This is a genomic window from Acinetobacter sp. CY79, assembly GCF_059515845.1.
This window is the reverse complement of record NZ_JCAKMY010000013.1, coordinates 1-101,445: the sequence shown is the minus strand read 5'-3', so window position 1 is coordinate 101,445 and position 101,445 is coordinate 1. Positions and strand designations below refer to the sequence as shown.

The window sequence follows — 101,445 nt, the reverse complement described above, 5'->3', positions numbered from 1 at the left end:
GAGCTGACCAGTCTGCTGTTCGAGTAGGATCCAATCATCTAGGGTGGTTCTTGCAATATTAAACAGTTCACACGTTTTGGATTTATGCTGTGATTCTTTATAAAACTGCATGACTTTTTCGCGTATATCGACAGAATATGTTTTTGGCATGATCCTAAATCTTAGTGTTTTTTCTATTGTAGCTCATATTGGATTTTTAGCTATATCACAACGTGCGAATACTCCACTATTGTTGCCTTTATTATTGATCAATGCACAGGTGAAACCAATAAATCAAAGATTGCTCGTGCTATTTTTCTAAAATACCATCGACTAGACACCTTCAAGCGTATTTGCAATTTGGCACCTTTATTTGCACTTGAAATAATCATGACTAAAGCAATGTGCTCTGGCATTACACCAGCAGCATAACGCATGCTATTTGCCCTATGATTATGACCAATTAAATTGAACTCGCTATCACCATTGCAAGCAAGATCAGGCAAAATCTGATACCAATAGTCCATGCTTAAAGATTCAGTGCCGAGTCAAATGAAACCGACTATCCCATGTATAAATAGGTGAGATATTTGATCTGAGCATAATTCGATTAAATATAATTGGGCCTGATTTATAGTGCTTGAGTGGCCTGTGCCTGTGCCTGTGCCTAAGTATGAACGATGGCGAATGTCGTCATCATGCTAAGAATAAATAATTTTATTTTCATTGTTTTATCCTTTATAAAAAACCTTAACCATCCAGATGGTCAAACTAATCTAATAAATGAGGTGCATTGATCGAGTATGAAAATTTTTAAAAAATATACATGTGGTGAATTAAACGAGTTTTATTGCTAGTTGTCTGTTGTTAGTTTTTATCTACTCATAAAACAAATACTTACTACCAATTCAATAATAAGATAAGGAAGATCGTTAAATTAAAGTTAATGATTACTGGTCGGAAAAATGCCACCTAGTGTGGTGGCATTTATTCATTTAGTTTAATCGGCATGATTTTAAAATCATAAACCTTGTTGTTTTAAACGGTTCGCATGCTCACGATAGACTTGCACAGGGTCTTGAGAGAATAGACCACGAATCCCCAATAATTGATTCACTTCATCTAAATGATTCCAATTGTAGTTATCACGAATCGTTTTACCAAAGCGAGCACTACATACAGGAACCAATCCATCATTGGCACCTTCTTGACCGACAATCGCAGAAGAAACTTTCATGATGTAATCTGAAGCATCTAAGGCGGTGTTAAATGGTGAGTTTCCTGTGAAGGAATAAAGTTGCATACCATTTTGGCTATAAGCGCCTTCACCGCAAGCTGATGCCTCAATACCAACAGGGAAGCGTTGATTAAAAGCAATTGAGCCAGGTGTAGAGAGACTTTTTGCAGAAGCTAGAGCATCATGAGGGTAAGAATTTGGATTTAATCCTTGAGCCCAAACAATTGCACCTGACAGAAAATTGACAGCACTTTCTACGAGAGCTAAGCCAGTAGTCCCTTCCGCTTTTAAAATAAAATCTGCCATGGGTGAGCCTTTGTTTACACCAGCAACAGTGGTCATAGAGGCAACATGTTCAGGAATAATACCACCGATATATCGAACTGTAGGACCACCTTGGCTATGACCAATCAAGTTCACTTTTGGCGAACCCGTAATGGCCATAATCTCTTCAACTTGTTGTAACAACTGCTCACCACGAATTTCATTTGAGTTAAAAGGCGAGACACGTGTAGCCCATGTATTTGCACCATTGCGTGCTAGGTCAGGAAGAATCTGATGCCAATAATCTACACCGAAGCTCTCAGTTCCCATACGAATAAAGCCTGTTAGACCATGAGCAAAAACAATTGGATATTTTGTTTTGGCATAACTAGAAACTACATAATTAGCTTTGACTTGTTTGGCTTGGGTTGCGGTATTTGCTTGAGCAACAGACATAGAGGTTGCTGCGATTAATCCTGCACATAAATATCCATATTTCATTTTGTTTACTCACTGCTTGTGATTTATTTATTTTTTTAAATACAAAATGAGTATAGCGTCATGTTTTTTGAATAAAAGCTTAAGCCGATAAATGGTATAAGGTGTTGAATTATTTAACACTAAGTTAAGTTTTTCTTAATAATAGATTGAGTGTTGGATACTAGGAGAGGGCTTTAAATACAGATTATTTTTTTCATTTTTGTGATTCATAGCAGGTAATGTAACAATACAAGAGATCAATTACCGATCTCTTGTATTGATGGATTAAGTATATAGAGAGTTTAAAAGCTATAAACCTTGTTGTTTTAAACGATTAGCATGTTGGCGATACACAGAAACAGGATCAGGTGCAAAGGTTGCTGTGAGCCCAAAGAATTGGTTAATGGCATCCAAATGGTTCCAATTATAATTGTCACGTAAGGTCTTGCCATATTTGGCACTACAGCGCGTTACTAATCCGTCATTATCTCCATTCTTATCGGTTAGTTTGGCTATGATACCTAAGAGCATGTCAGGATCTAGAGTATTCGTGACTGTACCTGTACCACCAAATGAATAGAAGCGAATCCCTTTTTCAATTGCAGTACCTTCACCACAGTGTGTTTTAGGCATACCCAGTGGATATTTAACTTGAAATGCCGCAGAACCCGCCAAACTTAAGCTTTTACCTGCTGCTAAAGAGTCATGAGGGAAGCGATTTGGATCAATCCCTTGCGCCCAAACCAACATCTTAGAAACGAAATTTACAACCTCGACAACCGGTTGTTCTAAAGCACTGCCTTGGACTGAAATGATCAAATCAGCAACTTTTGAACCTTTTAGTGGGCTGGCTATGGCTGTCGATGATGCCACTTTGTGTGGCGCCACATTACTCACATAGGCCACACTATGCCCCCCATGGCTATGACCTAAAAGATTGACTTTAGTTTTACCTGTCAATGCAATGATCTCATCGACTTGCTGCAAAAGTTGTTCCCCACGAACTTCTGATGCGTTAAATGGTGAAACGCGAGTCGCCCACACATTACCGCCGTTACGTGCGATATCAGGTAAAATTTGATACCAATAATCTACGCCGAGCTCATCTGTCCCTGCACGAATCCATCCGCCCATACCGTGTGCAAATACCAAGGGGTACTGAGTTTTCGCATAAGATGAGAACACAAAGCGTTCTTTGATTTGTGAAGTATTACTGGCTTGGGTGATTGGTGGTGCTGCAATACTGGCACAAGACAGCATTGCACATACCATTGTTTTAGTCGTCCATTTCATAAAAAGCACTCTCATTTTTTTGTTGTTTAAAGATGAGTATTCCCTGTTGAATCATCATCCTGATTCATATTCAAAACATCTCCATGTCGAATATTTTGTCCATGCGATTGATCAATCGCTATAGGGGAGTTTTCCTCCTTTGTCATGTACCGATTCGAAAGTTTCAAGGCGTAGTTGTTCTTGTGGATTTTTAAACTGTTGGTTACGTAGTTCTTGGATTGCCGATTGTTTTGCAGATTCACTCATACTGCTGTTTTGAATGGTTTGACGATTTGCCAAATAACCATCAACGCGATTCTTCCAGTCACTTCGTTGTACATCTAAAGTTTCCAAACGCTGTGTTGCTTCAGGCCCGACCAAATTCATACGCATTTGACGGATTTCATCGCTACTTCCGCCACGCGCTTTAATTTCAGCGGTCAGCTTTCTCAGATCTTCAAGTTGAGACAGTTGTTTTAAATTCTCTTTCCAATCTTCAGGCAGCTCATTAAATAAATCTTGTAGCTTCTTCGCCTTTTCAGCTTCGCTCAGTTTTTTATCTTCCATCACGGCCATACGTGAAAGGGTATAATCGTTATAGACATCCTCTGTTCCGAACAAACCTTCGATTTCATAATGAGAGAACAATTGTTGACGCAAGCTTTTCATATTATTGAAAATAGCTTTGAAATAGTGGGATGACTCTTTATCACCACTTGGTGCTTGTAATTCACCTAATCTTTCACGATATTGGATGTAACGCGACCATAAATCTGTTAATTGACCCAGTAAAGGCTCTTTGTAACGACTTTGAGCATAACCAATAAAATCAGCTTTAATTTGTCGAATCTCTTTTTCACCATATTGAGTAATAAAAAACTCGAAACAGTTTTTAGTCGCTTCATTGACGATCAGTCGATTGGATGCATCCATCGAAAGTTGACAATTAATTTCAATGTCTTGCTGACTCGAACTTGAAAATGGAGTTCTCAGCTGACCTTGAGCATTCAGCGTAGCTCCAGATAGTTCAGTGCTGAATGCTGTTGATGCAGGAGATTGAGAATCTTCAGTTGGTGAAGCTTCTTGGGGTTTGAGCCAGTAAATAAGTGCTATAACAAATGTGATTGAAATCACAATAAGAAGAATTCTTTTATGATGTTTTTGCATTCCAAGTCCTTTGAAATATCTGAATTATTTTTCTATTCATTGGCTAATTTGCCATAGTCTTGAAAAAATCAAAACTGAAATTTGTAAAAATAGATAAATGGATTTGTTAAGATAGTGAGCTAAGTCTGTTACGAATCTTTCAAATGTCTGCACCAGCTTCAAGTGATAAGCCTACACGAATTAAGCGCCGCCATATCAGTGGTGTTTTTCTACTTAATAAACCTTTGGGGATTAGCTCAAATGCAGCGTTACAGCGCGTGCGTTGGTTATATCGCGCTGAAAAAGGAGGGCACACTGGGGCGCTTGATCCTTTAGCTTCAGGTTTATTGCCCATTTGTTTAGGAGAAGCCACGAAGTTTTCTCATTTTCTATTGGACTCAACCAAGCGTTACCAAACGACTGTTCAGCTTGGACAGAGTACAACTACAGGTGATGTAGAAGGTAAGGTCTTACTCGAAAAGGCAATTCCAAAGCTAGATGAAGCCACTATTTTGCAAGCGCTGGAAAAATTTAAAGGCGATATTCAACAAATTCCACCGATGTATTCTGCACTTAAAAAAGAAGGGCGTCCTTTATATGAGTTGGCGCGCAAAGGAATTGAGATTGAACGTGAATCACGTCCAATTCATATTGATGCAATTGAACTAATTTCGTTTACGACAGACAGTATTACGCTTGATATCACGTGTTCGAAAGGCACATATATCCGCGTATTGGGTGAAGATATCGCACAAGCGTTAAATACCTATGGGCATCTGACCTATTTACATCGTATTCAAACGGGTGAGTTTGAAATTATCCCTGAATATACCATCGAATACTTGGAAAGTTTGACTGAGCATGAACGTGAGGCTTTATTACTGCCAGCCTATGCACCCGTGAATCATTTCCCAAAAATCCAAGCCCCTGAAGGGCGTGCAGAATATTTTAGCCGTGGCATGGAAAGTAATATTGATCACCCAGCAGAAGCCCAAGTGATCGTATTTGATGGTGAAAAATGTTTAGGTTTAGCTGAAATCACAGATAAAAAACGTTTAGTGCCTAAGCGCGTTCTCAACTTGTAATGTGAGTCTAAAACGATGGAAATGGAAGTCATCATCACATTAATCTGTATGGCATTTTTTGCAGGAGCAATTGATGCTGCAGTCGGAGGCGGAGGATTGATTCAGATTCCTGCATTGATGGGAGCGCTCCCTCACACTTCGACAGCCACGATTTTTGGTACCAATAAACTTGCCTCTATTTGTGGCACAGCTTCCGCTGCATTTTCTTATTTACGCCAAGTCAAATTAGAATGGAAATTACTGGCTGTGGTTGCGATCACCGCATGTGTCAGCTCATTTGGTGGTGCAGCATGCGTGTCTATGATTCCACAAGCTGTCTTAAAGCCTTTTGTGCTTTTGATGTTGATCGTGATCGCAATTTATACCTTGATTAAAAAGCAATTTGGTCAAACACACCTAAAGCAAGTGTTAACGCGCAAAATGCTCATTTTGGCTGGTCTCGGTGGTTTAGCAATAGGATTCTATGATGGAATCTTTGGCCCTGGCACCGGTAGCTTCTTTATTTTCTTCTTCATTAAATATCTTAACTTTGATTTTTTACACGCCTCTGCACTGTCCAAAATTGGCAACTTTATGACCAATTTTGCCGCACTGATTTTCTTTGTTCCGACGGGACATGTGCTACTTGGGCTTGGACTGATGATGGCGGTGGCCAATGTATGTGGTTCATTGGTCGGTGTGAAAATGGCGTTAAAATACGGGAGTGGCTTTATTCGTATTTTGTTTTTGATTTTGGTCAGTGTGTTGATTTGCCGTCTGGCATATCAAATGTTCTTAATGTAATTCATTCTCGATATTAAAGTTATTCATACAATTTAGGGCATAACATAACGAAATTTATTGATATTTTAGGAAAGTGTTCTGCACGCTTTTTTAAAAAGCTGCCTCTAAATCCATTCTAAAATAAACACGACATGAAGACCTAAAGGAAAATAACAATGAATATATTTGAAGCATTGAGAGAAAGCCATGATGTTCAACGTGAGCTTGCTGAAAAGCTGATTAAAACCTCAGGGGACACGCCTGAACGCCGTGAATTATTTGATCAATTTAAAAATGAATTATTCGCCCATGCTGTCGCTGAAGACCGTTATTTTTATATTCCGTTAATGATGACGGATTCAGGACTGAATATTACGCGTCATGCCTTGGCTGAACATCATGAAATGGATGAGTTATTAGAGCAACTCACTGAAACAGAGTTTAGTAGTTCAGGTTGGTTAGCGATTGCCAAGAAACTTTCTGAAACTGTGCATCATCATCTTAAAGAAGAAGAGCAAGGCTTCTTTCAACAAGCTGGTAAGATACTTGAAGATAAGGAAAAAGAATCCTTAGCGAAGAAGTACTTAAAAGAGTATAAAAAATATAAAAACTTAGACAAGGATAGCTTGGTTTGAGTTTAATGCTATCCGTTTAAAAAATAAAAAAAGATGGCTTATGCCATCTTTTTTTCTAGGGATTCATTGAGTGTTCATCATTTTATTAGGCTGGTTTTTGTTCTGGAATTAGCTTTTTAATATTCTTATTTAAACTTATAGATCTATAGCTCGTGATCTTTTACTGGCACTATAGGTCACGCCAATCGATGCTGACATAATGCAAAGTAGCGCGAGTGTTTGGAGCACACTGATCCGTTCGTTTAACAGTAGCCAACCTGCGATTGCTGCCAAAGCAGGTGATAAGCTTGAAAGTGTTCCATAGCTCAGTTTAGTCAGTGTTTTCAGTGCTTTTAAGTCCAAAGCATAAGGAATTGCTGTGGCTAATAAAGCGATCATCAACGCTTGAGGCCAATATTCAAATTGGATTAATGCAGTTGGATTATGTACAGCACTGATCGGTAATAGGACCAAAGCTGAAAGCACAATCGCAATACTGAGTGCATGCATTCCAATATTTTGACGCGCAACCTTTTGAGCAAAGTAAATATAGGAAGCCCAAAATAACCCCGCGCCGAGTGCCATTGCTGCACCCAAATAAGAAAAGTTTTCAGCATTGGCATCTTGCCAAGGCACCATTAAAGCGACCCCTAATATCGCTAAAATCACCCAAACATAATCACCACGATGTTGAATTGAGAAAAAAGCTAAAGCCAATGGTCCTATAAACTCTAAACCAACAGCAATCCCTTGGGGTAAACGTCCTAATGAGGCATAAAACAATACATTCATAAAACAGACAGAAGCGCTGTAGAGCAGCAAATGTTTCCACTTCAGCCCAGGAAGTTGTTTGATCATGCGCCATGATTTAAACATCAAAATCACTAAAATAGACGCAAACACTAAGCGTAAAGTGACTACAGTCAGTGGATCCAACACCTCAAATAACTGCTTGGCAAATGAGGCGCTAATTTGATAGGCGACCATGGATAAGACCATGTAAAGGACAGCAGTCAATTGGGTATTTGGCATGAGGGTGCTATAGATATTCTTTGATGGAATTTTAACATTTTTTGAGCCACGACTGTGTCTTTAGGTGTAATGTTCATGTTTTGTATTTTGGGTAATTTTGAAATAATCCATCAAGATTGGCTTTAAAAGAGCATCTAGAGGTGATGACCATCAGAAAAATTGAATGATCAGAGTCAGTGTTTGTCAGAATTATTCTTGTTTATATTTAACTTGTTATCATCTTATTGTTGTATTGCTTTCTTGGCCTGTTGAGTCGTATAAGTACAGCCAATAGATGCAGTAATAATGGTGGCTAAAGCGAGCCATTGTGTCCAAAGCAGTTGTTGATCTAGGAAGATAAAACCTGATAATGCAGCGACAGCAGGTTCAACACTCATCAATGTTCCAAAGCTCAGTGCCGTTAAATTACGTAGCGCAATCATTTCCAAAGTAAATGGTAAAGCACTGGCAAGGATGGCAAGCGCTATAAAATAGATAAAGTTAGACGGCTCAAACACCGCACTCGGTAATCCAAAAAATAGCGCTAAAGGTAGCAACAAGCTTGTTCCTACAAACATGCCTAAGCACACAGTATGATTGCCTGAAACACCAGAAGGACGTTGCCCCGCGATAATGTATAACGCCCAGCAAGTACCCGCGCCCAATGCAAAAGCGATCCCGATAGGATCAAGAGGTTGATTGGCTTGATCAAAGGGGAAAAGTAAAATCAGCCCTAAAATGGCTAAGCTGACCCAAACGAAATCAATTTTTTGACGTGCGTAGAACAGGGCGACACTGAGTGGTCCAATAAACTCAAATGAAACTGCAATCCCTAAGGGAAGGCGGGCAATGGCTAAATAGAACAGTAAGTTCATGCCAGCAAGCGCAGCGCCATAGCTGATAATGGCTTTCCATTTGATTTGTTTAAAATCAATCTGCCAGATTTTAAAAATAGCAGCCAATATGATTGCGCTGAATAAAAGACGCATCGCGGAAACAGTCAGAATTGGAAATTGCTCAAACAACACTTTCGCCAACGAACCACTACTTTGTAAACTCACCATAGCAATGAGGAGCAAAAGAATCGCTTGGATGTGTGGCATATTTTGGAGTTTGGACATACAAAACCGTTAGATGAGCGATGTTATTTTATTGGGGAACTTTTGAAATTTGAAACAAAAAACCTCACATGTCTGAGCCACCGAACATGCAAGGTTGTGAACAATAAAAAACCACAGCTTGAAAGCTGTGGTTTTCAAAACTCTAGATAGATTAGAACAATACGCGAGCGCGAATTGTACCTTCAACGTTATGAAGTGTATCTAAAGCTTCAGAAGATGCAGTTGCGTCAACATCCATGACTAAGTAACCCACATCACCTTTAGTCATGAGAGACTGACCAGAGATGTTGATCCCATGTTCAGCAAACAAGTTGTTGATCTTAGACAACACACCTGGCACATTTTTATGAATGTGAAGTAAACGGTGTTTACCTTCAGTCAATGGAAGTGCGATTTCTGGGAAGTTGACAGCAGATAAAGTCATCCCTTTATCCGAGTAAGCAACAAATTTTTCGCCGACTTCAAGACCGATGTTTGCTTGAGCTTCCATGGTAGAACCACCCACGTGCGGTGTTAAAATCACGTTTGGTAAGTTACGAAGCGGAGAAACAAATTCTTCACCATTTGCTTTCGGTTCTTTCGGGAATACGTCTACAGCCGCACCACCTAAGTGACCTGATTTAAGCGCATCAGCTAAGTCTTCAATCACGACACATGTACCACGTGCAGCATTGATGAAGATTGCACCTTCTTTCATTTGAGCAAATTGATCTTTGGTCATGAAATTACGTGTAGATGGAACATCTGGCACATGCAAAGACACAACATCAGCAGTGGCAAGTAATTCGCCTAAGCTACCGACTTGACGTGCATTACCCAATGGTAATTTAGTCACTGTGTCAAAATAGATCACTTTCATACCCAAACTTTCAGCTAAAACTGAAAGTTGAGAACCGATCGAACCGTAACCAACAATACCTAAAGTCTTACCACGAGTTTCGAAAGAACCCACAGCAGATTTGTTCCAACCGCCTGCGTGTGTATCTGTTGATTTTTCAGGTACACGACGTAGAAGAAGAATTGCTTCAGCCAAAACAAGTTCAGCAACTGAACGTGTGTTTGAGTACGGTGCATTAAATACAGGAATACCACGCTCCATCGCTGCATTTAAGTTCACTTGGTTTGTACCAATACAGAAACAACCGACAGCAATCAATTTATTCGCAGCTTCAAACACTTCTTCAGTGAGTTGAGTGCGCGAACGAATGCCGATGAAGTGAGCATCTTTAATCGCTTCTTTCAACGCTTCACCTTCAAGCGCAGTTTTACGATAATCGATGTTGGTGTATCCAGCAGCATTTAGAGTGTCGATAGCGTTTTGGTGAACGCCTTCTAACAGCAAGAAACGAATTTTATCTTTAGGCAAAGAGAGATGTTGGCTCATTACGGCTCCGCTACAAGGCCAAATTTAGTGGCAGTATCATAGCATATGAGATCGCTTGATATACATTTCCTTTATGACATTCGATTCTAATATTTTTGCAAGTGATAAGGACGAACATGCTATTTGCGGTTTAATTAACTATGTAATTTAAAAGGTGAGATTCTTGAAACACGTTTTTCAGCGAGTTTGATAAAAATGACATATAATACGCACTCATGAAATCGAAGCCACTGTTCATGTCGGCTGTTCGTTCATGTCTTGTCTTAGAATGTGTGTACTTAAAATGGCACTAATTTGCCATTGAGTAAGATCCAGTTCTAGACCCTCAAAACAACTTGTTTTACTTCTTGCAAGGTCTGAAAACGATGAATGCTCCAATCGCTTTAACCCCAGAGTTATTAACCCAATTGACCGCTATTGTTGGCGAAAATCGTATCAAAACCGATGCGGATAGTCTACAAAATTGGGGGCGAGACCACACCAAACACTTTGATCCAAATCCATCTGTTGTCGTATTTCCATCGACCACTGAACAAGTGCAAGAAGTTGTAAAATTAGCGAATCAATTCAATGTTGCGATTACACCGTCTGGTGGTCGTACAGGTTTATCTGCGGGTGCTGTGGCTGCGAATGGCGAGATCGTGGTCAGCATGGATAAGATGAATCAAATCTTGGAATTCTTTCCAGCAGACCGTATGGTTCGTGTTCAAGCGGGTGTGGTGACTGAACAACTGCAGAACTATGCTTCTGATCAAGGCATGTACTATCCAGTGGATTTCGCGTCTGCGGGTTCGTCGCAAATTGGCGGTAACATTGGTACCAATGCGGGCGGTATTAAAGTGATTAAATACGGCATGACCCGTAATTGGGTGTTGGGTCTGACGGTTGTGACGGGTAAAGGCGATGTGCTTCGTTTAAACAAAGGCATGATCAAAAACGCAACAGGCTATGCACTTCAACACTTATTCATCGGTGGGGAAGGGACTTTAGGTCTAGTCACTGAAGCTGAAATCAAACTTGAACGCCAACCGCAAGACCTTCAAGTAATGGTACTCGGTGTACCTGATTTTGATGCGATCATGCCAGTACTTCATGCATTCCAAGCGAAAATTGATTTAACTGCATTTGAGTTCTTTGGTGAACTTGCGATGCAAAAAGTATTGGCAAATGGTCATGTTCAACGTCCATTTGAAACTGAATGTCCATTCTATGTATTGCTTGAGTTTGAAGCGCCGTTTGAACCGATTATGGACAAGGCGATGGAAATTTTTGAACACTGCATGGAACAAGGTTGGGTGCATGATGGCGTGTTAAGCCAAAGCCTTGATCAAGTTGAAAGTTTATGGCGTTTGCGTGAAGACATTTCAGAGTCAATTGCGCCGTTCACACCGTACAAAAATGACATTTCAGTATTGATCACTCATGTTCCTGCATTTATTAAAGAAATTGATGCGATCGTGTCTGACAACTATCCTGATTTTGAAATCTGCTGGTTCGGTCATATTGGCGACGGGAACTTGCATTTAAATATCTTGAAACCTGCTGATTTGTCTAAGGATGAATTCTTTGCAAAATGTCAGGTAGTGAATAAATACGTGTTCGAAACTGTGAAAAAATATGATGGTTCGATCTCTGCTGAGCACGGTGTTGGTATGACCAAGAAGCCATATTTGGACTACACACGTACCCCAGAAGAAATTGAATACATGAAAGCGTTGAAACAAGTCTTCGATCCAAACGGCATAATGAACCCAGGTAAATTGTTTGATCTTTAAGATCGAGCGATCTTTAATGGTTCAAAAAAGCGTATTCTGATGAATGCGCTTTTTTTATTTGAGGCTTGATTTTTGCCATCACATGTCTCACTTGTGTAACAAAGCTTCACTATTGTTAAATGCCAAATAAGCTCAAAATTTATTAAAAATGTATATATGGATAATGAAAGAATGATTCGTTTAATTGCTGCATCTGCAATGTGTTTGGGAATTTTATCGGGGTGTGCGACCACTCAGAATATTGTGAATAAGGTGAGTAGCTCAGGTACCCCGTTGGCTCAAGTGTTGAGTGAGCGTTCTGATTTGCGTAAAGATTTATCGACTGTTGAAATCCGTCAATATTTTAATCAGATTGAGAATCCAACTGCGGCGGAAGTGAAAGTCACTGAAACTGGGTTATTGGATGATTCAGTAAAGTCGATTCGTACGATTTATCGTTTTAAAAATGTGAATGATGATTGGAAATTGATTGATACCCAAAAAGCGTATCAATGTGCACGTGGAAAGAATAAAGGTTTTCAAAAAAATGAATGTCACTAGGGTTTAAAGGCAACCAATTGGTTGCCTTTAAACTTAATTATTATACTTTTAAAAACTCTAACTCATCTTTATAAGGCATGAGAGGTTCATAAAGTTGTTGGTAGGACTTACCTATAGCACCTCTAAACTGAATCAGTTTAGGAGGATTCAAACCTATATGCAAAATGTGTTGTATAGCTATGCCAGGGTATGGATCAATAAATATAATTTCTTTAATACCTAATTGATAAGCTTTTTTAGCGCATAGTTCACAGGGGCTTGCTGTTGTGAATAATTTACCGCCTTCGATGCCTACTCCACCGTATTTAGATAATTGTAAGAAAGCATTTTCTTCTGCATGTAATGATCTTGTATGCACTTGATTTTTTTCTTGATCAATTTCATTTTGAATAGATTTGAAACAGTAAGCCTTGTTTTTACCATCACCAATATTTTTTAATTGAATTAGTTTTGTTTTGGCAAATTTTTGAAAATTTTCATCGTACCTTTCATATTCACTGTATGTGGTATCACTTGAAAAGCTTGTCACCTCTTCCAGTGATCTTAAGTTACATGGTACTTGACCTTTTGCTACATCATTCCAGCCGACTGATTTAATAGAATAGTTTTCATCAGTGACTACAGCACCAACTTGTCTTGAAATACACCCCGAATTTAATTTAGCAGTATATGCAATTTGCATTGCTCGCTCTATTGATGTTGGTGTAATAAGACCTGGATGCTTTATTAAACTAAGATACCAAGCTAATTGTGCTTTTAAAATATTATGATTATTGGGTTCATTACGTGGATTAAAAATATGTATATCTGATATTTCAATGCATTTTTTGACATTTGCAGTAATTAATTCATGATACTTTTTGTGCTCATCAGAGATACATTTTTCTTTATCCTTTTGAAGTTTTCCTGATTCCTTTTTGTCTAATTCATCGATTTGGTTAACGGAAAGTTTATATTTATCTTGTAAATAACGCTTTCTGTCCTTACTAGGCGCATTTATAGAAATTAAATAGAATGCGGAATAACGATCTTTGAAAAATTTAGCCTCATATGGGTTTCTAATAGCATCAATAACTATATAGGTTTTTTGATCGTCTCGTTCTTTTCTATAAACTTTAATTAGTTTATTAATCATGTTTGGAAGTATATGTAAACCTATTGGATTAAACGTAAGATCTTTGAAGCTAGTTTTAATACTAGCTACTTTTCTAATAGAATCTCCAATATGTTGATAAAGTTTTACATAACAATTTCCCAGATCATCTTGAAGAATTTTTTTTAAAGACGATGATGCTTCAGATATAAAACTTTGCCATACATGAGCTGAACTAACATTGTCAGAGCCTTGGACATCATTTAATAGATAAGAATTGAAATTCATCAAATTCTGATTATTGTTTAATTGAGTCTGTAACTCATTAAATTTATCTATAATTCCACTCGGCTCAATTTTTTGATGATAGTGTTCTTCAACGATATATTTTAAAAGAGACTTAAATTCTGATTCTTCAATATTAAGTAATTTAGCCGTAATAAAATCACTAATTTTTATCAATAAAAATGGGTCATGATTTTTTTGAGCATAATTTCGAACTATAGTGTATCTTTTTTTATCCAAACCTTTAAAAAATGAACTTTGTTGATAGTGAATTTCCTCTTCTCTAGGGAATTTTAAATCACTATCTATTAATAGTTTTGATGCTGTTGAACAACCTGAGCCTGTTCGACCAGTCAATCCAATAAGAATGAAATTACTACGCTCACTTAAGAGGTTTGATATTAAATTATTGGTCATTATTAAACTCAAGTATATGTTTTGTATGTTTATTATATAACCCGAATCGCGGATAAGGATTTTTCTTTAAAATCATAAGCTAAATGTAATTTTATGATTAATTTTTAGTGCTATCAGATCAAGGTAAATACTTTTTTATGATCAAAATGATGCATAAATCTTAAGATGAATTGTCTCATTGCCTTAAGCAGGATTCGGGTTATATAATTTTTTAATTAATTTATCTTTATTTGTGTTGCGCTTTCTAAATTTCGTCAAAAAATGAAAACCCTCGCTTTTATCCATTTCAATGACACCTAATTTTAAGTAATAGATATGAGACAGATTTCTATCTTGCATTGTCTGTATTCTAAAAAAGCATACCCATTGGTATGCTTTTTTATTTGGGCATTTTATTTCTTCGCTAGAATACCCTGAACTCCACGAATCGTTAGCACTCCACCAATTAATAAAAATAGACCGACGAAGAACATCATAAACATGGTTCCGCCTGTTTCACCTTGATTAGCTTGGCTAATTGCTTTCGCCATTTCTTCAGCAGAGGTTGCACCACTAGCTTCCGCTTTAGTCTGAGCAACCATACCCACTGAGGTCTTACACATTTCCAAAAGTTGTGCATCTGCTTGATTGTTATATTTTTGCTGAAGTTGCTGTTCACACAGTACTTGATCAGCCGTACTGATATTCGGTGTATTTGACTTCCAATACATAAATGCACTGAGAATAAGCAGCACAATACCAATGATTAAAGACGTTTTAGGATTTAAATTTTTCATATTATTATGCATTTATCATTTTTTAGATTATGTAGTTTAACTAAATAATAAAATCTTTCAAATTGAAAAAATGACTAATGTGTACTGACTCTCTGAGGTATTGCTATTTTTAAGGCATGACTCTTTTATAAAAATGAATCCAAGTCATAAATCGCTCAAGATAAATTGAGAGAATGTTGTAGTCGAATTCACCCTGATTGATTAAGATGAAACCAAATCAAACACTATAAATAAGATGAAAACATTAGCTTTTATACATGAACCTGACTCCAGCGGTGCAGTAGGAGATTTCTCTCCTGTGACTTCGGTGTTCTCACATTATCAACTGGGCAATACGACTTCACCTTTTTTATTGCTAGATCATTTAGGTCCTGGAAACCTGTCGCCAACACGTTTAAGAAAAGGGGTGTCTGAACATCCACATCGAGGTTTTGAAACCGTAACGATTGTCTATAAAGGTGAGATTGAACATCGAGACTCTACAGGTGGGGGTGGGGTGATCCAATCAGGTGACGTGCAATGGATGACGGCAGCATCTGGTGTATTGCATGAAGAAGTCTTTAGTGAGGCATTTTCAAACTCAGGTGGAAGTTTTGAGTTTTTACAATTGTGGGTCAACCTACCTGCTAAAGATAAAATGAACCCAGCGCGCTATCAAAGTTTGTCTAATGCAACGATCCCGAAGATTAGTTTAGAGAATGACTCATTTGTTAGAGTCATCGCAGGGCAATATGCAGAGACTATCGGTCCTGCACAAACGCATACGCCAATTCGAGTATTCGATGTCAGCCTCAAAGCGGGTGACACACTGATATTGCCAGCAGATCATCAGGACACCAGCATGATTTATCTGCGTTCTGGTCGGTTAAGCATAGCAGGTTCAAATGATATCGTTGAATCACATCAAATGGCAGTGATGTCGAATCAAGGTGAGCATGTTGAACTGATCGCTTTACAAGACACAACTTTCTTATATTTATCAGGTCAACCTTTGAATGAACCGATCTATGCACGTGGTTATTTTGTGATGAATCAATTTTCAGAAGTGATGCAAGCCTATGAAGATTTGAAGAACAATACGTTTATTCAGCATTAATCTGCGCTCTAAGACTGAGAAAGTGCATCTGTTTAATCATCATGAAACAATTAACTGTGATGTTATAGTCGAATTTATTCTAAAATAAAGCCTTAAAAAAACTGATAGAAATGCATCTGTTTGTAGATCATTCAATACACAAATCAGTTTTACTTTGCTCAAATGAAATGTAGAACATAATGCAAACTGCTTCAAAAGCAACTTTAACCCGTGCCACGATGATGTTTCCATTGGCACTGGTACTTTTCGAATTTTCCGTCTATATCTGTAATGATTTAGTTCAACCCGCGATGATCACCATTACTCAAGAGTTCGGGGTGAGTAGCGCATGGGCACCGTCTTCAATGTCATTTTTCTTGCTCGGTGGCGCGTGCTTGGCATGGTTTTTAGGCCCTTTGTCCGATCGTTTAGGACGTAAAAAAGTACTCCTCGGTGGGGTAGTATTTTTCGTGATTTGCTGTTTGTTGATCTTAATGACGCAAACCATAGAACAATTTTTGGCACTACGATTTTTACAAGGGATCGGTCTAACTATCATTTCCGCCGTGGGTTATGCAGCCATTCAAGAGATTTTTGAAGAACGCGACGCGATTAAAGTCATGGCGTTGATGGCAAATATTTCTCTTATTGCGCCGTTAATTGGTCCTGTGGTGGGTGCATTTATGATCGAACATGTGTCATGGCATTGGGGCTTTCTTGGCATTGCATTATTGGCGACACTGAGTTGGTTTGGACTTCAAGCCAAAATGCCTGAACAGCATATCAGTATCCCTAAACAACCGTTGAGTTATGTTTGGGATGATTTTAAAGCAGTATTTAAAAATAGACGTTTTTTGGCATTGGCACTGTCATTACCCGTGGTTTCGATTCCCTTGATTCTCTGGATTGCGATGTCGCCTGTGATTTTGGTCGAGCAAATGGGTCTGACCAATATGCAATATGGTTTAGCACAAGTCCCCGTATTGGGCGCTTTGATACTGGGCAATATCGTGTTGATTCGTGTGATTAATCAATTGGCACTAGGTCGAACGGTGATGTTGGCATTGCCTTTAATGCTCATCGGGACTTTGATCGTGATGGCTGGCGTGATTTGGCAAGATTACATGCTGTGGTGTTTGATACTGGGTATGACGTTGATCAGCTTTGGTGAAGGCTGTAGTTTTTCGGTACTGTATCGTTTCTCACTGAATGCTTCAGACGTGTCAAAAGGCACTGTGGCAGCAGCAGTGGGTATGATTATGATGGTGGCATTTTTCGTGGTGATTGAAATTGTTCGTGTGTTATATGGGCATTTTGAGATGTGGGCTTATGCATTGGCGTGTTTTGCTTTAATCGCGCTATGGTTCACCGTGCCAAGATCAGTGGTTAAAAGCATCATGCAAGAACGTAAGCTCAGTGGGCAATTTTAATACACTCAGTTTTAATACACTCAGTTTTAATTGGCTAAGTCTTCATAGACTCAGTTTCAAAAGTTCAAGCTTTAAAATGTGAATCTAAAAAAGGTTGGAAGAAGATCATCTTTCCAACCTTTTTTGTTGAAGCAAAAGAGCGTTAGTCGCTCATTTACTTAACACTTAAGCTCATTTTTCTTGTTCTAACTTTTTAATCTTTTTATCGAAAATGAATGGTCCAAAAGGAAGAATCGAAGCGATTAATCCTAAAATAAAAATTTGGATTGACCATTTCTGTTTTTCACACACGATAAAAAGTACAGCCAAAAATGCAACAAACAGGACACCGTGCCCCATACCGACATATTTGACCAAGATCGGATTGTCCCAAATATACTTCAGCGGCATTGCAATAAAGAGTAGGAGTAAAAATGAAATACCTTCGAGTAAACCAACCCAGCGTAAAGTTTTGATATTCATGATTCACTTTTAACATGATAAATGTGAGATAAAGTGTACCTGAGTGTAATCAGATGTACAGCATGAATTACAAATTATGGTGTACTAAGTATTTGTATTTAAAAATTTAAATCCTATCTTGTTGCTAGGTTTTATATTGAATATTTTAGATGGTTTTAAATAGGATGAGGTCTATAGATATATCCCCATTTTTAGTAGAAATTCCAATAGAGAGCTGTGGATTTTCCTCAATATTGAATTAGGTTTGAAGCCTAAATTGTTGTGATGATGGATCAATATTTATTTGATAGGGTCATCAAGATGACGATTAAAAGCTCCCTTTGTTAAATGATCGGGAACTAAATCTTTGCGATAAGGGTGGATGTAAAAATGTTGGATTTCGAAAATTTCAGTTATGGCTTTTGCGAGTAAAAGAACATTGGGTTTATGTTCAACCTCAGGACAATCACGAAGAATAAACACCCATTGATCAATCGCAGTGCTTAATTCTCTCAGCTGAAATTCAATCTGATCGATCGTGTGCTGATCATCACTCGACCAAGAGTCTAGTGTGTTGTCATCAATAAGCGTATGAGCATCTAAACTTTGAAGATGAGATTGAGGATGTTGTGTTGAAATATTATCGATTGATTTATTGATGTATTTAACCGCTTCTTTAAAGTGCTGAAGCACTGCATATTTGACTTGTATAAAGTCACTACAATTTAGGCAACCTTGTATGCTACTGCTGAACAGCGCATGGATTTCATCGCGTTTCTGATTAATATCGGTCAAGGTGGTTATTCTTGGCTGATGAGAATGGGCTGACTGCATCATGGAAGCTCGAATGATTATGATTAAAGTGACCGTTGTTCTAGGTGAGAACTCAGCTTCATCACACCTCTGATTTTGAGTTTAAAAGAGCTGCGGTTTATTTGAAGTACTGACTTAGCAATCTTCAAAGTGACTTGTGAATAAATCTCAATTTATCCACAAGCCCAGATTCAAAATTTATTGAATTACCGAAAAGTTTAATGCGATCAAATGAATAAAAAATCAATTGATGACGCCACAAGCCACACGATCACCGCCACCACCTAATGGCTTAGGAGAGTCTGAATAGTTATCACCACCCGCATGAACCATGATGGCTAAACCTTTCACATCTGCGAGTTTTAAACGAGGAGCAACCACAGTGGTTTTGGCAACACCTTGGCTATCTACATTAAGTACAGGCAAGTCACCTAAATGACCATCATTGGGTGTTCCATGATGTGGGGTTTGTTGTGGATTAAAATGACCACCCGCTGCCAAAGCTGCCCCCATTTTTCCATCTTTTTCAGCAGGCTCACATGAACCTTTTTCATGGATATGGAAGCCGTGAAAACCAGGACTGAGTTTTTGTAAATCTGTATTCAGAACAAGACCTTGATCGCTGTCTTTGAATTCGATCATCCCGATCTTTTCACCAATCCCAGATGCAGATACCGCATGGACGTCAACCACATGGACATCAACAGCATGCGTTGTAGACACTGTTCCGTTTGGTCTTTCTTCTGGTTGCGAGGTTACAGCAGGATTCGAACTACATCCCACCATGAGAACACTGAGCACAGTACTAAGCGCAGTCAGTTTAAGAGAATTTTTTTTAACGGTCTGAAGCAACATAATCCATCCTTATTTTGTTTTATATACTGTTTCAGTGAAACAAAATAAGGCGGGGACTACAACTTTGATTAAGTATTTGAATGTATAAGTTTATTAACGAGATGATTATTTAAAATCAGGTTCATCATCAAGATCGTAGAGCATTGTGGCTTTGGGAACAGGTTCAGGTTCAATTGTTTCATGTAACCATTCACGCCAAATCGCCAATAAAATAGCCAAGATTACAGGGCCGATAAACAGACCCACCAAACCAAAGCTGGCTAAGCCACCCAATACACCAAACATAATCAACAAGAATGGAATCTGAGTTGCGCCTGAGATCACCAATGGACGAATCACGTTGTCCGCGGTACTGACCACACACACGCCCCATGCTAAAACACCAATCGCTTCTACAGTCTGACCTTGTGAGAATAACCAGAGCGATACCGCGCCATATGCAATCGGAGGGCCAAATGGAATCAATGCCATGATGAAAGTTAACATGGTTAATAACATTGGATTGGGTACACCAGCAAAGTAATAACTCAGTCCTGCAAGTAAAGCTTGCGCGACTGCTGTTAAACCCACACCATAAACCACTGCACGTGTAGTTTCAGAAATGGTGTCCATATAGTGCTGAATACGCGGACCAACCACTTTTTCCATCGCCTTACTGACTTGATGGACAATGGTTGGGCCATCTCGATAAAAGAAAAACAGAGAAAGGATCGCGAAAGCCAGTTTGACTAAGTTGCGCGTGATTTCACCTAAAACAAATTTACCGTAGTTGAGATGTCCTTGAACCCACACGCTAATATTATTAAATAAGGCATTGGGGTCAGCATTGATTTCTTTAATAATTCGCCCTAATTCTTTACCAACAATGGGTAATTCACGAATCACATCGGGGACAGATAAATGCCCTGAAGCCAATTGACGTTGTAAATCAAAGAATAAGCTACGACCTTCATGTTGTAATATAAATATCGCAAAAGTAAAAGGTAGACCGACCACAAGCGTTAATAATGTCGTCATGAGCAGGGCGCTCAAGGATGGGCGATTTTCACCACAAACACGTTGAATGCGTTTATAGATTGGCCATGTCATATACGCGATAATACATGCCCAAAGTACAGGTACAATAAAGTACTTTAGGATGTCAAAACCTAAATAGAGGAGTATAAAAAACAAACCAAACAATAAGGCGCGTTGTAATGTCGGATTAAAATCTTGCACTGATGTCTCTAATCTATTTTAGCTATGCAGCAGGATTTAAAAGGAGCACGATACGCCGCACTCAAGTTTTAATTCATATTACTCTGAAAATTAATAAAAAGAATTAAATAAATAGTTGATCTAATTAAAACCAGTCACCTTGATCTTCGATTAAAACATCTAACAAAGGTTGCCATTGTTGTTGAATTGCTAAGTAAAGTTTTTGATTTTTGTCAAAAACACTTAAACCTTGCATCGCTAAAGTACCATATGCTGCACGTTCTGCAATCCATGCCACAGGCTCTTGATCAATCTTGGCAAAAAACTGTTGAATATCTTTGGCGCTTGCACCTGTGGGTTTAACACGATTTGCCAATAAGTGAACTTGAACTTTGCCTTTACGAATACGCTTAATCTCTTGAATATGCTTTAAAAAACGCTTAGTGCTGTCGATATCAAAGAAAGAGGGTTGCAGAGGCGTCACAATCGCATGGCATTCACTAATCAATTGCTCGGCGTGTTCGCCTGTAAGTGCTCCAGGTGCATCAATAATTAAATAATCTGTTTTTTTGGGTGCTTCGCCAATTGATTTTTCATGACGCCAGTCGAGACTTTGAATCGCTGTCGCCGTTTCGGGACGCTGTTTTAACCATTGCAATGCCGATTTTTGATTATCCGCATCTGCCAAAGCCACTTTATAGCCTTTTTGAGCCAAAGCTGTTGCTAAAGTAATCGCTGTAATCGTTTTGCCACAGCCGCCTTTTTGATTTGCAATAAGTATCGTTTTCATGATTTATAAAATCTAATGTAAGCAAGTGAGGTCTATTTGTAGCTTAGCATTAATTTTAGTAAGTGCGCGTCTACATGACAAAAGTCTAGATCTTGTTTACATTGTGCATAATTCAGTTGATGAGAAATACCATGTCCATTTGGATGGCGATGTTAATCGGTACCTGTATCGGGATTGTGCTCACGACAATCATTTTATCGGGTACGAGAAATGGAAGAATAAAAGCTGAATATGAACAATATATTGCAGAACTTGAATTAGAACACCAAGAAGCTCTACTTAAAGCACAAAAACGCAGTGTAAACACCAGTCGAGCCGTACTAAAAGGGAAAATGGCTGAACAAATGGCACCTATTATGCCCGAGTTTCAGTACCTACCTAGTGATGCCAAATTCCTAGGTGATCCTATAGATTATGTCGTGTTTGATGGCTATACCGACTTTCGAGATGGTGATGGACGCGCAGAAGATATCGAAGTGGTATTAATCGATATTAAAAGTGGTGGCGCTCGATTGACCAAAGGGCAAATGGCCATTGCGCAAGCCATTCGAGAGGGAAAAGTACGATTTGAAACGATACGCATCGATTTTTAGGATTAATCCTTAGTCATCATGGGACATCGAAAGTACACAAGAGATCAAAAAATAACGACATTATTTTAATTTTTGAGCACGGGCCAATAACATACGTCGTCCAACTTTGGGAATACCGACTGCATCGAAGTAATGCTTTTCGGTCAAAATAAAATGAGAATTGACTAAGCTCAGTTCAATATCTCGATTGAGATGACAGCCATCGGCAACGACTTTCTGAACTGGGGTGAGCAGGTTCTGCATATGTTTTAACAGAGCATGGTCATGGTAGAGCACGTGCTCAACCAGATGTAATGTGCCATTCGGCTTCAGTACACGATGAATTTCCTGTAGCGCCGCATCCACATCGGGAATACTACATAACGTCCAAGTGCTGACAATGTTATCGAGCGATTCATCCTCAAAGGGAAGTTGTTCTGCACCCGCTTGAATATGTTCAACATAGAACGGCGCTATAGATACACGTTCTGAAGCAAGTTGAAAAATATCAGGATTAGGTTCTAGTGCATAAAGCGTATTGACCCCTTGATAAAAGGGCAGGTTTAATCCTGTACCAAAACCAATCTCTAAAACATCACCTTGAATGGGGAGGAGTAACTCGCGTCGACTGTCCATCAAGCTGGGCGTTTGCATGACTTGATTTAACAGATGCGGGAAAATACGTTTTTGATACAGTTTATAAAGCATTACACAAATGCCTTGTATAGAGTGGTTCTTTGATTTTAATCAGATTTCATTCAAGTGCGAAAGACAAAAAACTGACTAAAGCATTCACAATTGTTACTTACTCTCAATTTTCATTTAATTTTTAACACGTATAGTGAGTGTATAGCAGTGATGGCTATTTTATGTTGATTCTTGTTGGCTGTATTTATGTATTTAGATGAAGGCTTAAATATGATCTGAAAGGGCACTCCAACATGTAATCGTGAATCGTGAATGAGTAACGAAACGCCGTTACAAAACAACTATTCAACAAGATGAATTACATCGGTTAAGTAATGGATAAGTAATGTAAGAGGAATTTGGCAATGTCTAAACCTATGGTATTTGCAGTATTCATGGCATTGTTTGGGCTGAATGCTCAGGCTCAGACCAGTGCATTTGATCAAAATGTTCAAGCAGGCTTAGACAGCGAATTTAATATTGCCAATGGCTTAGCCCCTGTTTTAAAGGACCAAAAAATCTCATTACTTGAGCCATTTTCAGGTGAGTTTCGTATCTTAGGATCTAAGCAGTATCATGATGATGAACAAGCCAAATATTCACCGATTGATTATGCGGTAACACGAGGATTATTTACAGATCCTGACATTGCTCGACAGATTTCGATTAACCAATATGATCGTTACTTAAATTGGAAAATGGCGAAGCCACCGATCCCACCTAAACTCGCTACGCAGTTAGTCAGCAATATGCATATCATTCCAGCCAATCCTGAAATTGCGAAACAAATCAAACAAGTGAAACGTGGAGATTTGGTGCGTTTAGAAGGTGACCTGGTTCAAATTGATGCTAAAGATTTAAGATGGAAGTCGGCATTAGATTGGAACGGAATTGGCGATGGCGCATGCAAGTTGATTCGTGTTGATTCGATCAAATGGGTTGAGAAGCAAAATATTTAATCGTAGGACTTTGTGTAAAATATCAAAAGCGAACAATTTAATGCTTCGAGTAAATTTCGTTCTGGGGTAACAATAGTTTTAGGGAAATACTAAAAGCAGGCTAAACATCATGAAAACACGGAAGCTAAGTCCTAAAATATTATGCCTAACGACCCTGTCCATATTTATTTCCAGTCTAGGATTGGTCGCTTGTCAAAGTCCGAGTACCAGTGTAAAACTTGAAACACATCACTATTCTTTAAATCAAAAATGTCCCACTTTACTCGATATGAAAGTCGGAGAGGTTCTACATTTCCAAGCACCTGAAAATCCTTCGACAGGCTACCAATGGAAACTCTTACAGCCTTTAAAACTATTGAAGACGGAAGAAACATATCTGCAAAAGGAAGCTGAAGAGGGAATGGTTGGTGTCGGTGGTGAAAAGAATTTCCACTTTAAAGCTGAAAAAGTCGGGCAAGAGTTGATTGAGTTGGTTTATGTGAGATCGTGGGAAAGCAGTCAACAACCTGAACAACAGTGGCAATGCCGAGTTCGAATTTCATAAAAAAAGGATCTGAGATCCTTTTCTAGGTGTTAGACGTTTCAATGCATTGAGCGACTTTTTATTGAGTGCTTTGTTGTTGCCAATGTTGAAGCTGTGCTTGAGCTGTGTAGTAATCACTCATGCCTTCAATCGCATCGGTTGGATTCGCCAGTTCATTGTCAGCCGATTGTTTTAACTCTTGGTAAACTTTGGCTTGATTCTCCCAATATTGATAGTACAAACCTTGGATATAGCGCCCTTGTTCTGTTTTTAAATCCAATTCTTTCAACATGTTCAGTGATGATTTAATCAAGTCATGTTTACGTTGACTTTTCATCTCGTCAGTGAGGTTATTGTCTTTTTCCAAACTTTGCAGTTCTGCTTCTAAATCATAACTCAAACGATCGAATTGCGTTTGATAAGTGGTGAGAAGTTGAATATCGTGAGCGTCATCAGGTGTTGCTGGAAAGTTTTGAATGGATTTGGCTTCGGTTTTATCCTTCAAGTCTGAACCGTCTTTAGAATCTAAACTCGATGAATCAGATGGATGCTCTGACGTCGCATCTTTAGGCGTACAGGCAGTCATCAACAGCGTACTACCGATGATGAGAGGGAGTAGTGCTGTATGTAGTTTTAATGTTTGCATAATAGAAGTACTCCTTATTGATATATAAAAGTAGGTTTGAGTTAGAGTGCTAAAATGAGCATTTAAACAGTCGGTTTTGCTATCCAAATATACGTGAACTGGATGAATCCTATGTTGTTGTCTGGTTCAATTTCTTAAAATGAAAAGCATAAGTCATATAGGGAAATTCAATTTGATCTTGAGGTCTTTTTGAAGTGTATTCGAAAACGATGCTTTCAAACTTTTGCTTCATTTCATTTTGCTGTTGTTGTGGCATAGCAGCAATAAAACTGGTCGACAGTAAGCGTCGACTGACAACATCTTCCACTGTTCCAGTTTGATGTTGCACGAACACCTTCTTGCTTTCAAATTCAAATAATGTTTGCGCTTGAAACACCTTTTGCCACTCATTACTGTGAAAGCGTGGGGTATCAGCTTCATAGTCTTTTAAAAAATCAGCCAGTGCTTTGACCCAATTTACGGTTTCATCACGCTGATTCCATACAAGACCGAGATGACCTGAATCCTTGAGTAGGCGATGAATTTCCTGCAAGGTTTCGATATTTGCAAACCAATGAAAGGATTGAGCGCACAAAATCGCATCAATACTGTTGCTTTTAAGTGGAATATCGTGGCTTAAGGCTTGTTGAGTTTGTACCTCAGGATGTACTATTTTCAGCTGTTCAAGCATTTCTGAAATGGGTTCAACGGCAATAATGTTGGGCGTGGTTTGTTTTAAATAATCCAAGAATTTTCCAGTGCCTGAGCCGAGGTCAATCACAGTGGATTCGTGAGTGAGTAAGAGGTCTTCAGTGAGCCAATTGACCAATTCTTGAGGATAATTTGGACGCACGCTTTGATAAAGTTCAGCAGCAGAACTGAATCCAGTTTGAGCAGCAGGATGTAAGGAATGTGTCATATTTTGCGCTTTTTTATCTGTGCAGTATCTATAAAATATGACACTTGGTGGAATGTTTAGGCAAGTGAATGATTGATTCATTTTGCAAACAACAGATTGAGTGCCTTTTTTGGAATTGCAATGGATAAGCAAATAGTATTTGAAGATGAACACATCAGAGCAATTTATTTAAAAGGTTCAACTGAAACGTTGGTTCTTTCTTTTGGCGATCTTATTACACGTGCCAAAGGAACATCCATCAATGCAGAAAAATCATTAAGTAAGTACGAATATAGTGTGATTGGCTTTATGCCAAAGCAAAAATCTTGGTTTCCACATGCCAGTATGATGGGTGCATTGGACGCCGTTCAAGAGATCTTAGCTGAATATAAAAACATTGTGTCCTATGGTGGCTCAATGGGTGGCTATGCTGCGATTAAATACGCGAAACCTTTTAAGATGAATCGTGTTGTAGCCATGGTACCTCAATATTCGATCAATCCTGAAGAAGTGGAAGACCGTCGTTATACCGATTTTTACGATGCTGAAGTCAATGGCGATATGCGGATTCAAGCGGATGATATTGTCCCTGAATGTGAATATATCATTGTCTATGATCCTTATTTTGATTTGGATCGCGAGCATTATCGAAAAATTAAACCTTTGATTCCTCAGCTACATACTTTGCATCTACCTTATACGGGGCATGATGCAATTGCAGTATTGGCCAATTCAGCGCTACTCCATGATTTTATTGAACATCCTTTTGAAGCAACGTATTTCTATAAACAAATTCGTGATGTCAAAAAGAACAGTAAGTTTTATTATCGTAGTGTGATTGCACATCTATTGGGTAATCACAATGAAGCTTTAGGCAAGATTCTCAAAACTATTGACTTACAACTCGACAGTGCTTTTTTTGATGCCAGTTTAAAGCAAACCATCACGCGTATTTTATTGACCAATAAACGCGTCGATGAGCAGGATTTGCAAAAGCTCGGTATTTCGGTGAATTTGCCCTTTGAAAACAAGACACAACTACAAGACAGCTTTGGCAAAATCCTAGTCTTTAATGTGATTACTCAAAAGATCGAGAGTTATGATCAGCAAGTGATTGATGTGAATGGGAAATATGTTATTCCATTGCATGTTGAGAATACGGGCTTGGCTACGCTTGAAGTGAAGAAGCAAGATTATTTGATTTGTATGAATGATCGACGAGTGACCAAGCTGTTTAAGTTGGATGACGAGCTGAGTTCGGATATGCAACCTTTGGTGGTGAAGAAAGGTTCGGGCTTTTATAGCTTAAGTTATAAAGGGCTGTATATGCGTTCAGACGAAGCTGGGAATTGTATTTTTGATGCTGAAACGGTTGGTGAAACAGAGCAATTTGTGGTGAGTTAAGCCACTCAACATTGAGAAAGTGATGCTTGAGAAAAAAGGGCTTTATAACGGATAAAGTCCTTTTTTATTTCAGCGCTTCTGACGGGATCACTTAAGTCATAACGCGCAGATGAAGATTGATAAACATCCGTGACATGCAGTAAGGATCCTTCATGATCTTTTTGATACTGGTATCGAAACTTTTTTTCTGTCCCTGAAATTAAACCCGTCTGATTAAACACATAGCTGTATAAGGTATTTTCGAATGAGACATAAAAGCGAGCCTCAATCTTGCAACCCTGATTCAGCTTGATCAAACGAAACTCATTCCCTTCATCTGATCTGAATTCTTCATGATCTAAATTTGAAATTGAAGCCAAAGTGACCTCTTTAGAAAATCCAATCGGGCTGATGGTCAAAAGTGCCATTAAGCAAATTTGGATTTGGGATTTTAAATTCATAGACTCTTATTCTTTATTTGTTGTCTGTTAGATGAATACATATTGTAATCATCGAATACTAGAAATAGGAAAATTTGTTCAAAATGCTAGGCACAAAAAGCCTTTTCCAAAAAAGAGGAACTCAAGCGTTCCTCTTAGATAATAAATCTCAATGATTATGCTCGTTCAAGACGACGATTGGCACGCTTAAATGTACCGAAGTCATTAAATCGAACGCCGTTTTCTTTCATGATCGGGTAGCAATCTTTGGCAATCGCTTGGCGGATATAAAATGTATCCCGAACCACAAAGTGATGAATCGCATGTGTACCACCAAAGTTAAAGCAGAAAGCTTGTAACGGCTTCATGCGCCAATCAGTCCAAATTTGGCATTGTTGAACCACATTGCCATTTTCCACATCGCCATAATAATGAATATTTGAACTGGTGAAATGCAGACTTAAAGTCCGTAAATAATTTGGAGCAGCTATTGCCACTGCATAGAATTTAGTGGATTTATCGATGAAGCGCCAAATACGATGGCTCGGTTGCTTGATATTTAATGCTTTCATACCGATCTTGGTGATGCTCATAAATAAGAAGCTATACCAAAGACCATAATGAATATTGCCAAAGGGCGTATAGCCAAGTGCCATTTTTGCTTTTAGTTTGAGTTTGTCTTTTAAACCCAAATCTTTTTGTGCATTGGCATATTCATTGGTGGCATTCAACATCGTAAATGGACGTAGCGCTATCGCCAGCATGTTATCACCGGTCATGATCAGGCGCTTTAAGCCCCATTTGTCGCCGTTATTAATGCCACGCTCTTCAATATCGGATGCCGTACCTGACGATTTATGGTGATGCAAATGAATGTCACGACGAATCCAAGGGCTGATCGTACTCGGTCTAAACGCATAAACAGTCGCCAACATCGCATTATTTATTTTTTTATTTTTGCGATAATACATTTGATGTATCAAATCATGCTCTAATTCATGCAAAATAGACATCCAAAATGCAGAAAGTGAAACTGCCACATACCAAGGCATTTTCCCACGTGCATATTGGGTAATATTAAAAATAATGCCCGTCACGGATGTAATCAGAATACCCATCCCGATTTGGTCTTGATATTTGACTAACCAAGGATGTTGAGCGCGCAATTGATTACCCGCTTCCAAAATACCTTTTCGGATGCGATGGTTGCGTTGTTCATCTTCAGGGTCAGCAAACAATTTAAATTTTTGTTGGCTTGACATATTTACATCCGAAAGCGGTAAATTCATATCCAATTTCCTTTGTGAACTAGGAATAGCAAGGAATGTGTATAAAAATCCAACAAATGTCGGATTTTTAGAGAGAGTATATGATGGGTCAAACTCAGTCAACTGTTGTACCAAAAATAATGAGCAAACCACTTAATTTGCCAAAACAACAGCGCACACTAAAGCGCATGGAAAAAGTCGTAGCAGCAACTGAAAAAATGTTGATAAATATGGACTTGGAAAAAATTTCAATCCCAGAAGTTGCCAACGAATCTGGTGTTCCTCGTGCCAGTATTTATCAGTTTTTCCCGACGAAATACGACTTGCTCAGGCATATTGCCTTACAGTATTTGCAAGTGCTCCTGAACGAATTAGAGACCGTTGGCATGCAAGTGGTTTTGGATCATCCAAACCAACCGATTACTGTCTACGGCCCTCTAATCACTGCTGAAATGATTCGAACGACAGCCAAGTTTTATAATGATTCTGATGTGGCGAGTATTCTGATTTTAGGCGGAGCAGTAACTCAGCATTCATTTATGGAATATCAAGTCGAACTGCAAAAAGTCAGTGAGACGATGCGTCAAGGTTTAAAGATGCTCAATATTGATGAATTTATTCCAGTGAAACCAGACACGATGACGATTTTGATTGAGCTTATTTTTACCTGTATGAAGCATGGTTATTACACCGAAAGTTATATTTCAGAGGAGATTTGTCAGGAAGCTTATCGTATTGCAATGTCATATCTGGCGGCCTTAAAGAACAATGTCTTTAATCTCGATCAAGTCAAAAAAATCAGTCCTCAGGTTCAAGATTGAGTTGCGCGCTTATAGTTGATCGAGCATAGTGAGCCTGAAAGGTAATTCGATTGGAATGAGATTCTCACCTTATGAAAGCTGTATTTTTAGATTATGCCTCACTTGATCAGAATGATTTGGATTTTTCGGAACTTCATGCTGTTTTTGAAAATCTAACACTTTATCCAGCATCCAATGAAGATCAAGTGTTGGAGCGGATTCGAGATGTCAATGTCGTCATCACCAATAAAGTTCGAATTTCGGCTGAAATCATCCAACAGCTTCCACAGCTTAAGCTGATTTTGATCTCTGCAACTGGCACCAATAATGTGGATCTGGTTCAAGCGAAGAATAGCGGTGTGGTGGTCTGTAACTGTCAGGCTTACGGGACTTCTGCGGTTGCACAACATACTTTAATGTTGATGTTGGCACTTTCGACATCAGTCATTCAGTATCACCAAGCTGTTCAGCAAGGTAAATGGCAAGAAGCTAAACAATTCTGTTTGCTAGATTACCCGATTGTGGAACTCGCAGGGAAGACACTGGGCATCATTGGTTACGGTGAACTTGGACAGGCCGTTGCTCAGTTGGCTCAAGCGTTTGGTATGCAAGTGATCATTGGCGCATTGCCGAACCGACCACAACGAGAAGGTCGAGTTCAATTGGATGTATTATTGAGTCAGGCTGATTATGTGTCTTTGCATTGTCCTTTAACGGATGAAACCAAAGATTTAATCGATGCAAAGGCTTTTGATCTCATGAAATCCAGTGCTTTCCTGATTAATTGTGCACGCGGCGGAATTGTTCATGAGCAAGCGTTGGCTGATGCGTTGATTCAAAAGAAAATCGCGGGAGCAGCAACAGATGTGCTCACGGTTGAACCGCCGAAACAGGGCAATGTATTACTCAATGCTGATATTCCGAATTTGATTATTACCCCGCACAGTGCTTGGGGCAGTGTTGATGCACGTCAACGGATCGTGCAACAACTGACTGAAAATGTAAAAGCATTTCAAAACAATCAACTGATACGACAAGTGAATTAACATGCTGATGATTATGCTTTAGTCAATTGACGTGTATTCATAACTCAATAAAAAAGCCCGTTATTCGGGCTTTTTTATTTATAGGCGCTCAATGAAATTATTCTGAATAGATCCAATCCAATTAGCGAGGAACACCAACGTCATCCTCTTGAGATTTTTGAGGGACTGCAGCAGGCGTAGCGGATGATGCAGGTGTTTCAACATTCACTGGCGCTGATGCACTCGAACTTTGAATCGGAATAGACTGGCGTTGAATCTCAGATTCAGAAAATTCGATGTTGTTTTGAGGGTTACTATTTGGGATATTGCTTTGAGTATTTGTACCTTGGGTATTATTGCTTTGAGTATCTTGTACTGGCACATCAGATGTTATTGAGCTTGCAGACGGTGAGCTTGTAGAAGGTAAGTTTGGTGAAACTGGAATAGGTTCAATCACTTGAGGCGATACAGGGATTGTGTTCACCACAGGAGATTGGGTACTCATCGGAGCGGTAGAGCCTTGACTCATACTGCCACGCTCAATCGGAACGCCACCTTTACCTCTCAGGTTGTCTTTGCTTTGTTTGACTTTTTGGACAGCAGTGTCGATGCCTTGACGAGTGTTATCACGCGCAATCACAGCTTTTTCAGTGGTGTATTCTTTAGTATTTTGCCATGCTTGATCAACACTCGGCTTGATATTTGCAACACCACGTTCAGTAACGGCGCCGACTTTTTCAGCTGTCGTTTGGATTTTATCTTGTGCTTTTACAGCGAGAACTTTAATCAAGTTTGGATTGTCGCCATAAGCAGGCGTGGTTTTTTGCGGAGCATCTTGTTGAGCAAAAACAGAAGTACTCAAACATGCAGTACTTAAACAGAGTGTGGCTGTAACTAAAGCCAAAGTGTTGTTTTTCATTTCTTAATATTCCCTCTCTATTCAGCTGAGTATACTGAATTGAACTTATACATGCTCAATCAAAAGTGATTCGCTTAAACATTGGATCATCTTGAATCAAGGCTCAAGGTTTAGAGACAGTATAAATCGTATTTTTGGCGTTTATTAAACAATGATGTAAAGCACCATCGCTTTTCAAATAACGAATGACGAAAGCAATAGGGTGGATGAATCGTTTTAATTTAATCTTTCAATTCTGCTGCGGAATTTGAGTCGATAAGAGATTTAAAACATGAGTTTAAATTGGCATACCACCCACCCAGAGACAAGTCTAGGTGAGCTGTATTTTACTGATGACCAAGGCTGGAGAACACTTGATCATAGGCTTGATTCTAGAGACTTAATTCTAGAGAGTAAGAATCTGAGATTGTTCTGAGCGTCCTCTATTTATAATCAGGGTTGAGTCGTTTCACACCAGATTAAAGAGGCAATTCACTCAGTCCAATCTGAGTTTAAAACCTTATTGCGCTTGAACACTACCGTTAGTATTCAAGCCTGTTTTTGCACTACCGATAGGCGTATTTACTTCAACATTAGAGTTGGTATTTAATCCAGCTTCACCCGAATTTGGCGTTAAAGCCTCTTTGGTTTTGTTCCAACCTGCTTGTGTATGCTGTTTAGCTTTTTCAGTTTTGTCAGCCAATGTGTCTTGGGTTTGTTTGGTCTTTTCTTTGCTTGCTTCAGACTTTTCTGACCATTTATCTTTGACTTGCTGGGTTTTTTCTTTCGCTACAGCACTTTTCTCAGAACTAAACTGTTTGGTGTCTTGCCATTTATCTTTGGTAAATTCACGCGTGTTTTCTACGCCTTTTTCTATCCCATGACCCACTTTGTCAGCGGCATTATGTACACCTTGATTCAAGCTGCTGATGACCCCTTGATTATTGGTCTGTACTTCAGCAGATGTATTCACTTGACCAGTCACAGAGGCACCTGTAGTCGAAGTAGTGTTTGCAAAAATCGAAGCTGAAGAGAATAAAGCCGTTGTTAGAACTGTGGTTTTCATTATGTTGTTCATGGATCTGTCTCCTATATGGTTTTCCTGAGTGACGATTCAAATCGCCATCAGGGATCAGACAGAAAACATAGTAAAGTCTAAATGCACTCAAGATTGAATTTGAGATTAAACACACACAGGCAATCAACGCCTCAGTAACAATCATGAATATATTGTGAATGTGTAGATGGATTAAAAAATGCGTAAGCTATTCTTTATTTGCATGATTTTAAATTAGCTTGCGTTTTTTATTTACACAGTAAAGCGATGTAAATGAAAAACAACATTCTTAAAAGACAGATTATAGTGGATAAAAGGTGTTTTTCAAGGCAGTAATCGGGGGATTTAAGATCCTATTGAAGTCTAAAAAACCTGAATACTCGACAGTATTCAGGTTCTGCAAATCATCAAAATGAAAAATTAGTTCTTCAAGTTAGTTCTTTAAATATTGAGTCGGTACTTTAGGAAGAACAACACTGGATGGGTATTTCGAGTTTGAGTAAATCGAAATAGAGCCAAGCAGTGAAGAGGTTAAACTAGGTAATGGCGCAACGCCTTTCCATACATCGCTTGAAACCACAGAAATCTGGATACGATGTCCTTTAGGAATCAGAGCCGCAGTTGCAGGAACTTCAATGCTTACCAATACTGGCTTATTTTTCTCTAAAGGTTGAACATCTGATTCTTTAAACGTATGCCAAGGCTGAATCATTTGTCCTTTGATGTAGCGTGAACGTGATTCATCTACTTTACGCATCGATGCTGTGATAATCCCTGTACTCAAAGTCTTCGCACTGCCTGTTTTAGGGTCTACATCAGACACACGCACCACTAAACCACTGTCTTTCGAACTTGATGAAATCCACAAATCAGCCTGCATCGGACCATTTAAGTAATAGTCCTCTGTTAAAGGTACAGAGTTGAAGACTGAAGCAGGAATATTAGACAGATTACTATTTTCAAGACATGGGAATGGCAAGATAGACGTCGCACCAATCAACACTTGTTCAGTTGTGCTTGAGCATAGACCAAAGGTCGGTGCTTGAAGTAAGTAGCTTTCACCTGAAGTATTGGTTGGACGATCTTTTACAAGATTACCGCGATTGTTTAAGAAATAACGATCTGGATCAATCGCAGCATGTGGCCAATCTGTACTCACCACATATTGATCATAGCCATGCACCCATTGGGTCACGTTTGGCAAGCTTTCTGCGCCTGTGTTCATGCCTTTTAAATATTGGTCGAACCATTGCAATTGCATTTTGTCTAAACGCGGAACATTGCCTTTTGGCAAGCTCGGGAACAGTTGTGCTGCTTGAATATGCGCCCAAGGACCAATAAATGTTTTAACCGTCGTATGGTCTTTCAACGCTTCATGCCATAGCGGTTCACTGCGTTGGAACAAATCACGTGTACCACCGACAATAAAGGTCGGTACGGTAATTTTATCTGCTTGTTCTAACAGTGAACGTTCTTCCCAAAATTCATTGTCAAAGGAATTGGCTTTGCCTTTGAATGCATCAGTGAAGAGTGGGATTTGGAACTCGGTACTGTTTTTAATCTTATCCAGTGCCATCAATTTACCTGTGATTGGGTCTTGTACCAATGTATCAATCGGTAATGTGCCCAAAATAGTAATCAAGCTCATCCAAAGCGGAATAAAGTTACTGTTCAGCTGACCGCCATTGAACAAAATGTCACGATATGCATCGCCCATCGGGACAATCGGGAAGGCTGCTTTAATCGCAGGATGCTGAGTCGTTGCACCCAACACTGCTGTAATTCCTAAATATGAAACGCCGTATAAACCGACTTTTCCGTCAGAGAAACTTTGCTTACTTGACCAATCAATGACTTCATAGGCATCTTGCTGTTCAATTTTACCAAAAGCTTCCCATTTACCGCCTGAATTACCTGTACCACGCACGTCTGCAACCACAGTCGCATAACCACGTTTCACCATTTCAGGATCGGCACCACCTGCAATCGCTGAAACTTTACCTGCTGTACCTGCGCTATATGCGGTTTGTACCAAGATCACGGGGAATTTTTCATTAATTGGACGACCCGATTCATCCGCAGGTAGGGTGACATAAGCCGCAAGTCGAGTGCCATCACGCATAGTAATCCACTGTGGTGGAAGCGTGACAGATTTTGGATATTGCGCAGGGCGATCATACAGTTGCCATTGCGCATTGGCATTGGTGAGCAAAGGAACTTGCGCTTTGCTCGGTGATTTACGTGTACCCAACTGCGTGTTTTTCAACGAAATCGTTGTACCTGGTAAGGTTGTACTTGGGTTAGATGGATTCAGAGGTGCAGGTTGTGGACTCAGATAACTCAAATCCGAATTCACATTCTGCGTGGGATTGAGTGTTTTGTTTGCTATGCCGATGGATGTCGCAAGTATTGTGACACCTATACCTAAAGCGGCATAGAAAGAATTGAGCAATTTCATGATACAAATCCTTGTTTGCTGTATTTTTTAAAAGTGCTTTAAATAAACGAAGGAATATTTTTAATATTTTTATTCCTGATTTTTTATGTGTTGCATTTGCCTTTTTTTGATTAAAAATGTGATTTTTTATCAGGCCTAAGAGTTGTATCACTGTTTAGTTTTTCTAACAAGTCTTGTGGGTGTAGTTTGTCGGAATGGCAATATCAAATATTTTAAGTTACTTATTTTTATTGAAAAAATTTGTTTTTGTAGTCGCTACTAAAAATACATTTGTATAGAAAATCATCTATCTTTAAAAGATTATGATTTTATCGTGATTGGTTTTTTGGGGGCGAGGATGATGTCTTATGCCAGTCGAAATATGAATGTAGAGAGCCTAAAAAAGCACAAAAAGAGTATGTCTCTTTGTGCTGATGGTTTGCAGAGAATGACTTGAATATAGCTCAGGGTTTAAAGATCTGCTCTTAGATATTTTCACACTTTGTTAAGTTCGATGCTTTGAAGTTATTTTTGAGTGCATGGAAGTTTTTGATTTTTTCAGGGTCTTGTGGGTCAAATACAGTGTTTTGGTCTTCAACTTGTGCATCGACTTTGGTGAATGCTGAGATCAGTTGATTGTTTTGAAATAGCCAATATTCAGTGGCTTTACCTGTTGTAAAGTTGCCTGTAAATTCGATGAGGCAGTTGTCTTTTTGTTTAATCAGTCGTGCCAAGTTGTGTTTGGTTTCAGGTTCAACAGCGATGTTTTTGTGTTGTTCTAAAACGCGAGGAGCATTGGGGTTGGATGGGATTGTTGAGCAAGCGGTAATAAAAAAAGTAATAAGACAAGTGAATAGTGATCTTTTGAATGCCATAAGATTCTTTCTTTTTGAGTACAGTAAGTTATTGAGTATAGGTAATTAGATTAAAATTGGCTATAGGATTAGGGCTACATCATGAAATCGTTTTCTTAATTTTTACTTTTGTCTATCTTGGAAACTACCTTATCCAAACGTTGATCATAATATTTTAATAAATTAGGTTTCACTTCTTGTTCGGGAGAACGATGTGCTAAGGCATTTCGGAAAATTTTGATTTCATAAATCATATTTATTTCTTCTAATGTAAAAGTACCGAATGAAAAAAGTTCATTGAGTACCTTATTGAAAGATGAAGATTGTGAATTTGGAAATTTATTTCTATGAATTTGAATGATATCGCTTTCCATCTTTAAGTATTTGATAAAAAATCTCTCAATGTTTTTATGCGGATCGCTATTGCTTGTTTCTACATCAGCACCAAAATTTGAGTCATTGAAGCCTTCAGGCTGTACCGTTTGTGTGGAGGGAGACAGAGGAGTGTTAATATTATTATCATTATTTAATTTTTCGATATAATTGTTTGATATTTTTGTTAATCTTTCTGGATCAAAACTGTAAAATACTAAGTACAAAAGAATTGCTATAAAGTTAAAGAAGCTAAATGTTGATAGTGTTATTGAGATATTTTGAAATTTTATGTAGTTAAATGCACCTATAGTAATAAGGCAAAATAAAATAGATATAATCCCTGTAGCAAAAATCATTAATAAATATTCAAACAAATTTTGTTTTGCAGTCGTAATAGCTGTTTCCAGTGTGTCATCCGCTCGTAATTTAATCTCTAACTCATTGTATAGATAGGGTATGGAAATTAATGTGAGAGCAATTAAGCTTGCAATAATTTGAGCAATTGTAGAATAAATATATAAAATTGAATTTTCAGAAAGAACTATGAAATAGAGCTGTTTTACTTCAATAGCAACTGTTGGGATAACTAATACCAGTAATGACAATGAAGTGAATTTAGATGAAGATTTTATTAAGCTATTCTGCATTTTAATTAATTATTACTAAAAACTCCGCTGTAAACTAGCGGAGTTTTTAGTAAATCTCAAGAAATTTTATTTCTTAGTGCTGTAATACCGAAATATCAGCAACTGCCGTAAACAAGTCACGAAGTTGAGCAAGCATCAACAAACGATTTGATTTAAGTGCAGCATCATCAGCCATTACCATCACACCTTCAAAAAACGCATCCACTGGCGCACGAAGTGCAGCAAGTGCTGACAACGCAGCGGTGTAGTCTTTTGCAGCAAATAAAGGCTCAACCACAGGTGTGATTTTCGCAAGTTCAGCGAATAATGCTTTTTCAGCATCTTCAACCAAGTTTGCTTCAACAACAGCGCCTATTGGTGTAGCTTCTTTCGCCAAGATATTCGCAACACGTTTATTGGCAGCAGCAAGTGCAGCCGCTTCAGGTAATGCACGGAAATGATTCACCGCATTCACACGCTTATCAAAATCAAGCGGTGATTTTGGTGACAATGCTTGAACCGCTTGAATTACATCAACCGCAACGCCTTGGTCTTCGTATTTGGCACGGTAACGACCTTCAAGGAATGCAACAGCATCATTTAGCGTCTTAGCGTGATCTTTCAATACATCGCCATACGCAGCAAGAGCAAGTTTGATCAAATCTTCAATAGAAACATCAAGATTGTTTTCAGTTACAAGACGCAAAATACCAATTGCTGAACGACGAAGCGCAAACGGGTCTTTAGAACCTGTAGGTGCTTGACCAATACCAAAAATACCTGTGAGCGTATCTAAACGGTCGGCAAGGGCAATCGTAGTCCCTGTTTTGGTTTTCGGTAAAACATCACCCGCGAATTTAGGTAAATACTGCTCACCTAAAGCATCGCTTACTTCAGCATTTTCGCCTTCAAGACGTGCGTAGTAAGTCCCCGCGATGCCTTGAAGTTCTGGGAATTCACCCACAAGTTCAGACGTTAAATCACATTTTGCAAGAAGCGCAGCTTTTTCAGCATCCACAGGGTTTGCACCTGTAATCGGTGCTAAAGCAACAGCGAGTTTTGCAATACGTGTCGATTTATTCCAAAGCGTACCGAGTTCTGCTTGGAAGACCATGTTCGCTAATTTTTCTTTACGAGAAGCAAGCGGTTGCTTTTGGTCTTGTAAGAAGAAGAATTCAGCATCCGATAAACGTGGACGAACAACTTTCTCGTTACCTTCAATAATTTGTGTTGGGTCTTTCGACTCAATGTTTGACACCGTAATGAAGTAAGGTTGAAGTTTATTATCGCTGTTTACTAAGCAGAAGTACTTTTGGTTGTCCTGCATCGTGGTGATGAGTGCTTCTTGAGGAACAGCAAGGAAGCGTTCTTCAAAGCTTGCACGAAGTGCAACAGGCCATTCAACCAGTGCAGTCACTTCATCACGTAAATCACTTGGTACAATCGCAATAGCGTTTACTTCGTCAGCCAACGCTTTTACTTGACCATCAATGATCGCTTGACGCTCTTCAAAAGATGCCACAACGTAAGCAGCTTTTAACTTCGCTAAATATTCATCAGCATGAGCAAGCGTAATTGCTTCAGGCGCATGGAAACGGTGACCATAAGTCACATTACTTGCTTTGTGATCTTGAATGGTTGCGTCAACCACAGCGTTGTCTTTTAACAACACAACCCATTTTACAGGACGTACGAATTCAGTACGGCTAGCCGCAGAACGCATGCGTTTCGCAATTGGAAGATTATCCAACGCATTTTGTAAAATTTGCGGAAGTAAAACGTCAAGGCTTTGACCTTTTACGTCTTTTAGGTAACACACTTTTTCAACTTTACCTGCTTGGAAAGTTGAAACTTGATCAACCGTAATGCCTTGACCACGCATAAAGCCGTCTAAAGCTTTGGTTGGGTTACCTTCTGCATCAAATGCAGCTTGTTTAGCAGGGCCGTCAAAACGTTTTTGTGTATCTGCTTGCGCGCTATCAACATTAACAATTTTAAGTGCCAAACGACGCGGTGCTGCATACGCTTCGATCGCATCGAAAGCCAAGCCTGCATCTTTTAGACCTTTTACAGTTTCTGCTTGCAGTGCATCACGTAATTTTTTTAGACTTTTTGGTGGAAGTTCTTCACAACCTAATTCGAACAAAACGGTATGTTTAGACATTATTTGCTCTCCTTAGATTCAACTTTTGCGTCGCTTTCAACTTGCGCTTTCAACTGTGCAAGAACTTCATCACGAAGTGCAGGTTCTGCCATTGGGAAGCCAAGCTTCGCACGAGCAGCAACATAACTTTGTGCAATAGCACGAGCCAAAGTACGTACACGTAAAATATAACGCTGACGTTCTGTCACAGAAATCGCACCGCGTGCATCTAACAAGTTAAAGCTGTGAGATGCTTTGATGACTTGCTCGTATGCAGGAAGTGGAAGTTCAGCTTCCATTAAGCGAGATGCTTCAGCTTCGTAGAAGTCGAACAATTCAAACATTTTTTCTACGTTTGCGTATTCGAAGTTGTAAGTCGATTGCTCAACTTCATTTTGATGGAATACATCGCCGTAAGTTACTGTACCAAATTGACCTTTAGTCCAAACAAGATCGTAAACAGAATCTACACCTTGAAGGTACATTGCTAAACGCTCAAGACCGTAAGTGATTTCACCTGTTACTGGGTAGCATTCAACACCACCCACTTGTTGGAAGTAAGTAAACTGGGTTACTTCCATACCGTTTAACCATACTTCCCAACCTAAGCCCCAAGCGCCTAGTGTTGGAGATTCCCAGTTGTCTTCTACAAAACGAATGTCGTGAACTAAAGGATCGATCCCAATCGCTTTAAGCGAGTCAAGATACAACTGTTGGATGTTGTCTGGGTTTGGCTTAAGCACGACTTGGAATTGGTAATAATGTTGCAAACGGTTTGGGTTTTCACCATAACGACCATCTTTCGGACGACGCGACGGTTGAACGTAAGCTGCGTTCCACGTTTCTGGCCCTAATGCACGAAGGAATGTTGCTGTATGGAATGTACCTGCGCCCATTTCCATATCGTAAGGTTGTAGAATGACGCAACCTTGTTCAGCCCAGTAGGTTTGTAAGGCAAGAATTAAGCCTTGAAATGTATCAATATGCGATATGGCGCGACTCATGGTCATCCACTTAAAATGAGATAAAAATTGGCTCTAAGTATAAGGATTTTAGAAGGGAGTGGCAAAGGCTTTAGTCGCCCATTAGGTTCATGTTTATTTTATTAGGACTAACTTTAAATATTGATTCATACCAATTACAAAATGCATCATTTTGAATTAGAGATCTTTAGCATCTCTTAAAGAAGCAGCTAAGTGTTTTAAAAGTTCTTCGCGATTGTTTGTCATTATCATGATGTGATTGTTCGATGTTTCTATATTACTGATAATTTGCTGTAACTAAAAAGAAAAAATTATTTTCTGAACGTTTAGCTCTTTTTGCAAGCCCAAATGAATGTCCGTTAGTCAAATTCAGATTGTAAATTTTGTATGTAATGTTATAACATAACTGAAAATGATTCTAATATCATTCTACTTGATCGAATTTTAGTCATAACACTACAAATGGATTACAACATGACAAAAATAGCTTCCTTACTCACGCTGACAATCAGCGCTTTATTGCTTAGTGCTTGTGGCGGTGATGATTCATCTTCAAGCCCTATACCAACCCCTGATAAAAAACCAGACTTGCAACAGCAACAAGGGCGCTTATTGATATTGACTGAAGATCCAGATCGTCCTCAGTTGAATCTCTATGATTTTGCACAGAAAAAAATTATTCATAACGCTCAACTCAGTTTTAACCCCAGTGCTATTCATGCCAGTGCAGGCTACCGTTATGGGGTGTTAATGAATCGAACTCAAGGCGTCGTAAATTTTTATGACAGTGGCTTAAGTCTGAATAAAGGGAATATCTCGAGTCAAACACCACGATTATTAACATATCAACTCAATGGCGCCTCACCGACCCATTACCGAAACTTTAATGATCAAGCAGCGATTTTTTACGATGGTAATAACGATCAAAGTGCCAAATTTGATGTCTTTAAAGACCAAGATATTTTTAATAGTAGCGTTGCGAGTCAAAGCTTACCTTTTAAGCATCATGGCGTGGCTGAGCCTCGAGGTGATGTCGTATTGAGTACTTATCTTGCTGATGGTCAGTCTAAAGTCAGTATCGTGAAAAGCTATGGCATACATGGCGATCACTTCCATGAACAACAAACGCTAACTAATCCTTGTTCAGGTTTACATGGCGCATCCTCGATTCAAAAATTCTCAGCATTTGGTTGTGAAGATGGTGTGTTAGTCGTAGAGCAACAAGGTCAGAAATTTACAGATTTTAAGATTCCACTTTCTATGCGGATCGGCACAGTGGTCGGGCATCATTTAGCCCCAAATTTAGTGGCATTGGCATCGACGACGCCAGATCTTTTTATCATTGATCCAGTGCTTAAAAGTACTAATCAAATCAAATGGGTCAATGATCCAAGCACAACACGTTTGAAACAAACCTATAGTTCATCGGGTCAGTATTTTGTAGTGCTCGATAGCAAAGGCGTATTGAATATTTTTGATAGTAAAACATGGGAACTGAAAACACGTCTGAATGTCATAGATCCTCAATCACCTGATTTAGCAAAAACTCAATTGGTGGCAAATGGTCATACAGATGAAGTGTACTTAAATGATGTACAGAAAAAGCTGATTCTCAATGTAGATTTAAAAACAGGAACGATTAAACAAACCATTCAACTCGATACTGTACCGAATCAATTCACTTGGTTGGGTGTTGGGCAAGTTTAAATTTAGTTTTAAGTACCTAACCTTTTTTTATTCAGCTCAATAACAATGTTGAGCTGAATATTTTTAAACAATTTAAATGATATCGAAAAGATATAAAGACTTAATATTATTAATAAAAATTTCTATTTTTTATGCTTTTAAAAGTATATTTTATGTTCAATGTCTTTGATGAGGGTAGATTGCAAATTCAATGAGTAGCGTGTAGGTAATTACAGATGGATTTGACAGTAATGCAGTATAAGTTAAATGAAGGTGATCAATAATAAAAAAACTACGAGCTCTCGGGGAAGAGTCGTAGTTGAAAAACAACCAAATCAAAAACTCGTGATTTGATATTGATCTATTGCTTTCAATTAAAATCGTCAGACTTAATCCTGATTCACAGTGCGAATTGGATTTTGATGATTTGGTGATAGGTGACTCGATGAAAGTGGGTCATATTTATATTGCTTTTTTGGCATGACGAGCCAAAGTACCAAATATACTAAAATGCCAGGAAAAGCGGCACTCATCAGTGATACAACGACAAAGATCATACGAAGCAAATTCGCATTCCAACCAAAACGTTCAGCAATACCACCCATTACACCTGCAATCATATTTGAGCGGTTAGAGCGATATAAACCAACATTGGCCATTGAGGTCTCCTTTAAAACCTAAAATAAAATGGATACATAATCCAGAAATTAAAATATCTCATATGTATGTATATTTTATGGAGATGAAATCAAGATTTTTAAAGTGACCATCATCATTAAATCGTTAATTTATGTAATTAGTGACAGGATTTTATAATCTAAGTCATTGAAATATAGAGTTTGGTTGATTAATCTCATTTTAGACAATCAATTGTTTGGTCATATGGTCATCTGCTAAAGCTATAATAAGGTGATTAAAAATAATGACTCAATTTACTCTGGGTGTGGTCGAATGCTTCAAACTATAAAGCCAATACGAAGATCCTCACTTTTTCTTGCGAGTTGCTTGGTGATTCTTGCACTGACTGGATGTAATTCACCTTCTTCTACAGAAGCGTTGGAAAAGTATGATGCGGAAATGCAGAGTCAAAAAGGCGTATCAAATGAAGAGGGGCGTACGCTCACTGATATTGCAGGTCAAGCAACTGTGCCAGTTTTCGAGAAACATCAGAAAAAATCAAGTGTAGATGAGCAAGCAATGCCCTATGTGGGTAGGTATTATGCCTCGATCAGTTGTGATGATCCCTTGGTCTCTTGTGAAAGTGGGCATGCAGATTTTATCTTGAATCTATTGCCAGATGGCACAGCACATCGCACCATTATTCATTTAGGCACAATTACTTTTGAGTCCCATAAACAGTATCGTCAGGATACTTGGTCATATCAACCTGAACTGAAGCAAATTACTTTACACCGTGCAAATGGTGTCGAGTTTTTTTATACCATGAAAGATACACATACCATGGTGTTGAATAGTGAAAAAGTTCGGAATTTTACGCAAAAAAATATTGATTTTTTTGCGCAGGGCGGTGCTTTTCCATTAGAAAATTATGTGCTTAAGCGAGCAGACTGAGCCGTATTTAATTAATATCTAGAGTTGTTTGAGTAAGGGGATAAGTGAAAAAAAGCTAATGCTGTTCGCTGGGCTCAAAATCTTCGATTGAAAACAATCTGCTTGATTGCGAGAGTTATAACGCATCAAATTGTTATAAAGCGATTAAGTAGTTTTTTTTATTTTGCTTGCTTCAAGCCATTCACAGATTAAAAATGAGATTTACGATATTCAAATATCAGCATTAAGCCTAGATTAATTTCATTAATCGAGATGGAACATCGCTCAAATGAGTTTAGTGAAATGCACAGCGTAGATATGAAAAATCATCTATCATCGTTTTTACGATCTAGATTCATTTAAATTAAATAGTGTTTAAAAAAATAAAATGGTGGGTCGTCCGCGATTCGAACGCGGGACCAACGGATTAAAAGTCCGCTGCTCTACCAGCTGAGCTAACGACCCTGAGGAGTGTAAATGATGAGTATCATTTATACGGCGCAAGATATGGTATTTTGCATTATCCCGAAGGATATGATGGTGGGTCGTCCGCGATTCGAACGCGGGACCAACGGATTAAAAGTCCGCTGCTCTACCAGCTGAGCTAACGACCCATCAAGGATGATCAAATAAAATGGTGGGTCGTCCGCGATTCGAACGCGGGACCAACGGATTAAAAGTCCGCTGCTCTACCAGCTGAGCTAACGACCCTGAACATCACAATCAAAAATGAATTTGAATGTAGAGTGTGAGAAAAACAGGATTTTTCTAACACCACTTCGTTTGATGGAGCGTATTGTAGCAAGATCTCAACCGAGCGCAAGTAAAAATTAAGAAAGTTGCCTATGGTTGATTATAAATGCAACAAATCCGCTTTATCTAATCATAAAATAGGCAACAATTACTTTTAAAAGCGATATTTATACGCTTGAATGTTGTCGAAAATTTCTTGTGTCATCTTACAATAACGATCTTCTTGCGGTAACAGTACCAAAATCTGCTCATCTGTTTTGCTTAAATCGAAGCCTTCTTCCTTTAATTTACTTTTTTGATATTTAAAAGTGCCTGTTGTTTCGATGGCTTTTTGCACACGTAAGAAAACAGGAATGGCATAAGAGGGTAGATTTTTCTTGAATTCGATGACCATATTAACTAGATCTTCATCATTTAGTGTTTCGCCTTCTTTTAAAGTGATCGCCGCCATTCCTGCACGACCATTGGTGTTAGGAATTTCTACACCATACACCACAGCTTCTGTGATTTTTTCATAATCGCTACAGATGTTTTCAACTTGGGTCGTCGACACATTTTCACCTTTCCAGCGGAAGGTATCACCCAAGCGATCTACAAATTGTGCATGCCGGAAACCTATATCTTTCACTAAGTCACCTGTAATGAAGTACGAATCATTTTTGGTAAACACGTTATGCATGATCGATGATTTATTCTTTTCGGGATCTGTATAGCCATCGAAAGGGGAGCGATTGGTGATCTTCCCAATGAGCAGTCCAGTTTCGCCTTTTTTCACTTTTATACAGTGTCCATTTTTATCTAATATGGGCTGATCTTTTTCTTTGTCATATTGAATAATGGCATAAGGAACGGGTGAAAAACCGACTGTATTGTCGAAGTTTAAAACATTGGAGAACCCCACATTACCTTCACTCGACGCATAAAGTTCGAATACTTCTTCGATCCCAAAGCGTTGTTTAAACTTATTCCAAATATTGGGGCGCATGCCATTACCAATCATTTTGGTCACACGATGCGAACGTTCATCGCTTGATTCAGGGGCATCCATCAAGTATCGGCATAACTCACCCACGTAGCCGATGGCAGAAGCATTGAATTTTTTAACATCAGTCCAAAAATGAGACGTTGAAAATTTACGTCGAATGGCGAGTGCTGAATTTCCTGCAAGCACGGCACACCAACATACGACCATACCTGTGGCGTGATAAAGCGGTAAGGTGCAGTACAGAACATCATCTTTGTTGAGATTAAGCACATGACCATAGGTGCCAAAAGCGAGCATCCAGCGGCTATTACTAAAGATCACGGCCTTAGGCAAACCTGTTGTGCCTGAAGTGTAGATATAAAATAACCCATCTGCACCAGTGACCTTATGGGTCTCTTTTAAATTTGACTTGGAAAATGACAAAATTTCTTGTGCTAAATTGGTATAGCCTTGAGGTGCTTCACCGATATCTTGTCGTGTATTTTGATCTGCGAACCAATAAAAATCTTTTTCAGTAATGCTGAGTGTTTCACGCACTTCTGATACAGCTTCACGACATTCTTCACCCACAATAATCGCAATTGGTTTTACAAGGTTAATGCTGTGCGTCAGCACTTTACCTGTTTGAGAGGTATTGACCATTGCGGAGACGACACCGATCTTGGCTAAACCCATGACGGTTGCCAGCAATTCAGAACGGTTTTCTATTACTACCGCAATCACATCACCTTTCTTCGCGCCTTGAGCAAGATAAAAGTGAGCAATTTGATTGGCCCAATCATTCAGTGCGTTATAGCTATATTTTTGGTCTTCAAACAACAAGGCATAACCCGTAGGGTTGCGTTTTACGGCTTTTTCAAAGGCTAGAGCTAAACCTGCTGGCGTCGAGGCTGTTCTAAAATAGGCTTGGCTCAGCCCGACAGCAATGTGAGGAAGTTTTCCGATTAATTTGGGTAAACGTACAGCAACGTCAGTGAGTCCGATTAGATCATGATTATTGGTTTGGCTCATGGGAATCCTATTTTGTATTCTTTATCCGTTTATCTTTAATTCGTCGCAATAGAGTCTTGCTGTCATTTTTAAAGTATTTTTAAACCAACTTGCGCGTTAATTCAATCTTGATTGGTCAAAGGTGTCTAACAACCTTGATTAAAGTAACAAAAAAAACCTAGCCATCGTAATGACTAGGTTTTATTAAATTAAGATTATTTGGCTAATCACTCTTCAGTAGGAGGAGTTGCTTTTTTAGGTGGGCGACCACGAGGGCGACGAGGACGTACTGGTTTATCTTCATCCGATAATTCAGCATCATCTTTTACTTCTTCCGAGCTTGAATTTTCAACTTTCGGATTCGCATCAGACGCCTTTCCCACTTTCTTGATGTCAGTTTTGACTGCAATAGGTTCAGCAATTGTATCTACTGAAGGCTCAACAACAGTATTTGCAACTGCTACAGTGCTTTCAGTCTCAACCTTTTCATCAATCGTGATATCAACAACTGCACTGGTTTCAGTTTCAATTGTTGGAGCGATCTCAGCAGGTGCCACAGTAGATTCTTCTACAGTAACAACAGCAGGCGCTTCTACAGCATTGACTTCTTCAACACGTGCTTGCTTTGCTTGCTCAGCAGCAAGTTTCGCTAGACGACGACGTTCACGTGGATCGTTAGCAACACGATTATCTGAAACCGGTTTTGGCGGTGTTAAATTCAACACAGGCGCTGGTTCAGCTTCAACTTGCACTTTCGTGACAACAACATCACGTGTTACGGGCTTTTTCTCTTCCGTCGTGTGATTAGATGCGACGGTGAGTGTTGCTATGTACGCTTCAGTGAACTTTTGCAATGCACGATTGAAGGTTGGGATTAAACCAAATTGTTCAATCAAAACAGAGCAGTCGTCCCCATATACATGACGAATTAAGCTGATTACTGTGTATTGACCTAAGGTAGGTACCTGTGAAGGATTGACTTTAGGGGCAACCACTTTCGCTTTGTTGTCACGTTGTTTATTGCGACGATTCTGGCGAGGATCATTGCTTGCACGACGAACAGGTTGTACTTGTTCAGTTTGCTTTGGCTCAGCTTGAGTGATTTGAGCTTCAATAACTTTAGGCGCTTCAGCTTTGATTACTTCTGCAACAGGTGTAGGAGTAACTATAGTCTCAATAACGTCATTAACCACTGGTTGAACTGTAGGGTTTAAAGCGATGATTTCACTTTTTGTCTGATCTACGTTCACGACAAGTGCTGTAGTGAGGTTATTGTTATGTGGTACATCCACCATGTCCACTTTAGGTTGCTGAGCTTGATCAACAGGTATTGAAACAGGTTGTTCATTCAATACGCTTTGATCGCGGTGACGATTTGGGCGAGGTGGACGTTGTGCATTGCGGTCACGACGTGGAACAGCTGGCTCATTTTGCGCATCAAATGATTGTTCATTTTGATGTGGGCGCTTTGGATTACGTGGTTTCTGCTCACGTGGTTCAATGCGTTGCTCATGACGGTTGTCTTGACGTGGATGCTCTTGACGCATACTGTCTTGACGAAGATTGTCATGGCGCTGATTCTCTTGACGAGATACATCATGACGCTCTTGACGTTGCTCATGGCGATGTTCTTGACGTGTTATTTGTACAACTTCTTCAATGACATGCTGATCTTGGACTTGTTCACGATTGTCACGTTGTTTGTTGTTACGTGGCTTTTTATTGTTGTTACGCTGTGGACGATCATCTTTCTCAGCGCGATCAGCACCGTCACGAACATCATTTTTAGCTATAGGACTATGTGAGATGTACGCATTGGTTTCAGGAGCTTTAGGTATTTCAACTGCAACAACAGGAGCAGTATGAGAAACTTGACCAAATTGACCACGACTTACTGCACCACCATTGACCATTTGTTCAATCGCGGCTGCGGCATTGTTTGCAGTACGTGATTGATCAATCGTTGCTGCTTGTTTTTGGACAAACAAGTTTTCTAGCCAAGCGCATGGGCTAGTTGAAGGTGCTGCTACAGTGGCTTGAACAGGTTTCTGCGTTGTATTTTGTGGCGCTGGAGCAGCATTTTTACGTTTCGCATTTTTGTCTTGCTGTGCTGGTGCAGGGGCATGCGTATGTTGAACATGCTGTTCTTCATCTAAATGCCACTCAGAAGATTCATAACCCAATTCTTTTTCACTATTGCGTGTTGCTTCAGTACGCTCATAGCTTGTTGGTGCGAAACCTTCTGGGTTAAATGTAATCTCGTAATGCGGTGTTTCTAAATGTGGATGGGGTAATACTGTCACACGTACATTTGACGTTTGTTCTAAGTAAACAAGGCTGTGACGCTTTTCATTCAATAAGAATGCTGCAATTTCAACAGGCACTTCAACTTGAACTTCACCTTGACGTTCACGCAGTGCAATTTCTTCCACTTTACGCATAATCGAAAGAGATAACGAACGAAGATCACGTACCATGCCTGTGCCATGACAGCGTGGGCATACATAACCTGTTGCTTCTTCTAAAGATGGGCGTAAGCGTTGACGACTCATTTCCATTAAGCCAAAGCGAGACAATTGACCGAATTGGATACGGGCACGGTCGCTTTGTGTTGCTTCACGAAGTTTCGCTTCAACCATACGTTGGTTGCGCTCTTTGGTCATATCGATGAAGTCGATCACAACCAAGCCACCGATATCACGCAAACGTAATTGGCGAGCGATTTCTTCTGCAGCTTCTAAGTTGGTGTTTAATGCTGTTTCTTCAACATCATGACCACGAGTCGATTTTGCAGAGTTAATATCGATTGAAACCAAAGCTTCAGTTTGGTCAATCACAATCGAACCACCCGCAGGAAGTTTAACTTCACGTTCGTAAGCGGTTTGAATTTGACTTTCGATACCGAAATGAGCGAACAAAGGTTCGTTCAAAGTATATGTTTTTAGCTTGTCTAATTGGTTCGGCATCACTGCTTTCACGAAGTTGTAGGCTTCGTTGTAGGCTTGCTCAGAGTCAATTAGGATTTCAGAAACATCATCACGTAGATAATCACGAATGGCACGTGTCACCACGCCAGCTTCTTGATGGACCAACATTGGCGATGGGCCAGAAGTTGATGACTTTTGAATACGTGCCCAAAGATCTAACAAATGTTGAAGATCAAGTTGTAACTCTTCTTGAGAACGACCGATTCCCGCAGTACGAACGATCACGCTCATGCCACGAGGTACGTTTAAAGATGCCAACATTTCTTTCAATTCTTCACGAACTGCACCTGAAATCTGACGGCTGATACCCCCCCCTTTCGGGTTATTTGGCATCAAGACAAGGTAACGACCGGCTAAAGAGATGAAGGTAGAAAGGGCAGCGCCTTTATTTCCACGTTCTTCTTTTTCAACTTGAACCAGAAGCTCAGTACCTTCAGTAATGAGTTCACGGATATTTGAAGTCTGACGAGGATCAGCTTTGTAGTATGAATTGGCAATTTCGCGCATCGACAAGAAACCTTGACGACCTGCACCATATTCTACAAAAACGGCTTCTAGAGAAGGCTCAACGCGAGTCACGTGACCTTTATAGATATTGGCTTTCTTTTGTTCACGCGTGCGATTTTCTAAATCAAAATCGTAAAGACGGTGACCAGTGATAAGTGCAACGCGAACTTCTTCGGCATGTGTTGCATTGATCAACATACGTTTCATGGGTGTAACACCTAACTAGATGATACACAAACAAACAATCGCTATTTTGTCGCGAACATCAAATATCATGGATCAAAAACTCAGACTGTTCAATTAAGATTGTGGTCTGAGCCATTTACCGACCTTTTTGGTGAGGCTTCGGTTTTTGATTCACGTATTGATGATGGCAATACGGCTTTAATCCTGTCACTGATTAAAGTTACCTGCGTACTCACTGGCGGACATGCGGTGCATTGGATGTGAGTTACTTTCACTGTCACATTGCTCGAAGATCAGCTCTTCATATTTGATAGAGTGTCTTGATACGGAATTATCGTCGTATCTTTACAAACTGTGCAGATCCAATGCATCTAACGCTGTAGCCTGAGTATCAGTCAGGTTGCGACTATTCTGATGTGTATCAGTTTACGTTTAAAATCCAACATGATGTTGGAAACATATTTTTTTAAACAAACTGATTTATGTGCAAAAGCACAATTAAACGCAACAGTTTGTCTTTTTGCCGATATAATAAGCCTTCGGCGTCGGCGTATTCTTTTGGGACCATTCCGAGGTGTGATAGAGCGATCAAATTTAGTTTTTGATTTCAAAGTTATTGAAATTTCTAAATGAATGCTCTCTTACGGCGGTATCCGTGCGCTGACTATAGCAAACCTTACATCATCTGCCTATGGGCTAGACTGACATTTCTAGTGAAAAGTACAGTCTAAGTGATCAGTTTTTAATCAAATTTAGTATTTTTTTAGGTCAACGTAACTGTATGAATTCTACACAAGAATGGCAAAACGTCACTTGGTTTGAAGTGGATGAGCACCAATTGGGTCAGCGCATCGACAATTTTTTGTTTTCACGTTTAAAAGGTGTGCCGAAAAGTCGTATCTATCGTTTAATTCGTGAAGGTCAAGTACGTGTCAATAAAAAACGAATTAAGCCGGAGACGAAACTCGCGATTGGTGATCAAATTCGCGTAGCTCCAATTCGTTATGAGCAAAAAGACGAATCTGCTGTACCTGTGTCTGATAAAGTCGCTCAAAGTTTACTCAGTCGTGTAATTTATGAGGATGAAGGTTTGATGGTGGTGAATAAGCCAGCAGGGATTGCGGTACATGGTGGTAGTGGCGTGGCATATGGTTTGATCGAGGGTTTACGTGCTGCATCAGGTAAAAAATATCTTGAGTTGATCCACCGTATTGACCGTGATACATCAGGTTTAGTAATGATTTCGAAGAAGCGTAGCACCTTGAAATTACTTCAAGATATGTTGCGTGAGCACAAAATCAAAAAGACCTATGCTGCTGTTGTTAAGGGTCAAGTGAGTCTAGACAAACAACTGATTGACGCACCTTTATACCGTTATGAACTTGCCAATGGCGAACGTCGTGTATGTGTATCTAAAGAAGGCAAAGAGTCAAAAACGCAGTGGAATGTGAAAGAGCGTTTTATGCATGCAACCTTAGTGTATGCATCACCACTTTCAGGTCGTACCCATCAGATTCGTGTGCATGGTTTAAGTATAGGTCACCCTTTAATTGGGGATGAAAAGTACGGTCATGAAACTGAATATAAAGGGCCTAAAGCACGTCGTCTATGTCTCCATGCGATGCGTCTAGATATTCCAGGTTACGCGCCAATTGAAGCACCCCTACCTGAAGATATGCAGAGTATTGTTGCGCAGCTCCGAGCGCAAAAGAAAGATAAACAGCCTACTTTATTTGAACACGATGTTGAATAAGTCATCTTAGATTGATGACTAAACTGGGATCAATCACTGAGTCAAATTGTGGAATATTTTATGCAAAAACCTGTTGAGCTGATTGTTTTTGATTGGGATGGCACTTTATTTGATTCAGTGACTCAAATTGTAAAAAGTTTAAAATTTGCTGCTGAACAGTTTAGTCAGCCTTTAACTGATGAAGCGGCTAAAAGCATTATTGGCTTAGGTTTGCCTGAAGTTGCACAAGTACTTTTCCCTAACGTGCCTGAATTGCATCAAGCGATTTTGCAAAGTTATTCTGACCATTATGTCAAGCATTCAACCCATGATGTTTGGTTTGATGGTGTTGCTGAAATGTTGCAGGATTTGGCAGGGCAAGGGATTCAACTCGCTGTTGCAACGGGCAAAAGCCGTAAAGGTTTAGATCGTGTTTTGGCACAAACTCAAAGCACGGATCTCTTTGTTGCAACGCGTGCTGCCAGTGAAACCAAGTCTAAACCAGATCCATTAATGCTGTCGGAAATATTGAGCGTGGTTGGCATTGAACCTGAACAAGCGATTATGGTGGGTGATACGTCTTATGATTTAGAAATGGCGCAGAACATCAACATGCCAAGAGTAGGTGTCACTTATGGTGTGCACGAGTCACATGTGTTGGAAAGGTTTAATCCGATTGCTTTAGCATCCGATGTAACGACATTACACCAGTTGTTGAATCATCAGATTAAATTGAAGGAAAGTGCTTAAATTCTTCAATGTATTCAATCAAAAAAGCCCATTCATATTGAGTGGGCTTTTTTGATTTGTGAGTATTACGACGCATGCAAAGTTTGAAACTCAATGATTACAATCTAAGGCTTAAACTGATCAGCTCTGATTGAAATCTAAATAGAATACTTTGGAGAGTAAATCGATAAATTTTTGTACCGCTGTAGAGCTCGAATTTTTGCGATAACTGACAAACAAATCAAGCGATGGAAGTTCAACATCAAGCGGGCGAATCACCGTGTTGTTCATAGTCAGTGGTGCAATGTAACCGGGTAAAATGGTGCAACCCAAACCGATACCAATCGAGTTGATATTGAATAAAATATTATCGGCTTTTTGGACGATATTGAATTCAATGCCTTGGTCTTTGGCGAAATTTAAAATAGCATCATGTAGCATTTTAGATTGTTCATCCGATGGAATGATGAAATCAATACCATCCAATGCTTGAACTGGAATACGTTCATACTTTGCTAAAGGATGATCTTTCGGCAAGATGAAAATTAACGGTTCACGTAAGACAAATTTACTTTCAATCTCATCGGATTGGAAGTTGTCGCGTGTAAAGCTGATATCCAGCTCACCTTTTTTAATACCGCGAATTTGATCGACGTTATTTAAACTGAGTAAATCGATTTTCAGGTCAGGGTTTTGAACGCGAAGATTTGGCAAGACATAGGGGAAAATTTTCATTTCCACTACGGGAACAAAGCCAATTCGAAGTAATTGTTGTTTCGCTTGAGAGACTTGACGCGCCATGGCAACTGCTTTATCGGCTTGCGCTAGCGTTAAACGTGCTTGTTCAAGGAAAACAGCCCCTTCTTCAGTCAATTCAACTTTACGCTTTGTACGATTTAAAAGTCTTACACCTACATCTTCCTCCAGATCTTTAATTTGCTGACTTAAAGAGGGTTGAGCAGTATAGAGTCGCAGTGCGGCTTTACTAAAATTAAGCTCTTCAGCGACAGTAATAAAATATCTAAGGTGGCGCAATTCCATAAAATTCGTCCGAGTATCAAGCCGAGCATTAAGCTAAAATATCTATTACTTCGATTGAGCTCGAGTATAAACGATAAAGCACCATCTCGTAAGCTTATTATAGTATTTAGAAAATAAATGAAGCTGAGAATGGCATAGTTAATTTCATATAATTTAGGGTTCTTTTAAGCGTAATTTCCTCTCAATACAGCTATTCTTGGCTATATATCATTATTCAAACCAATATGTTTAGATTCAATCTCAATACGTATAGTTTTTATAAAACATTAAATATATTGAGAAAAACAACAAATCAACACAATAAATTAGCCGAATGATTCGCTAAAATACTGACTAAGTTGATATATATCTATATGTTGCTTTTAATACTTGATTTGACTGTTGAAATCATTTTTTTAACACGAGAGAGATTAAAAAGGGTCAAACGTGAATGAATGTCATTTGTCTGTATGAATGCGTGTTTAAAATTCTAGGCATTTAAAATCATAGATACGCGTTAAACGATGTAAAACTTCGTGTATTTTCATTGGGTTCAGTTAAAGAATAGGGCGTTTAATTACTAATGTCGAAACAGAGCGAATTAAATCCATCAGCGGATTCTCGTTTGTTAACTTCGAATGTTAAAACAAAAAATTTGAAGCAGACACCAGCATTACAGTACCAAATCAAAACGATGGACTGTGTATCGCATACATGGTCTAAGCCCAATTTTAAATTTATAGCGACTGATCATCATAATGGTCAACAATTTACCAATCTGGTCGAAGCTCCAGACAAAATAGGTCGTTGGGATCTTTTAAAATGGATCATGTCACGAAAGTCTCAGACATGGACAGGGGACTTTCAGGCAGAAACGAAAGAGTTTTTTGCGACACAAAAAGCATTGCCTGAAGAGCGTCCGCTTGCACCGATGAGTGACTGGCAAATTTGGTACATTGGACATGCGACGGTTCTTATTCAAATTGGTCCTTATAATTTTTTAACTGATCCGGTTTGGGCTGAGCATGTTAGTCCAAAGCAAGGCTATGGACCTAAACGAGTCATTCCTGCGGGAATCGCTTTAGAGCAGCTTCCACAAATTCATGCGGTTTTATTGAGCCATAATCATTATGATCATATGGATTTGGCAAGTTTAACGTGGTTGCATAAGAAATTTGCAATGCCAATTTATACCGGTTTGGGGAATGGTTATTATTTGCCGAAGGCTTTCCATGTGATTGAAATGGATTGGTGGCAGTCAGCTTTATTGCATCAGTTAAGAATCGTGTATACGCCTGCACAACACGGATCAGGGCGAGGAGCGAGAGATCAGAATCTTGCACTATGGGGCGGCTTCTCGATCGTTTCGGAGCATGGACATTGTTTCTTTGCAGGGGACACAGGCTATGGACCCCATTTCAAGGAGATACAAAAGCGTCTAGGAAATCCACGTATCGCTTTACTTCCCATCGGAGCTTATGAACCTAGATCTTTACTTCGACATGTGCACATGAATCCTCAAGATGCATTCCATGCACATGTGGATTTACAAGCTCGTCGATCGTTAGCAATCCATTATCGTACGTTTCAGCTCACAGATGAGTCACGTGAGCAACCTGAATTAGATTTGCATCATGCGATGAAGAACTCATCCAAATTGATGAATCCAATGTATTGTATTCGAGAAGGTAGACGGTTGATTGTTTAATTTACTCTGAAAATGACATTCATTGAGATTAGCCAGATTGAACTAGAGCATAAAAAACCACCTTGGCAGGTGGTTTTTTATGCTTCTAAATTCTATTTAGAATTAAAGAAAACCAGGATTGTGACGACCTGGATCAGTTGCACGTGCAGCTTGTGCATCTGCTACGGTTAAACCAAGTGCTTTGGCTACACCTTCACCATAGGCTGGTTCACATGCATAACAGTTACGGATATGACGGTACTTGATGAAATCAAGTGCATCACCCATTGCACCTGCAGTGTTATCAAACAAAGCTTGTTTCTGTTCATCATTCATCAAATTGAACAATGCACGAGGTTGGCTGAAGTAATCGTTATCATCTTCACGATAATCCCAATAATCCGCTGCACCAGAGATTTTTAGAGGTGGCTCTTTGTACTGAGGTTGCTCTTGCCATTGGTTAAAGCTGTTTGGTTCGTAATGTGGTAAAGCACCATAGTTTCCATCTACACGACCTTGGCCGTCACGACGGTTAGAGTGAACAGGACAACGAGGCGCATTGACAGGAATTTGGTAATGGTTCATGCCGACACGGTAACGTGCTGCATCAGCATAGTTAAACAGACGAGCTTGTAACATGCGGTCAGGAGAGAAGCTAATCCCTGGCACCAAGTTGCTTGGTGCAAAAACGGCTTGCTCTACATCTTGGAAGTAATTTTCAGGGTTACGGTTAAGCTCAAACTCACCCACTTCAATCAGTGGATAATCACCTTTAGGCCATACTTTAGTGAGGTCAAATGGGTGATAAGGGACTTTTTCAGCATCGAGTTCAGGCATGATTTGAACGTACATTTTCCATTTCGGGAAATCACCGCGTTCAATTGCATCAAATAAATCTGTTTGTGAGCTTTCACGGTCTTTCGCAATGATTGCTTCCGCTTCTGCATCTGTTAAGTTCTTAATGCCTTGCTGAGTACGCATGTGGAATTTGACCCAGAAGCGCTCATTGTTGGCGTTAATAAAGCTGAATGTATGGCTACCGAAACCATGCATATGACGGTAACCATCTGGGATACCACGATCCGACATGACGATAGTGACTTGATGTAATGCTTCTGGCAGTAAAGTCCAGAAATCCCAGTTATTGGTTGCACTGCGTTTATTGGTCTTAGGATCACGTTTCACTGCTTTGTTTAAATCAGGGAATTTACGTGCATCACGAAGGAAGAATACAGGGGTATTGTTACCCACGAGATCCCAGTTACCTTCTTCAGTATAGAATTTTAAAGCAAAACCACGAATGTCGCGCTCAGCATCCGCTGCGCCGCGTTCACCAGCAACCGTTGAGAAACGGGCAAATAATTCAGTTTTTTTGCCGATTTCAGAGAAAATTTTAGCACGAGTATACTGAGTAATGTCATTGGTAACGGTAAACGTACCAAATGCACCAGAACCTTTCGCGTGCATACGACGCTCTGGAATAACTTCGCGGACAAAATTACCCAGCTTTTCATGTAACCATACATCTTGTGAAAGTAATGGGCCGCGTGCGCCTGCTGTCATACTATTTTGGTTATCTACAACAGGAGCACCAGCATCAGTAGTCAAGTGGGATACAGGACATTTTTTTGAGTCATCGCTCATCGTTTATCTCCATTATTTTTTGATCATGATGATTAACAAGAATATATTCTCAAATGAAGAAATATCATTCCTATTCGATCATGACATGAACCGTTTTGTTAATTCATTTTAAAGTGACATTGTTACAATTGTTTGATTGTGCAGAGCCAATCAATATATAGAGCTAAGCTTTGACTTTAATCCTTATATCATCAATTTACAAATAGCTTTAAGTGTTTGTCATTAGAGATAATATAGATCTCTCAAGTTTTTGATTTATGATTATTAAAAAATAAATATTTCAAATAACAAGTGGTTGTAGACATGGAATATGAGAGATGAGCTTGTATAAAATTTAAGTGATGCTTTATTTGTTATTTGATTAAAATGTGAAATGTTGTTGTTTTTGATTGAAAAACGATCATTCATTTAACATTTAAAATTGTTCAGAAAATTCTGAATCATGAATTAAATGCTTGATCATTTGTGAATCAGAATTAGATTTTGTAATAGAACAAGAATCATGTTTAGAAAACCCTTTCATCTAGCCCAGATATAAAACTAAAGAGAATATTTTTCATACTGATTATTCACTAAAGCCGCATACAGCAACTTTATTTTTTTCTTATACTGGTTGCCAATAGAGCAACAATACATGTAGAGAACTGAAGATGAACGCATGGACAACGCACCAAATAAGCAATCAAGTCGATGAGCGACAAGGCTATAATCTTTATGAAACTGATCAAGTTCTTCTCGAGATGATGCGACGCTATAACAGTCGTAATGAAGCACATTTGTCTGAATTTGGGCATGCCGTGGGTACAACGGAATCTTATTTACACGCAGATTTAGCCAATAAACATACACCGATCTTACATACCTTTGATGCACGTGGTCGCCGTCTAGATTTTATTGAGTTTCACCCTTCATGGCACAAATGGATGGCGCTCAATCGTAAATATGCCGTGCATGCACATCCATTTTTAAATTTTACTCAGCAAACAGGTTGGGTCGATTGGGCGGCTAAGTTTTATCTCAGTGGTCAGGTGGAATGTGGAAATCTATGTCCAAATTCGATGACACTCGGCAGTATTCCACTCATTCAAAAAGAACCTGAACTTTGGCAAAAGCTAGGCGCGAAATTACTTTCAACTGAATATGACGAAAGGGATTTGCCTATTGCACAGAAGAAATCGATTTGGATCGGTATGGGGATGACTGAAAAGCAAGGAGGCTCAGATGTTCGTGCAAATGAAACCTTTGCTGTCCCAGTTGCAGACTCTGGACGTGGGAAAGCTTATTTGCTGACCGGTCATAAATGGTTTTTCTCTGCACCGATGTGTGATGCACATCTGGTGGTCGCAAAAACAGAGCAAGATGGTTTGGCCTGTTTTTTTGTGCCACGTTGGCTTGAAGATGGTACTAAAAATAATATTCACATTCAGCGTTTAAAAGAAAAGGTGGGTAACCGAAGTAACTCTAGTTCTGAAGTTGAATTCAAAGATGCTTGGGGCATCATGATCGGTGAAGCGGGCAGAGGAATTCCGACCATTATCGAAATGGCAAATTATACGCGTCTCACGTGCGTGGTGGGTTCAAGTGCAATGTTGAGACAGGCATTGGTCCAGTGTTTATCTTATACGAGACAGCGCAAAGCGTTTGGTCATGTATTGGCTGAGCAGCCGTTGATGCAAGCAGTCTTAACTGACTTGGCTTTGGAGACAGAGGCAGCTGTTCAGCTAAGTTTCCATCTAGCCCATTGTTATGAAAACGATGATGAATTGTGTTTGGCGTGGAAAAGAATCATGACCCCTGCTGCAAAGTTTTGGGTATGCAAACGCACAGTGGAACTGACAGGTGAAATGATGGAAGTGTTTGGCGGCAATGGTTATGTTGACAATGGCATCATGGCACGGATATTTAAAGAAGCACCTGTGAACACGATCTGGGAAGGTTCTGGCAATGTTATGTGCTTGGATGTGCTGCGTGTGATTGAACGTGATCGTGAATCTATAGAGGTTTTATTCAGATCATTTGCTGATGTCGCATCTCAAGAGCCAATTTTACAGGAAGAACTGCAATCACTTTTTAACATGTTGAGTTCAGTGAGTGGGGATGCGTTGCAATTCAGTGCACGTCGCTTGGTTTCGCGTTTGGTGGTTTTGGCTCAGGCAGTTTTACTCAAGCAATATGCACCTGATTTTGTCTCAGATGCATTTATTCAAACGCGTTATCAACCCTTTCATGGGCAAGTGGTTGGTATGCTTAACAGTGATCATATCGAGGTAGATCGTATTTTAAATAGAGCGTTGGCGAATTCAATGTGAAAACACATTTGTAGATGAATTCTGAAATGACTTTTTTATTTTATCGAAAATAGAATGGTAATGAGCGTTAACATCAAAAAATTGAAATGTAAAAGTCCTAATCTCAATCAATGAAAACTTAAGAGCGTTGAGATTAGGGCTTGTATTCATAAGTAAACAAATATTCATGAGTAAACAAATTTTTATTTTAAAGGTTGTGTTTCACCTAAACCGAGACTCGATAAATCTGGGTGAAATAACGATTCATTGGTTGCTTCAGCAAGCTCAACGATATATCCCGGTGCTAATTCTAAACGTCCTTGAGCACCCATAATATTAGGGGTAAGTTTTTGTAAAACAGGAATATTATTTTTCTCTGCTTTACGGTAAACCGCTTCGATATCATCGACCACAAACATGATTTTGGTTTCCTGAATAAAATCAGGCAAAGTTGCCAATTGTTCAGGCTGAATCACGACCAGTGAAACGTGCCCTAAACTCGATCTTAAGCCGACGACCATCAAATTATGATATTCCTCCAAATGGAATATATATTCAACTTCACCATTAAAGTAATCAATGTAGTTACGAATGTATTGCTGTTCTTGACATGGCGCTAAAAATACACGCTCATAAGGACCTGAGACAAAGTGATCTGCGAAGATTGTATTCTCTATTTTACTCATGAGTTTTTCCTTCTTTTTAAGGATGAGGGGAGATAAGGCTCAGCCAAACATCGGGCTGAACCTTGAGTTGTAGTCTGTTTTATTGTTAAGGATTAAGAGACGGTTGGTTTTTCAGCCAGTGGCATGCCATTGAGTAGGTAACCGCCGTCAGCTGCAACAACTTGACCTGTGACGAATGAAGCTTCATCGGAGCTAAGCCATAATGCTAAATGTGCAACTTCTAGAGGTTCAGCACCACGGTGCATTGGAGTTGCTTCACGAGAGTGCTCTTCAAAGTTTGAGATAATCGTTGCCGTTTTATCGGTCATCGGGGTAATGGTATACCCTGGAACGACAACGTTGACACGTATCCCTAAGCGGGCATATTCCATTGCAACCACTTTGCTGAGACCAATTAAACCTGATTTAGATGCAGCATAAGCAGCAAGATTTGAAGCACCTGTTAATCCACCAATGGATGAGGTATTCACAATAGAACCTTGATTGCCTTTTTTCAGCATTAAACGTACTTCAGCTCGCATGAGTAAAAAGTTACTGGTTAAATTGACTGAGATAATATGATCCCAATCTTTCTTTTCTGCGTTGACAATGGGAGCGTGTACGCCAGAGATGCCTGCATTATTAAAGGCAATGTCTAAGCGACCATATTGCTCTTCAATATAAGCAAGTAATGCATCTACTTCCTGTTCATCACTGACATCCGCTTTGAAGAAATCAACTTTAAGTTGTTCTGCTTGAGCTTCTTGTTCAAGTGCTGCACCTGCTTTTTCATTGCGTGCTACACCGATTACCGTTGCACCACGTTTTGCGTATTCTAAGGCCGCTGCTTTACCAATACCTGAACTTGCGCCAGTGACCAATACGATTTTATTTTCAAATTGTTGAGTATTCATTTTTATTGTCCTGATTAAATTAAATTGTTAGAGAATGGGAGTTTTAAGCCTTTTCTTGGCCATTGAACTTCATACAAACGACCTGTCGCTGAAGCTGTGATATAGGCTGTTGTTAGGTCAGAACCACCAAAACAAATGTTGGTGACAGTGGGGTCTTTGAGGGGCACTTCGAAGAAATCAATCACTTCACCTTGTGGTGAGATGGTGGTAATGCCGCCTTTGGGCATTGTTGCGACACTGACATTGCCCTCAGCATCAACTGCAAGTGAATCGAAGAATGTAAAACCGCCTAGACCAATCAACAGTTGAGCACCTTTTTCAAGATTAAGTTCACCAGTCCCTGTGACTTCCCACCACCAAATACGTCCGGTAATGGTTTCTGCGATGTAAACACGTTTGCCATCAGGTGAAAGACCGACACCATTGGGGGTAAACAGAGGGCTGACTAAACGTTTGACTGAACTACCATCGAGTCGACCATAACTGAGTGCACCTAAGTCCATATCATGTTCACGGCGCTGACCGTGATCAGTGAAATAAAAACCACCTTGTCCATCCATAATTAAATCGTTGGGGGCGAGAATCGGACCATCTTCGTAATGTGTATATAAGTCGCTGACGATGCCTTCAGCAGAAACGATTTGGATACGTCCACCAATGAAATTTTCAGGTTGTGGTCCTGGAGCAATTAAACCGTCATGTTCCTCCCAAGACATGCCACCATTGTTGGCTAGATACACGGTATTGTCTGGGCCGAGTGCCGCACCATTGGGTGCACCTTGAACAGTTGCGATAACTTTTTGTTCACCATTCGGATAGAGTCTTTTCAATTGCTGGCTTTTGAGTTCTACCACGAGTACAGAGCCATCTTCTAAAGCGACTGGACCTTCAGGAAATTCCAAATACTCAGCAAATACTTTGAATTCCATATTATTCTCCTGCGTTTATTATTCTCATGTGTTGATTGAGTACATTTTTGACAGTTTGTACTCAGTGATGTGATTTATTTTTTATTCAGAAGTTTGATCAAAAACTAAAACGCTTTTGCCACGAGTATGACCATTTAGGATGTCATCATAAGCTTTGGCAGCTTCGCTGAATGGGTATTCACGGCTCACCACCCAACTAAAGCGACCATCAGCAACACGATCAACAACGTATTTTAAATTAGATGGTTTTTTCTTCACCCAAACGGCTTGGATTTTGGAAGAAGACAGTTTTCGACCTGCTGTTGATCCCATGAAACCACCAGACTTCACTGTGGCTAACGAGGCCTGAGTCGCGTCTTCATTCCCGGCCAAATCGATAGATGCATCAAAAGGCTCAGGGTGTACTTCTTTTAAACGTTCAACTAATCCTTCGCCGTAAACGACAGGCGTTGCACCGAGTTCTTTTAAATAATCCTGATTTTTGGCAGATGCGGTTGCAACAACATTCATTCCTTTTTCTTTGGCCAATTGAACCGTAATTGAACCTACACCACCTGAAGCACCGTGAATAAGGAGTGATTTAACAGGACCCATTTCATCTAAAATGGTCATCGCAGTCTGTGCAACACCTGCCAAAGTTCCAGCAGTTGACCAATCGAGATTTTTAGGCTTAGCAACAAGAAAACTAACCGGTACGTCAATCACTGAGGCATGGGTAAAACCACCACCTGAACCTAATACTTCATCGCCAACTTTCCATTGGGATTGTTGTCCGTCTATATCGATGATGACACCTGCATATTCAGTACCAAAGGCTTGAGGCATTTCTGCATGTTTGAACTCGCCTGTCATACGACGCGCATCAATTGGGTTAATACCTGCGGCTTTAACTTGGATACGTGCCATGCCAGCTGCTAAAGGAGGGAGATTTGTTTCAGCGATTTCTAAAACATCAGCTTGTCCATAACGACGTGCGATGAGAATTTTACTTTTCATTATGATTTATCCTTTATTGAATAATTGAGTGTTTAAATTTTGAAGGGATATTTGAATTGTAGTCTGTACAAATAGAATGAGAAGAGTTAAAAATAAGCATCATTATTCCAAAAACGATACAGATAAGAGTTTAAAAAGATGGATCTCAATAGCTTAAAAGTATTTCGAGATGTGGTGAGTGCAGGGGGATATTCAGCGGCACATCGTCAGACAGGACAGTCCAGAGCGACTTTAAGTCGACACATCAATGATTTAGAACAGGCTCTTTGTTCTCGGTTGATTGAGCGGAGTACCCGAAGTTTCCGCTTAACAGAGCAAGGTCAAATTTTGTATGACCGCTGTGTAGAAATTTTTGCGCAAGTCGATCATGCCTTAATGACAGTAGAACATTTGCAACATGAACCGAATGGTTTAGTCCGTATTGCTATTCCACCTTCGTTATTACATTTCCATTTAATCGGTGACGAAATTTTGCGTTATATGGAAATGTATCCTAAGGTAAATATTCATATAGAGGCATCCAACCGTCCAGTCGATGTGCATAATGAAAATGTAGATTTTGTGATTCGTGCCAGAACAAATCTAGATTATCCTTTAGATTATGTGCCTGTATTATTAGCAAAAATGAATTTATTGCTTGTTGCACATCCAAAGTGGAAAGATAAACTTCATGGCAATTTAGATGAGATATTAAGTCAAGTTCCTGTGATCGCTTGGAAGGCAAATGGTGAATATGCCTATTGGCAATTGATTCATAAGGTGACTGGTCAGACCATGCAATATAAGACTCAGCCTAAACTCATTGTCGATGATATGGATATGATGCGTGAAGCTATTTTGAAAGGCTTAGGGATTGCTGTGATTCCACAAGTTTACGTGTATGAAGACTTAGCATTAGGGCGGTTGGTACAACTCGAAGTTGAGGCTGAGCCTGCTCAAAGTTTGATTCATGCGGTGCATTTAGGGCAACGAGGCATGCGACCTGCGGTGAGACATCTTTTAGATTGGTTAAAACAAGCAACCGAGAATTTGCGTTAAAACAAACCTGATTCTATTAAGTTATTGATGATTTAAAGTAGATTTTAGAGATGGTAAACACACCGTTATCTAAGACCACATTGCTTGTTCATCCTTTTTAAGGATGTATACTATTTTTAGATCGTGTTTCTCCCTTGAAAAGTACAATTTCTATATCAAATAAACACTCGTTTTTTGAAAAGTGGTGCTTGTAAATTGTACAAATAGGCGTAATATCATCATCCACATCTATAAGTGGGTGTATTCAAAAAGGTGAAATGAAATGGCAAAGAAAAAAGCGTTGCCAGAAGTTGTGATTCACAACTTTGTGGCGAAACACATGCATGAAGTCAATAAAAGCCAAGTGTTTGTAGACCGTAAGAAAGATGCAAAACGCGGGTATAGTAAGCACAAGAAAGGGAGATATTCGAATGATTATCTCCCTTTTTTAATGTTTGTCACTTTAAATTTATTCAGCTTTAAATTACTGAGCTTTAAGTTATTCAGTCCTAAATTATTAGCCGCTCAGCATACGGTTTGATTTCACCATATCCGCTAAACCGTGATGTTTGAAATAATATTCCATCCAGCTTTTCACAATCAATGGATTGTTCATCTGAACCACTTCTTCTAATAGTTTTTCCGCATCGGTCATTGGCACATGACAAATTGCTTTTCTTACACGCAGAATATTACTCGAACTCATTGAAAGTGTATTAAAGCCCATCGCCATCAGTAAGATTGCTGAAAGTGGATCACCTGCCATTTCTCCGCAAATACTAATCGGCTTTTCATATTTATGGCATTCCCGCACCAAGCGTTGTAATACACGTAGAACAGACGGATGGAAATGAGAATAGACACTAGATACACGTGGATTATTACGATCAACTGCGAGTAAATACTGAATTAAATCGTTCGATCCAACAGAGAAAAAATCGACCAATTCAGCAAATTCACCAATTTGTAAAAGTACACTCGGTACTTCAACCATGATGCCGATTTTAGGTTTATTAATTTTGACTTGTTCTTCTTCTTGAACGGCAATCCAGTCACGCTCAAGTAAATATAAAGCCTCTTCAACTTCGCTGACACTGGTCACCATCGGTAACAGGATATGCAGATTGTTTAGTCCAATACTGGCTTTGAGCATGGCACGAATTTGCGCAGAGAAAATTTCAGGGTGATCGAGGGTAAAACGAATACCACGCCAGCCCAATGCGGAGTTTTCTTCTTCAATTTGGAAATAGGGTAAGTCTTTATCTGCGCCAATATCGAGGGTGCGCATGACCACAGGTTTATTGGCAAAGTGACTGAGTTGTTGGCGGTAAATTGCACGTTGCTCTTCTTCACCGGGGAAGCGGTCACGCAACATGAATGGGATTTCTGAGCGATATAAACCCACACCTTTCGCACCGCGTTGTACACCACGGACTACATCAATCATCAGACCAGTATTGACATACAACTTGACTGCAACACCGTCGGGTGTAATGGCATCTTTGGTTTCGTATTGTTTTAAATCTTTGGCGATTTGTTCTTCTTCTTTTTGAATCTCTTTATAACGTTGACGTAGTCGTCGAGGTGGATTGACGAATACACGCCCTTGGTAGGCATCGACAATCATTTCAGCATCATCAAGCGAATTCACAGGAAGTTCGGTCACCCCAACAACAGTGGGAATCCCGAGCGCACGAGCTACAATCACCATGTGCGAATTGGCAGCGCCTTCTGTCGTGACAATAGCCGCAATTTTATCGACAGGGAGTTCAACCAGAGCAGCGGTGCTGATCTCTTCACCAACCAAAATACTATCTGCACTCAATTCACGATGACTCGAGTCTGCTTCTTGAAGTGAAGCCAGAATACGACGCCCCAAATCCTTTAAATCAGCAACACGTTCACGTAAGTAGTCATCTTCCATTTGTGCAAAAAGGGCAATATGACGATCAATCACATGCTTGACCGCACCTTGAGCCCAGTTACCATCACGGATGATATCTTTGATTTCGGCAGGGAGTGCATTTTCATCCAACATACGAAGGAATACGCTAAATAGCGCGCGCTCTTCTGACATGAGAGAATCTTGCATCTTTTCATCGAGCGAACGAATCTCTTCACGTACCGAGTCTACAGCTTGATCTAGAAGTTCGAGTTCTTCACTGATGTCTTCAGCTTCACGATCTGGAACAGCAGCCAAATCCGCAGGCGGATACAAGATCAACGCGCGACCGAGCGCTATACCACCTGCACCTGATGAACCTTGGAAAGTTTTATAGGTTGGAGAGTTGGACGGTTTGCGAAATACATCAATATTGCCAACAGCATGGGCATGCGCAATCACCCCTGAAAGTTGAGCACACAGTGTTACAAGGAAAGATTCCGCTGCTTCACTAAAATCTTGTGGTTCAGTGTTTTGAACTACGAGTACACCCATGACTTTTCGGCGATACATCACTGGAACGCCTAAGAATGAGTTATAGATTTCTTCACCTGTTTCGGGGAAATAGGCAAATCGCTCATGTTTGAAGGCATTTTCAATATTGACAATTTCTTCACGCTGACCGACCAATCCGACTAAACCTTCACCCAGTTGCAATGAAACATTGCCGACTGAATCAGGATTTAAGCCTTTGGTTGCCATGAGCACAAAACGTTGATTTCGTTCATCAAGTAAATAAATAGAGCACACATCAACATGCATCGCTTTAGAAATCTGATTGACCATAATTTCTAAAGATTCATGCAAACTCACGGATGCATTGATCTCTTGGACAATGCGCCGTAAAGAGTCTAGTTGCATGTTCGACATGAAGATGTGCTCCTTTAATAGATTAAAGTGTCTAATTATTCAAAATATAACAGTTTAAAGCGCTCAATTTGAATTGAGTCACTGATTAACCTCGAGCACAGTTTTGAAAGATTACAGATCCGAATCTATCTTTCAACATGTGGCTGTGGCAATTGCATACACAGTTCTAGCATGGCTCGACGGTAAACATCACGTTTGAAGTTCACCACTTGACCAAGCGGATACCAATAACTCACCCATTGCCATTGATCAAACTCTGGCGGGTCGTTGAGATTCAATCGAATATGATTCGTTGAAGCTACTAATTTGAGTAAAAACCATTTTTGCTTTTGTCCAATACACACAGGATCTGAGTCAGACCTGATGTATCGAAGTGGCAAACGATAATGCAGCCAACCTTCGGTTTGCGCTATGATTTGAACGTGCTCTGGTAATAACCCGACTTCTTCTCTGAGTTCTCTGAAAAGTGCCTGTTCAGGAGTTTCTCCAAAATGGATACCTCCTTGAGGAAATTGCCATGCATTGTGACCAATGCGCTTTGCCCATAAAACTTGACCAATATCATTTGCCAAAATGATCCCGACATTGGGTCGGAAACCTTCTGAGTCGATCATTTGGCTACCTAAAAATTTATTAAATTCGTTGACTTTGGTTTCGGGGGCGTCCACTGTCTATGCCCAACTCGAAAAGTTCAAAGTAATAATGTTTTAAAATTGCTATGATCTTAACGAATTTCTATCGGTTAGCGGTGATAGATTTACATTTTTTTTCTTAAATTTCAGTTTGAACGAGTATTTTCATGAAATTGGCGTTGTTTGATTTAGATCACACCTTATTAAATACCGACTCTGACCATTCTTGGGGCGAGTTTTTAGTCAATGAAGGCTTGGTTGATCCAGTTCGACACCGTGCGATGAATGACAAGTTTTATGATGACTATAAAGCTGGACAGTTAGATCCAATTGCTTATAACGAATTTGTATTTGAATTTTTAACCCAGCATGACAATGAATATTTAACTGAGTTACATCAGTTGTTTATGAAAAAAGTAATTCGACCTCAAATGCGCCCTGAAGGTTTTAAAGCAATTCAACGTCATAAAGAGATGAGACATCAACTTGTTGGGATTACAGCAACCTCAGATTTTATTACTGCACCGATTTTCCGTGAATTTGGTATTACGGAAATTATTGCCACCAATGCAGAAGTGGTCGATGGAAAATATACGGGTAAAGTCATCAATACGCCGTGTTATCAACAAGGCAAACTGACCCGTTTAGATCAGTGGCTTGAAGGGCGCGATGTCACTGAATCTTGGGCTTATTCAGATTCAATTAATGATCGTTTTTTATTGGAATACGCTGACCATGCAATTGCAGTGAATCCTGATGATCGACTCGAAGCATTAGCGAAAGATCAAGGATGGGATATTCAGGATTGGTCGATTTAATGGTTTCTTAGATTCTAAAAATAAGTAGCATTTGGTTGCTACTTATTTTCGCTAAATATAACCCGAATCGCGGATAAGGATTTTTCTTTAAAACCATAAGCTAAATGTAATTTTATGATTAGTTTTTAGTGTTATCAGACCAAAGCATAGACTTTTCTATGCTCAAAAATGATGGATAAGTCTCAAGATGAATGATCTCATTTCCTTAAGTAGGATTCGGGTCGTGTAACAAATTATAAGAATTATTAAATACGTGGAATTTAAATTGGTTTTTTTATGTCTAATCCTCAAACTCTAAATACAGCTTCAAAATCGAATCACTACGACCGTGAAATGACAAAGTTCATTGGAGAAAAATACCAGAAGTATTACAAAGAAAATTTCGAAAAGATCACGCCTAAGAAGCCAATTGGTGGTTTTAACTGGGCTGCATTTTTCTTTAGTTTTGCTTGGTTGTTTTACAGAAAGATGTATGCCGTGGGTTTTGGCTTTATCGGATTAATTATTCTGATAGGTTTCATATCCGAATATTGGGGATTTCAAACCACTTCAACAGGACTGATCATTTCTGCGATGTTGGGAATGTATGGAAATGGAATGTATAAGCAGTTTTCGGAAAAGAAAATCGCAGATATCAAAAAAGTACATCTACATGGTTCCAATGTCTTAAGAGAGTTGCAAAAACAAGGGGGTACTAATATTTGGGCGGGCACTACTACATTGTTAATCATTGTGAGCTTAACCGCTTATGCATTTATGGCAAATTAATCTGAACTGTCATTAAAAAGTCATCAAAATTGAAGGTTTTTTTATTTAAGATCTTAATCAGATGACAGAATTGATTATATGACTTAGCCATCAGATCAATTAAGGCAATCTAGGCATCATCCAGAAATTATCAAGTGGATAAGTTTAGTTATTAATCGAATAAAATCAATTGCTCAATTTAAAATCAATATGCTAAGGTGAAACTGACTTGTATCATTGCCTTTGCATCAAGACGATGCCACGTCAATCAGGAGGGCATGATTCAAGGTCTATTAGAAAAAATCGTTATGGATAACGACAAAATAAAAAACAAGGAGAAGTTATGGGCACTTTAGCAATCATCATCTCATTGGCATTACTGATGTTTTTCGCCTATCGAGGGATTTCGGTACTGATTTTGGCCCCCATTATGGCGGCCGTTGCCATTTTACTGTCTGGTGACATGGCATACATGATGCCGCAGTACACTGAAACATTTATGTCGGCTTTGGGCGGCTATATTTTAAAATTCTTTCCTATTTTTTTATTGGGTGCCTTATTCGGACAACTCATGGTTGATTCAGGTGCTGCATCCAGCATCTCAAACTCAATCATGAATAAATTAGGGCATCAACGTGCCATTTTGACTGTGGTATTGGCATGTGGTGTGTTGACTTACGGTGGGGTGTCGTTGTTTGTAGTGGCTTTTGCCATATACCCGATTGCCAAATCCATGTTCCAAGCGGCGAACATTCCAAAGCGCCTCATTCCAGGTGCGATTGCTTTGGGCTCATTTACCTTCACGATGACCGCTTTACCCGGTTCGCCGTCGATTCAAAATGCGATTCCGATTCCTTTTTTTGGGACCAATGTATTTGCAGCTCCAGGTATTGGCATCATTTCGGGTTTGATCATGTTTGGTTTAGGTTGTATGTGGTTACAAAGCCGCGCCAATAAAGCCCATAGAAATGGAGAAGGATACGGTATTGATACCCAAGAAGGAGAAAAGTTAGAAGACGGCGTGACGTCTCAAGGTCACATGCCCGTATTCTTGGCATTTTTACCCTTGCTGTTGGTGATAGGTATCAATGCTTTGTTCACTTACATCGTTTTTCCAAGCATGGACTTCACCTCGTTTACAGAACTCTATCCAAAATTAGATCCGAGCAAACAAACCGGTTTGTGGGCATTGGTGATTGCCTTAGTGGTGGCATGTTTAAGTTTGATTGTGTTACGACTGGGCAAATGGAACAACCTCAAAGAAACCGTCAACAAAGGGGCTTTGGGTTCAATGTTGCCGATTTTCAACACCGCTTCTGAAGTAGGGTATGGCGCTGTCATTGCTTCCTTGGCTGGTTTTATCATTATTCGTGACATGGTGTTAAATGTATCAAGCAATCCCTTGATTTCAGAAGCCATCGCAATGAACATTTTGGCAGGTATTACAGGGTCTTCTTCTGGTGGGATGTCGATTGCGTTATCGACCTTGGGGGCCGATTACTTAGCCATGGCCAATGCGGCAGGCATCAGCCCTGAATTATTACACCGTATTGCAGCTTTGGCAGCAGGCTGTTTGGACACCTTGCCTCACTCAGGTGCGGTCATCACTTTATTGTCCATTTGTGGTATGACGCACAAACAGTCTTACGGCAATGTGGCGATGTGTACCGTATTGATTCCAATGGTATCGGTAACGGTTGCCATTACTTTGGGGACATTGTTCGGCTCATTCTAAGCAGACTGGTTTACAGGACGCTTTAAACCGTCCTGCAAACATTTTTAAAGGACTCAACATGAAATTGGCGCATATAGATGACTTCCATGTCGGTTTATCCCATACTTTAACCCGCACGATAGATGCTGAAAAAGTGGCTCAATTTATTGAATTATGCGGTGATAAAAACCCTATACACCATAATGAAACTTATGCAGCACAAACCAATTTTAAACGTCCTATTGCACATGGTTTTTTAACTGCCAGTTTTTTCTCACCAATTTTTGGTTTGCACTTACCCGGCCCTGGTGCGATTTATGTCAGTCATAATTTACGCTTTTTAAAGCCAGTTTATGTCGGTGATACCATTGATATTATTGCGACAGTCACCAAAGTGGACACTGAACGGAAGCGGATTTACTTGGACACCATTTGCACCATCAAGGGTGAAAGGGTGATAGAGGGTGCAGCGGAATTATACGTACCGACTCCGACAGACGCAGGGCAGGCGGCATTGGATGCAGCGACAACAAATGTTTAACAGTATTCAATCATTTCAGAAGTAGATCTAAAAGTCATAGAAATAAAAAATGCCGTCATAAAGATGGCATTTGGGGCTGAAAATGTTGAATGTTTTAAAAGCTTAATCAATCATCAAATCAACCAGTGCTTTCGCTGCTTTAGATTGGGTACGAGCAGGATGCCAAACCATGCCCAATTGACGCTTCATTTCTAAATCTAAATCTAAAGTTACCAAATCTTGACTGACCAAGGTTTTCGGCAGAACTGACCAACCCAGTCCAATGGAGGCCAACATTCGAATCGATTCAAGTGGGTTGTTGCTCATAGTAACTTTAGGTTTTAAGCCCTTTTTCTCAAACTCAGCCAAAGTAATTTGTGCCGTATAAGTATGCGAGGCTGGCAGTAAACTTGGATATTGCATCAGGTGCTCTAAGCTGAGATTTTTTTCAGACGCCAAAGGATGAAAGGCAGCAGCGACAAAAACCAGAGGATCATTCCAAAGTGGCACATAGTTTAAGCGATCATCTAAACTCGGCGGCAAAGTTAAAAATGCCAGTTCCAAATCTCCTGCAAGCACTTGTTCATGCGCTTGTTCAGAATCGACAAAATGCACATCTAATGTCACTTCTGGAAAGTCTTGAACATACGCTCTTAAATGCGCAGGCAAATGATGCAAGCCAATATGATGGCTGGTGCCAATCTTAAGCTTGCCTTTAATTTGGGTTTGATCGTGACTTAAGGTATGGTGAATATCACCCAGTTCATTCAGCCAGTTTTTAACTTTGGGCAGTAAAGAATGCGCGGCATGCGTGGCTTGAACCCCACGACCTGCAGATTCAAACAACTTTACGCCAAAATAATCCTCCAAGCTGTGAATACGTTTGGTCACCGCAGGCTGAGTAATAAACAGATGATCGGCTGCCATAGAAATTGACCCAGTTTCCATGACTTTTATAAAGGCTTCAAAGGCAGCAAGGTTCATGATCGATACCTATAAAAAATTTTTATGCATAATTGTATTGTTATGCTATTTAGAGAATAAATCAAAGCAAAAGTTGTATCCATTGATTTAAAACTGGACGTTTAATCATGTGAGTGCAAATTTGAATGTCTTTACTTGAATCATTTGATTCATTGAATAATAAAATTTTGCATACTTGAGTAAGGGTGTTGAGGTGCAATCAATTTTTTAACATCACGCATAAACCTCACATCAGTTGTATAAAGACAAGAGTGGGATAAAGACAGGAATTGAATAAAGACAAGAATTGAAAAAAAGACAGAGTTAAATAAAGACCATAAAAAAAACCACCCAATATGGGTGGTTCCAGAGGAACATCGACATGTATATCTTAAACAGTGGCTTCCTCACGTTGCTTTGAATCTTTACGTTCCCAAACTTTTTCATGGAAAAAGAAAGCGACAGCTTGAATCGTCGGTTCTAGTAGGCTTAGAGCGACAGCCATTGCAATACTACCTGTCACCAAATACCCGACTAACATCGCGACTAACATATGCATAATGTAATAGCTTAAGGTCTTTTTAAACATACGTTGATTGTTGTTAACAAATTTTTGAACGTGAATCATGTGATGTTCCTTTAAAGCTAAATGTCTTGTTGATTAAATAGTAATGATTCTCATTATTAATGTAAAGAAGTATATTTTGAATACAATAATCGATTTTTTAGATTGGGTTTCATTCGATTTTTAGAGAATATTTATTGGGAAGTTAGCATTCCAAAAAGTTTATAAACTAATAAAAATGATAAATTAGATTTATGTTAATTCGTGGTTATAATCAATTTAATGACAGAATTTACCCAGTCCAGTGGAGCACATCGACATGGCAGGCGAAAACCAAAAAGTAAAAACACAAACAGCAAAAACTTTGTATGACAAATTGTGGGATGATCACTTAGTAACACAACGTGATGATGGTTCAGCATTACTTTACATCGATCGTCATTTATTACATGAAGTAACCTCTCCACAAGCGTTCGAAGGCTTGCAATTGGCGGGTCGTAAACCTTGGCGTTTAAGTGCCAACGTTGCTACACCAGACCATAACGTACCGACTTCTAAAAAAGAGCGCTCTGAAGGCATCTCTGGTATTGAAGACGATACCTCACGTATTCAAGTGCAAACTTTAGATGATAACTGTAAGACTTTTAATGTTGTTCAGTTTGACATTAACGATGTTCGTCAAGGGATCGCACACGTGGTTGGGCCTGAGCAAGGTTTAACGTTGCCGGGTATGACTGTTGTATGTGGTGACTCACATACGGCGACGCATGGTGCGTTTGGTTGTTTGGCACATGGGATCGGCACATCAGAAGTTGAACACGTATTGGCAACCCAATGTTTAGTTCAAAAGAAAATGAAAAACATGTTGGTGCGTGTTGACGGTAAATTAGGTCAGGGCGTAACACCTAAAGATGTCGTGTTAGCGATTATCGGTAAAATCGGTACTGCGGGTGGTACAGGTCACGCGATTGAGTTTGGTGGTCAAGTCTTCCGTGATATGTCGATTGAAGGCCGCATGACGGTTTGTAATATGGCAATCGAAGGCGGTGCCCGTGTGGGTATGGTTGCTGTTGATGAAAAAACCATTGAATACGTAAAAGGTCGTCCATATGCACCTAAGGGTGAGCAGTGGGATGCCGCAGTAGAATATTGGAATACATTACATTCTGATGAAGATGCACACTTTGATACAGTGGTTGTATTACAAGGTGAAGAGATTGAACCACAAGTCTCTTGGGGTACATCGCCAGAGATGGTGATTCCTGTTTCTCAAGCAGTACCAACATTAGATCAAGCCAAAGATGATGTACAACGTAATGACTGGACACGTGCATATCACTATATGGGATTAAATGGTGGTCAGGCTTTGGCTGATATCCAATTAGATCGTGTATTTATTGGTTCGTGCACAAACTCTCGTATTGAAGATATTCGTGAAGCTGCAAAAATTGCCCAAGGTAAGAAAGTTGCTTCTACCATCAAACAAGCGATGGTGGTTCCGGGTTCTGGTTTAGTCAAAGCGCAAGCAGAAGCTGAAGGTTTAGATAAGATTTTAGTTGAAGCAGGTTTTGAATGGCGTGAGCCGGGTTGTTCAATGTGTTTAGCAATGAATGCTGACAAATTACAACCGGGTGAGCATTGTGCATCAACCTCTAACCGTAACTTCGAAGGTCGTCAGGGGAATGGCGGTCGTACGCATTTGGTCAGCCCAGCAATGGCGGCGGCAGCTGCAATTGCAGGTCATTTTGTTGATGTACGCAGTTTCTAAAAATCCCCCTCAGTCCCCCTTTTAGAAAAGGGGGAAGTTCCCCTCTCATATAAAGAGGGGTTAGGGGAGATTTAAAGTAATGATATTCTTTAGGAATAAAGACAATGAAAAAATATACCGTTGAACAAGGTATCGTTGCACCATTAGACCGTGCCAATGTTGATACCGATTTAATCATTCCAAAACAGTTTTTGAAGTCCATTAAACGCACAGGTTTTGGCGAAAACTTATTTGATGAATTACGTTATTTGGATGAAGGTTATTTGGGTTTAGATAACTCTAAACGTCCTAAAAACCCTGATTTTGCGTTGAATCAACCACGTTACCAAGGTGCTTCAATCTTAATTTCACGTGCAAACTTTGGTTGTGGTTCAAGCCGTGAACATGCGCCATGGGCATTGGAAGAATACGGTTTCCGTACCGTGATTGCGCCAAGCTATGCGGACATTTTCTTTAATAATAGCTTTAAAAACGGCATGTTGCCTGTGATCTTATCTGAAGAGATTGTTGATCAACTCTTTAAAGAATGTTTCGCGACTGAAGGTTATCAACTTACGATTGACCTTGAAGCACAAGAAGTACGTACACCATCGGGTGAAAGCTTTAAATTTGAAGTTGATCCGTTCCGTAAGCATTGCTTACTCAATGGTTTAGATGATATCGGTTTAACTTTACAAGCTGGCGATGACATTCGTGCTTATGAAGAAAAAACCAAAGCAAGTCGTCCTTGGGTTTTTCAAGAGATTCGTGGCTAATCGTTTATGCCCTAGCCGTAGGGCTTAACTCTTGCTAATATCATTCGAAAATAATTTCAATATTTTCAAGAATGAGCGAGGTTGGGCCCACGTCATGGCGAAAGTTTTTAAACACTTAGCTGTAGTTGGACTTACTGCGTCAACTTTAGTCGGTTGTCAAAGTATTGATACAGCACGTATTAAACACGTGAAAGAAACAGAGCAAAGTAGGTTAAATGCCTTAATTTACTGTTCTGGCACAGCGGCCTGTGAGTTCGAGCGCTTGAATCAAACCCCTGTGATCGATTCAAAAACTCAACGATTAGATAACAAGGCAGTGAAAGCAGGAATTGTGCGTCTAAAAGCCAATTCTTTAAATCATTCAAATGTCTTATATCTTTCAGTCCCTGCTGGTCAACATGAGGTTGTCGTTCGTTTCTATCCGATTTCAAAAGATAAAGCGGAAACACTTCATTTGATTCATCGGTTTAATGCACAAACTCAATATACGCTTGATATGTTTCGAGAGCGAAGCAGAGAGAGAGGAAGCTTGCTTAATATGTCAGCACCAGAACCGCTTTGTGTTGATTTAAAGCAAGAAAAGCGAACCATACGTCGTTTCTGCAAACCGTATAACGTACTCAATGGTTTGGGTGAGTTTGTAGAAAAGAAAAATTTTAAATCCCGTTAGTCTAGAACTAACATTAAAAATGGAATAACTCATGTCTAAACATATTTTGATTTTAGCTGGTGATGGTATTGGTCCAGAGATTGTAAAAGCTGCTGAGCAGGTTCTTACAAGTGTGAATGAAAAATTCAATTTAGGTTTAACATGGGAACAAGGTCTTTTAGGTGGAGCAGCGATTGATGCACATGGTTCACCTTATCCAGAAATCACATCTCAACAAGCTCAAAAAGCCGATGCACTTTTATTAGGCGCTGTGGGTGGTCCAAAATGGGATACCATTGAGCGCTCAATTCGCCCAGAACGTGGCTTATTGAAATTACGTAGTGAACTTAATCTTTTTGCGAACTTGCGCCCTGCGATTCTTTATCCGCAATTGGCAGATGCTTCCAGCTTGAAGCCTGAAATTGTATCTGGTTTGGATATCCTCATCGTTCGTGAATTAACGGGTGGTATTTATTTCGGTCAGCCACGTGGTATTCGTGAACTTGAAAATGGCGAAAAGCAAGGTTTCAACACTGACGTCTATTCAGAGTCTGAAATCAATCGTATTGCTAAAGTTGCCTTTGAAATGGCTCAACTTCGCGGTGGTAAAGTATGTTCAGTGGATAAAGCGAATGTACTGGAAGTCACTGAACTTTGGAAACAAACTGTCACAGCTTTAAAAGAAGCTGAATATCCAGAAATCAACTTATCGCACATGTATGTCGACAATGCGGCAATGCAGTTGGTGCGTGCACCGAAACAGTTTGATGTGATTGTAACATCGAACTTATTTGGTGATATTTTGTCTGATGAAGCTGCAATGTTGACAGGTTCAATTGGTATGTTGCCATCGGCGTCATTAGATGAAAATGGTAAGGGCATGTACGAACCATGTCATGGTTCTGCACCAGATATCGCAGGTCAAAATATTGCAAATCCATTAGCGACAATTTTATCTGTTGCAATGATGCTTCGTTATACCTTCCGTGAAGAAGCGGCTGCAAAAGCAATTGAAGATGCAGTAGGCAATGTATTGGACCAAGGTTTACGTACAGCAGATATTATGTCTGAAGGCATGAACAAGGTGGGTACGATTGAAATGGGTCAAGCTGTTGTTGCTGCATTGAACTAATTCAAAAGATTTCTTGAAAAGTTAAAAAAAACGTAGCTTTGGCTGCGTTTTTTTATGCTTAATCATCTAGATGATTTGAGTTGTTTTGAACATAGATCAGTATTTCATTCAAAATCATTTTAAATAAGAACAGTCATTATAAGAACAGTCGTTTGATCTGCGTACCTCAGCAAGCTTTACCTTTCATTGATACAGATTGCACACTATTATTTTTCAACACAAAAATGAGATTGCAGGGTTGCTTGGTCTTGTAATTATTGTCGGCTGAAGCAATCTGTACAGGGATCATGACGCCACGGCTATCCATGACCATATTTCCAGCAGGGATAGGAAGACTCAGCATACGATCAAAGCTGAAAATTGCTCGTTCAGGTGTAATGATTGGGTTGGGTTTGAGTTGAATGTCGAAAGCGTCAAGATTGAAATTTTGTTTCAGCTGGTTGATGTCTTGCCCGACATATTGATTGAGAGAGAGCGCAAGACTGTGTTTATTTTGCTGATGAGTTATTTGACAAGCACTGAGTGTAAGACCAATGCAAATGATGAAAGCCAATCGACTATAACTGTATAAAAGTAGTTTTGTAGGTGGGTTGACGTATAGCTTCATTGGAAATGCCTTTTTGCATCGATTATCGTTATAGATCAGTCCTTTTTGAATCGCTTCCGAATCGTGAGCCATTTATTCTAGATATAACATTTTTCATTTTTCATTTTGCTGTTTAGTCATAATACATAAAGTCGTCAAAGACGCGTATAAAAATGAATAATAAGCAGTGATTAGAAAATATGAAAAAATACTTTTTTGATGGTGGCTGTGGTTTGGTCAGGTGTCACTTATGCGGATCATTGTGATCAGGCACGTAATACTTACGATGACATTTACTGTACGAATAAAGTATATGCAAGTACGGATGCCGAGCTAAATAAAATTATCAACTGTTACGAACAAAGTTAAACAGTCATCAAAAAGCCATTCTGAAAACTTCACAATTCAGCTGGATTCGAGAACGCGTGAGGGGAATGTATAACGCTTGGATGTAAAACATCAGCTTTACACCGATAAAAAAGAGCCACAAAAAAAGCCACTTAACGTGGCTTTTCGCTTACTAACACTTAGCGTGCACGGTAAGTAATGCGACCCTTAGATAAATCGTAAGGAGTCATTTCTACTTTAACACTGTCGCCAGTCAAAATACGAATATAGTGTTTACGCATTTTACCAGAAATGTGTGCAATTACTTCGTGACCGTTTTCTAAACGTACACGGAACATAGTATTAGGAAGCGTTTCGGTGACAACGCCTTCGAACTCGATAAGTTCCTCTTTATTGGCCATAGCCTACCTGATAGATCAAATTGGAAAGGCGCAAATTATAGTCAAAAAAATGGGAAAATACAAGGTTAAACGCTGTTTGGTGAATGTATCTGTAGTCAAAATAGGCGAACAAACAAATAAAATAATTAAACAAAAATATGCTTAACTGTGTTGTCAGTTTGGTCAATCGACTGTAATCTAAATTAAAAGTTTTAAGTAAATATTAATAACATACAAGGAAGGGCACTGCGTGAGTCAGCTAACTGATGCTTCGGTTGTTTTGCGATTAGGCTATCAAGCGATTCGTCGTGCTGGATTGCCGACCGAAGAAATATTAACAAAAGCCGGTGTTGCCTTGAATCAAGTTGATCAAAATGCACGTACACCATTGAGCGCACAGTATGCTTTTTGGGTTGCGGCAGAAGAAGTCAGCAAGGATCCAGACATTGGTTTACATCTTGGTGAACACTTGCCACTGTATCGTGGACAAGTGATTGAGCACCTTTTTATTTCATCTGAAAATTTTGGTGAGGGGCTTAAACGTGCTTTGGCTTACCAACGTTTAATCTCCGATGCATTTCATGCCAAATTGGTGATTGATGATGATCGTTGCTATTTGACCAATGGTGTTCAGCCTTGGGCAGACAGTTTGGTCAATCGACATTTTTCTGAATGCGCGCTGTCGGGAATTTTAAGATTCTTTAAATTTATTACAGAGGGTCGCTTTGAGCCGATTTATATCGACTTTAATTTCCAAGAAGGTGCAGCTGATGATGAATACTTGCGCGTTTATGAATGTCCTGTAAGTTTAGGTCAAAAAGAAACACGTTTATACTTTGATTCTTCTATTCTTGATTATCCGCTTTGGCAAGCCGAACCTGAGTTGTTGCAACTGCATGAACAGCTGGCGATTGAAAAACTTCAAGAACTCGCACGCTATGATCTGGTGGGTGAAGTTCGTCGTGCGATTGGGTCAACTTTGGAAAGTGGTGAAACGACTTTAGAAACGGTGGCAGCACAGCTCAATATTACGCCACGTCGTTTAAGAACGCAGTTGTCTGAGGCAAATACCAGTTTTCAACAAATTTTATCCGACTATCGTTGTCGATTAGCGAAGAAGCTTTTGGCGAATACTAACGAGAGTGTTGAACGTATTGTTTATTTAACAGGGTTTTCTGAGCCAAGTACGTTCTACCGTGCATTTAAGCGTTGGACCAATGAAACGCCTGTTGAATATCGAAAACGTAAACAGCGCTAATTGATCGTTTTAATCCCTCCAAACATGGAGGGATTTTTATTGATAGACATTAAAAAGAAATCGGAATTTTCAAATCTAAATCAGCTGATTTTCTATTGAGTCTATTTGGGGAAATCTATTCAGGCATATTCAGCCAATGTGGTCCCAAAGGTCGCTTAGGTAGATTAAAGCGCTCTGGATAGTCCGCATGGATGAAATAAAGACCATCTGGTGGTGCAGTCACCCCAGCTGCTTTTCGATCTTCAGCGGCGAATATGGCATCAATATGATCAACGTCGTACATCTCTTGTCCGATTTCAAGCAAACAACCCATAATGTTACGAACCATGTGGTGTAAAAAACCATCTGCTTGAATATCTAAAACCAAATAAGCGCCATGTTGAGTCAGTCGGCAATGTGACACTGTTCTGACGGGTTGATTGGACTGACACGCAGCTGCACGGAAGCTTTCAAAGTTATGGGTCCCTTCAAACTTGGTGGCCGCTTGGATCATTTTTTGAATATTGAGGGGGGCATGGACGTGTGTGACTTGCTTATGTAACAAGGCAGGGCGTACTTGATGGTTATATACCACATAGCGATAACGTCTGGCTTGAGCTTTATGGCGGGCATGAAATTCAGGATCCATTTGTCGAACCCATTGAATCGAGATATCTTTAGGCAACAGGCTATTTGAACCGAGTAACCAGCCATCAATAGGACGGATTGCGTTAGTATCAAAGTGCGCCACCATATTGGTTGCATGCACGCCTGCATCTGTGCGACCAGCACCTTGCAGTTGAATCGGTTCATTAGCAACTTTTGATAGCGCATGTTCAATGGTTTCTTGAAGACAAACGACGCCCGCTTGTTGAGTTTGCCAGCCACGATAATTCATACCGTTAAACTCAATACCCACTGCCAAACGCTGCATAATGACCTCTATTTTCAACATTGATACCAATGGTCATGCCATTGATCCTTAGAGGGGTATTGTAAATACATTTTTAAAATTTTGGCATAAAGATCGGCATGACTCTGGGTATTGTTAATCAAAATATTGGCTTGAATAACCCATTGGCTGACTGCGTAGCGTTGATCCAGTCCCCCGAAAGGCACTTGAGTGTCTAAAATCACAGCACAATTTTTGTTTTGGAGTTGAATCAATTTCTCTAGGATTTCATCATTCACCGCAATATTGCCCGTGCCGTAGCCTTGCAGAATCAGAACATCAGGAGCCTGATCAATGAATACATCTAAGTTTTTCGACAATTGTTCAAGTTCAATCGGCTGTATCGTCCAATTGATCAAATTGAGTTTCTGGATCTGTTGAATGTGTTGTTCTTCAATTAAAAAAGGATTTTGCTGAAGTGAAGTTAAATGTTGCTGATAATTCATGCCTGAAAAAGCGTCTAATGCTGTGCTATGGACTTTTTGTACTGAGTTGGCATGCATGATTTTATGGTGAAATGCCACATAAACCCCAGGTTCTACTTTCAACATTCCTTCAATGGCTGTGTTCAGGTTTTCCAGCGCATCGGTAAATGTTCGAAGATCGTTGCCTTCTACATTCAGTAATGGGTATTGGCTTGCCGTCAATATGACATGGCTACTTTGTTGTAAGAATCGGCTTAGGGTGGCGGCAGCGTAACTCAAGGTGTCTGTACCATGAATCACAATGAAGTGTTGATATTCTTGAGTGTGTAGATATTGAATTTGTTGAGTCAGTTGTAACCAGTCTGAAGCTGTACAAGCACTGCTATCCTTCACCGTATGTGCAGTGAAAAATTCGATTTGGGCATGTTGCGGTAAAATTCGTTTTAATTGCGGTTTAAAATCAATTTCTGGCATAGGGCTCAAAGGCTCACCAATACAACCAAAAGTACCGCCCATATAAATGAGTGCAATTTTTTTCATAAAGTAGTGCTCACAAAAAAGCAGCCATGAATGACTGCTTATGTTAAGCGTAATTGTATTAAGAAGCTATTTGCTTGAGTAATTGTTGTGAACGGTGACGTTGTTCAGTAGAGAAGAAAGCTTCATCCGCACTCAGTAACTTTTTAGCCGCTTCATAAGCACCCAATTCAATATAACGACTTGCAAGATCTAGATTGAGTTGAATTTCATTGACCTTTAATAATTCAGGGAATGATTGCGCCAATGGATCATTGGCATCCGCTAAAGAGCTAGGATCAACTTCTGGCTCAATAAAAGATGGCGCAATTTCAATTTTTTGAGTTTCAAAAGCGAGTGAATTCGGATCAGCTGAAATTGGAGTGTCTAAACTGAAGTGGAAATCAGTAGCAGCGCTAATTGGTAATTCACTGTCTAATTTAAACTCATTTGAAGGCTGTTCAGTTTTTTCTTCAGAAATAGAAGGAGTATTGAAAACAAAATCTTCAGTAGGAACAACAGGCTCTTCTTCAACTTTGCTTTCAACAGGTGTTGAGAAATCAAATTCGAGCGGAGCAATATCTGCTTTTGAAATATCGTCTGCAGGTTTTTCAAGTGTTTCAGGAGTAAAGCTGACATCATTGCTTACTGTGTCAGAGCTTAAGTCAAACTCAACTGCTTGAGGCGCTTCAACAGGTTTCTTCGCTTCAAAAGAATACTCAATAGGCTCAAGATCTTTTTTCTCAACAGGTGTTACATTGAAATCAGGTTGTATGCTATCAAAAGATGCGTTACCAATATTTTGAGCAGGTGTTGAGGTGCTAATGAGCTCATCAAAGGCAGCATCTGATTTAAGACTTTGAGTTGCTACAGGAGCTATGGTCGCAGCAGGTGTTGAAATAGGTTCTGAAGGCTTTGATACGTTTGCTTGGGCACGCTGTTGATTTGCTTCAGCTTGATCAGCAATGTCATGCAAACCTAAAGAGCGTAAGTAATTGATTAACTGCTTAATCGCAAAATCATCTTTTTGCGCAACATGAATTTCAAGTAAATATAGATATAATTCGTGTTGTGAATTGTCATGATTCAAGGCTTGGTTAATTTTTGCTTCAGCAGCAAAATAATTTTCAGCTTTGATTAGGTTTTCAATACTCGAACGAACTTCAGGGTCGAGCGTTGTTGGTGCTGATTCCGTTGCTACAGGGGTAGTCGTAACGTTGGTTGGAATGCTTGAAGATCGACCAGTGCGATTAGATGCATTTTTACTGACTTTCTTATTCGCAGTTTTCTTGCCTTTATCAGATGATGACTCATTGTTTGCACTTTCACGCTTTTTCAAAACGACGGCAACAATAAGTATTAATAAACAAGGAATTAGTATATACAACATATTTTTACCCCTTCATTGAAACCAATGAAAATTATTCCTTAAAATAAATTTAGTTAACAGGCTTATTCGCTTGATTCTTTTTTTGCAATTGTTGCTGTAATTGAGCAAGTCTCGCATTTAATAGTTGAATTCTCTGATCTTTCTGCTGAATGGCCAAGCTGAGTTGAGAGACATTCTGCTGTAATTTAACTGTTTTTTGTCGAGCTGTCATAACTTTTGAAGATAATTCTGGAGTTGTCTGATTTTTCGACGTTTTTTCTTTAGCAGCGCCTTGAGCTGAATCTTGTTTAGTTCCAGTGACAAGCTTCATTTCTGCTTGGCTCAATTTATACTTCTCTTTACCCGACTGAGGTTGACCAGCGGTTGTATTCATTGGGCGAGCTTTAGCCGCTTTGGGTGCAGGCATGCTGTTTGCAGCTGCTAAATTTAATGCTACCCCACGACGAATACGATTGATATTGCCACCAATGAAAGCATGTTCATTATTGGCCTTAATTTGTTGCATTACTTCAGGAATGCTTTGATTGGTTTGGGTTGCAACACGCGAAGCAATTTTCCATAAAGATTCATTGTTTTGAACCACATGTGCTTTTTCTAAAGCAGGACCATGCATTGGTTTAGGTTCCGGACGAACTTTAGCAGACGTTTTCGCTGTCTCAGTTACTGGAGCTTTAACTTCCGTTTTTGATGGAGAGTCTACCGGCTTAGATAGGTTTTGCTGTGCAGATAACGCTTGTTTTGGTGCTGAAATCGTAGGAGTAGGTTGCGTTGAAGCAGGTCTTAATGTTTCCGAGATGGTCAGCGTCGAAGGGAGTGATTGAACCATCGCGATAGACGGTTGTTCATATGATTGTGCAACAGCACTATTTACAGGATCAGGTGTTTGATGATTAGCGGGTTGAACAGTATTGACTGGCGCAGGCATGACCTGCGTTGACGTTTGATTATTTAAAGGCGGTGCAGGTGAAACATTGATCGCAAGCGGAACACTCATCGTATTCGCTGAAGAGTAAGAGACTTGTGGTGCTGATTTTGGAGTTGAATCAGTGGCTACTCTTGCTTGAGAGGTATTTGATGTCACATTGTATTGCGTACTCATGGGTAAATTGAGCGCAATATCTTTATCACTGACAACGGTCTGTGGAATCAATGACGTTTCTTTATTGGTCATTTGTGGTTTTTGCGCAGCAACTGCTGGACGATTCAATCTGGTTTTAATTTGTTGAATATGCGTTGCACTGCCTTCCTTAATCTTGACCAGAATATTGAGTTCAGATTCCACCATTGGGCGTGAAGAAGTGATCACGATGACGCCAGAACCATCGCTTGATTTACGCGTAAAGAAGTTCAGGTGACCCGGAGGTTGATGACCGATACCAAGGCGAATAAGATCATTAGATTCAGCTAAACTTGCTTCGATTCGAGCATTTGGGTCAGCATTACGAAATTTCATTTCTGCATAGAGTAGGTTACCTGCTCCTGATTGAACTTCAATCGGATCAAGGGTTAAAGCATAAGCAGTAGGGGTTGTTATAATAGCTAAAATGGCAATTTTTAATTTGTTATATACAGGCATCTCGATCCATTGTTCTGACAAGATTTCAGGGCAATATGTCATACAATACCTAGTTGTAATAAGAATGTAAAATCTTAACATTGTAGTTACAAAAAAAAGCCGATCAAATGTGATCGGCTTTTCAGTTTTAGAAGAGAATTTCTAAAAATTAAGCGTTCTTATATTCAATTAAGATGCGTAACATACGGCGTAAAGGTTCTGCAGCACCCCAAAGCAATTGGTCACCCACTGTGAATGCACCTAAGTATTCTTTACCCATGTTCATCTTACGTAGACGACCCACTGGAACTGTTAATGTGCCAGTGACTGCCACAGGGGTAAGATCAGTCATAGATGCTTCACGTGTATTTGGAACCACTTTTGCCCACTGGCTAGACTGACGAACCATATCTTCAATCTCGTTCAATGGAACGTCTTTCTTAAGCTTCAATGTAATGGCTTGAGAGTGGCAACGCATTGCGCCGATACGAACACAATGACCATCAATTGGAACAATTTGCTGGTTGCCTAAGATCTTGTTGGTTTCAACCTGACCTTTCCATTCTTCTTTCGACTGACCGCTTTCAAGCTGTTTATCGATATATGGAATGAGCGAGCCCGCTAAAGGCACACCAAAGTTAGCTGATGGAAAACCTTCACCACGTTGTAGTGCTGCAATTTTAGAATCAATGTCTAAAATTGGAGATTTAGGATCATCAAGCAAATCTTGAGTATTGTTATATAAATAACCCATACCTGTGATCAATTCACGCATGTTTTGCGCGCCAGCACCTGAGGCTGCTTGATAGGTCATAGACGTTGCCCATTCAACCAAATTATTTTGGAAGAGTGAACCTAAGCCCATCAACATTAAAGAAACTGTACAGTTACCGCCAACGAACGTTTTGGTACCTTTCACTAAGCCGTCTTTGATCACGTTCATGTTGACTGGATCAAGTACGATAATGGCTTCATCATCCATACGTAATGTCGATGCCGCATCAATCCAGTAACCATTCCAACCTTCAGCTTTCAGTTTAGGGAAAACCTCAGAAGTATAGTCGCCACCTTGACAGGTAATAATGACATCCATTTGCTTCAGACTGCTAATGTCTGTTGCATCCATAAGTGCAGGGGCAGTCTTACCGCCAAACGCAGGCGCTTCACCACCCGCATTACTGGTAGAGAAATAGAATGGCTCAAAATGAGCAAAATCATTCTCTTCAACCATACGTTGCATAAGGACGGAACCAACCATCCCGCGCCAACCGACCAGACCTACTTTCATGTCACTTTGCCTCGGTGCGTTAAAAATTAAAAGGGGGTTCGAGTGTATCAAAAGAGCAGTTTACTGCAATAGCTACACAATCAAAACATCAATATTATTGAGAGAAATAACTTGTTTATGATACATACAAAATTGATAAAGTTATGTTACGTCTTATAAAAAATTAAAATTTACAGATGAGTGAACAATATGATTTGGGTGGAAATTCTAGCAGGGTTTGTGATTTGGATTAGTTTTTGGTCACTCATACCGAGAGATGAATGGTGGTTTCGTGGTGCAGATTTTCCACGCTTACAAATTCTTGCATTAGGTATTATTACTTTTCTATTGATGATTTTTTGGCAAGAACCTTGGGATTTAACGCGTCAAATCATTTTCATTGCTTTGATTGCAGCGTTGGCTTACCAATTAAAAATGGTCTTGCCATATACTTTGATTTGGAAAAAACAAGTTAAGCAGGTTAAGCCTGAACAATTAGATCCAAATAAGCAGATCTCATTGATTGTCTCTAATGTACTGACCCCGAATACTAAATATCATTTACTGATTGAAGAAATTGAGAAATATCAGCCTGATTTGGTACTGACCTTAGAAACTGATCAAACTTGGCAGAATGAACTTTCTGTCATTGAAAAAGATTACCCGTATAGAGTGCCTGTGCCCTTAGATAATTTGTATGGAATGCATCTCTACAGTAAATTAAAGCTAAGTGATACAGAGATAAAGTTCATTCTCAGTGACGAAATTCCTTCGATTCATACGACGGTGACTTTACGATCTGGACAGTCTGTACAACTCTATTGCTTGCATCCGAAACCACCGAGTCCAACTGAAGCCAAAGATTCAACTTTGCGTGATGCGGAGCTACTGATTGTAGGTGATCAGATTAAAGATTTGGATGAAAGCTGTATTGTCATGGGCGACTTAAATGATGTGGCATGGTCACGTACCACGCGTTTATTTCAGCGTATCAGTGGATTGCTAGATCCGCGTGTTGGTCGGCATTATGTCAACACTTTTCATGCAGATTATCCATTATTAAGATGGTCATTGGATCATGTATTCCACAGTACTGATTTTGCTTTGGTCGATATGAAGCGTTTACCGCATATGGGGTCTGATCATTTTCCTGTGTATGTGGTTTTGCAAACGGGGCGCGTGTTTGAGCAAATTCAGGAAGAACTTGAACAGACTGAAGCAGATGAACAAGAGGCTCAAGAGGCGATTCAAGAGGGTATTGAAAAAGCAGAGCGTGAAGAAAAAATAGTGACAGATGAAATTGCGCAAGCCTACAAAAAGACTTAAATAAGATGGAAAAGCGTAAATGATCTTATTTGAGTGTTTAGTTGAGATTAATAGTGTTGTAAGCATATGCTCACACGGATTTAGGACTTAACGGCTAGAGTGACTATGAGAATCAGGATAATATTTAATCATCGGCACAAGGAGTGGGAAAGGAAAATCCCAATATGGAAGACGAAGCCGATGGAAGAGTCATCATGGATATGATGCAGGAATGGAAAGCCAAAAAATAACAATATGTTTTGAAAAGCACAACCCCATTGACCCGAGTTTTACAGGGAGTAGAACTCGGGTTAGTTGTTTTAGCTCATCACTTTTGATGCGATTTTAATAGCAGTTCCTGTTCCAGGAACGATAGTACTTGCAAGTTCTGCACTAAGTTCGATTAAGTTTTCTCGAGTGAATGCTTGATCAAAAGTGTTTTTAAACCAACTGCCATTTTCAATAATTTCACCTGTCAAACCATCTACTTCTATCACACCAATCTTATCTGCGGAAGACCAATGATATTCAAAAGCATATACAGGTCTAAAATATAAATATAATGATGTAATTTCTTCAGCATCATCTTGAATATTCGTTGCATTGATAATTTGATTTTGCAGTTCAGAACGAACAAGGCTTGTTAAAGAGTCAAGCGATAACAAGGGTTGTAAAACATTGTCTAAATCAACCTTCTCAACAGCAGAATGCTCAAATTTTTTAATATACTCTATGAAGACAGATTTTTTAATTTCTCTTTTTAACCCATCGAGGTAATTAGAGTATTCAATAGTTCGATGACATCTTTCAACAACTTGTATATCTATTTTCGCTTTATCCTGTTGACGCATGACAGGATAGGACTGGTCATGATTCTCTTGTTGATCTATTGTGATAGAAATCGCGTGTTGATTATGCACAGGAATCGCATAAGTTACGATACAGTTATAATTAACTGAACGCCTACTTTCTACAAACCAAAAGGGTTCATATCGGAGTATTTGATCTTTAAGTAGAACAGTTTCTTCAGTTGGACGTTTCAGAGGGTTAAACTTTGCAAACATTCCGAACGCATTGAGTTTTTTCTTTTCTGCTTGCTGTTTAGCCGAATCAAACTCGAAAATTTTTTTGAAGACAAAAATTTTATGATTTTCTGGTTTTACTTCAAGTTTTGACATTTTTCCTCAAATTTATTCTCTATCCTAATCCGATATTAGCTCATTTAATTGTGTATAGAAAAGCATCACAATTAAATGAGTTAGAATAAATTTATTTTGATGAAGCATTAATAAATCTGATTATAGCCTTCAGGGCGAGTTTTAAAACGACGATGAAACCACATGTATTGCGTGGGTGCGATACGAAGTTGGCGTTCAATGATCAGATTGGTACGCGTCGCATCAGCAAGCTCATCATCACTCGGCATCTGGTCTAATTCAGGCTCTACCAATATTTTGTATTGCGGATTTGAAATGTCACCATCGCGATAAAAATACAAGGGGATCGCTGCTGCTTTGGTCATTTTTAATAAACGTCGATGAGCGGTCACTGTCGCAGCAGGAGTACCAAAAAATGGTGCCATGACGCCTTGTTTTAACCCGAAGTCTTGATCAGGGCTGTACCAAATCGCCCGTCCATTCTTTAAATGACGGATCAACCCACGCATATCATCATGATCAATCTGATGGGTATAGATCGTTGCGCGACAGCGATAAATCAGCATATCCAATAAAGGATTATTTTGCGGACGATAAACCACATCTGGATCAAAGAATTGAGCACAGGCATAACCACCCGCATCGAGTAATGTTGAATGTGTACCGAGGAGTAATACACCACGACCTTCAGCTTGTGCTTTTTGGAGATGTTCAAGTCCCTCAATACTGACACGACCTTTAAACCATTTCGGGCTATACCATGCATTAAGGGTTTCAAAAACACCAAGCATTTGATCCACAAACACCAAGCGAGCATTGTCCTGAACTTGTTCAGCAGACCATTCAGGAAAACACACTTCTAAATTACGTACAGTCGTTTTACGACGTGACTTTAACGATTTAAAAGCAGTATTGCCCAATACACGTGCTAAACGATGCTGAATCGCCCACGGTAGAATTGCCAACAACATGAGAGAAATAATGCCAATCCAAACGCCCCAATACTTTGGCAATAGAAATGACCATTGAAATTCACCAGGCGTATAGGTGTGCTCTTGACTCATCTTGTTTAAAAATCTAGAAATATGTAGTGGCTGAGTTTAGCATGAAGCTGTTTTTGATATAAAACAGATCTCAATGATTAGAGCAAATTCAAAATCAGTGATCTAGTTTTATCATCGAATGAAGTCTGGTTTAAGATAGAATTGAATCTTTAACTCAGTTCTTACCATGCGTGATCATTATCTGGACACCAGTAAAGCGGTTTTGATTTTCCTTGTGGTATTCGGTCACTTTCTTGAGCGTCTTGTTGGGTGGCAGTTTGAGACGAGTGGGGCATTACTGAGCCTGATTTATTTGATTCATATGCCTGCTTTCATCTTTATTTCGGGGATGTTATTCAAGGATCAAAACTATATTAAAAATATTGTTTTCTTTTTATCTCTTTATCTGCCTTTTCAAATTATTTATCCCTTATTTACATCTTTTTTGTCGGGTGAGATGAAGTGGAGTGGATTCAATGTATTTCAGCGTCCTTATTGGATTTTATGGTATCTGATGGGCATGGTGGCATGGACATTCATCACTCATTTTTTAATTAAAACTCAATTTCCTGTGTGGATTGCACTTGGATTGTCACTTCTGATCGGATTTTCACCCTGGAATAACTATGATTATTCAGTCGGGCGAATATTGGTTTTTCTGCCTTTCTTTGTGGCAGGAGCTATACATGGTAAAGATTGGATTTTAAACGTTAAACAACAACGTTTTGCGCCATTTTTTGGCATTGGATTGATGTTAGGACTACTTGGATTATTGTTTCGACTTGATCTTTCGCAATATTGGCTTTATGGCAGTTTAAGCTATCAACAATTGAAGGTTGAACCTTGGGTTGGAGTCGGAATCAGACTGTTATGTATTTGCCTTGCGGGCGTAGGCATTTATGCGCTGTTGGGACTGGTTAAGCTTTTTGAAAATCGTTGGACAACATTGGGTACATATACATTACCCGTTTATTTGTTGCATGGATTGGTGGTGATGGGAGTTGCGCATGTCATGAAATATTATATAAGCGCGTTTAACACTTCGCAGTTCAGCCTGATTTTATTGTCATTATTTTTATCTGTTATTACTTGTACAATTTTACAGTTCAAAGTGTTCGATCAAGTTTTAAGATTACTTTCTCAATGGTTAATGATGCCTTATTCAAAAATAACGTCAAAGTGATAAACCAGTCTAAAGCTGTAGGCTGTGGACATCATCATGATTGGTACAGCATTGTAATTGATGAGTTTATGACTTCTTTTCGAATAAACTGGCTTTTCTCGAAGGAAATTTATAGAGCAGTTAATCTTTCACTAAGCCACCATTGACAATCAGATGTTGTCCTGTGATTACATGAGGATAGGGTGATAGAGACCTAGGAAATGCATCCGCAAACTTTGAGGTGTATTGGCATTCAGATCAATGCTTAAAGATATAAATCGTTAGAGTAAAATTTATGAATTTTTTCTGGAAAAATTTTATCAGCTCGTTTTTCAAAGCGTTTACTCAGACGAAAACAAGCCAACCGAAGAGCAATAATGCAAATTCAAACATCGTTGTTGCTGTTGATTCAGATTCAAACCTTAAAGACTATGGTTTTGCTCAAGACACAGTCAATCAGCTGAGTCCATCGGGTATTGATTTGATTAGTAACTTTGAAGGGCTAAAACTCGAAGCCTATTATGATCAAGCAGGTGTCTGTACGATTGGATTTGGGACAACCGTATATCCGAATGGTGTTCCAGTTCAGATCAGTGATCAATGTTCCGTTGAACAAGCCAAGCGCTATATGCACCATGACTTGGCACGTTTTGAAAAAGCCGTCAACTCATCAGTAAAAGTACCACTTTCACAAAATCAATTCGATGCTTTGGTGTCACTCACTTACAATATCGGAGTAGGTGCATTTAAAAACTCGACTTTACTCAAGCTATTGAATCAAGCTGATTATATCGGTGCAAGTCAGCAATTCGATGTATGGGTCAAAGCAGGTGGTCAAACTGTTCAAGGATTGGTTAATCGCAGAGCTGTTGAGAAAGCCTATTTCTTAAAATGACGTTCAGCGTTCATCAATTGATGTGGCTGAGTCACCATTTGAGCAAACTTTCAGCTATCTATGTTGAAGCAATTTTTGATTAGTCATGCCATTTTTAAAGGCATAAACTCATTTTAGCTCTACATTAAAGTGAAACATACATGGCGTTCAGTTGGATTCTTTTTACCCTGATGGCTGCGTTTATGCAGGCATGGCGTAATGCATTTCAAAAACAACTAAGCAGTACCGTCGATGTGTGGGGCGTAACCCTTGCTCGCTTTATCTTTGCTTTGCCATTTGCAGTTATATATCTAACGAGTTTGTATCATTTTTCACCTGTTACAGCGACGGTGACATTCACGACAAAGTATTGGATCTATATTTTAATCGCTGGAATGAGTCAGATTGTCGCTACCGCTTTGATGGTGAATCTATTTAAACAAAAGAATTATGCCATTGGGGTCGGGCTTGCGAAAAGTGAAGCAATTCTGGCTGCGATGATTGGTGTGGTATTTCTTGCAGATCATTTGTCAATACTGGCATGGTTTGGCGTATTGCTTGGGGCATGCGCCGTATTCCTACTTAGTCGAGGGCATGGCTTTACAGACTTCTCATTAAAAACCTTAGTGATCGGAATCGGAAGTGGCTTATGTTTTGCCATTACGTCATTACTGGTTCGTGAAGCGAGTCTGGAACTCACGATGCTTCCTACCCTTCACCGTGCAGCTTGGGTCTTGGTTTCCGTTATTGGATTTCAGTGTATCAGTATGTTGGTGTATTTAAGTCTGTTTAGTCGAAAGACCTTAATCGCGATGTGGGAAAGAGTAGGGCTCACCTTTAAAGTGAGCGTGTGTAGTTTTCTGGCATCACTTGGATGGTTTACTGCCATGAGTATGATGAGTGTGCCTGTGGTGAAAACGTTAGGTCAAATTGAAATTTTATTTAGCCTGTTAATCTCCGCTTATTTCTTTAAAGAAAAATTGGCGAAAGCGGAACATTGGGGATTGGGATTGGTGGTGATCGCTGCGATTTTGGTGATTTGGGCTTAGTTGTAAGTAAACGCTGAAAAAAGATATAAATGATTTGGAGTCATAAAGTGATTCTTATCAAAAAACTCCGCACTATGAATAACGTAATGCGGAGTTTTTTATAGAGGTAAATAAAGACTTAGCCTTTACTCATCTCTTCTAATTCTTCCCAACGCTCTAATTTTTCAAGCAATTTTTCATCAATTTCAGCAAGACGAGCAGACAGTTTCATCGCTTGATCATTGTTTGAAACAAACAAAGAACCATCAGCAAGTTTGGCATTGATTTCAGCCTGTTCTTTCTCTAAAGCTTCCATTTCAGCAGGAAGTTGCTCTAAAGCACGTTGATCTTTATAGCTCAGTTTTGCTTTTTTAGGCGCAGCTGCGGCGGCAGTCGCTTCTGCTTTGGCTAAAGCTTTTTTCACATCACTTTTTTGATCAACAGCAGTTTGATCTGGACGTTGTTCTAAATAGTCTTGGTAACCACCGATATATTCATCAATGTTTCCTTTACCATCAAATACCCAAGTCGATGTTACGACATTGTCCATAAACGCACGGTCATGTGAGATCAATAGCAATGTGCCTTTGTAACCACCGAGCATTTCCTCAAGCAACTCTAAAGTGACCATATCCAAGTCATTTGTTGGCTCATCCATCACGATTAAGTTGGATGGTTTAAGCAATAATTTTGCCAACAAAATACGGTTACGTTCACCACCAGAAAGCGCTTTTACAGGTGTACGCGCACGTTCAGGAGAGAACAGGAAATCTTGTAAATAGCTGTAGATATGACGGCGTCCACCGTTAACATCAACGAAATCTGAGCCTTCAGATACGTTATCTTTGACTGATTTTTCAAGATCAAGCGCATTACGGAGTTGGTCAAAGTAAGCAACTTCGAGCTGAGTACCTGTTTTAACCGTTCCACCGTGCTCAAGCTCACCTAAAATGGCTTTGATTAAGGTGGTTTTACCCACACCATTGTCACCGACTAAACCGATACGATCGCCACGTAGCACAAGGGTAGAGAAGTTTTTGATGATCGGTGCATTGTCGTCAAACGCTACACTGAGGTTTTCAATATCAAAGACAAGTTTACCAGAGCGGTTGGCGTCTTGCGTTGCCATGCTCACTTTGCCTTGTTGTGAGCGACGCGCTTTAGATTCTTCACGAAGAGCTTTTAATTCACGCACACGACCTTCATTACGGGTACGACGTGCCTTAATCCCTTGGCGAATCCAAACTTCTTCTTCCGCCAATTTTTTATCGAATAAAGCATTTTGCTTTTCTTCAGCTTCCATTTGCATGGCTTTCAGCTCAAGATAACGTGAATAATTACCGTCGTAACTACGCAAAATACCACGATCAAGTTCAACGATACGCGTTGCAATACTGTCCACAAATGAACGGTCATGCGAAATGAAAAGCAGCGTTAAGTTGTTTTGATCGAGTAAGAATTTTTCTAACCATTCAATACTTTCAACGTCCAAATGGTTGGTTGGTTCGTCGAGCAGTAGAACGTCGGGTTGAGTGAGTAAGGCACGTGCAAGCAGTACACGACGTTTACGTCCCCCAGATAGATCAGCCAAATCAGCATCAGGGTCTAAACCCATTTTACTGAGGATTGAATTCACTTTAGTTTCAAGTGCCCAACCATCCAATTGATCCATTTTGTGTTGTAACTCGCCCATGCGATCGCAGGCTTCCATATCACCAAGTACACAAGCTTCGCTTGCATCGTGGTAAGCTCGCATCACCGTTGCAGCTTCACCTGCACCATCTGCGACGATATCTGCAACACGACCAGAGTCCATCGGTACATCTTGAGCAAGCATGGAAATGGTGATGCCATTTTGCAAAGAGACTTCACCCGTGTCAGGTAAGAGGCTTCCATCAATCAGCTTGAGTAAAGTAGACTTACCTTCACCATTACGGCCGATCAAACACACTCGTTCGCCACGTTCTAAACTGAAATTGGCACCGTCGAGTAGGAAGGGTCCACCGAATGCAAGCTGGACGTCCCTTAAAGTAATATAGGCCATAATGTTTCCTGAAATCCCCCAATGAGGACTTATAATGTCGAATCAAAAAAATCTAGATGAGCAGGCGCCATTTTCCGCACCCATAGAAGATTTGCAAGTCCGAATTGCATTTTTAGATGAATTAGTTGATCAATTAAATATTCAAATTGCGTTACAGGACCGTGAAATCACTGATTTAAAGAAACAAATGAAAATTTTGTATCAACGTTTTGAAGTGTTTCATTTAACCGATGGTGTAGAGCCATTCGATCCAAGCAGTGATCGTCCGCCACACTATTGAGTTACAGATACCTTGATTCAACAGCGTTTAAGCAACAGCGAAAATAACACAGTCGCTATTGAACTGCTATTTTAAGCGGACACTGCATTATATTTGACCTTTTTTGTAAAGCTCGATGTAATAGCTTCATTCTAAATCTATTTTTTTGAAAAATGACTATGAACAATAAAGTTGTACTTTTGGATCTTGAGCGTAATATCCCGACAGTAAAATTCTATCGCGATATTCTTGAGCATTATGCAACTTTGTATATCTTCAGCAGAGAAAACAAATTTGAATGTCCGCTCACGGATTTAACTGAGTTTTCGACTTGGGTCAGCAGTGGTCAAATCGTGATTTTGGATACTTTGCAAGCCACAGAGCAAGAGTATGAATATGCGGTGGTGGTTGGACAACTTTTAGCCTTGATAGAGCCTGAGTCTCATGTTGACGTGGTTTCCGCTGCTAACGGCAGTCAGATTTTGGCAGATATGTTGGTCGCTTCGGGTTTTCCGTGTCGTCTAATCCAAGTCGAAACTGAAAAAACCACAGTGACTGCTAAAAAAGGCTTACCGCCATTGCACACTATTTTGGCTAACCCTGATTTGCAATTGATTAAGAAATATTGTGATGTCATCGCGATGGCAACGGGTAAACCTAGCTCGATGGCGAAGCTGAAAAACTCCATCATGAGTATATTGCAAGTTGACTCGACTCAAACCAAACAACTCATCGGTATGTTGATTAACTTAAAAATTGTTAAATCTGAAGGTGATCAAATTTCATTTCGCAAAAAAGTATTAAAGCAGTGGCAACAGCTTGATCTTAATCAAGCTGATACTGATCTACCAAATGACTCCATGCTAGGCAATAGCAGACTGGCTGAAGTGGATGCACTTTTGTCCAAGCTACAGATTAATCCTGAGCAAATGATTGAAGAGCTTGCTCAGTTACAGCAAAGCGAAGTTGTGAATGATGCACAAAGTAATTTGCATAAAAACTTTGACAAAATTGATCCTGTACAAATGGAAGTGATTCGTAAATTGAATCAAATGAAATCAGACAAACCCAAAGATATCTATGCGTTGAGAGATTTACTGGAACAGTTATTTCCTAAATCTGATGTTCGATTATTACTTAAAGAGATGATTGATAAGGGATATATTTATTGGAATGGTCACGATGTGATTTATAGCCATGAGATGTTCTTGAATTGAGTTTTTAAATATTTTCGTGGGGGAAATATGAAAAAAATATTATTACTGGATATAGAAAACGTACATAAAACAGAAAATGAGTTATTGAAATACTTAAGTCATTATCATTTTATCTATTTAGTTTATGCCAAATCTCCTGTGAATTTTTCATTAGATGGTGTAGTTAAAATTTCTCCATTTATTGTAAATGGTAAATTAAAAGTTCTTAAAATGCCAAAGGTCGGGAAAGATGTGGCTGATTTCGGATTAACTTTTATAGCGGGGCAACTCTCAACGCAAGTAAAAGCCAAAGAGTATTCATTTGATGTAATGTCAAATGATCATTCAATGGAATATGTGGTTGATTTGTTGAAAATTGCTCAATTTGAAGCAAAAATTATTAATGAAAAACCCTTGGTATCTAGGCATATAGCTAAGGATATAAAACTTGAAATTAATGTAAAATTATTGGTGTTAAACTATTGCCAGAACCTCGCTAAAGAAACTTTCAGTAGACCCGCTAAATTAGATTCCTTAATTAACTCGGTAAAGGCAAATCTTAAAATTGAAAATGATGTAGCAAAAGTAGTCATTGATGAGTTAAAGGTCGTTAAAGCCATCAGAATTAATGATAATAAAATTTCTTATAATAATCCTTCAATTGTAAAAGCAATCAAGATATTAACTGCTGAAACTGCTGAAACTGCTGAAACTGCTGAAACTGCTGAAACTGCTGAAACTGCTGAAACTGCTGAAATAGAGAAAAAATTAACAGCTCTACGGTTAAGATTAATGCCGTTTTTAAATACCACTAATTATGCAAGGCCTAAATATTTGGCTGGTTTTACTGTTTTACTTGAGCGATGTCTTCCTAAAGCACAAGTTGAAGAGGCATTATTTTTACTGCAAAAATACGACTTGATTCAGATCGATAAACGACAAGTTATTTATAGTCCGACCTTATTAGGTAATTAATTTATTTTTTGAGACTTGCGTTTTATATTGCGCTTATGCAACTCTAATATAGGAACAAAAAGGTTGAACTATGGATAATGTTGGAATTTGGGTCACAGTTGTTATTGTGATTTTCGTGCTGGGCTCGATATTTGGCTTACGTGTGAACCCACGTGAAAAAGCATTGGGCATCATGCGTGAAAAAGCAAGAAAGATGTCGCTACATCCACGACTTGTGGTTGCACCTGACTGGACAAAAATTCCAAAAGCAACCGAAAGCCGTGCCAGTATGGTTGCTTACTATAGTGTCATCATCCCTGAAGGACGTTTGTTATTGATGCGTGCCATCGTTGAAGATGACAAATTAAAAGTCATTCATGGCGATGAAAAATTTAATAATTTACCGATTACATTAAAGGGCATTTATGCTATTGATATGCAGTCAAATTGTGTAGGCCTCTATTGGAACGAAGAAATAGACCTTAGAGCGACACAGTTAGAAGATATGAAAGCCTATTTGCATTCATTAGCTGAACTTTAATATACACACCAATCTTATAGGAATAACGGTTCATTATGGCGAACGCTCCTCGGTCCACATCCAAAAGCACCACAGCGACCTCTCCTGACGCTGGCAAAAAACGTGCCTTAGTGATTGTGGAGTCGCCTGCAAAAGCGAAAACAATCAATAAGTACTTAGGCTCGAATTACATCGTTAAATCGTCTGTCGGTCATGTACGAGACTTACCAACAGGTGGTTCATCAAAATCTACAGAAAAGAAGACCGCCACCCGAACTAAATTAACCGATGAACAAAAAGCTGAAAAAGCACAAAATGCATTGGTCAATCGTATGGGGGTCGACCCTGAACATGACTGGAAAGCAAAATATGAAGTGCTTCCAGGCAAAGAAGGTGTCGTCGCTGAGCTCAAAAAACTCGCATCGCAAGTCGATGAAATCTATCTCGCAACGGATATGGATAGAGAAGGGGAAGCGATTGCTTGGCATCTAAAAGAAGTGATTGGCGGTGATGAATCACGTTATCAACGTGTGGTCTTCAACGAAATTACCAAAAATGCCATTCAAGAAGCGTTTAAACAACCTTCTCGTCTTGATACCGATAAAGTCAATGCACAGCAAGCACGTCGCTTTTTAGACCGTATTGTGGGCTTTATGATCTCACCATTGCTGTGGGAAAAAATTGCCCGTGGTCTGTCGGCAGGTCGTGTACAGTCTGTCGCTGCAAAACTTGTGGTTGAACGTGAACGTGAAATTCGTGCATTTGTTCCAGAAGAATATTGGCAAGTATTTGCAGATACGCAATCCAAAAAAAATAAGATTCGCTTAGAAGCAGTTAAGCAAGGTGGTAAAACCTTAAAACTTCAAAATAAAGCCCAAACGGATGCTTTATTGAGTGTTTTAAATGATGCCGAATATAAGGTTGCAGTTCGTGAAGATAAGCCAACCAAGGTCAATCCAAGCGCACCGTATATCACTTCAACGCTTCAACAGGCTGCAAGTACACGTTTAGGTTTCTCTGTAAAGAAAACCATGACCATGGCACAGCGTCTATATGAAGCGGGTTACATTACCTACATGCGTACGGACTCAACATTCTTAAGTGATGATGCAGTCAATATGGCGCGCAATTACGTTGAGCTTGAGTTTGGTGAAAAATACATTCCAGCGAAGCCCAATCGTTATGGCAACAAAGCGGGCGCGCAAGAAGCCCATGAAGCGATTCGTCCTTCTAGTGTGACGCTGAGTGGCGATCAGCTTATTGGTGTAGATCGTGATGCTCAGCGTTTGTATGAACTGATTTGGCGTCAATTTGTCGCATGTCAAATGACGCCAGCAGAATACTTATCTTCAACCATTTTAGTCGATGCCAATGGTGTTGAACTCAAAGCCAAAGGTCGTACTTTGGTGTTTGATGGTTTTACCAAAGTTCGTGGTGCCAACAAAGCGGATGATGATGTGCTCTTGCCTGCAGTCAAAGTCGGTGAAGTACTGAAACTTGAGAAGCTTGATCGATCTCAGCACTTCACTAAACCACCTGCACGCTTTACGGAAGCATCGTTGGTGAAAGAGCTTGAGAAAAAGGGCATTGGTCGTCCATCGACTTATGCTGCGATTATCTCAACGATTCAAGATCGTGGTTATGTGAAAATTGATAACCGTCGCCTTTTTGCCGAGAAGATGGGTGAAATCGTGACGGATCGTCTCGATGAAAACTTCAATAACTTGATGAACTATGCGTTTACAGCCGATCTTGAAAGTCAGCTGGATAAAGTGGCGGATGGTGAGCGTAACTGGAAAGAATTACTCGATAACTTCTACGGTGATTTCAAAAAACGTCTGACCACAGCTCAGGGTGAAAACGGTATGCGCCGTAATCAACCTGTTGAAGTGAATGCTGTGCACTGTAAAGAATGCGAACGTCCAATGCAGATTCGTACGGGTACGACAGGCGTCTTCTTAGGATGTTCAGGTTATAACTTGCCACCCAAAGAGCGTTGCAAAGGCACCCTGAATTTAACACCTGTTGAGTCTTTAGCTGCACTTTCAGATGATGATGCCGCTGAAACCGCAGATTTAATGTCGAAAAAACGCTGTCCAATCTGTGAAACAGCAATGGACAGTTATGTCATTGATGGTGGTCGCAAGTTACATATCTGTGGTAATAACCCAGACTGTGCTGGTTTTGAACTTGAAGAAGGTGAGTTCAAAATTAAAGGCTATGATGGCCCGACCATTCCATGTGATAAATGTGATGGTGAAATGCAGTTGAAGACAGGTCGTTTTGGTCCTTACTTTGCATGCAATAGCTGTGATAACACACGTAAAGTATTGAAGAGCGGTCAGCCTGCGCCTCCACGTGTCGATCCAATCAAAATGGAACATCTACGTTCCACCAAACATGATGACTTTTTTGTCCTTCGTGATGGTGCAGCAGGATTATTCTTAGCAGCAAGTAAATTCCCGAAAGTACGTGAAACACGTGCACCGAAAGTTGCGGAATTAAGAACTGTTGCAGAACAGCTAGATCCAAAGTATCAGTTCATCTTAAATGCACCTGATCAAGATCCTGATGGTAATCCAACTTTGGTGAAATTCAGTCGTAAAAACCAAGCGCAGTATATTGGTTCTGAAACGCCTGAAGGTAAACAAACCAAGTGGTCATTGGTTTATCAAGATGGAAAGTGGGCTGAAGCTTAATGCTTTAAAATTTTTTAAAATGCTGACTTCGGTCGGCATTTTTTTGCTTTGAATTAAATGAAGAACATGGCTTCTATTTTTCAATATTGTGTAGATATAACTAAAAAATGATGTAGTAAAACTAAAAAATTAATTGATGATTAAATCAGTATTTAAAGAAAGGTGGAGATTTAATATCAATATAAATTATTGTAAATGAATGAAAAAATATCGAGTATAATTTTTAGTATTATGAAATAATGTGAATCAGTTATCATTTATTTGATGGGCTAGATGATCTAATCTTCTTAAAATAAACATTTCAATTTATTAATGACTTTAGTTTAGATGCCAAAAATACAAGAGATAAGCGAATATGTGGAAAAAGCTTAGAATTATAATTTTATTGATCATACTCTTGATCGTCGGTATTAATGTTTGGCGTGACTATAATCCAAACTGGGATAAGCCAATCATTGTCCTTTTGCATCCGATCAATGCTGATGGACAGCAATCGACTCAAAACTATATTCAGCGTCTGTCTAGCCAAGATCTGAGTTATGCACAAGACTATATCCGTGATATGTCTGCAAAGTATCGTCATCAGCCTGTTTCTGTTTATTTCCAGTTAGGTCGTGAACTTAATCAAGTGCCGCCTAAAGTTCCTGAATCAGAGTCTGTATTGCAAACCATTATCTGGAGTTTGAAGTTCCGTTACTATGCTTGGAAACAACACAGTAATCAGGATGGTGCACCATCAGTCACTTTATTTTTAAATTATTATGACCCTAAGACCACATCGTCATTGAAGCATTCCACGGCTTTGCAAAATGGTCGAATGGGCTCAATTAATCTATTTGCGTCAAGACGACAATCCGAACAAAACCGCATTATTTTGGTTCATGAGTTATTACACGCATTAGGTGCAAGTGATAAATATGATTTGCTGACGGGTCTTCCCAAGTATCCAGATGGTTATGCTAATCCTAATCAACAACCTTTGTATCCTCAGTTGAAGGCAGAGTTGATGGGTGGTCATATTGCGTATTCAGAAACCAAATCGGTGATGCCAGAATTTCTTAATCAAACAGTGATTAATCCAAAAACAGCAGAAGAGCTGGGCTGGAAGAAATAATAAATAAGCTGAAATAAAAAAAGCCGACTCAAGTCGGCTTTTTTTATGTTAAAAATAGACCTCTTGCGAAAGTCGTTATTGCAAGTTTATCCGGTTTACAAGTGCAGCAATTAAGTTGATGCGTAAACCGAATCGCTTACGTCTGTTTCGGTAGCGTTCACTCAATATTCTAAATGTTTTTAATTGACGATTGATGTGTTCAATCACAATTCGTATTTCTCCAATCATTTTATTGTACTTTTTCTCAATATCAGATAAGGCAGAATTCTTCTTTTTCTTAATAGGAGTCAATAGCTTAAATCCACATTCCTCTAGTCCATGATATCCTAAATCAGTAATCACATATTCACAATGCTTGAATTTTGCAATCGTTTTCCTTGCCAATTTAATGTCATGTTGACTACCACTCGATAGATCTAGACCTATGATTTGTTGGCTCTTTGGATGATAGATCACTTGCGCTTTGAGCGTATGTTTCTTCTTTTTACCACTGTAAAACTTACTCTGATTTTTTTGGGGACGTTCTATAGCCAAATATGAAACATAAGCTACATCATCTTAAATACGATATCCAGAGCTTCCTGAATGGTTTTATTGTTCTGAGCAATGATGTGCCTGACTTTACTTTTTAAGACAGACCATGCTTTTTCAATAGGATTGAGGTCGGGACTATACGCAGGTAGATAAACGATTCTTGT

Annotated in this window: 90 protein-coding genes, 3 tRNA genes and 3 pseudogenes; 42 read left to right on the top strand and 54 right to left on the bottom strand. The window is 39.5% G+C overall.

Going from position 1 to position 101,445, the window contains the following annotated elements; translation table 11 throughout:
* Positions 1 to 248: 248 nt before the first annotated feature.
* The 4 genes from AC5YCE_RS07300 to AC5YCE_RS07285 form a co-directional block, all read right to left on the bottom strand.
* Positions 249 to 416: a hypothetical protein gene (locus AC5YCE_RS07300; protein ID WP_496171557.1), complete on the bottom strand. Its 168-nt coding sequence runs from the start codon at positions 414 to 416 to the stop codon at positions 249 to 251.
* Positions 417 to 1,000: 584 nt separating this feature from the next.
* Complete coding sequence (locus tag AC5YCE_RS07295) at positions 1,001 to 1,981, bottom strand: lipase family alpha/beta hydrolase (RefSeq protein WP_496171556.1); 981 nt, start codon at positions 1,979 to 1,981, stop codon at positions 1,001 to 1,003.
* Positions 1,982 to 2,269: 288 nt separating this feature from the next.
* The gene (locus tag AC5YCE_RS07290; RefSeq protein WP_496171558.1) at positions 2,270 to 3,232 is read right to left on the bottom strand and encodes an esterase/lipase family protein; all 963 of its coding nucleotides are present in this window, start codon (positions 3,230 to 3,232) and stop codon (positions 2,270 to 2,272) included.
* A 132-nt stretch (positions 3,233 to 3,364) separates the two neighbouring features.
* Complete coding sequence (locus AC5YCE_RS07285; protein ID WP_496171555.1) at positions 3,365 to 4,399, bottom strand: lipase secretion chaperone; 1,035 nt, start codon at positions 4,397 to 4,399, stop codon at positions 3,365 to 3,367.
* 143 nt (positions 4,400 to 4,542) lie between these two features.
* Between AC5YCE_RS07285 and truB the strand changes: the two genes are divergently transcribed.
* The 3 genes from truB (at position 4,543) to AC5YCE_RS07270 (ending at position 6,860) form a co-directional block, all read left to right on the top strand.
* Positions 4,543 to 5,463 (top strand): tRNA pseudouridine(55) synthase TruB, encoded by a 921-nt coding sequence (gene truB, locus AC5YCE_RS07280; protein WP_496171554.1) that lies wholly within the window; start codon positions 4,543 to 4,545, stop codon positions 5,461 to 5,463.
* Between the two features lie 15 nt (positions 5,464 to 5,478).
* Positions 5,479 to 6,246, top strand: coding sequence for a sulfite exporter TauE/SafE family protein (locus AC5YCE_RS07275; protein ID WP_496171553.1), 768 nt, complete (start codon positions 5,479 to 5,481; stop codon positions 6,244 to 6,246).
* Positions 6,247 to 6,401: 155 nt separating this feature from the next.
* Entirely contained in the window at positions 6,402 to 6,860 is a 459-nt protein-coding gene (locus tag AC5YCE_RS07270; RefSeq protein WP_496126699.1) for a hemerythrin domain-containing protein, read from the top strand.
* Between the two features lie 135 nt (positions 6,861 to 6,995).
* Here the strand turns inward: AC5YCE_RS07270 and AC5YCE_RS07265 are convergent, their stop codons facing one another.
* From AC5YCE_RS07265 to serA, 3 genes are all read right to left on the bottom strand, one after another.
* Positions 6,996 to 7,871 carry an EamA family transporter gene (locus tag AC5YCE_RS07265; protein ID WP_496171552.1) on the bottom strand — a complete coding sequence of 292 codons (876 nt, stop codon included), beginning with the start codon at positions 7,869 to 7,871 and terminating at the stop codon, positions 6,996 to 6,998.
* A 221-nt stretch (positions 7,872 to 8,092) separates the two neighbouring features.
* Positions 8,093 to 8,971, bottom strand: coding sequence for an EamA family transporter (locus tag AC5YCE_RS07260; protein ID WP_496171551.1), 879 nt, complete (start codon positions 8,969 to 8,971; stop codon positions 8,093 to 8,095).
* A 151-nt stretch (positions 8,972 to 9,122) separates the two neighbouring features.
* On the bottom strand, positions 9,123 to 10,355 hold the full coding sequence (gene serA, locus AC5YCE_RS07255) for a phosphoglycerate dehydrogenase (protein WP_496126695.1): 1,233 nt from the start codon (positions 10,353 to 10,355) through the stop codon (positions 9,123 to 9,125).
* Positions 10,356 to 10,720: 365 nt separating this feature from the next.
* Between serA and AC5YCE_RS07250 the strand changes: the two genes are divergently transcribed.
* Both AC5YCE_RS07250 and AC5YCE_RS07245 read left to right on the top strand, forming a co-directional pair.
* Positions 10,721 to 12,130 carry a D-2-hydroxyglutarate dehydrogenase gene (locus AC5YCE_RS07250; RefSeq protein WP_496171550.1) on the top strand — a complete coding sequence of 470 codons (1,410 nt, stop codon included), beginning with the start codon at positions 10,721 to 10,723 and terminating at the stop codon, positions 12,128 to 12,130.
* Positions 12,131 to 12,301: 171 nt separating this feature from the next.
* Positions 12,302 to 12,670 carry a hypothetical protein gene (locus tag AC5YCE_RS07245; protein ID WP_496171549.1) on the top strand — a complete coding sequence of 123 codons (369 nt, stop codon included), beginning with the start codon at positions 12,302 to 12,304 and terminating at the stop codon, positions 12,668 to 12,670.
* A 40-nt stretch (positions 12,671 to 12,710) separates the two neighbouring features.
* On the opposite strand, the gene AC5YCE_RS07240 is transcribed toward AC5YCE_RS07245, so the two are convergent.
* Together AC5YCE_RS07240 and AC5YCE_RS07235 are read right to left on the bottom strand one after the other, a co-directional pair.
* Entirely contained in the window at positions 12,711 to 14,465 is a 1,755-nt protein-coding gene (locus AC5YCE_RS07240; protein WP_496171548.1) for an anti-phage dCTP deaminase, read from the bottom strand.
* 392 nt (positions 14,466 to 14,857) lie between these two features.
* Positions 14,858 to 15,241 carry a hypothetical protein gene (locus AC5YCE_RS07235; RefSeq protein ID WP_496171547.1) on the bottom strand — a complete coding sequence of 128 codons (384 nt, stop codon included), beginning with the start codon at positions 15,239 to 15,241 and terminating at the stop codon, positions 14,858 to 14,860.
* 235 nt (positions 15,242 to 15,476) lie between these two features.
* Here AC5YCE_RS07235 and AC5YCE_RS07230 point away from each other — a divergent pair, with 235 nt between their 5' ends.
* Both AC5YCE_RS07230 and craA read left to right on the top strand, forming a co-directional pair.
* Positions 15,477 to 16,337 (top strand): pirin family protein, encoded by an 861-nt coding sequence (locus tag AC5YCE_RS07230; RefSeq protein ID WP_496171546.1) that lies wholly within the window; start codon positions 15,477 to 15,479, stop codon positions 16,335 to 16,337.
* Between the two features lie 179 nt (positions 16,338 to 16,516).
* Positions 16,517 to 17,746: a chloramphenicol efflux MFS transporter CraA gene (craA, locus tag AC5YCE_RS07225; protein WP_496171545.1), complete on the top strand. Its 1,230-nt coding sequence runs from the start codon at positions 16,517 to 16,519 to the stop codon at positions 17,744 to 17,746.
* A gap of 171 nt (positions 17,747 to 17,917) precedes the next feature.
* On the opposite strand, the gene AC5YCE_RS07220 is transcribed toward craA, so the two are convergent.
* The 5 genes from AC5YCE_RS07220 to AC5YCE_RS07200 form a co-directional block, all read right to left on the bottom strand.
* Positions 17,918 to 18,208: a DUF3817 domain-containing protein gene (locus AC5YCE_RS07220; protein WP_496171544.1), complete on the bottom strand. Its 291-nt coding sequence runs from the start codon at positions 18,206 to 18,208 to the stop codon at positions 17,918 to 17,920.
* A 279-nt stretch (positions 18,209 to 18,487) separates the two neighbouring features.
* Positions 18,488 to 19,024: a hypothetical protein gene (locus AC5YCE_RS07215; RefSeq protein ID WP_496171543.1), complete on the bottom strand. Its 537-nt coding sequence runs from the start codon at positions 19,022 to 19,024 to the stop codon at positions 18,488 to 18,490.
* A 219-nt stretch (positions 19,025 to 19,243) separates the two neighbouring features.
* Positions 19,244 to 19,855, bottom strand: a complete 612-nt coding sequence (sodC, locus tag AC5YCE_RS07210; RefSeq protein WP_496171542.1) for a superoxide dismutase [Cu-Zn] SodC — start codon at positions 19,853 to 19,855, stop codon at positions 19,244 to 19,246.
* 105 nt (positions 19,856 to 19,960) lie between these two features.
* Positions 19,961 to 21,073 (bottom strand): AI-2E family transporter, encoded by a 1,113-nt coding sequence (locus AC5YCE_RS07205; RefSeq protein WP_496126685.1) that lies wholly within the window; start codon positions 21,071 to 21,073, stop codon positions 19,961 to 19,963.
* Between the two features lie 124 nt (positions 21,074 to 21,197).
* Positions 21,198 to 21,842 carry an AAA family ATPase gene (locus AC5YCE_RS07200; protein ID WP_496126684.1) on the bottom strand — a complete coding sequence of 215 codons (645 nt, stop codon included), beginning with the start codon at positions 21,840 to 21,842 and terminating at the stop codon, positions 21,198 to 21,200.
* Positions 21,843 to 21,973: 131 nt separating this feature from the next.
* Between AC5YCE_RS07200 and AC5YCE_RS07195 the strand changes: the two genes are divergently transcribed.
* The gene (locus tag AC5YCE_RS07195) at positions 21,974 to 22,435 is read left to right on the top strand and encodes a Holliday junction resolvase-like protein (RefSeq protein WP_496171541.1); all 462 of its coding nucleotides are present in this window, start codon (positions 21,974 to 21,976) and stop codon (positions 22,433 to 22,435) included.
* Positions 22,436 to 22,495: 60 nt separating this feature from the next.
* Here AC5YCE_RS07195 and AC5YCE_RS07190 read toward each other — a convergent pair whose 3' ends face one another.
* Complete coding sequence (locus tag AC5YCE_RS07190) at positions 22,496 to 23,122, bottom strand: class I SAM-dependent methyltransferase (protein WP_496171540.1); 627 nt, start codon at positions 23,120 to 23,122, stop codon at positions 22,496 to 22,498.
* 344 nt (positions 23,123 to 23,466) lie between these two features.
* On the opposite strand from AC5YCE_RS07190, the gene AC5YCE_RS07185 reads away from it, so the two are divergent.
* Both AC5YCE_RS07185 and AC5YCE_RS07180 read left to right on the top strand, forming a co-directional pair.
* Positions 23,467 to 24,060, top strand: coding sequence for a hypothetical protein (locus tag AC5YCE_RS07185; protein ID WP_496126681.1), 594 nt, complete (start codon positions 23,467 to 23,469; stop codon positions 24,058 to 24,060).
* A gap of 109 nt (positions 24,061 to 24,169) precedes the next feature.
* Positions 24,170 to 24,604, top strand: a complete 435-nt coding sequence (locus AC5YCE_RS07180) for a protease inhibitor I42 family protein (protein ID WP_496171539.1) — start codon at positions 24,170 to 24,172, stop codon at positions 24,602 to 24,604.
* A 58-nt stretch (positions 24,605 to 24,662) separates the two neighbouring features.
* Here the strand turns inward: AC5YCE_RS07180 and AC5YCE_RS07175 are convergent, their stop codons facing one another.
* Both AC5YCE_RS07175 and AC5YCE_RS07170 read right to left on the bottom strand, forming a co-directional pair.
* Positions 24,663 to 25,229, bottom strand: a complete 567-nt coding sequence (locus AC5YCE_RS07175) for a hypothetical protein (RefSeq protein WP_496171538.1) — start codon at positions 25,227 to 25,229, stop codon at positions 24,663 to 24,665.
* A 109-nt stretch (positions 25,230 to 25,338) separates the two neighbouring features.
* Positions 25,339 to 26,127, bottom strand: coding sequence for a class I SAM-dependent methyltransferase (locus AC5YCE_RS07170; RefSeq protein ID WP_496171537.1), 789 nt, complete (start codon positions 26,125 to 26,127; stop codon positions 25,339 to 25,341).
* A 120-nt stretch (positions 26,128 to 26,247) separates the two neighbouring features.
* Between AC5YCE_RS07170 and AC5YCE_RS07165 the strand changes: the two genes are divergently transcribed.
* Positions 26,248 to 27,510: a hypothetical protein gene (locus AC5YCE_RS07165; protein ID WP_496171536.1), complete on the top strand. Its 1,263-nt coding sequence runs from the start codon at positions 26,248 to 26,250 to the stop codon at positions 27,508 to 27,510.
* 5 nt (positions 27,511 to 27,515) lie between these two features.
* Here the strand turns inward: AC5YCE_RS07165 and AC5YCE_RS07160 are convergent, their stop codons facing one another.
* Entirely contained in the window at positions 27,516 to 27,950 is a 435-nt protein-coding gene (locus AC5YCE_RS07160; protein ID WP_496171535.1) for a hypothetical protein, read from the bottom strand.
* Positions 27,951 to 28,105: 155 nt separating this feature from the next.
* Positions 28,106 to 29,218 (bottom strand): fatty acid desaturase, encoded by a 1,113-nt coding sequence (locus tag AC5YCE_RS07155; RefSeq protein WP_496126675.1) that lies wholly within the window; start codon positions 29,216 to 29,218, stop codon positions 28,106 to 28,108.
* Positions 29,219 to 29,298: 80 nt separating this feature from the next.
* On the opposite strand from AC5YCE_RS07155, the gene AC5YCE_RS07150 reads away from it, so the two are divergent.
* On the top strand, positions 29,299 to 30,018 hold the full coding sequence (locus tag AC5YCE_RS07150) for a TetR/AcrR family transcriptional regulator (RefSeq protein ID WP_496171534.1): 720 nt from the start codon (positions 29,299 to 29,301) through the stop codon (positions 30,016 to 30,018).
* 71 nt (positions 30,019 to 30,089) lie between these two features.
* Entirely contained in the window at positions 30,090 to 31,043 is a 954-nt protein-coding gene (locus AC5YCE_RS07145) for a 2-hydroxyacid dehydrogenase (protein ID WP_496171533.1), read from the top strand.
* A 121-nt stretch (positions 31,044 to 31,164) separates the two neighbouring features.
* Here the strand turns inward: AC5YCE_RS07145 and AC5YCE_RS07140 are convergent, their stop codons facing one another.
* From AC5YCE_RS07140 to glyQ, 7 genes are all read right to left on the bottom strand, one after another.
* A complete protein-coding gene (locus tag AC5YCE_RS07140) occupies positions 31,165 to 31,941 on the bottom strand; it encodes a hypothetical protein (protein ID WP_496171532.1) in 777 nt (258 codons plus the stop codon).
* Between the two features lie 499 nt (positions 31,942 to 32,440).
* A complete protein-coding gene (locus AC5YCE_RS07135; protein ID WP_496171531.1) occupies positions 32,441 to 32,998 on the bottom strand; it encodes a hypothetical protein in 558 nt (185 codons plus the stop codon).
* Positions 32,999 to 33,410: 412 nt separating this feature from the next.
* Positions 33,411 to 35,435: a CocE/NonD family hydrolase gene (locus tag AC5YCE_RS07130; protein ID WP_496171530.1), complete on the bottom strand. Its 2,025-nt coding sequence runs from the start codon at positions 35,433 to 35,435 to the stop codon at positions 33,411 to 33,413.
* A gap of 464 nt (positions 35,436 to 35,899) precedes the next feature.
* Complete coding sequence (locus AC5YCE_RS07125) at positions 35,900 to 36,289, bottom strand: hypothetical protein (protein ID WP_496171529.1); 390 nt, start codon at positions 36,287 to 36,289, stop codon at positions 35,900 to 35,902.
* A gap of 95 nt (positions 36,290 to 36,384) precedes the next feature.
* Positions 36,385 to 37,290, bottom strand: coding sequence for a hypothetical protein (locus AC5YCE_RS07120; protein WP_496171528.1), 906 nt, complete (start codon positions 37,288 to 37,290; stop codon positions 36,385 to 36,387).
* 73 nt (positions 37,291 to 37,363) lie between these two features.
* Complete coding sequence (gene glyS, locus AC5YCE_RS07115) at positions 37,364 to 39,433, bottom strand: glycine--tRNA ligase subunit beta (protein WP_496171527.1); 2,070 nt, start codon at positions 39,431 to 39,433, stop codon at positions 37,364 to 37,366.
* Positions 39,433 to 40,416, bottom strand: a complete 984-nt coding sequence (glyQ, locus tag AC5YCE_RS07110; RefSeq protein WP_496171526.1) for a glycine--tRNA ligase subunit alpha — start codon at positions 40,414 to 40,416, stop codon at positions 39,433 to 39,435. Before glyQ ends, glyS begins: the two co-directional genes overlap by 1 nt.
* A 453-nt stretch (positions 40,417 to 40,869) precedes the next feature.
* Between glyQ and AC5YCE_RS07105 the strand changes: the two genes are divergently transcribed.
* Entirely contained in the window at positions 40,870 to 42,102 is a 1,233-nt protein-coding gene (locus AC5YCE_RS07105; protein ID WP_496171525.1) for an LptM family lipoprotein, read from the top strand.
* A gap of 368 nt (positions 42,103 to 42,470) precedes the next feature.
* Here AC5YCE_RS07105 and AC5YCE_RS07100 read toward each other — a convergent pair whose 3' ends face one another.
* Positions 42,471 to 42,740, bottom strand: a complete 270-nt coding sequence (locus tag AC5YCE_RS07100) for a PspC domain-containing protein (protein ID WP_496126631.1) — start codon at positions 42,738 to 42,740, stop codon at positions 42,471 to 42,473.
* Positions 42,741 to 43,032: 292 nt separating this feature from the next.
* Here AC5YCE_RS07100 and AC5YCE_RS07095 point away from each other — a divergent pair, with 292 nt between their 5' ends.
* Positions 43,033 to 43,653 carry a hypothetical protein gene (locus AC5YCE_RS07095; RefSeq protein WP_496126632.1) on the top strand — a complete coding sequence of 207 codons (621 nt, stop codon included), beginning with the start codon at positions 43,033 to 43,035 and terminating at the stop codon, positions 43,651 to 43,653.
* A 368-nt stretch (positions 43,654 to 44,021) separates the two neighbouring features.
* On the opposite strand, the gene AC5YCE_RS07090 is transcribed toward AC5YCE_RS07095, so the two are convergent.
* The 5 genes from AC5YCE_RS07090 to AC5YCE_RS07070 form a co-directional block, all read right to left on the bottom strand.
* Positions 44,022 to 44,097: transfer RNA gene (locus AC5YCE_RS07090), tRNA-Lys, on the bottom strand.
* A 73-nt stretch (positions 44,098 to 44,170) separates the two neighbouring features.
* A tRNA-Lys gene (locus tag AC5YCE_RS07085) sits at positions 44,171 to 44,246 on the bottom strand.
* A 21-nt stretch (positions 44,247 to 44,267) separates the two neighbouring features.
* A tRNA-Lys gene (locus tag AC5YCE_RS07080) sits at positions 44,268 to 44,343 on the bottom strand.
* Between the two features lie 196 nt (positions 44,344 to 44,539).
* A complete protein-coding gene (locus AC5YCE_RS07075; RefSeq protein ID WP_496171524.1) occupies positions 44,540 to 46,381 on the bottom strand; it encodes a long-chain-acyl-CoA synthetase in 1,842 nt (613 codons plus the stop codon).
* A gap of 206 nt (positions 46,382 to 46,587) precedes the next feature.
* Positions 46,588 to 50,061, bottom strand: a complete 3,474-nt coding sequence (locus AC5YCE_RS07070; RefSeq protein WP_496171523.1) for an Rne/Rng family ribonuclease — start codon at positions 50,059 to 50,061, stop codon at positions 46,588 to 46,590.
* A gap of 99 nt (positions 50,062 to 50,160) precedes the next feature.
* Here AC5YCE_RS07070 and AC5YCE_RS07065 point away from each other — a divergent pair, with 99 nt between their 5' ends.
* From AC5YCE_RS07065 to AC5YCE_RS07055, 3 genes are all read left to right on the top strand, one after another.
* The gene (locus AC5YCE_RS07065) at positions 50,161 to 50,304 is read left to right on the top strand and encodes a hypothetical protein (protein WP_496126635.1); all 144 of its coding nucleotides are present in this window, start codon (positions 50,161 to 50,163) and stop codon (positions 50,302 to 50,304) included.
* Between the two features lie 517 nt (positions 50,305 to 50,821).
* Positions 50,822 to 51,793 (top strand): RluA family pseudouridine synthase, encoded by a 972-nt coding sequence (locus AC5YCE_RS07060; protein ID WP_496171522.1) that lies wholly within the window; start codon positions 50,822 to 50,824, stop codon positions 51,791 to 51,793.
* A gap of 60 nt (positions 51,794 to 51,853) precedes the next feature.
* Complete coding sequence (locus AC5YCE_RS07055; protein ID WP_496171521.1) at positions 51,854 to 52,522, top strand: HAD family hydrolase; 669 nt, start codon at positions 51,854 to 51,856, stop codon at positions 52,520 to 52,522.
* A gap of 120 nt (positions 52,523 to 52,642) precedes the next feature.
* Here the strand turns inward: AC5YCE_RS07055 and hcaR are convergent, their stop codons facing one another.
* Positions 52,643 to 53,542 (bottom strand): DNA-binding transcriptional regulator HcaR, encoded by a 900-nt coding sequence (hcaR, locus tag AC5YCE_RS07050; protein WP_496126638.1) that lies wholly within the window; start codon positions 53,540 to 53,542, stop codon positions 52,643 to 52,645.
* A gap of 562 nt (positions 53,543 to 54,104) precedes the next feature.
* Here hcaR and AC5YCE_RS07045 point away from each other — a divergent pair.
* On the top strand, positions 54,105 to 55,229 hold the full coding sequence (locus AC5YCE_RS07045) for an MBL fold metallo-hydrolase (RefSeq protein WP_496171520.1): 1,125 nt from the start codon (positions 54,105 to 54,107) through the stop codon (positions 55,227 to 55,229).
* A 102-nt stretch (positions 55,230 to 55,331) separates the two neighbouring features.
* Here AC5YCE_RS07045 and AC5YCE_RS07040 read toward each other — a convergent pair whose 3' ends face one another.
* Positions 55,332 to 56,852 carry a catalase gene (locus tag AC5YCE_RS07040; RefSeq protein WP_496126640.1) on the bottom strand — a complete coding sequence of 507 codons (1,521 nt, stop codon included), beginning with the start codon at positions 56,850 to 56,852 and terminating at the stop codon, positions 55,332 to 55,334.
* Between the two features lie 650 nt (positions 56,853 to 57,502).
* Here AC5YCE_RS07040 and AC5YCE_RS07035 point away from each other — a divergent pair.
* Positions 57,503 to 59,161 carry an acyl-CoA dehydrogenase family protein gene (locus tag AC5YCE_RS07035; RefSeq protein WP_496171519.1) on the top strand — a complete coding sequence of 553 codons (1,659 nt, stop codon included), beginning with the start codon at positions 57,503 to 57,505 and terminating at the stop codon, positions 59,159 to 59,161.
* Positions 59,162 to 59,343: 182 nt separating this feature from the next.
* Here the strand turns inward: AC5YCE_RS07035 and AC5YCE_RS07030 are convergent, their stop codons facing one another.
* The 4 genes from AC5YCE_RS07030 to AC5YCE_RS07015 all read right to left on the bottom strand — a co-directional run bounded on the left by AC5YCE_RS07030 (position 59,344) and on the right by AC5YCE_RS07015 (position 62,644).
* A complete protein-coding gene (locus tag AC5YCE_RS07030; RefSeq protein ID WP_496171518.1) occupies positions 59,344 to 59,826 on the bottom strand; it encodes a hypothetical protein in 483 nt (160 codons plus the stop codon).
* Positions 59,827 to 59,918: 92 nt separating this feature from the next.
* Positions 59,919 to 60,719: an SDR family NAD(P)-dependent oxidoreductase gene (locus AC5YCE_RS07025; protein WP_496171517.1), complete on the bottom strand. Its 801-nt coding sequence runs from the start codon at positions 60,717 to 60,719 to the stop codon at positions 59,919 to 59,921.
* A 14-nt stretch (positions 60,720 to 60,733) separates the two neighbouring features.
* On the bottom strand, positions 60,734 to 61,648 hold the full coding sequence (locus AC5YCE_RS07020; protein ID WP_496171516.1) for an SMP-30/gluconolactonase/LRE family protein: 915 nt from the start codon (positions 61,646 to 61,648) through the stop codon (positions 60,734 to 60,736).
* A gap of 81 nt (positions 61,649 to 61,729) precedes the next feature.
* Entirely contained in the window at positions 61,730 to 62,644 is a 915-nt protein-coding gene (locus AC5YCE_RS07015; RefSeq protein ID WP_496171515.1) for an NADP-dependent oxidoreductase, read from the bottom strand.
* 138 nt (positions 62,645 to 62,782) lie between these two features.
* Between AC5YCE_RS07015 and AC5YCE_RS07010 the strand changes: the two genes are divergently transcribed.
* On the top strand, positions 62,783 to 63,682 hold the full coding sequence (locus AC5YCE_RS07010; RefSeq protein WP_496171514.1) for a LysR substrate-binding domain-containing protein: 900 nt from the start codon (positions 62,783 to 62,785) through the stop codon (positions 63,680 to 63,682).
* 262 nt (positions 63,683 to 63,944) lie between these two features.
* A pseudogene (locus AC5YCE_RS07005) lies at positions 63,945 to 64,115 on the top strand (DUF7230 family protein); the annotation flags it as partial.
* Between the two features lie 63 nt (positions 64,116 to 64,178).
* On the opposite strand, the gene ptsP reads toward AC5YCE_RS07005, so the two are convergent.
* Positions 64,179 to 66,473, bottom strand: coding sequence for a phosphoenolpyruvate--protein phosphotransferase (gene ptsP / locus AC5YCE_RS07000; protein WP_496126648.1), 2,295 nt, complete (start codon positions 66,471 to 66,473; stop codon positions 64,179 to 64,181).
* A 125-nt stretch (positions 66,474 to 66,598) separates the two neighbouring features.
* On the bottom strand, positions 66,599 to 67,087 hold the full coding sequence (locus AC5YCE_RS06995) for an RNA pyrophosphohydrolase (RefSeq protein ID WP_496126668.1): 489 nt from the start codon (positions 67,085 to 67,087) through the stop codon (positions 66,599 to 66,601).
* A 185-nt stretch (positions 67,088 to 67,272) separates the two neighbouring features.
* On the opposite strand from AC5YCE_RS06995, the gene AC5YCE_RS06990 reads away from it, so the two are divergent.
* From AC5YCE_RS06990 to AC5YCE_RS06975, 4 genes are all read left to right on the top strand, one after another.
* On the top strand, positions 67,273 to 67,923 hold the full coding sequence (locus AC5YCE_RS06990; RefSeq protein ID WP_496171513.1) for an HAD family hydrolase: 651 nt from the start codon (positions 67,273 to 67,275) through the stop codon (positions 67,921 to 67,923).
* 276 nt (positions 67,924 to 68,199) lie between these two features.
* Entirely contained in the window at positions 68,200 to 68,691 is a 492-nt protein-coding gene (locus tag AC5YCE_RS06985; RefSeq protein ID WP_496171512.1) for a DUF2628 domain-containing protein, read from the top strand.
* Between the two features lie 322 nt (positions 68,692 to 69,013).
* The gene (locus AC5YCE_RS06980) at positions 69,014 to 70,405 is read left to right on the top strand and encodes a GntP family permease (RefSeq protein ID WP_496171511.1); all 1,392 of its coding nucleotides are present in this window, start codon (positions 69,014 to 69,016) and stop codon (positions 70,403 to 70,405) included.
* Complete coding sequence (locus AC5YCE_RS06975; RefSeq protein ID WP_496171510.1) at positions 70,368 to 70,925, top strand: MaoC family dehydratase; 558 nt, start codon at positions 70,368 to 70,370, stop codon at positions 70,923 to 70,925. Before AC5YCE_RS06980 ends, AC5YCE_RS06975 begins: the two co-directional genes overlap by 38 nt.
* 102 nt (positions 70,926 to 71,027) lie before the next feature.
* Here the strand turns inward: AC5YCE_RS06975 and AC5YCE_RS06970 are convergent, their stop codons facing one another.
* Both AC5YCE_RS06970 and AC5YCE_RS06965 read right to left on the bottom strand, forming a co-directional pair.
* Positions 71,028 to 71,888, bottom strand: a complete 861-nt coding sequence (locus tag AC5YCE_RS06970) for a LysR family transcriptional regulator (protein ID WP_496171509.1) — start codon at positions 71,886 to 71,888, stop codon at positions 71,028 to 71,030.
* A gap of 370 nt (positions 71,889 to 72,258) precedes the next feature.
* Positions 72,259 to 72,495: a DUF2061 domain-containing protein gene (locus tag AC5YCE_RS06965; RefSeq protein WP_496126654.1), complete on the bottom strand. Its 237-nt coding sequence runs from the start codon at positions 72,493 to 72,495 to the stop codon at positions 72,259 to 72,261.
* Positions 72,496 to 72,751: 256 nt separating this feature from the next.
* Here AC5YCE_RS06965 and leuC point away from each other — a divergent pair, with 256 nt between their 5' ends.
* The 4 genes from leuC to leuB all read left to right on the top strand — a co-directional run bounded on the left by leuC (position 72,752) and on the right by leuB (position 76,736).
* Positions 72,752 to 74,200: a 3-isopropylmalate dehydratase large subunit gene (gene leuC, locus AC5YCE_RS06960; protein WP_496126655.1), complete on the top strand. Its 1,449-nt coding sequence runs from the start codon at positions 72,752 to 72,754 to the stop codon at positions 74,198 to 74,200.
* A 104-nt stretch (positions 74,201 to 74,304) separates the two neighbouring features.
* Positions 74,305 to 74,955, top strand: a complete 651-nt coding sequence (leuD, locus tag AC5YCE_RS06955; RefSeq protein WP_496171508.1) for a 3-isopropylmalate dehydratase small subunit — start codon at positions 74,305 to 74,307, stop codon at positions 74,953 to 74,955.
* Positions 74,956 to 75,049: 94 nt separating this feature from the next.
* Positions 75,050 to 75,625 (top strand): hypothetical protein, encoded by a 576-nt coding sequence (locus AC5YCE_RS06950; protein ID WP_496171507.1) that lies wholly within the window; start codon positions 75,050 to 75,052, stop codon positions 75,623 to 75,625.
* Between the two features lie 31 nt (positions 75,626 to 75,656).
* Positions 75,657 to 76,736 (top strand): 3-isopropylmalate dehydrogenase, encoded by a 1,080-nt coding sequence (leuB, locus tag AC5YCE_RS06945; protein ID WP_496171506.1) that lies wholly within the window; start codon positions 75,657 to 75,659, stop codon positions 76,734 to 76,736.
* A gap of 166 nt (positions 76,737 to 76,902) precedes the next feature.
* Here the strand turns inward: leuB and AC5YCE_RS06940 are convergent, their stop codons facing one another.
* Entirely contained in the window at positions 76,903 to 77,415 is a 513-nt protein-coding gene (locus AC5YCE_RS06940; RefSeq protein ID WP_496171505.1) for a hypothetical protein, read from the bottom strand.
* 126 nt (positions 77,416 to 77,541) lie between these two features.
* Between AC5YCE_RS06940 and AC5YCE_RS06935 the strand changes: the two are divergent.
* Positions 77,542 to 77,747 (top strand): annotated as a pseudogene (locus AC5YCE_RS06935) (lysozyme inhibitor LprI family protein); the annotation flags it as partial.
* Between the two features lie 102 nt (positions 77,748 to 77,849).
* On the opposite strand, the gene infA reads toward AC5YCE_RS06935, so the two are convergent.
* Complete coding sequence (gene infA / locus AC5YCE_RS06930; RefSeq protein WP_004692529.1) at positions 77,850 to 78,071, bottom strand: translation initiation factor IF-1; 222 nt, start codon at positions 78,069 to 78,071, stop codon at positions 77,850 to 77,852.
* Between the two features lie 229 nt (positions 78,072 to 78,300).
* Here infA and AC5YCE_RS06925 point away from each other — a divergent pair, with 229 nt between their 5' ends.
* Positions 78,301 to 79,308 carry an AraC family transcriptional regulator gene (locus AC5YCE_RS06925; protein WP_496126660.1) on the top strand — a complete coding sequence of 336 codons (1,008 nt, stop codon included), beginning with the start codon at positions 78,301 to 78,303 and terminating at the stop codon, positions 79,306 to 79,308.
* 115 nt (positions 79,309 to 79,423) lie between these two features.
* Here the strand turns inward: AC5YCE_RS06925 and truA are convergent, their stop codons facing one another.
* The 5 genes from truA to asd all read right to left on the bottom strand — a co-directional run bounded on the left by truA (position 79,424) and on the right by asd (position 85,413).
* Entirely contained in the window at positions 79,424 to 80,221 is a 798-nt protein-coding gene (gene truA, locus AC5YCE_RS06920; protein WP_496171504.1) for a tRNA pseudouridine(38-40) synthase TruA, read from the bottom strand.
* Positions 80,222 to 80,235: 14 nt separating this feature from the next.
* The gene (locus AC5YCE_RS06915) at positions 80,236 to 81,204 is read right to left on the bottom strand and encodes an asparaginase (RefSeq protein WP_496171503.1); all 969 of its coding nucleotides are present in this window, start codon (positions 81,202 to 81,204) and stop codon (positions 80,236 to 80,238) included.
* A gap of 58 nt (positions 81,205 to 81,262) precedes the next feature.
* Positions 81,263 to 82,570, bottom strand: coding sequence for a T4P machinery localization factor FimV (gene fimV / locus AC5YCE_RS06910; RefSeq protein WP_496171502.1), 1,308 nt, complete (start codon positions 82,568 to 82,570; stop codon positions 81,263 to 81,265).
* Between the two features lie 49 nt (positions 82,571 to 82,619).
* A complete protein-coding gene (locus AC5YCE_RS06905) occupies positions 82,620 to 84,188 on the bottom strand; it encodes a FimV/HubP family polar landmark protein (protein ID WP_496171501.1) in 1,569 nt (522 codons plus the stop codon).
* Between the two features lie 106 nt (positions 84,189 to 84,294).
* Positions 84,295 to 85,413 carry an aspartate-semialdehyde dehydrogenase gene (gene asd, locus AC5YCE_RS06900; RefSeq protein ID WP_496171500.1) on the bottom strand — a complete coding sequence of 373 codons (1,119 nt, stop codon included), beginning with the start codon at positions 85,411 to 85,413 and terminating at the stop codon, positions 84,295 to 84,297.
* A 189-nt stretch (positions 85,414 to 85,602) separates the two neighbouring features.
* Here asd and AC5YCE_RS06895 point away from each other — a divergent pair, with 189 nt between their 5' ends.
* Complete coding sequence (locus AC5YCE_RS06895) at positions 85,603 to 86,718, top strand: endonuclease/exonuclease/phosphatase family protein (RefSeq protein ID WP_496171499.1); 1,116 nt, start codon at positions 85,603 to 85,605, stop codon at positions 86,716 to 86,718.
* A gap of 299 nt (positions 86,719 to 87,017) precedes the next feature.
* Here AC5YCE_RS06895 and AC5YCE_RS06890 read toward each other — a convergent pair whose 3' ends face one another.
* Entirely contained in the window at positions 87,018 to 87,875 is an 858-nt protein-coding gene (locus tag AC5YCE_RS06890; protein WP_496171498.1) for a hypothetical protein, read from the bottom strand.
* Between the two features lie 107 nt (positions 87,876 to 87,982).
* Positions 87,983 to 88,918: an LpxL/LpxP family acyltransferase gene (locus AC5YCE_RS06885; RefSeq protein ID WP_496171497.1), complete on the bottom strand. Its 936-nt coding sequence runs from the start codon at positions 88,916 to 88,918 to the stop codon at positions 87,983 to 87,985.
* A gap of 166 nt (positions 88,919 to 89,084) precedes the next feature.
* Between AC5YCE_RS06885 and AC5YCE_RS06880 the strand changes: the two genes are divergently transcribed.
* From AC5YCE_RS06880 to AC5YCE_RS06870, 3 genes are all read left to right on the top strand, one after another.
* A complete protein-coding gene (locus AC5YCE_RS06880; protein ID WP_496171496.1) occupies positions 89,085 to 90,080 on the top strand; it encodes an acyltransferase family protein in 996 nt (331 codons plus the stop codon).
* Positions 90,081 to 90,354: 274 nt separating this feature from the next.
* Positions 90,355 to 90,954 carry a lysozyme gene (locus AC5YCE_RS06875; protein WP_496171495.1) on the top strand — a complete coding sequence of 200 codons (600 nt, stop codon included), beginning with the start codon at positions 90,355 to 90,357 and terminating at the stop codon, positions 90,952 to 90,954.
* A 140-nt stretch (positions 90,955 to 91,094) separates the two neighbouring features.
* Positions 91,095 to 91,982, top strand: coding sequence for an EamA family transporter (locus tag AC5YCE_RS06870; RefSeq protein WP_496171494.1), 888 nt, complete (start codon positions 91,095 to 91,097; stop codon positions 91,980 to 91,982).
* A gap of 118 nt (positions 91,983 to 92,100) precedes the next feature.
* Here AC5YCE_RS06870 and AC5YCE_RS06865 read toward each other — a convergent pair whose 3' ends face one another.
* Positions 92,101 to 94,005, bottom strand: coding sequence for an ATP-binding cassette domain-containing protein (locus AC5YCE_RS06865; protein ID WP_496171493.1), 1,905 nt, complete (start codon positions 94,003 to 94,005; stop codon positions 92,101 to 92,103).
* Positions 94,006 to 94,039: 34 nt separating this feature from the next.
* On the opposite strand from AC5YCE_RS06865, the gene AC5YCE_RS06860 reads away from it, so the two are divergent.
* The 6 genes from AC5YCE_RS06860 to AC5YCE_RS06835 all read left to right on the top strand — a co-directional run bounded on the left by AC5YCE_RS06860 (position 94,040) and on the right by AC5YCE_RS06835 (position 100,747).
* Positions 94,040 to 94,285 (top strand): SlyX family protein, encoded by a 246-nt coding sequence (locus AC5YCE_RS06860; protein ID WP_496124938.1) that lies wholly within the window; start codon positions 94,040 to 94,042, stop codon positions 94,283 to 94,285.
* 158 nt (positions 94,286 to 94,443) lie between these two features.
* The gene (locus tag AC5YCE_RS06855; protein WP_496171492.1) at positions 94,444 to 95,481 is read left to right on the top strand and encodes a hypothetical protein; all 1,038 of its coding nucleotides are present in this window, start codon (positions 94,444 to 94,446) and stop codon (positions 95,479 to 95,481) included.
* Between the two features lie 27 nt (positions 95,482 to 95,508).
* Positions 95,509 to 96,435: a PIN domain-containing protein gene (locus tag AC5YCE_RS06850; protein ID WP_496171491.1), complete on the top strand. Its 927-nt coding sequence runs from the start codon at positions 95,509 to 95,511 to the stop codon at positions 96,433 to 96,435.
* A 70-nt stretch (positions 96,436 to 96,505) separates the two neighbouring features.
* Positions 96,506 to 96,955 (top strand): ammonium transporter, encoded by a 450-nt coding sequence (locus AC5YCE_RS06845; protein WP_496124936.1) that lies wholly within the window; start codon positions 96,506 to 96,508, stop codon positions 96,953 to 96,955.
* A gap of 35 nt (positions 96,956 to 96,990) precedes the next feature.
* Complete coding sequence (topA, locus tag AC5YCE_RS06840; RefSeq protein ID WP_496171490.1) at positions 96,991 to 99,633, top strand: type I DNA topoisomerase; 2,643 nt, start codon at positions 96,991 to 96,993, stop codon at positions 99,631 to 99,633.
* Positions 99,634 to 99,988: 355 nt separating this feature from the next.
* Entirely contained in the window at positions 99,989 to 100,747 is a 759-nt protein-coding gene (locus AC5YCE_RS06835; RefSeq protein WP_496171489.1) for a hypothetical protein, read from the top strand.
* A 75-nt stretch (positions 100,748 to 100,822) separates the two neighbouring features.
* Here AC5YCE_RS06835 and AC5YCE_RS06830 read toward each other — a convergent pair.
* Together AC5YCE_RS06830 and AC5YCE_RS06825 are read right to left on the bottom strand one after the other, a co-directional pair.
* Positions 100,823 to 101,278 (bottom strand): annotated as a pseudogene (locus AC5YCE_RS06830) (transposase family protein); the annotation flags it as partial.
* 17 nt (positions 101,279 to 101,295) lie between these two features.
* Positions 101,296 to 101,439 carry a transposase gene (locus AC5YCE_RS06825; protein WP_496126720.1) on the bottom strand — a complete coding sequence of 48 codons (144 nt, stop codon included), beginning with the start codon at positions 101,437 to 101,439 and terminating at the stop codon, positions 101,296 to 101,298.
* Positions 101,440 to 101,445 lie beyond the last annotated feature (6 nt).

Coding starts and splice junctions, on each gene's coding strand:
- AC5YCE_RS07300 (WP_496171557.1), bottom strand. CDS start 416: ATGCGTTATGCTGCTGGTGTAATGCCAGAGCACATTGCTTTAGTCATG.
- AC5YCE_RS07295 (WP_496171556.1), bottom strand. CDS start 1,981: ATGAAATATGGATATTTATGTGCAGGATTAATCGCAGCAACCTCTATG.
- AC5YCE_RS07290 (WP_496171558.1), bottom strand. CDS start 3,232: ATGGTATGTGCAATGCTGTCTTGTGCCAGTATTGCAGCACCACCAATC.
- AC5YCE_RS07285 (WP_496171555.1), bottom strand. CDS start 4,399: ATGCAAAAACATCATAAAAGAATTCTTCTTATTGTGATTTCAATCACA.
- truB (WP_496171554.1), top strand. CDS start 4,543: ATGTCTGCACCAGCTTCAAGTGATAAGCCTACACGAATTAAGCGCCGC.
- AC5YCE_RS07275 (WP_496171553.1), top strand. CDS start 5,479: ATGGAAATGGAAGTCATCATCACATTAATCTGTATGGCATTTTTTGCA.
- AC5YCE_RS07270 (WP_496126699.1), top strand. CDS start 6,402: ATGAATATATTTGAAGCATTGAGAGAAAGCCATGATGTTCAACGTGAG.
- AC5YCE_RS07265 (WP_496171552.1), bottom strand. CDS start 7,871: ATGCCAAATACCCAATTGACTGCTGTCCTTTACATGGTCTTATCCATG.
- AC5YCE_RS07260 (WP_496171551.1), bottom strand. CDS start 8,971: ATGTCCAAACTCCAAAATATGCCACACATCCAAGCGATTCTTTTGCTC.
- serA (WP_496126695.1), bottom strand. CDS start 10,355: ATGAGCCAACATCTCTCTTTGCCTAAAGATAAAATTCGTTTCTTGCTG.
- AC5YCE_RS07250 (WP_496171550.1), top strand. CDS start 10,721: ATGAATGCTCCAATCGCTTTAACCCCAGAGTTATTAACCCAATTGACC.
- AC5YCE_RS07245 (WP_496171549.1), top strand. CDS start 12,302: ATGATTCGTTTAATTGCTGCATCTGCAATGTGTTTGGGAATTTTATCG.
- AC5YCE_RS07240 (WP_496171548.1), bottom strand. CDS start 14,465: ATGACCAATAATTTAATATCAAACCTCTTAAGTGAGCGTAGTAATTTC.
- AC5YCE_RS07235 (WP_496171547.1), bottom strand. CDS start 15,241: ATGAAAAATTTAAATCCTAAAACGTCTTTAATCATTGGTATTGTGCTG.
- AC5YCE_RS07230 (WP_496171546.1), top strand. CDS start 15,477: ATGAAAACATTAGCTTTTATACATGAACCTGACTCCAGCGGTGCAGTA.
- craA (WP_496171545.1), top strand. CDS start 16,517: ATGCAAACTGCTTCAAAAGCAACTTTAACCCGTGCCACGATGATGTTT.
- AC5YCE_RS07220 (WP_496171544.1), bottom strand. CDS start 18,208: ATGAATATCAAAACTTTACGCTGGGTTGGTTTACTCGAAGGTATTTCA.
- AC5YCE_RS07215 (WP_496171543.1), bottom strand. CDS start 19,024: ATGATGCAGTCAGCCCATTCTCATCAGCCAAGAATAACCACCTTGACC.
- sodC (WP_496171542.1), bottom strand. CDS start 19,855: ATGTTGCTTCAGACCGTTAAAAAAAATTCTCTTAAACTGACTGCGCTT.
- AC5YCE_RS07200 (WP_496126684.1), bottom strand. CDS start 21,842: ATGAAAACGATACTTATTGCAAATCAAAAAGGCGGCTGTGGCAAAACG.
- AC5YCE_RS07195 (WP_496171541.1), top strand. CDS start 21,974: ATGTCCATTTGGATGGCGATGTTAATCGGTACCTGTATCGGGATTGTG.
- AC5YCE_RS07190 (WP_496171540.1), bottom strand. CDS start 23,122: ATGCTTTATAAACTGTATCAAAAACGTATTTTCCCGCATCTGTTAAAT.
- AC5YCE_RS07185 (WP_496126681.1), top strand. CDS start 23,467: ATGTCTAAACCTATGGTATTTGCAGTATTCATGGCATTGTTTGGGCTG.
- AC5YCE_RS07180 (WP_496171539.1), top strand. CDS start 24,170: ATGAAAACACGGAAGCTAAGTCCTAAAATATTATGCCTAACGACCCTG.
- AC5YCE_RS07175 (WP_496171538.1), bottom strand. CDS start 25,229: ATGCAAACATTAAAACTACATACAGCACTACTCCCTCTCATCATCGGT.
- AC5YCE_RS07170 (WP_496171537.1), bottom strand. CDS start 26,127: ATGACACATTCCTTACATCCTGCTGCTCAAACTGGATTCAGTTCTGCT.
- AC5YCE_RS07165 (WP_496171536.1), top strand. CDS start 26,248: ATGGATAAGCAAATAGTATTTGAAGATGAACACATCAGAGCAATTTAT.
- AC5YCE_RS07160 (WP_496171535.1), bottom strand. CDS start 27,950: ATGAATTTAAAATCCCAAATCCAAATTTGCTTAATGGCACTTTTGACC.
- AC5YCE_RS07155 (WP_496126675.1), bottom strand. CDS start 29,218: ATGAATTTACCGCTTTCGGATGTAAATATGTCAAGCCAACAAAAATTT.
- AC5YCE_RS07150 (WP_496171534.1), top strand. CDS start 29,299: ATGATGGGTCAAACTCAGTCAACTGTTGTACCAAAAATAATGAGCAAA.
- AC5YCE_RS07145 (WP_496171533.1), top strand. CDS start 30,090: ATGAAAGCTGTATTTTTAGATTATGCCTCACTTGATCAGAATGATTTG.
- AC5YCE_RS07140 (WP_496171532.1), bottom strand. CDS start 31,941: ATGAAAAACAACACTTTGGCTTTAGTTACAGCCACACTCTGTTTAAGT.
- AC5YCE_RS07135 (WP_496171531.1), bottom strand. CDS start 32,998: ATGAACAACATAATGAAAACCACAGTTCTAACAACGGCTTTATTCTCT.
- AC5YCE_RS07130 (WP_496171530.1), bottom strand. CDS start 35,435: ATGAAATTGCTCAATTCTTTCTATGCCGCTTTAGGTATAGGTGTCACA.
- AC5YCE_RS07125 (WP_496171529.1), bottom strand. CDS start 36,289: ATGGCATTCAAAAGATCACTATTCACTTGTCTTATTACTTTTTTTATT.
- AC5YCE_RS07120 (WP_496171528.1), bottom strand. CDS start 37,290: ATGCAGAATAGCTTAATAAAATCTTCATCTAAATTCACTTCATTGTCA.
- glyS (WP_496171527.1), bottom strand. CDS start 39,433: ATGTCTAAACATACCGTTTTGTTCGAATTAGGTTGTGAAGAACTTCCA.
- glyQ (WP_496171526.1), bottom strand. CDS start 40,416: ATGAGTCGCGCCATATCGCATATTGATACATTTCAAGGCTTAATTCTT.
- AC5YCE_RS07105 (WP_496171525.1), top strand. CDS start 40,870: ATGACAAAAATAGCTTCCTTACTCACGCTGACAATCAGCGCTTTATTG.
- AC5YCE_RS07100 (WP_496126631.1), bottom strand. CDS start 42,740: ATGGCCAATGTTGGTTTATATCGCTCTAACCGCTCAAATATGATTGCA.
- AC5YCE_RS07095 (WP_496126632.1), top strand. CDS start 43,033: ATGCTTCAAACTATAAAGCCAATACGAAGATCCTCACTTTTTCTTGCG.
- AC5YCE_RS07075 (WP_496171524.1), bottom strand. CDS start 46,381: ATGAGCCAAACCAATAATCATGATCTAATCGGACTCACTGACGTTGCT.
- AC5YCE_RS07070 (WP_496171523.1), bottom strand. CDS start 50,061: ATGAAACGTATGTTGATCAATGCAACACATGCCGAAGAAGTTCGCGTT.
- AC5YCE_RS07060 (WP_496171522.1), top strand. CDS start 50,822: ATGAATTCTACACAAGAATGGCAAAACGTCACTTGGTTTGAAGTGGAT.
- AC5YCE_RS07055 (WP_496171521.1), top strand. CDS start 51,854: ATGCAAAAACCTGTTGAGCTGATTGTTTTTGATTGGGATGGCACTTTA.
- hcaR (WP_496126638.1), bottom strand. CDS start 53,542: ATGGAATTGCGCCACCTTAGATATTTTATTACTGTCGCTGAAGAGCTT.
- AC5YCE_RS07045 (WP_496171520.1), top strand. CDS start 54,105: ATGTCGAAACAGAGCGAATTAAATCCATCAGCGGATTCTCGTTTGTTA.
- AC5YCE_RS07040 (WP_496126640.1), bottom strand. CDS start 56,852: ATGAGCGATGACTCAAAAAAATGTCCTGTATCCCACTTGACTACTGAT.
- AC5YCE_RS07035 (WP_496171519.1), top strand. CDS start 57,503: ATGAACGCATGGACAACGCACCAAATAAGCAATCAAGTCGATGAGCGA.
- AC5YCE_RS07030 (WP_496171518.1), bottom strand. CDS start 59,826: ATGAGTAAAATAGAGAATACAATCTTCGCAGATCACTTTGTCTCAGGT.
- AC5YCE_RS07025 (WP_496171517.1), bottom strand. CDS start 60,719: ATGAATACTCAACAATTTGAAAATAAAATCGTATTGGTCACTGGCGCA.
- AC5YCE_RS07020 (WP_496171516.1), bottom strand. CDS start 61,648: ATGGAATTCAAAGTATTTGCTGAGTATTTGGAATTTCCTGAAGGTCCA.
- AC5YCE_RS07015 (WP_496171515.1), bottom strand. CDS start 62,644: ATGAAAAGTAAAATTCTCATCGCACGTCGTTATGGACAAGCTGATGTT.
- AC5YCE_RS07010 (WP_496171514.1), top strand. CDS start 62,783: ATGGATCTCAATAGCTTAAAAGTATTTCGAGATGTGGTGAGTGCAGGG.
- ptsP (WP_496126648.1), bottom strand. CDS start 66,473: ATGTCGAACATGCAACTAGACTCTTTACGGCGCATTGTCCAAGAGATC.
- AC5YCE_RS06995 (WP_496126668.1), bottom strand. CDS start 67,087: ATGATCGACTCAGAAGGTTTCCGACCCAATGTCGGGATCATTTTGGCA.
- AC5YCE_RS06990 (WP_496171513.1), top strand. CDS start 67,273: ATGAAATTGGCGTTGTTTGATTTAGATCACACCTTATTAAATACCGAC.
- AC5YCE_RS06985 (WP_496171512.1), top strand. CDS start 68,200: ATGTCTAATCCTCAAACTCTAAATACAGCTTCAAAATCGAATCACTAC.
- AC5YCE_RS06980 (WP_496171511.1), top strand. CDS start 69,014: ATGGGCACTTTAGCAATCATCATCTCATTGGCATTACTGATGTTTTTC.
- AC5YCE_RS06970 (WP_496171509.1), bottom strand. CDS start 71,888: ATGAACCTTGCTGCCTTTGAAGCCTTTATAAAAGTCATGGAAACTGGG.
- AC5YCE_RS06965 (WP_496126654.1), bottom strand. CDS start 72,495: ATGATTCACGTTCAAAAATTTGTTAACAACAATCAACGTATGTTTAAA.
- leuC (WP_496126655.1), top strand. CDS start 72,752: ATGGCAGGCGAAAACCAAAAAGTAAAAACACAAACAGCAAAAACTTTG.
- leuD (WP_496171508.1), top strand. CDS start 74,305: ATGAAAAAATATACCGTTGAACAAGGTATCGTTGCACCATTAGACCGT.
- AC5YCE_RS06950 (WP_496171507.1), top strand. CDS start 75,050: ATGGCGAAAGTTTTTAAACACTTAGCTGTAGTTGGACTTACTGCGTCA.
- leuB (WP_496171506.1), top strand. CDS start 75,657: ATGTCTAAACATATTTTGATTTTAGCTGGTGATGGTATTGGTCCAGAG.
- AC5YCE_RS06940 (WP_496171505.1), bottom strand. CDS start 77,415: ATGGCTCACGATTCGGAAGCGATTCAAAAAGGACTGATCTATAACGAT.
- infA (WP_004692529.1), bottom strand. CDS start 78,071: ATGGCCAATAAAGAGGAACTTATCGAGTTCGAAGGCGTTGTCACCGAA.
- truA (WP_496171504.1), bottom strand. CDS start 80,221: ATGCAGCGTTTGGCAGTGGGTATTGAGTTTAACGGTATGAATTATCGT.
- AC5YCE_RS06915 (WP_496171503.1), bottom strand. CDS start 81,204: ATGAAAAAAATTGCACTCATTTATATGGGCGGTACTTTTGGTTGTATT.
- fimV (WP_496171502.1), bottom strand. CDS start 82,570: ATGTTGTATATACTAATTCCTTGTTTATTAATACTTATTGTTGCCGTC.
- AC5YCE_RS06905 (WP_496171501.1), bottom strand. CDS start 84,188: ATGACATATTGCCCTGAAATCTTGTCAGAACAATGGATCGAGATGCCT.
- asd (WP_496171500.1), bottom strand. CDS start 85,413: ATGAAAGTAGGTCTGGTCGGTTGGCGCGGGATGGTTGGTTCCGTCCTT.
- AC5YCE_RS06895 (WP_496171499.1), top strand. CDS start 85,603: ATGATTTGGGTGGAAATTCTAGCAGGGTTTGTGATTTGGATTAGTTTT.
- AC5YCE_RS06890 (WP_496171498.1), bottom strand. CDS start 87,875: ATGTCAAAACTTGAAGTAAAACCAGAAAATCATAAAATTTTTGTCTTC.
- AC5YCE_RS06885 (WP_496171497.1), bottom strand. CDS start 88,918: ATGAGTCAAGAGCACACCTATACGCCTGGTGAATTTCAATGGTCATTT.
- AC5YCE_RS06880 (WP_496171496.1), top strand. CDS start 89,085: ATGCGTGATCATTATCTGGACACCAGTAAAGCGGTTTTGATTTTCCTT.
- AC5YCE_RS06875 (WP_496171495.1), top strand. CDS start 90,355: ATGAATTTTTTCTGGAAAAATTTTATCAGCTCGTTTTTCAAAGCGTTT.
- AC5YCE_RS06870 (WP_496171494.1), top strand. CDS start 91,095: ATGGCGTTCAGTTGGATTCTTTTTACCCTGATGGCTGCGTTTATGCAG.
- AC5YCE_RS06865 (WP_496171493.1), bottom strand. CDS start 94,005: ATGGCCTATATTACTTTAAGGGACGTCCAGCTTGCATTCGGTGGACCC.
- AC5YCE_RS06860 (WP_496124938.1), top strand. CDS start 94,040: ATGTCGAATCAAAAAAATCTAGATGAGCAGGCGCCATTTTCCGCACCC.
- AC5YCE_RS06855 (WP_496171492.1), top strand. CDS start 94,444: ATGAACAATAAAGTTGTACTTTTGGATCTTGAGCGTAATATCCCGACA.
- AC5YCE_RS06850 (WP_496171491.1), top strand. CDS start 95,509: ATGAAAAAAATATTATTACTGGATATAGAAAACGTACATAAAACAGAA.
- AC5YCE_RS06845 (WP_496124936.1), top strand. CDS start 96,506: ATGGATAATGTTGGAATTTGGGTCACAGTTGTTATTGTGATTTTCGTG.
- topA (WP_496171490.1), top strand. CDS start 96,991: ATGGCGAACGCTCCTCGGTCCACATCCAAAAGCACCACAGCGACCTCT.
- AC5YCE_RS06835 (WP_496171489.1), top strand. CDS start 99,989: ATGTGGAAAAAGCTTAGAATTATAATTTTATTGATCATACTCTTGATC.